Below are 90,654 nucleotides of genomic sequence, written 5' to 3'. Positions count from 1 at the left end.
TTTACTGACTGTTAGTGTGTTGTGCAGAATTTAAGGGATGACTAATTATAGTTTGCCGAAGCCAGAGTTTGAAACGTCCTCTCTGCAAGTGCTGTGGATAGACCGGGCCGGGGATATCTGGATCGGCGGGCGCCATGGTTTATTCCTGTTTGATGAGGTAACCGAACGCTTTACAACCGATTTTATAGCTGCAGCAGAAAGCAAAGTACGCCGAATGGGTTTTGTGAGTTCGATAAGCGAAGATCAAACAGGGAGCTTATGGGTAGGTACAACACGGCTGGGTGTATACCGGATAAACAGAAAGAACGGAACCTTTACACAACTGCCAACGGATTTTGTAACCGATAGAAATAACTCCAGGGTAGAAGCACTATTGGTGGGTAATGAGGGGCACGTGTGGCTCGGTACTTATGGGAATGGGCTTTTCCTTATAGACTCGTCCGGGAAACTGCTGCATCGGTATCACCAGGAAGCAGAAGCAGACCCGTATAAATTATCAAATAACAATATACGGACATTAGCGTTAGACAACCATGGTAAACTTTGGGTCGGGACATTCGATGGGCTTGATATTATCGACAAAGAGCAGATTGTAAATCAGATTCGCTACCAGGAAGGAGATGTGAGGGGATTGTCTCATAGTAGCATTCGTTCCATTTTTAAAGACCAGAAGGGTACGATGTGGATAGGCACCTATTTTGGAGGCATAAATCTGTTTGATGAGGATAATCAGCGATTCAGACATTTTTATCACCGACCATTTGATGACCTTTCACTTAGTTACAATGTCGTAGGTGCTTTCACGGAAATCATTTCGGGCGATTGGATTATCGGTACTGAGCGGGGAGGGATAGATTTTTTTGACCGTAAGCTATCGGTACATACTTATCAGGCAAGGCCGAACAGCACCATTAAATGGCTCTTGAGCGATAAAAAAGGGCAGGTATGGGTAGGCGTATTCCGGGGCGGGCTACAACTTTTGAACCAGAAGGACTATACGCTCCGACCTTATCCTTCTGCTCAGCCCGACTACCAAGCCATGCGGAACGCAATTATAAATTGCATCGTAGAAGACCCCGAAGGGGGGCTCTGGCTAGGCACAGATAGTAAGGGAGGTGTGTTCTATTTCAATACAGAGGCAAAGCGTTTCGAGCACTTCTTTGGGCAGGATACGCTACAGGACTATCTGGGCAATCATGCTGTAAAAAGTATACATCTTACGTCGGATGGCCAATTGCTGCTTGCAACAAAAGGAAAAGGAATCGTCATGTTCGATAGGTATACCGGCCATATTGAACAATATGGGAAGTTGCGGATTGGCGGTTCGCTCGTACTGGTAGACGAGTTTAACCATATTTTCAAGGATACGTCGGGAATCTTGTGGTTTGCTTCAAATGGAGGGGGAGTCTTTTCGTACAATCGAAGCACCGGTGAAGCAGAAAGGTTTCACGTTAATGATGGTTTGGCCAACAATATCGTGATGGGGACAATGCAGGATAATGCTGGATATTTATGGTTTGTGACACTTAATGGATTGACAAAGTATAGCCCCCAGGAAAACCAAATAATAAAGAGTTATCATTATTCATCGGGTTTCCCATTAGAAGAAATCAATGAAGGGGCGTTTTACAAAACAACGGATGGGGATTTCCTGATAGGCGGAAGTAATGGCTATATAGCCATGGATCCGCTCAACCTCAAAGGTAACACCTACCAACCCCCTGTAGTCATAACCGATCTCCGGGTTTCCAATAAGCGGGTGCTGCCAGGTGACGGGACGGGGATATTGGAACAGGAATTGTATAAAACGAAGGCGATTACCCTCCGTTATTCACAGTCTATCCTCACGCTTGATTTTGCTGCGTTAAATTTCATCCGGCCCGAAAATAACCAGTATGCATACAGGATGGTCGGCTTTGACGATGAATGGATCTACAGCCAAAATAGAAGAAGCGCCACATATACCCGGCTGCCTGCCGGTAGTTATACGTTTATGGTGAAGGGCTCCAATAACGATGGCGTTTGGAATGAGCAGCCACTGGAACTCCAGGTTGTAATGCTGCCACCCCCGTGGCGTACATGGTGGGCTTATTGTATATATGGTATTTTGATTGTCGGCGGTTTTTTGGTTGTTCGTTACAACGCAGTAAAAAGCACACAATTAAAACACAACCTGAGGCTCGAGCAACTCGAGAAAGAAAAATGGAAAGAAATCCAACGAGCTAAAGCTTACCTATTTCATTGATGTGTCGCACGAATTCAGAACGCCATTAACGTTAATTATAAGCCCGTTAGAGGAGATTGTCAGTACCAAAATCAATAACGAGTGGTTGGAGAGCCGTTTGAAGGTGATGCTGTTCAATGCCAAGCGGTTGTTGCATCTTATCGATCAGATATTGGAAATTAGGGAACTCGAATCGGGCCACCACATCATCCAGCATAAACCACTTTTCATCTCCTCATTGATGCGAGAGATAGTAGACAGTTTCAAAGCCCTGGCAGACAAGCAGCATATCAGCCTCCGTTATACCGAGCGAAAAATTGATGAAATCCCGCTGTTGGTCGATCAAGATAAAGTTGAGAAAATCTTCTTCAACCTACTGTCGAATGCGTTTAAATTCACACCAGAAGGTGGGGAGATCGCCATCAATGTCTCATGCCGCGACCATGTTTATTACTTCGAAGTTAAGGATACAGGGCAGGGAATAGACGAGGTGGCCGTGGAACGTATATTTGACCGTTTTTTTAAAAAAGGCAAAAGCAACTATGGCGCCGGCATCGGGCTTTCGGTATCCAAGCTGCTGGTCGAAGTAATGGGCGGAACCATTGAGGTAGAAAGCAAGCGGAATGTGGGCACCCGTTTTTTCATCACATTGCCCCTACAACCCGCGCCTTACAGCGGGTTGGACGTCAATTTGCCGCCAGTCGTTCATAAGCCTATCCCATTGGAATACCAGGATGTCGTATTAGGAGTTCGACAGGAGAACGATGGCCATCTTACCAAGGAGACCATACTCGTGGTCGAGGACAATGAGGACCTGAAGACCTATTTGGTAGATCAGCTGAGTCTTGAATACGATGTGGTTACCGCAGTTAACGGTGAGAAGGCGTTGAAAAAAGCTAAAAGGCTCGGCCCGGCATTGATTGTGAGTGATGTGATGATGCCGAAAATGGACGGATTCGAACTGTGTAGCCAGTTAAAGTCAACGGATGAGCTGTGTCATATCCCCATTATTTTGTTGACTGCCAAAAGTTCACATGTTTACAAGCTGCAGGGGTTGGAACAAGGGGCAGATGATTACATCAGCAAACCCTTCAATATACTTGAGCTTAAAGCTAGAATCAAAAATATCCTACAAAATCGTAAGTTATTACATGAAAAGTATCGGTCTACCACGCACCTGTCTATCGCCAAAGAGGTAGCAATCAACAGCTATGATGAACAGTTGTTAACCAAATTACATCATATTATGACGGAAAACTTGGACAAACCTAACCTAACGGTGGAGTACCTCGGCGACCAGGTAGGACTTAGTCGGGTACATCTTTTCCGTAAGCTTAAGGCTCTTATTGGTTTGACTCCGTCGGAATTTATCAGAGACTTCCGCATAAAGCATGCTCAAGAAATGTTAGGAACCGGAAAGTTCCGGGTGGTAGATGTTGCCAGCTTGGTCGGCTTTCAAGATGTGCAATATTTTAGTAAAGTCTTTAAAAAGGAGACAGGTAAGAGCCCGAGTGATTATAGTAAGCTTTCGGAGACTTAGGAATGTGTAGGTGCTCATCGATCATTAATGTTGTACTGCATCCGCGCAGTTCATCCCGTCGATTGCCGCCGACACGATACCACCAGCATACCCGGCACCTTCACCGCAGGGGTATAACCCCTTCACCTGCGGATGCTGGAGCGTGATCTTATCCCTCGGTATGCGTACCGGCGATGAGGTGCGCGATTCAACACCCACTAGTATTGCCTCATTGGTATAATAGCCTTTCATTTTCTTACCGAACAGTGGGAGTGCCTGCCGGAGGGCATCGTGGATAAAAGCCGGTAAGACTTCAGCGAGAGGCACGCTTTTGGTCCCCGGTTTATACGAGTTGGCGGGTAATGAATTGGAAAACTTTCCCTCCACAAAATCAACCATCCGCTGGGCGGGGGCTACCAAGTTGCCACCACCCAACACATAGGCGCGCTCCTCCACTTCATGCTGGAAATCCACCAGCGCATAGGGATACCTTGCCACTTGGGGCACATCGGCCAGGTTCACCTGTACTACTGTGCCCGAATTGGCAAAAGGGTTGTTGCGCTTCGAGGGCGACCAGCCATTCACCACCACTTCGCCCTTATCGGTGGCGCAGGGTGCGATGACCCCCCCGGGGCACATGCAAAAGGAAAACACACCGCGGCCACCCACCTGCTCTACCAGGCTGTAATAGGCTGGGGGGAGGTGTTCGCTCCGGACAGCGCAATGGTACTGTGCCTGGTCGATGATTTCCTGTGGATGCTCGATGCGCACCCCTAACGCGAAGGGCTTGGGTTCAACCAGCCACCGCTTGCGGTGGAACAATTCGAACAGGTCACGGGCGGAATGCCCTGTGGCCAGAATCACATGCTCGCCTGCAATCTGTTCGCCGGATGCGAGCTCGACGCCGGCAACCTGGCCGGAATGCTGCATAATATCGACCACCCGGCTGTCAAACAGGATTTCGCCACCGTGTTCTAAAATGGTGTGCCGCATATTGCGGATGATATGCGGAAGCTTATTGGTGCCGATGTGGGGGCGGGCGTCTACCAGGATATCTTCGGTAGCGCCGTGGGCTACAAAGACTTCCAAAACCTGTTGCACATCGCCGCGCTTATTGGACCGGGTGTAGAGCTTGCCGTCTGAGTATGTTCCGGCCCCACCCTCGCCGAAGCAATAGTTCGAGTCGGGATTCACCACGCCGCCACGGTTCAGCACGGCCAGGTCGCGCCGCCGTTCCTGCACGTTTTTGCCACGTTCCACAACAATGGGGCGGAGGCCCCTTTCCAGGCATCGGAGGGCTGCGAATAGGCCCGCCGGGCCCGCGCCTATAATAATTACGTGCGGCGCACCTGCTACATTGGCATATTCAACGCCGAAATTTTCGGGGGAAGGAAGCTCGTCGATATAAAAAACGATTCGGACCCGAAACACCACCTGCTTACTTCGTGCATCGATGGAGCGCTTGCGGATTTTAAAGCCTTTAATGCGCTCAGGGGCAATATCAAGCTTCGACGCACCTGTTTCCAGTAGGTGCGATTCGTCTGAAATCCGCTCGGGGAGAACGCTTAATTCGAGTTCTTGCTGCATGTAATGATGTCGGGTTTTTATCCCGAAGTGTAACAAAGGTATAAATTTTGCAATCAAAGTATTAATTTAGTGGCAACATGCATTTAAAAACAATCAATATGAAAAGAAGATTAATGGTAGCGCTGGTCGGCATTTTCGCGGCTATGTCGTTCAGCTCATGCGGTTACAATACGCTTGTGAACCTCGAAGAAAACGTAAAAGGTAAATGGGCGCAGGTAGAGAATGCCTATCAGCGACGGGCCGACCTGATTCCGAACCTTGTCAACACTGTAAAAGGTGCTGCAAATTTTGAACAGGAGACCCTCACACAGGTAATCGAAGCCCGCGCAAAGGCATCTTCCGTAACGGTAGACCCCGAGAACCTGACTCCTGAAGCTATCCAGCAATTCCAACAGTCGCAGGATGCCCTGTCGCAGTCATTGGGCCGCTTGCTGGTTACTGTAGAACGTTACCCCGAGCTGAAGGCAAACCAGAATTTCCTTGAATTGCAAGCTCAATTGGAGGGCACCGAAAACCGGATCAGTACCGAACGCAGGGCTTTTAATGAGGCAACCCAGGAATATAATTCATCGGTAAGGCGCTTCCCCAATAATATTATGGCAGGTATTTTCGGTTTCAAGCAAAAAGGTTATTTCACGGCGGAAGCCGGGGCCAACCAGGCCCCCGAAGTACAGTTTTGAGGAATATTTGAGACATCAGACGTGAGATTTGAGACTTAACGGATAGTTAGCTGGGTATGGAGCAATTTACGGAAGAACAGCAAGGGCAGATTATACACGCTATACAGGTAGCTGAAAGCCATACATCGGGCGAAATACGGTTGGCGGTTGAGGCTCGTTGCAAAGGTGTGCCCATGGACCGGGCGGCCGTGTATTTCCAGCGACTGGGCATGGACAAAACGGCCTCGCGGAATGGTGTACTTATTTATATCGCCACGGACGACCATCAGTTCGCTATCATAGGAGATACTGGGATACACGAAAAGGTAGGCGCCGGGTTCTGGGAGGAAACCAAGGGGCTCATGTTGCATCATTTCAAACAAGGCGACATGGTACAGGGGCTCATCGAGGGAATTAAACATGCGGGGGAGCAGTTGCAGCGCTTCTTTCCACGGCAAGATGACGATGTGAATGAGCTGCCTAACGATATAGCCTTTGGCGATGGTAAAGACGATTAAATACGTTAAAATAGCAGCGATTTGGGGCCTGCTCCTTGTAGGGTTGGTGAAAGCACAGGATTTCCCCGCGACGCCGAATAATCTTGTTAATGACTATACCAATACGCTTTCCGCTTCGGAGGTGGAGCGATTGGAGCGTAAGCTCGTGGCTTTCGACGATAGCACATCAACCCAGATTGCAGTCGTGGTCATGCAGTCTACGGGCCAGTATGATATAGCAGACTATGGTGTGCGGCTGGCACAGCGGTGGGGAATCGGGGGGAAGGAACACGACAATGGCATCCTGCTGTTGGTAGCATTGGGCGACCGCGCAGTGACCATCCAAACCGGATACGGTGTGGAAGGTGCTGTGCCCGACGCCATTGCCTATCGGATTATCGAAAATGAAATAAAGCCGCCATTCCGGCAGGGTGATTACTTCACGGGTATAGACCGGGCTACCGATGCCCTAATTGCGTACACAAAGGGTGAATACAAGGCCCCGCCGAAGAACCAGGGCGACGGTGGTGGCTTGGGTTTGCTTATCTTAATTGTGGTGATTGTCGTCGTCGTTGTCGCATTATCCGGACGTGGTGGCGGTGGCGGCAACGGTAAGGTAATGGATGGCCGTGGTGCATCTGACCTATTATGGTGGACCCTTTTAAGCGGTATGGGCCGTGGCGGGCGTGGCGGCGGCTTTGGCGGCGGTGGTTTCGGAGGTGGTGGCGGCTTCGGTGGTGGTGGCTTCGGTGGCTTCGGCGGTGGTGGTTTTGGCGGTGGCGGAGCCAGTGGCAGGTGGTAATGGCAACACCTCCGTTGGTAACAATGTGTTTATGAGACAACGGGTAACGTGGAATTATCCCATCTTTGCGGATATCAAGTGTATAGTAACATAACGAAAATGAAGAAATTGGTTTTGCTGGCCATGGCGGCACTCCCACTAGGACTGTGGGCACAGGAAGATTTTACCATCACTGCGAAAGTGGAGGGGCTGGGCACATCGGCCAAAGCATACCTAAGCTACCGTGCTGCTACCGGGCAGGTGCTAGACTCTGCTGCCGTATCCGATGGTGCATTTAAGTTCCATGGTAGTGTTGCCGAGCCTTCGCGGGCATTGCTATTGTTGGCCCACGAAGGTGGTGATATCCGCCAGATGGAAGACCCCGACCGGGTGGAACTGTACCTCGAGAAGGGGGCCATCCGGGTTACTTCCGGGGATTCATTGGTAAACGCACAGATAACCGGGGGTGATGCGAATAGCGATTTTGCTGCTTATCGCAATGAGGTATCCCCTATACAGGCAAAGATGGGCGACTTGATGGCGCGCTATATGGTGTCAACGGATGAACAAAAGCAGGATCCTGCCTTTATGCAGCTATTGCAGGCGGAGGCCATGGCCATCCAAGACGAACAAAAAGCAATAGATTTCGCTTATATCGGCAACCACCCGTCAAGCGTGGTCAGCCTTGACTTGCTGATGCCCTACGTTGGCTCAGAGTCGATACGTGAAGTTGTCGGGCCCGCTTTCAACAAATTGTCCAATGCACTGAAGAATTCAGATAAAGGGAAAGCAGTTGCTGCACAGTTGGAGACAATGGGGCGGGTGGACATCGGGGCGATTGCACCCGATTTCAGCCAACCCGATACCTCAGGTACGCCGATGGCGTTATCTTCCCTTCGGGGTAAATATGTGTTGGTTGATTTCTGGGCAAGCTGGTGCGGACCCTGCCGCCAAGAAAACCCCAATGTCGTTGCGGCTTACAACGCATTCAAAGACAGGAATTTTACTGTATTCGGCGTATCGCTCGATCGCCCCGGGGCAAAAGATGCTTGGTTGAAGGCTATCGATGATGATGGCTTGCAGGAATGGCCGCATGTGTCCGAGCTGAAATGGTGGGAGTCTGATGTGGTGGAACTGTATGGCATACAAGGTATTCCAGCCAACTTCCTACTCGATCCGGAGGGCAGGATCATTGCCAAGAACCTGCGGGGAGAAGATCTTCATGCCGCATTGGCCGAGTTGCTCGACTGATAAAGGATCTTTTTGTGGACAAAAAAATGCTCCCGGTTAAGCTACCGGGAGCATTTTTTATATCTAATTGTATTGGAGCATCACAGTGATAGGATATCAACGATGCGTAGTAAGTCCTCATTGATGGTACCGAGGTGCTTAATCGCCTTGTTGAATGGTGTGTACACCACGTCGCTGTGTATCAGGCCAACCATTTCGCCTTGGTGCCCTTTAAGCAGCGCTTCGACGGCCGTCACGCCCAGCCGGCTTGCCAATACGCGGTCCATGCACGTTGGGCTTCCGCCGCGTTGGATGTGTCCGAGGATTGAAACACGCATGTCGTAATGGGGAAAGCGCTCTTTGATGCGCTCAGCCACCGCAAAGGCACCACCCGCGTCGTCGCCCTCGGCCACGATAATGACGCGCGACGCTTTATTCTTACGGGTGCGGTCCAAACGGTCCATCATGGCACTGTAGTCAACCTTGATCTCTGGGATGAGTACGCACTCCGCACCAACGCTGATCCCTGCCCGTAGGGCAATGAGGCCAGAATCGCGGCCCATCACCTCTACCACGAATACGCGGTCGTGCGACTCGGCGGTGTCACGGATTTTATCTACCGCCTCGATGACGGTATTGATGGCCGTGTCGTAGCCGATGGTGAAATCCGTTCCCACCAAGTCATTGTCGATCGTGCCCGGGAGTCCGATGATGGGAATCTGGTGCTCTTCAAAGAATTTGGATGCCCCGGTAAACGTGCCGTCGCCACCGATGGCTACCAAACCATCTATACCGTGTTTCTTCAGGTTTTCATAAGCCTGTTTGCGGCCTTCTACCGTTCGGAATTCTTCACTGCGTGCAGTTTTTAAGATGGTGCCACCGCGCTGGATGATGTTGGCAACGGATTTGGCGTCCATTGGGAAAATATCGTCGTGGACCATGCCGTCATACCCTTTACGGATCCCAAACACGTTAAGGTTGTAGTATAACCCGGTGCGAACCACCGCGCGGATAGCCGCATTCATCCCCGGGGCATCGCCCCCAGAGGTGAAAACGGCAATGTTCTTGATGTTGCTCATGTGTTTATTTATGACTATTTAGTTTGTTTTAGCTGTTCATAAGCGGCAATACCGCTATCTAAGAAATTGATGTAATTCTGAATATCTTCGTTGTAAGCTTGCGCAGGTATCAGCTGATTTCCGTCGTTGTCTACTACGACATAGTGGGGCTGGGCATTGGTACCAAAGCGCGAAGCTTGGAGGTCTGACCACTTTTGGCCCACCCGGCGGATTTTCTTTCCGCTGAATTCGGATATGTACTGCTCTTCAGGGGCCAGTTCCGTCCGGTCGTCTACGTATAGCGACACGAGAATGTAATCTTCTTTAAGCCGCCGTAGTACCTGTGGATCGGGCCATACCGATTCTTCCATTTTCCGGCAGTTCACACAACTCCATCCCGTGAAATCCAGTAATACGGGCTTGTCCACCTGCTTTGCGTATTCCAATGCTTGGTCATAGTCGTAAAAGGCATCGATGCCATGCGGTGCATGGAATACGTCGCCATATTTCTTGACAATACCGCTGCTCTCCTGGGGAGGGGCACTCCTTAGGTCGACCCGGTGCAGATTGAAATCCTGCGTAGGCGATGGTGGCAGCCAAGCACTCAGGGCCTTCAGCGGTGCACCCCACATGCCCGGAATCATATAAACCGTAAACGAGAAAATGGCGATGGCAAAAAACAGCCGTGGGATGGAGATGAACGGGAGGTCGCTATCGCCCGAGAACTTGAGTTTACCCAGTAGATAAAAACCGAACAAACCGAATATGACAATCCAAATGGCGAGGAATACCTCCCTGTCGAGGATGCCCCAATGGTAGGCGAGATCTACGTTGGATAGGAACTTAAAGGCGAGTGCCAGCTCAAGGAAACCCAGGGATACCTTCACCGTGTTGAGCCATCCGCCCGACTTGGGCATCTCTTTCAGCAGCGAAGGGAAAAAGGCAAATACCATGAATGGTACGGCCAGTGCTACCGAAAACCCAAGCATGCCGATGGCCGGGCCCAGCAAAGCGCCTTCGGCTACAGCTTCCACCAAGAGGTAACCAATGATGGGACCTGTACACGAAAAAGACACCAATGCCAGCGTAAAGGCCATGAAAAATAGGCCCAGGAAACCACGCTGATTGGACTTTGCATCCATCTTATTAACAAATCTTGACGGCAGGGTGATTTCGAAAGCCCCGAGGAAAGAAATCGCGAAGATGATGATAATGATGAAAAACAACAGGTTGAACCAGGCACTGCTTGCTGCCTCATTCAATGCGGACGCACCGAAGATGAGGGTAACCAACATACCCAGCGCCACGTAAATCACGATGATGAAAAGGCCGTATAACAGGGCGTTGATTACCCCTTTGGCACGGGTGCCGCTCTGTTTGGTGAAATAAGAAACGGTAAGGGGCACCATAGGGTAGATACAGGGCATGAGGAATGCGGCGAATCCGCCGATGACACCGGCGATGAAAATACCCCAAAGCGTTTGGGGGCTGCCGTCGGCACGGCCGGAAGTTGTGCCCCCAGCACCCACCACAGGTTGTATGCCACTGGTATCCTGGCCGTCGCTAAATACGACGTCATCCGGCACTTCCATGTACTCCGTGGCCATTGTATCTTGGCCATCGGTGAATTCGACGTCGCTGAAATCAAGCAGTGTATCTTGTGCCCATACCGGGCCGGCTGCCACGGCAATGCCGAGAACCAACAACGTAAGAAAGATACGTCTCATGCACCTCCGCCTATTTCACTGCAATCGTAAATTCCACTTCATCGGGCGGCAGGCATTGGCTCGCATCGCACGCCATGAACTCAACAGCCCCTTTGACGGTTGTGGTGCCTTTCTTTAATTTGATTTTTTGCTGGAAAACCACCTCCTTGTCGAAGTACCCTACATTCATCGCGAAAACATCTTCATATTTGGTTTTCGGTTTTGGCTCGGCGGGTTTGCCCACCAGGCTATAGTCTGCAGAAGGGTTGAATGTGAACGACGTCTTGATCGGGCCACCTTCATCCACATGCTGTGAGTAGATGTGCCAACCCTGATCCATCGTAGCCTTCATAAAAACCACGGCTTCAGTATCATTGATTTTCTTTGCCCCAAATTGCCACGAAACCGGCTCCAGGATCTGTGCAAAGGCACCAGTCGCCGCGAAACACAGAATCACTGCTGCTAATACTACTTTTCTCATAATCATTCAAGTGTTGTTTTACTAAAATATATGACTCGCTTCACTGCCCCGGGTTTAATTCCAGCAGCGCCGTTAGGTGTTTGCGCTGCAAAGGTAACTAATCCTTTTCAGATGACAAAAGCAATCTCCTTGATGTCAAAATCAACACGATGGCCATTGAAATCGATCTGCAACCGCCCCGTCTCACTGACGCCGCTCAGTACGCCCGGCACGCGTATCCCGTCCACGAGGTAGGGATGTAATTCACCTAGACGATACAGCCGTTGGGTGTAGTCAGCCAGGACGGTTTCAAAGCGGTCCGACTTCAGCGCCATGTACTCTCGCTCGATATGCCTGCAAAGGTCGGGTAATAATTCCGATACTTGGCAATCCCTATGTAAAATTTGCTTCACGGAAGTAGCATGCTCTTTGATCGTAGCTGGAAAAGTAATTTGGTTGACGTTGATGCCGATACCCACAATGGCCGACTTCCATGTCTTTCCTTTCAGGATGTTCTCAATCAGTATACCGCCGATTTTGCGGTCTTCGATATAGAGGTCGTTAGGCCACTTTATTTTTACGGTTACTTTAGTTAGTTGCTCCAACCACCGGGCAATGGCGAGGCTGATGGCTGCAGTCAGTACGAATTGGTGCTTTGGATCCAGGAAGTTGGGGGTGAGTAGCAGACTAATCGTCAGGTTCTTGCCGGGCTCGCTTTCCCATACCGTGCCCTTTTGGCCTTTGCCAGCATGCTGATCAACTGCCATTATTACAGTGCCTTCAGGGAGTGGCTTGGATTTTGACAGTGCTTCTTTGAGGTATTCGTTGGTGGAAGGAACCCGCTGTAATGTAATAACATTTTGTCCCTCGAATAATCCCGAAAATGTGTTACTTTGCAATACGAATGGAGTAAATGGGTGTCATCGCCCCAAAACTATAATTATTTTTAATGATAAAAAACAAAAAATCAGTCCTATCCGCCCGCTTATCAGAGGTTGTTGTCCATGGCATGCAGGAGAAGAAAGGAAATGAAATCGTTAGGCTTGATTTGAGGAACATAGGGGGGTCGGTCTCTGATTATTTCGTAATCTGCCACGCAGACTCGTCCACACAGGTCAACGCATTGGCTAAAAGTGTGGAAGAAGAGGTCTATAAGGCACTCCACCAAGAACCTTGGCGTAAGGAAGGAATGGAACACGGCGAATGGATTTTATTGGATTTCGTCGATGTTGTTGTACATATTTTCAAAACAGACAAACGCAGCTACTACGGTATTGAAGATCTATGGGGCGATGCCGAAATGGAATATTACCGAAGCGCGTAATTCACACATAGCATTAAATTAAGGGGAAGCAAAGGTATGCCTAAAGGACCAGATAGTTTAAAGAGAGTGCCCAGTAAGAAGGTAACGCCAAAGCCGCCACGGTTCAACATCATTTGGTTGTGGGTGGCCATGTTTTTCGGGTTCTTTGCGTTGCAATATCTTTTTACAGACGAGAGCGCAAAGCAGATTACATACCAGGAGTTTGAGGAAAAGATGCTGAAGGAAGGGGATGTGGATCGCCTGATTGCCTATAAGCGTAATGACCTTTTCTTCGTCGAGGTGTTTATCAAGAAAGACCGGCTTACAGAAGATAAGTATAAAGATGTACGGCCGAACGCCAATGGGCTGAGCCTGTCGCCGCCCAGCGGCCCACAGTACTTCTTCACAGATGGTTCGTACGACGCATTGGAACGCAAACTGGACGAAGCGCAGGCCGATTTGCCTGCGGCCGACCGGGTGTCGCTGCGGTTAGAGGACCGCACCAACGCTTGGACGGGGTGGATCTTTTCCATCATGTTGCCGCTGCTGCTGATCATTGTTTTTTGGATCTTCATCATGCGCCGCATGGGCGGTGGCGGTGGGCCCGGAGGCCAGATCTTCAATATTGGGAAATCCAAAGCTACGCTTTTCGACAAGGAATCGCAGGTAGCCATTACATTCAACGATGTGGCGGGATTGGAAGAGGCTAAGCAGGAAGTGATGGAAATCGTTGATTTCTTGAAAAATCCTAAAAAATACACGAGCTTGGGAGGTAAAATCCCCAAAGGAGCGCTATTGGTAGGTTCGCCGGGTACCGGTAAAACCTTGCTGGCCAAAGCGGTGGCAGGAGAAGCGCAGGTGCCCTTCTTCTCACTTTCCGGCTCAGACTTCGTGGAGATGTTTGTGGGCGTGGGTGCATCGCGCGTGCGTGACCTCTTCCGCCAGGCCAAGGATAAGGCCCCATGTATTATCTTTATCGACGAAATCGATGCTATCGGGCGCGCACGCGGCAAGAACAGTGTGATGGGCGGCAATGACGAGCGTGAGAATACATTGAACCAACTGCTGGTGGAGATGGATGGCTTCGGTACCGACTCAGGTATTATCATCATGGCTGCCACCAACAGGCCGGACGTGTTAGACTCAGCCTTGCTGCGCCCCGGGCGGTTCGACCGGCAGATTTCCATCGATAAGCCCGATTTAGTGGGGCGTGAGCAGATTTTCAAGGTACACCTTAAACCGCTGAAATTGGCGGCTGATGTGGACGCCAAGAAGCTTTCGGCACAGACCCCCGGTTTTGCAGGTGCTGAGATTGCCAACGTATGTAACGAAGCGGCCCTTATTGCCGCCCGGCGCAATAAAACGGCTATTGACATGCACGACTTCCAAGATGCGATAGACCGTGTGATTGGCGGCTTGGAGAAGAAAAACAAGATCATCTCTCCGGAAGAGAAACGGATTGTTGCATTCCATGAAGCCGGGCATGCCATCGCAGGCTGGTTCCTTGAGCATGCAGACCCATTGGTAAAGGTGTCTATTGTGCCGCGTGGGGTAGCCGCCTTGGGGTATGCGCAGTACTTACCCAAGGAACAGTTTCTGTATACAACCGAGCAGTTGATCGACGGCATGTGTATGACCATGGGCGGCCGGGTAGCCGAAGACATTACTTTCGGTAAAATATCCACCGGCGCACAGAACGACTTGGAGCGGATTACCAAGCTGGCTTACGCTATGGTGGCAGTGTATGGCATGAACGACCGCGTCGGCAACGTGTCGTTCAATGACAACCAGGAACACCAATTCCAGCGTCCATATTCTGAGAAAACAGCTGAATTGATTGACGAAGAAGTGCGTAAGCTGATTGCCGATATCTACGGCAAAACGAAGCAGCTTCTGCTCGACAAGCAGGATGGCCTCAATGCATTAGCTACCAAGCTGCTTGAAAAGGAAATCCTCTTCCAGTCTGATCTGGAAGAAATATTGGGTAAGCGACCCTTTGACCACCGTACCACCTATGACGAATTTGTAAACGGTGAATCTGACGAAGGGGACCAAAGCAAGGCTGCGGAGGGATTGGTACATGACGGGGTGGGCGATAACTCGGGCGTATTGGACGATAAGCCTGCCAAAGGCGATGCCACGGGGACAACCTCGACGTAAATCGTGCTAACAGAATTGGTTTGCAAAGAAACATAAAGGCGATCACGGCTAAAGAGCAGATGCTGAAGAAGGTTCGGCATGCCTTATTGCAAAAGCGGGAACATCCGTTTCCCAATTTTGAGGAGACCGCTTTGCACGCCGAGACGTCCGAGCCCATGGATGTACTGTTTGCCCAGCGGCTCACGGCCGTTGCCGGTCATTTCATTTACTGTGAAGATGAGATAAGTTTCATTGAGGGGTTGCTGGCTTTGGCCGAACAGGAGAAGCTGCGCCGGATGTATGCGTGGGAGCCGCGTGTGAAGCAGCTGTTAGACCAATATGAATTCCCCTATTTCCAGACCGATAAGGATTTCACGGAGGCTGAGGCAGGTATCACAGCTTGTGAAGCACTGATTGCGCGGTCGGGCAGCGTGCTGGTCAGCAATGGTAGCGCCGCCGGCCGGCGCCTAACGATTTATCCGCATATCCATGTCGTGGTGGCTTATGCCTCCCAATTGGTCATGGATCTCAAAGATGGCTTTAGCCTTGTCAAGGAGCGGTACGGCGATAACATGCCGTCGTTGGTCAGTGTCGTCACCGGGCCGAGCCGTACCGCCGATATTGAAAAAACATTGGTATTAGGAGCCCACGGGCCGAAAGACCTCTATGTCTTCTTATTGGAAGATCGGTTGGGTTGAAAGGGACACTTCCCTCAGCCCACGGTTTCCATTAATACCTGTCCATCCAGCATGCGGATAATGCGGTCGGCATAGCGGGCGTCATGCTCGCTGTGGGTTACCATCACAATGGTCGTGCCCTGTTCGTTAAGCTCGGTAAGCAGCTGCATGACCTCATTCCCGTTGTTGGAGTCGAGGTTACCGGTGGGCTCATCCGCCAGGATCAGCTTCGGGCGGTTCACTACGGCCCGCGCTACGGCTACACGCTGCTGCTGGCCACCCGACAGCTGCTGTGGGAAATGGTTGCGGCGGTGCATGATCTGGACCTTTTCCAGTACTTCTTCCACGCGCTTCTTGCGCTCGCCAGCCGGTACCTTGGTATAGATGAGCGGCAGCTCCACATTTTCAAAAACGGTTAGCTCATCGATAAGGTTGAAGCTTTGGAAAACGAAACCGATATTGTGTTTGCGTAGGTCGGAGCGTTTCCGTTCATTGAATCTGGCTACTTCGATATTGTTGAACAGGTAGCTCCCACTGTCCAGGTCGTCAAGCAGGCCCACGATGTTGAGTAATGTTGACTTGCCACATCCGGATGGCCCCATCACGGCAACGAATTCGCCCTCCTGTACGTGGATACTTAAGTTGTTGAGCGCTACCGTTTCCACTTCTTCGGTACGGTAAAATTTCTGTAGTTCTGAGATTTTAATCATGTCGACCGCTAATTACGATTAATCCCCATACATTACCGTTCCAAAAAATTAATGTACTTATAAACAGCATGTTATTGTTTTCAGGGGTTGGGGCAGTGTCCGATATCGAACACCTGCTGTCCGTTTGCGTACAGCGGTTTGTTTTCCGCTAGCCCCGGGCTGGGACATGTACGTGGCTGCTGTCCGAGACCGCATCTCCGGTAAACGAAACAAGCATAGCAAATACATGTGCTCCGCTAGATAGCCAATCTTCGTCATGTGGAAGAACACATTCGCCGGCACCCCGTGTGGCTTCATTAAAGAAGGGCCACCAAAAATTTTCCACAGGTGAGTATACGGCGAAAGACAGCAGGTCGGCGGCATGCCCGGGAGCGCTGCCGATATTTGTTGCCCAGGTGAGTCGCAGACCGTCGGCTACCCATTCGGCGGTTAAGTCCCTAACGCCGGCGCGATCGCCCTGGCTTATTCGCAGGTTATCCCAGTCGATTTCTAAATCGGGGTATTGGCCTCTGATTGCATGCTTTTTGTTCCGCGACAGCGCGAGGTTAAAGGCACTCATGTTCAATGGCTCCGCTGCATCCCGGAAACCCATGCGGATGAATAGCTTTAATGGTTTGAGCACGCCCATAATGAGTTTCATCGCCTGTTCGTTCGCCAATCGTGCTTCGCTGCGTGGTTTGTTGCTTTTACGGGGTAATCCCCGGATCACATCAATGCCTTTCCATTTATAGCCGACTACGCTACCTACTTTTCCACTGAAGCTACCGTTCGGACCGTTTTTAAATACTGCCATGGTTTTGTTATTGGTTTCTCACCAAATGTACAATGTTCTCTAGATTAATCAAAATGTTAAAGGGATTTAGATAATATATAATAGGGATATAATTCGTGTTTTCCCCTATGAAGTCCCTATAAAAACCCTATAATGTTCCTATTAAGACCTATCGACTAATGGGACTTTTGACGAATTTGTGTGGTCGTTGTTTATTCATGGTCTCCTAGATGCTTTAAAAGTATGCAGCTCGTTTCGCCAGCTCATATTTATGCCATTGCCCCGTTATATGCCCATCCCCTGGGGGCCGTCGTTCGAGAACTTTGAATTCAAGGAAAAGTATATAGCCGGCCAACGGTTCTATTACGGCTTGTCGCGGAAGACGCCGGAGGAGCTGGTTGAGGGCTGCAAGCCATCCGCTAGGAAGTAATAGCGAGTAAGCGATCGCGCACCAGCAGGCAGGCGCCGGTGATGCCAGCCCGGTCTGCCAATTGGGAAATGGCCAACTGCGTATCGTTATTCACCAGGCTTAGTGAGTATTTATTCAAGGCGTTTTTGATGGGCAGCCGGATGTAATCGCCCGTGGTGGCCAAGCATCCACCAAGGATAATCAATTCGGGATTGAAAAGGTTCACCAACATAGCCATGCCCTTGCCAATTTTCTCGCCGGCTTCTGTAATGAGCTCGATGGCCAATGTATCATCGTTGTTGGCCGCTTCTATGATATCTTCCAAGGTGATTTCGTCAACTACAGGGCGTTTGTTTGTAACAATGCTGGTAGCCCCTTTGCTGAGCCGCTCCTTGAATATGCGGGTAATCGCTTCGCCCGAGGCTTCGGTTTCCAAGCAGCCCTTTTTGCCGCAATGGCATAGGATTTCATTGTCGAGCATCGGTATATGCCCCACTTCACCTGCGAAACCCGATTTGCCATAGTAAAGCTGGCCATTAACCATGATGCCCATACCAATGCCGTGGTCGAGGTTCACAAACAGCACATCCTTTTCTTCGCGTACTGCGCCGTTGCAAAATTCGCCGTAGGCCATGGCCCTCGAGTCGTTTTCGAGAAAAGTGTGGATACCGATGTATGCCTCTATGATCTTGCTTAACGGGTCCTCGTGGAAGTTGAAGAAACTATAGCTGTATCCGGTTTTGTAATTGATGCGACCCGTGAGGTTAACGCCGATTCCGAGGATTTTTTCGCGCTGCACCGAACTGGCGCGGATAAACTCATCGATAACCGTACATAAGGTGTTCAGCGACTCTTCCGTGTTATTCAGCAGGTAGGGGATGCCCATGGTCACTTTAATGAGGCTGCGCTTGAAGTCCATCAGGCCAATGTTGATGTGCGATTTCTTTACTTCAACGCCGATGAAAAATGCCGAATCGGGCTCTAGGCCATACAAATTCGGTCTACGGCCGACACCCGAACCTGACTTTCCATAGTCCTTGGCCAACCCATCGGCAATGAGTCCGTTGACAAGGTCGCTTATCTTCGGTATGCTCGTGTTGATCTCTTTACTAAGATCGGCCAGTGTAGTGCTCCCCTCATTTGCAAAATGGGCGAGTATCCTCTTTTTTAGCTGCACATTTTTATAGGCCACGCCCGAAAGCTCAGCACTGTGCAATTCATCAAAGAAAGTAGTCGTCATCGGATATATATTACCATGGATATGCAAATGTATACATTTTTAAAAAAAATTAAAAATAACCTGATTATTTCTACCTATGTACGGACGGTGCCTCCATTAAATAGGAGTGACTGTCCGTTTCACACAAAATAATAGGGAATAGATAACCAAAAAATTTATTTAATGTCAGGTATATAAAAAAAATATTTAAAAATAATTTGGATTATTAAAATTTATATTTTTATTTAGCAGTCACAATTATAGGCCAATTGATGGCCGAGGTACGTTTACATGTAGTGTGCGAAAATAATATGATTGATACCGATGGGTTGGCGGACCTGTATAAGCGCCAATTGTTAGATGATGTAGTTCCCTTTTGGTTGTTAAACTCACTCGATACCGAATATGGGGGTTACTACAGCTGTTTAGACGAGTCGGGCGGTGTTTACGATACCGATAAGTTTATTTGGCTGCAAGCTCGACAGGTCTGGACATTCGCAATGCTTTATAATACCGTTGAGAAGCGGCAAGAATGGCTCGATGCAGCACAGATTGGTGCTGATTTCCTCGAAGCCCACGGCACCGATGCGCAGGGGAATTGGTATTTCGCGGTGAATCGGGAGGGGCGGCCCTTGGTTCAGCCCTATAATATTTTCTCGGACTGCTTTGCTGCCATGGCCTTCGGTCAATTATACAAAGCTACCGGCCGGGCGGAATATGCTGTTATTGCAAAGAACACGTTCAACAATATCTTGCGGCGCCAGGCTGACCCGAAGGGAAAGTACAACAAGCAATATCCGGATACGCGACCACTGCAGAATTTCGCATTACCGATGATCCTATGCAACTTGGTGCTCGAGATTGAACATTTGATTGAATCCGATCTGGTCGATAGTACCATCCAGTACGGCATCCAGTCCGTTATGGAAACGTTCTATCAACCCGATGTCGGTGTCGTTTTGGAAAACGTAACCACTGATGGTCAATTTTCCGATTCTTTTGACGGCCGGTTGGTGAATCCCGGCCACGGCTTGGAAGCGATGTGGTTTGTGATGGACCTTGCTAAACGCACCGGTAGTACGGAACTGATGAAGCAAGCTATCGACATCGCCGTACAGCTTGTCGAATACGGCTGGGATAAAACCTATGGTGGTATCTTTTATTTTTTGGATGTAAAAGGCAAGCCCCTGCAACAACTAGAGTGGGACCAAAAGCTTTGGTGGGTACATATCGAAGCGATGATCGCATTTGCGAAAGGTTACTTGCACACGGGCGACCAGCGTTGCGCCGAATGGTTCAACAGGCTCCACGAGTATACTTGGTCCCATTTCCCCGATGCTGAAGGAGGGGAGTGGTACGGTTATCTCAATCGGCAAGGGGAAGTACTCCTTCCGTTGAAAGGTGGAAAATGGAAAGGGTGCTTCCACGTGCCGCGGGGGCTGTTTCAGCTGTGGAGAACGATGGAAGACATGCGGACGACACAACGGAACACACTGATTCAATATACATAACGTATGGCATTAGGGGTTGTAAATAGTCCGATGACAAGCAGTACCAATAATGGGCGGCGCTATACGCCTGCGCTCGTCGTATTGGCTGTTTTGTACTTCATGATGGGTTTCATCACGTGCTTGAACGACACGTTGGTGCCATTTTTCAAGGCGGGATTTGCGTTGAGCTATGCCGACTCAGCCTTAGTGCAGTTCTATTTTTTTCTCACCTACGCGGTTATGTCAGTGCCAGCGGGAAGGATCGTTGAAAAAGTAGGGTACAAACGCGGGATGGTTTACGGTTTTGCAATAGCCGGTATTGGCGCTTTTCTCTTTTATCCGGCTTCTTTGTGGCACCAGTACGGCGTATTCCTCGGCGCCTTATTTATTCTCGCTATTGGTATTGTTTTACTGCAAGTAGCCGCCAACCCTTATATTACATTACTTGGGAAACCAGAGACCGCATCATCAAGACTTACCATTATACAAGGTATCGGCTCTATAGGTACAACCGTTGCGCCCCTTTTTGGAGCACACTTTATACTATCCAAGATATCTACCTCTGGTGTGGCGAATAATGCCGTAAGCATACCTTATTTGGGCATAGGTGGCATCTTGGTGATCATCGCGGTGGTTGTTTCTTGTATAGCCCTACCCACGATGATTACCAAAAGCGGGCCGACAGGCGCGTCTCATGATGTAAAGGCCGGGATTTTCTCTTTCAGGCACCTCAAATTTGGGCTCGTTGCTTTATTTATGTATGTCGGTGCCGAAGTAGCCATCGGCACCTTTCTAACCAACTACATCGCCGACACCATCGGTATCGAAGAGCATATGGCCAACACCTATGTCTCGTTTTACTGGGGCGGTATGTTGGTAGGTAGATTGCTCGGATCATTGGTGTTGAAGGTGGTCAAACCGGAGGTAGTGCTCCGTTGGATGGGGGCGGCATCCATTAGCTTAATCTTGCTTTCCGTTTTCTCCACTGGTTATTTGGCCGTGTGGAGCATGGTTGCTGTAGGCCTATGTAACTCGGTGATGTTCGCTATTGTATTTTCGCTTTCCATCCATGGACTCGGAACACACACAACACGGGCTTCCGGCCTTCTTTCTTCTGCTATTGTTGGTGGCGCCGTGATTCCTTACCTACAGGGGTTGTTAATCGATCGCTTTAGTTGGCAGGTCTCTTTTGGTTTGCCACTTATCTGTTATTTGTATATCGTGTTTTTTGCCTGGCGCGGATACCAGCCGAGGCGGGCCGAATAATGGATACGCGGATGAAAATTTCCAATCAACGGTGGAACCAGTGACGATGATAGACGGTTACACGGACAATGTATGACTGTCAAGTTTTATTTTACGAATCTAACCAACTAAAACAATGATAATGAATCCAAAAAAAAGAACGAAAGTCGGCAGAGGAAGACCATCCATACCGTTGGAGGCGCTTATGATGGTTTGTTTTCTGCTGCCAATGAGCTCCATTGCAAAGAAAAGCGCCCCGAGTCCGTCGGTTATCGGCTGGCTGCAGCAAGCGGGGATTGCCGGTAAAGTGGTGAACGAAGCCGGTGAAGCCTTGCAAGGTGTTACGGTGCGGGTTGCGGGAACGTCGCGCGTTGCCATAACGGATGCGGAGGGTGCATTTTTGATGGAAGCCGCATCGGGAGACATGCTCGAATTTTCACTGGTCGGATACGAACCGTTCAGCCAGACGGTAGGTGAACAGAAACAGCTGGCCGTTACCCTTCAATTGGCAGAAAACCAATTGGACGAAGTGGTGGTGGTAGGGTACGGTACGCAACGGAAGGCAAACCTAACCGGATCGGTATCCGCAGTTAGCGCAACTGATATTGCCAAACGGAGTGTTGCATCGCTTTCGACAGCCTTGCAGGGTACCATGCCCGGGGTTACCATCCAGCAAACATCTGGTCAACCGGGTGCAGACGGTTCCAACATCCGGATACGGGGTATCGGATCGATCAACTCAACCACTTTCCCATTGGTGTTGGTAGACGGTATCGAGATGAGTATAGACCAGGTTGACATCAACACTGTAGAAAGTATCTCCGTACTGAAGGATGCCGCTTCGGCATCCATCTATGGGTCCCGGGCGTCCAACGGCGTCATCCTGATCACCACCAAGCGAGGCACTGCGGGGAAAATTTCAACGACTTACAACGGTTATACCACATTGCAGCAGCCCACAAACATGCCCGAAGCGGTAGATGCGTGGGAATACCTGGATGCGGAGCTAAAGGCTTGGGACAATGCGGGCATTTCGGTGTCTCCCACGCAACGCGAACAACAGCTGAAGCTGATTGAAGATCAGAAGAACCTTAGACCGGATAACTGGAATCGCTACGATACCGATTGGAGAGACGCCACGATGAAGGACGTTTCGCTCCTGCAAAAACATAGCCTGTCGATACAGGGAGGAACGGAGCGGATCAGGTTCTTTGGGGCAGGCTCTTACCTGCACCAAGATGGACTGATTCCCAACAATAGCTACAAACGGGTGAATTTTCGGGTCAATGCGGACGCACAACTGGCACCTTGGGCTCGGTTAGCGCTAAATACCAACCTGCGGCAATCTACGACAAAAGCACCGGGTGTGAGCACGCCGAAAAGCATCATCAATAAGGCATTGTATATGTTGCCCACGCTGTCTGCGGCCAAAGAGCTGGATGGCCATTGGGGCTATGGCAAAAATGGTGACAACCCTGCAGCTCAGGCCAATGATAGCGGCGAACAACTGGATAAAAATTCGGAGGTCTTGCTAAATGGTACACTTACATTAACGCCCTTAGAAGGACTGGAATTGGTCGGGCAATATTCGTATCGCAATGTAACCCTCCGTGACCGTAGTCTCATCCTTCCCTATACGGTGTCCCTGAAGGGAGCTGTAATGGGGATGTACCCATCGCAAGACAACCTGCAAGAAGGTTGGCAAGAGACGATCCGCAATTTCTACCGGTTCCAGGGATCGTATGAAAAACAACACGGTCAGCACTATGCAAAGATCTTGGCAGGTTTCCAGGCCGAAGACAGCCATTTCTCATCGTTCTTTGGCAGCAAGCGCGGGTTTGAGCTGGGGCGCTATTACCTGGGCAATGGCGACGGTGCCACAGCTACATCGGGTGGCGGTGCCAACAGTTGGGCCATGATGTCTGGCTATGGCAGGATTAACTACAACTTTGCCGAAAAGTACCTGCTGGAAGTCAACGGTCGCTACGATGGGTCTTCTCGTTTTATTACTAAAAACCGCTGGGGCTTTTTCCCGTCAGTATCGGCGGGCTGGGTTGTTTCGGCGGAAGACTTCATGGAGGCAACGTCGAACTACCTGGATATGCTGAAGATCCGTGTTTCGTACGGTGTGCTCGGTAATCAGGATATCGGAAACTATCCCTATACGGCCACGGTTAATCCCGGATATGGGTATTACTTGGGCGACAACAAGGAATTGGCTTCGGGCGTTGCACAGACTGCGCTGGCAAATGCCAATATTCTGTGGGAAAAATCGAAGCAATTTGATGTGGGGGTGGATGTGAATCTATGGAACGATAAATTGTCAGTTACCGCAGACTACTATGTGAAATCCATTTATGACATGCTGCTCAAATTCCCATTGCCGTACTATGCGGGGATGCAACCAGCGTTTTCCAATGCCGGCGATATGGAGAACCGGGGCTGGGAAATCAGTATCGGGCATAAAGGAAGAATCAATGAGTTCCGGTATGGTGTAACCTTATCACTCAACGACAACCAAAACGAAATCACAAACCTGAATGGATTGACTACACAAGACCGCTCCATGGTAGAGGGATACCCGAATAACGGCGTTTGGGGATACCTAACCGATGGCTATTACACCGACTGGGACGACGTGGCATCCTCGCCGGCACTGAGTAAAAGTGTCCGCCCAGGGTACGTGAAATATAAAAAGATTTATGAGGGAGAAGGCGTTGACCCGATGGTGATTGATTCCCGCGACTTGGTTTACCTTGGCGATCCGTTCCCGCATATGGAATATGGGCTGACCCTCAATGCGTCGTGGCGGCAATTTGATTTCACAGCCTTTATTCAGGGCGTTGGCAAGCGATCGGCATTTCTGAGCGGCATCGGTTTGAAGCCGTTTGCCAACGGGGCAAACTTATTTAGGCATCAGCTGGATTACTGGTCGGAAGACAATCCGAACGCCGATTACCCCATACTGGTTCCTGAAGCTAATTCCGCGGACAATTTCGTGCGCTCTGATAAATGGGTTCGCGATGCTTCTTATGGCAGATTGAAAAACGTGATGCTGGGATATACGCTCAACAACCCCTTTACGAAGCGGATGGGTGTCGGTAGCATTCGGTTGTATGTAAGCGGCCAGAACCTGATTACCCTCAGCAATTTCTACAAAGGATACGATCCGGAAGTAAGCTACGGTGGCTCGCTGGGCGGAGAATTTTATCCCATTATGAAAACGTACACCTTTGGTCTGGATCTGAAGTTTTAACCTAAAAAATGATACGTATTATGAAAGAACGAAATAAAAAGGTATCGATTCCCGTCTTCTGGATTTCGGTGGTCGCCCTGGCGCTCACGTCCGGCTGCGAGAACTACCTGGACCGCGAACCGCTCAGCGACTACCTGTCGTCTAATTTCTATAACAACGAAGGAGCCATCCGGCAAGGTGCCAATGGTGTATACCAGCGCTTGAAGATGGATCATGCGAGTTCATCTTCCATCCCGCTGTCCGTGCTGTGGGATATGTACACGCCGTTTGGCATTGAGCGGGCAGACAATACATCGATAGGGGTGGGCAATGTAGACCTGCGTTCAAATTTCACGAATGAGCAAACGTGGGCGATATTATATACCTCCATTGCCCGCTGCAATACAGTACTGGATGGCGCTGCACCTTTTTACGATCAGTTGAATGACAACGCCAAAATTTACCTGGCAGAGATAAAGACCCTCCGGGCGCACTTTTACATCCAACTGGTTAGCCTGTATGGTGATGTTCCTTATTTTCCCATCGGGGTTACCGCCGAGCAACTCAGGAGCGTGGAACGGACACCGTGGAACGAGGTCGTGGACCTGATTATTGCTGACTTGGATGCAGCTGTAGCGGTGCTTCCGTGGACGGCACTGGAGTGGGGTCGGGTTGATAAATCCGTAGCGTTAGGCCTTAAATCGCGGATTGCACTTTATGCCGGTTCATGGGCGAAATTCGGATACGGAAAAGATGGAGCGACAGACGACGCGAAGGCAGAAGCCTATTTCCGGCACGCCGAAACCGCAGCAAAACGGGTAATGGATGAAAGTGGCCGCAGCTTGGCTAATAACTTCAACGACCTCTTTACCCGCGCGGGGCAGCTAAAAGCCGACGCGAAGAGCGAGACGATGTTGTTCATGATGTTTTCGGATTTTGGAAGCAAAAGTACACATTACCTGTCGCTCGGTGAACAAGTTCGGATGATCGGACAAAGCGGACGGTTCCCAACGCAGCAATTGGTTGACACCTACGAGATGGCCAACGGAAAGCGGATTGACGAACCGGGGTCCGGATACGATCCGAAAAAACCTTTTGATAACCGGGATCCCCGATTAAAGTATTCCATCTATACGCACCACGATACAATCATCGGAAATACAGGAAGCAATAAGCAGAAATTTCTGATGGAATTGTACAAGCCCAAAACCAAAGCGTGGGATGCCGAGGGAAACGAGCGGGAAGTGGACAACGCGGACTATGCCGGGGCAGTAGCTCAATATGGGTACGTACAGAGCGGTGTCGGCTTTGCCTGGAAAAAGTATAACCACTTTGACGATGAGGCATCAGCAACGCCTACCTATAACATCCTGATTATGCGGTATGCAGAAATACTGCTGAACTATGCAGAAGCCAAAATTGAACTTGGTGAGATGGATGCGACGGTTGTAAATGCGGTCGATCAGGTACGAACCAGGGTCGGCATGCCGGGGATCCTCACCGTAGACCCATCGCGCAACGGTGATGAGGCCAAGATGCGGCAAATTGTCAGACGCGAACGCAAGGTTGAGTTTTCCCGGGAATCTTTGCATTTCTTTGATATGCGTAGGTGGCGTATCGGCGACCTGCAAAACGCGGAGCCTACCTACGGCTACCCGTTGGCAAGCGGCGTCAATGCGGCCCAGGGAATTTATCCCGACGGATATGAGCAGGTTACGCCGGATATGGTGCCGTCGTATGGGCCGGCCGGATCGGAACGCGACCTCAACGATATAGCCAGCTATCAGGCATATGCAAGCAAACTGAGGGTGCGCGATAGAGATCGCATGTGGGACGACAAGCTGTATCTGTGGCCAATTCCACAGACCGAACGGAACAAAGCCCCCTGGCTGACACAGAATGCAGGATATGGTGAATAGACTCAAGCAAGAAATGAATCAGGTTATGAAAAAGATACGAATCGTAACGTGGCCTAGCATCCTGACGCTGATGTTCGCCTGCGTATTGACAGTTTCCTGTGAAAAGGAAAAATTAGACGACAGAGCCTTTGAGGGCGTAGACATTGTCGGCGTAAAAATAAACGGCGACCTTTTCCTGCCGCAAAATAATGATCAGTCGGTGGTGGTTACACTTCCGGCAGGGCAAGATCTTTCCCGTGTAAATCTACAGTTATTGGTTGCCAATGGGGAATTGGTAGGATTTGAGAACAGCAGGGAATACGATTGCCGTAAGCCCCTTAACATTCAGCTGAAAGGGGCTGATGGCAGTCAACGCGAAGTGACGCTGAAAGTTCAGTCGCCCCCCGCATTGGCTAGCTTCATCATCGAAGGGCTGGCTGTGGAGGCCGACCACATCCATTTTGCCGAAGCATCGCTCATTGTCCAGGTTCCCGAAGGAACCGACCTTTCCAATCTGGCGGTTACCCTAGAATTCCTGAACGGTACGTTGGTTGATTTCGCCAATGGCCAAGCGGACGATTATACGGAACCGAAGAGCCTCACCCTACTAGCGGTCGATGAAGAGACGCGCTATACGTACGATTTCATCATCACAACGCAGGATGTCGGGCCGGCGTCAGTGCAGGGAATGACCATCAACGGCGTACCCACGGATTCCGTGGTCGTGGTCGAAAGCTCGACACTGGTTCCATATATAACGGGTCTGGCCGATTTTTCAGCTGCCGACGTGGTGCTGGAAACCGGGTTTGGAAACCGGTTGGACCCCGCATTTACGGGAAAAGGGCTTAATTTGCTGGCGGGCGACAACCAAGTGAAAATAACCGGGTCGGATGGGATAGAAAAGACATTCACCATCGCGCGGCCAAGGTTATCCTTGACGCCACTGGTGGAAAAAACTTACAACCAGTTCGGTTTCGGTGCAAACGATATGGCGGGCGTCGCCTTCAGCGGCAACCATATCGTCATTGCCAATTATTCCGCGGTGGCACCTACCGAGATTGGGCCCAATTACTACGACTTGGACGGCAAACCGGTAGGTATGCTGGACAAGACAGGGGTGGAAATTGCGCACAGCTTGCGTAAACTGGCGTCGGACGACGAAGGGCGACTGCTCGTGGTATCGCTGGGTATTACCAGTGATCAGCAGACGATTTACCGGTGGGATAACGTCACTGCAAAACCGGTTCCCTATATCACATATTCGAAGGCCACACTGGGCATCGATGCGAATCCGCGGACAGCAGGCATCAACATAACCGGTAGCCTCGATGGGGACGCGATCATTACCGTGGGCCTTGCGCAGCGTTCTGAAGTATACGTGTGGAAGGTGCAGGGAGGCGTGCTAAACAAAACGCCATCTAAGTTCGCTATTCCGTTTGATCGCACCGCTTATTACTGGAGCGTGGAACCGATGCCAATCGGAACCGACGGCTATGTCAGTGCGATTGTTGGCAATAGTTTCAGCGGAATTGCATCGCTGACCAGCACCTTCGACGCTGATTTTCAACAGTCGGGCATCATGACGTCGGATTGCAAGATAAAGGAATACAACGGCCGCACGTATCTGGCGTATACAGCGTACGTCTCCGGAAAGGGGGCGTTGTTCCGGATTTGCGATATTACAGATGGCGGCGCCAATTCCTACCAACAGCCGATCTTTGAAAAATGGATGGCTTCGGGCGAACCCAATGGAAATAATACCATGGATGCCGATATGGCAGTGATCAATGGTAAATTGCACGCGGTGTTTGCCTGCACGAATATCGGTTTACAGCTGTATAAACTTGAAAATTAAGTTCCGAATATGAAGAAATTATCATTTATTGCCGGTTTTGCAATGCTCCTATGGACGGTTTTGCTGGCCTGCAGCGAGGAAAAAGCAACTCCGGATGAACCCGAAACGGGAGGGGATCCGATTACCACGTTTTTTAAGGGAGAAGTACGGCCTAGTGAAACGCTGCCGTGTTTCAGCGGCGCTTATTACCGGAAAGTGGTATCTAGTAAAGATAAATGGCTGGGTATCGGCGGAAAGGTTGTGCTGCCGCAAATCACCTTTGATGAAAACCGCAAAAATCCGAACAAGCCCGGGCAATATCTCGACAATCCGTCGATTTATCTGGGCGGCAACATGGGCGGCCAGGAAACGGATATCGGATTGACATGGGAGGTGATCCGGGATGAAAACGGGAACGTGACGGCCGACCGCCGGGCATTCCGCCCTTTCCTCCGGCGGACAGGCTATTCCGCGACGGGGCAGCAGGCAGCCTACGAGAATGCACCTGCTGAAAGTCAGTACTATTGGTATCCGGGAGATGAGGTAGAGATATCCATCAGGGTGCTGGAAAACAAAAAAATCCGGTTTGTGGTCGCCGGCGAAGGTAAGCGGTTTGAGCGTGACTTTGATTGCGATGGATATAACGTGAATAGCTTCGGTGAGTTCAAGCGGGTGAACGCCATTGACCAGGTGGCCAACGAAGGTAAACCTGTACAGCCTACACAAACAGAAGTGACCGGAGCCGAATGGAAGGAAACCCATTATTTCCGGCTGTACGAAGGGGAAGTCGTGGAGGTTCCGGTACACAACCAGCGGTTTACCGATATGCGATGTCCCGGACGGAACCATTTTAATATCATTGCCACCGACGAAGAACTGAAGGTTGGCGCGGAGAAAATAAACATAAGCGGATCAGGTTATTAACAAGAATCAGATGGTGACGGTTAGGGTGTGGTTAGTCAGATGGATAGGGTTATTCTCGCTCATTGTATGTGGTGGGATTGGTCCGGTAGCTGCAAAGATGAAAATTTTGCTGGTGCCGCTGGATGATCGACCAAGCAGTTGGCAATTTCCCCAAAAGATGGGCGAGATCGGCGATGTGGATGTGGTCTTGCCTCCCCGGGCGCTGTGGGGTCGGTTTATGGAACCCGGCCAATCCGATCGGATCGTTTCATGGATCCGTTCGCAGGATCTGTCGACTTATGATGCAGCCATCGTAGCCGTCGACATGCTGGCGTATGGCGGATTGGTCGGCTCCCGTACGTATCAGGTGAGCTCGTCAGCAGCGCTGCGGCGGATCCGGGTATTGGAGGAGATGCGTTCAAAGGCTCCCGGACTAAAGATTTATGCACAGAATGTCATCATGCGGCTAGCGCTGACATATGACCGAGAAAATGCGGCCTATTACAGTAAATTTTCTGAATGGGCAAAAATCAGTGCCTCCACGGATGCGGCATCACGGCAACGGACGGCCGAATTCGAAAAGGAAATCCCTGGGCATATACTGAAAAACTACCTCCGGGCCCGCAAGCGGAACCTGCAGAGTAACCTAGCGGCCATCCGTCTGGTCAAAAAGGGCGTGGTCGATTTCCTGATCCTTTCGCAAGACGATGCCTCGCCGGTTGGCATTCATGTTGCAGACCGGGAAAAGCTGAAACAGGCAATCAAAGAACTCGGCGTAACCAGCAAAGTAGCGATACAACCGGGCGCCGACGAGGTGTCTATGCTGCTCCTGGCCCGGGCCCTGAACACGTTCCATCATCAGCGTACCGCGGTGAAAGCCATCTATTGCTCGGAAGAAAAGGCCAATACCGTAATGCCCTATGAAGATGTGCCGCTACGGGAAACCGTGAGTCACCACCTAGCGGCTGCTGGGGCAAGCGAAGTGCAGGACGAGGAAGAAGCAGACCTGCTGTTTTTTGTATTTGCCTCCCGCGATGTAGCCGGCCGGGCAGAAACATTTGTGGAAGAGATAGCCCGATACGTGGAGCAAGGAAAACGGGTGGCCGTAGCGGACGTGGATCCCATCGGAAATATTCAGGGCGGTGATGAGACCTTTACATCGTTGTTGATCCGCGAGGGGCTGATGCCGCGCCTTAGCGGCTATGCCTCGTGGAATACAGCGGGTAACACGATTGGGACCGTACTTCCCCAAGGGCTTATCTTTACGTTGACAGACAGTCGGCTTATGACCGATCCGGCGACGAGCCGGAAGGTCATGGCCGCACATCGGTGGTTTACGCTACATCGCGTAATGGACGATTATTATTACCATAACTTAGTCAGGAAAAAAACGCAGGGCTACATGAAAGCCGAAGGTCTGGGATCACTGATCATGGATGAGGAACAAGCCCGTGGCGTGGAGCAATATGCGAGAACGCTGATGCATGATTTCTTTGACGGGTTTACCGAGACGTTTTTTAGAGACGTAGCCACCGAGAAGCAACAAATACATTGCAAATGCATAGGCGATATCCGCTTTTCCCTACCTTGGAACCGTACATTTGAGGCTGAAATTGATTTTGATATCGAATGCGCCCTTAATTAACAGATGATGAGACGCAGGAATTTTTTAGAAACATTAGCAGTGGGTAGCAGCCTTTTTGCAGTTGCTCCGTTATCGAGCTTATCTGCACAGGCAGCGGTTAAACAGATTAAGAAATCCGATGGAACGGAACAGCTGGAAGCAGATGTCGTTATTGCGGGCGGCGGCTTGGGTGGCTTCGCCGCAGCGATGGCTGCCCTCCGTAACGGGCAGTCGGTCATCATGACCGAAGAAACCGATTGGATCGGCGGACAACTGACCCAGCAAGGGGTGCCGCCCGATGAGCACGCATGGATAGAAACGACCGGTGCTACGCAGCTGTACCGCGACTTCCGGAACGGCGTGCGGGATTACTATCGGAAAAACTATCCGCTAACTGAGGCGGCGAAGGATAATCCGCTATTAAACCCCGGAAACGGTGTTGTGTCGCAGTTGTGCCACGAACCACGCGTGGCCCTGGCCGTGCTGACCGATATGCTAAATCCATACCTCAGCACCGGACAGCTAATACTGTTGTTGGAGCACAAGGTCACCGCCGCGGATACAGATGGCGATCGAGTGAACGCAATCCATGTAAAAGAAAGCCGGACCGGAGCCATGAAAAAGCTGGCGGCGCCTTTTTTTGTGGACGCCACAGAGCTGGGCGATTTATTGCCGCTTACGGGAACGGAGTTTGTTACGGGAACGGAGTCGAAAACGGACACCGATGAGTTGCATGCGCCCGAAAAAGCCGACCCGTCCAACAACCAGGCGTTTACCATGTGCTTCGCAATGGATTATATACCGGGGGAAGACCATACCATCAAGAAACCCGACAATTATACCTTCTGGCGGAATCACGTGCCAGACCTTACCCCGCCCTGGCCGGGAAAATTACTGGAATTGCACTACTCCAATCCGAAAACGCTTCAGCCAAAAAAACTGGGGTTTGACCCCCGGGGAGGGGAAACGGGCGATGCGCTGAACCTTTGGAATTACCGGAAAATTATTAGTAAGGCTAATTTTGTGCCCGGAACGTACCCGGGGGAAATTACGTTGGTAAACTGGCCACAGAACGACTACATGCTGGGTAACATTGTGGGGGTTTCCGAAGAAGAATTTAACAAGCATGTAGCGGCCGCCAAGGTATTGAGCCTTTCGTTGCTTTATTGGTTGCAAACCGAAGCTCCCAGGCCAGACGGCGGAAAAGGATGGCCGGGGCTACGGCTGCGAAAAGACATCATGGGTACAAGCGACGGATTGGCGAAATACCCTTATGTACGTGAATCGCGCCGCATCAAAGCGTTGTTTACGATACGTGAGGAACATGTAGGCAAAGCAAACCGTGAAAGGGTTGCGCAGACCAATAAAGACAAAGCCGCCGAATTTTACGATAGTGTGGGTATCGGCTATTATCACATCGATCTGCATCCCAGCAGCAACCGGGTAAATTACGTTGATTTTGATTCCTTGCGGTTTCAGATTCCGTTGGGGGCCCTGCTGCCCATCCGGATGAAGAATTTGCTGCCGGCCAATAAAAATATCGGAACGACACACATCACCAACGGATGTTATCGCCTCCACCCCGTGGAGTGGAGTATCGGAGAAGCGGTCGGGCTACTTATTTCGTATGCCCACAAGAAGGCGTTAACACCTGCTGAAGTGCGGAAAGACGGAAAGATCCTTGCGGATTTCCAATCATTTATCCGAAGCCAAGGTATCGAAACTGCTTGGCCGGAACAGCAATAGACTACCCATGGTATCAAGAAGAAACTCGTAAGATGAACAACTAATCATAGCGGATGGATTGTAGTCACTGATCGTAGATTCGGATGCAGCGCAAAGCAACATTGAACGACCAAATGTTGATGGAACGTCTTAGAGAAGGCGATGAGGCTGCCTTTGCCACATTGTACGATCGATACTGGCCAATATTGTTCCGACAGGCACGTCGATTATTGCGAGATGAAGATGAAATCAGGGATGTACTACAGGATACCTTTACCACCCTGTGGGAAAAGGCACATGCCATCGAGCCCAGGATTTCGCTTTCTGCATACCTCCACGCATTAGTGCGTAACCGGATATTAAACCTATTGCTGAGAAGCAAGGTGAAGGATAAATATTTAGCTTCATTGGTACACTTTTCGGAGCAGATGGAAGCCCCGGCAGATTTTGCCATCCGGGAAAAGCAAATGGCACGGCAAATTGAGGACGAGCTAAACCGGTTGCCGGATAAAATGCGTGAAGTGTTCGAATTAAGCCGGAAGCATAGCCTTACTTACTATGAAATTGCAGGTAAACTGCATATCTCCCAAAACACGGTCAAGAAGCAAATCAGTAATGCCATCCGGCAACTCCGATTGAAGTTGGGAATTTTTTAGTTTTTTTTCTTTTCGTCTTACACAAGGCGGTAATCATCTTGTCTTATTAGAAAGCGCACGGCTCCCGCGCCCCTTTGGGCACAACAAGTCGACAGTGGTTTTATGGATAAGAAGCAGGTAGAACAATTATTGAGGCGGTATCTCGACGGACGGTGTTCACCAAAGGAACAACGTTTGGTGGAATTATGGTACCACGAGTTGCTAGACGAAGAAAAGCAGCGGGATGAAATAGCGATAGATGAGGGTCGGCTGAAAAGAGAGGTTTGGAAACATACTCGCAAACGACGCCCGGCGCACCTGCGCCGTTTTGTAGCAGCGGCCGCCGTTTTGTTTGTGGTAGCGACAGGTATTTATTTCTATAAGTACAAGGCCTCCCGGCACCTTGGGGAGGAGACGACTGTACAGGAAATCGCGGCTATCCAAACGAGCAGGAACCACATTGTGCTTAAGCTGGCCGATGGAACGCTGGTAGACCTGGACGAGAACCAGGAAGGCATTTTAATAGGCCCCCATATTACTTACCTGGATGGTTCTTCAATCGAGAGCCCCGTACAGCTTGATCTGCAACGGATGACAATAGCAACCCCAAGGGGCGGTCAGTACCGGGTAATTCTTCCAGACGGCACGGAGGTCTGGTTGAATGCGGCAACGACATTGGAATTTGAGTTGCAACCCGACGACAGCGAACGGATCGTTACGCTCAACGGTGAAGCCTATTTTGACGTTAGCAGCCGCCAGAGCCGCGAAGGGGGGAAGGCGACGTTCACGGTGAAGACCCGGCGGCAAGAGGTAACCGTGCTCGGCACGGGGTTCAATGTGTCGGCTTATGAAGAGTCGCCCCAGACGGTAACTACACTGGTGCATGGCGCAGTGCGTGTAAGCGGCATAGACCCCGTGCACCATAGCCCCGTGGCTGAACCCCTGATGCTGGAACCGGGCTTTCAAGCGGTCACGACAGCACAGCATACCGAAAAGCTGGTCGCCAATTTGGAATCGGCCATGGGATGGAAAAATGGCGATTTCGTTTTTGATGGTTCTTCCATTCGTGAGATTATGCAACAATTAGCGCGTTGGTATGACATGGACGTAGCGTATCGCGGCACCGTGCCGAACGAAGCCTTCGGCGGCAAAATAGCGAGGTCTAAAAAACTCAGCGAAGTCTTGCGTGTCTTGGAGCTTACCGGAGGCGTCACATTTACCATAGAAGACCGGACAATTATTGTTAACCCTAATGAATAGAAAGAGCGTATGAAACATCATTAAACATAGCCGATCCCAATTGAATAACTTTTTATAACCAAAAAAACAAAAAATGAGATTATTGACTTTTTTCATGTTGCTAACCTGCATTCAGGTAAATGCGGCCGCATTGGCCCAACGCGTTACCATAAATGTCAGGAACGGGCTCTTGGTGGATATCTTCGATGAAATCCGCAAGCAAAGCGATGTAGACTTTGTGTACCGCGATGCCCAGATGAAGCGGGCGAATCGTGTAACGATTGACATCCGCCAGGCGCCGATAGGCGAAGCGCTGGCCGTGATTTTTAAGGACCAACCGCTAACTTACAAGATTGAAAAAAACACGATTGTTGTTCGTGATAAACGGCACGATCAAGCGGAAAATACCGTCGAAAAAGCCTCCGTGCACCAACAGCCTGTTTCGGGTTCGGTTACCGACTCGGTGAATGCACCGATAGAAGGGGTTTCGGTGATGGTAAAAGGGCAACAGCGCGGTACGACTACGGGAAAGGATGGCCGATTTGTTATCGAAGCGCAACAAGGCGATGTGCTGGTTTTTAGTATCATAGGCTATGAATCAGAGGAGGTGGCCGTAGGCGAAGGGGATATCCGCGTGGTATTGGCTATGCAGTCTTCCAATTTGGAGGAAGTGGTGGTGGTTGGATATGGGGTTCAACGGAAACGGGACCTCACCGGCGCCGTTAGCCAAATCAAAGGCGAGGATATCAAGAATATGCCCGTGCGCAATGCGACGGAAGCGCTGCAAGGGCAAGTGGCGGGGGTATTGATCACTTCCACCGGGGGAAGCCCGGGTACGCCGCCTGCGGTCCGGATCCGGGGCGTGGGGACGCTGAATGATAACAATCCACTGTATGTGGTAGACGGGCTACCCCAATCTGACATCGGCTGGCTCAACCCGAACGACATTACGTCTATGGAGGTATTAAAAGATGCCTCTGCAACCGCTATCTACGGCGCCAGAGCCGCCAACGGTGTGATCATGGTTACGACAGCAAAGGGGTCGATGACGGGCAATGAACTCCACAGCCTTGTTACGTATGATACCCATGTGGGTTTCCAGAATCCGGTAAAAACCTATGATATGATGAATGCCGCTGAATTTATGGATTATAAAAACTTGGCAAATGTAAATGCGGGTCTGGACCCATTTTTTTCAGAAGACGAGAAATCGGAGGTGTTGGATTTCCTGCGGACCAATTTTGGCAATGAAGAAGGTACCAATTGGTGGAAAGAAATCAACAATCGGAATGCGGTTGTCCAAAATCATGGTGTTTCGATATCCGGTGGGATGAAAGACCTCGCCTATCGGACCAGCTTGCAATACATGGATCAACAAGGGATTATCAAAGGGTCAGATTACGACCGTTTGTCCTGGCGTAGCAATTTCAATCACAACATCCGCGAATGGTTGCGGCTTTCAGGAAACTTCGGGCTGATCAATGAAACTCGGGGGAATGTGCTGGAAGGAAGCCCGGGCTTCAATACGGCGTTCATCGCATTTGCGGCTGACCCGATATCACCGGTATATCGGACTAACCTGACCAATATCCCGGGCTTCCTAGAAGATGCTTTTTTCCTGGATCGCATCGATCAGAATAACCCCTGGTCGTTTTATGCACCGATTTTGCTGACGAATAAGCAAAACCCTGTGTCGCAAACCGCTATTTATGAAGCGAACAAGTGGCGGGGCAATGCCATTAAAGGGGGCACCGCTCTGGATATTGATTTGTACAAAGGGTTGAAATTCCGGAGTAATTTCGGTATCGATATGGCCCGGGGGGTGTCGGATGGTTTTACACCCGCCTATTACCTGGATGGCGAACAGTTCAATTCGGATGCAACGGTGAGTAAAAGTTATTCAAAGACGGATTACTGGGTGTGGGAAAACACGTTATCCTACGAAAAAAGGATGGATGATCATCACTTCACCCTGTTGGCAGGTACCTCTGCCGAGCAATGGAAAAGCGAGTCTACCGGTGCTTCTAAACAGGGTTTGGTGTCTAATGATCCGAGCCAGTGGATTATCGACGCTGCCAGCATCAATCCGGGCGCATCCGGTTCCAAATGGGAGATGGCACTCAATTCCTATTTCGGCAGGGTGTTTTATTCATTCAAAGAACGATACATGGTTACCGCCAATTTTCGATACGACGGATCCTCAAATTTCGGTGATGGGCAGCGATGGGGTGCATTCCCCTCGGTTTCCGTCGGATGGAATTTTAAGGACGAAGCATTCCTCGAAGGCTGGGACTGGCTCAATACGGGAAAACTCCGTGCCAGCTGGGGCGAGATCGGTAACCAGAACATTAGCCGGGGCGCCTACCTGACTACCTATTCGGGCAATATGGGCTATTACCTGTTTGGACCCTATGTTCCCCAACTGGGTGGGGGAAGTAACTACTTAGGCAATCCACTGGTTCAGTGGGAGACCACCGAACAGATTGATGTAGGATTGGAACTCGGTTTCCTAGACCGGAAATTGAACGTAGTCGTCGATGCTTACCAGAAAACCACAGATGGCATGTTGCTTAACGTGCCGCTGCCGGTATACCTGGGCTTTCCAAACAACCCTTGGAGCAATGCCGGAGGGGTACGCAACCGGGGGATAGAGTTTGATTTATCGTACCAGGATAAAGCCGGAGCGTTGGGGTATTCCATCGGTGTGAATGCATCAACGTTTCAGAATGAGGTGCTTAGCTTAGGTGGCGGAGAGCCCATTGCCGGGGGAGGCTGGATCAGCTATACAACTACGCGAACCGAAGAAGGGATGCCCATTGGGTACTTCTATGGATTTAAAACCGATGGTATCTTCCAGTCGGAGCCGGAGGTGGACGATTATATCCAGGCCGGGGCCAGGCCGGGCGACCTACGGTTTGTAGATACCAATAACGATGGTGTCATCGATAACAATGACCGTACTAACATCGGGGATCCGTTCCCGGATTTGACTTATGGGCTGCGGCTGGGGCTTGATTATAAAAACTTCGACCTTCAGATGGTGGTGCAGGGAACATTGGGGAATGACATCATGAATATCGCTAAAATCGATATGAAATCAGGTGTGGGCTGGTATAACGCCCCAAGGGAGCTGTTGGACGAGGCTTGGTCGCCTACGAACCCCAGCAACACACAGTTTGCCATCAATGCCGTAAATACCAATAACCTGCAAGTGTCAGATTGGTTGGTGGAAGATGGGTCGTACCTGCGGATGAAGAGCTTGCAGGTGGGCTATACATTTCCCCGGTTCATGATGGAAGCCATCAAACTCCAAAGCATCCGTATTTGGGCCGGTGGGTATAACCTGCTGACGTTTACCGGCTATTCCGGGTTGGATCCGGAAATCGGAAGCGGGTCGCCGTTAAGTATGGGGGTCGACCAAGGATACTATCCACAGGCGAAGTCATTTATGTTTGGAATCAATGCGAGCTTTTAGCTCGTTCAAAAAGCTATTGAAATGAAAAAGCAACAATATGTTTTAGGCATAACCGCCCTCATACTGGTGATTTCCGGATGCAGCGGTGATTTTCTCGATAGACCACCTTACGGTGTGACAAACGAGCAGGATTTTTTTAAAACAAACGATGCGGGCATCAAATTGGTGACCAGTTGTTATCAGCCTATGTTGGATGGCTGGGGATATTCCGTCAATAAAGTGGCGCTGGGCGATGAAGTAGTAGACAATGCCGATGCCGGCGGGTCGGACCCGGGCGATCGTCCCCAGACAACGGAAGTGGGCCGGGGGCGCCCGCTGACCTCCAATCCGCTCTTGCTCGAATGTTGGTCGAATCGTTATAGGGGCATTGGTAAGTGCAACATTGCATTGGATGCTATTATGCGCGAAGGAGGCAATCTGGTTTCGGGTGGCGTCGCAATCCCCCAAGAGACGGTTGCACGTTATTTGGCCGAGATACGTTTTTTGCGTGCATGGTATTATTTTGACCTGATCACCGTATTCAAGGAAGTGCCATTGATAACCACCGTTGAGGAAACCGCCACGCGTAAGGAAAAGGCCAGTATCGTCGCATTGCGGGAGCAGTTATACAATGATCTGGATGCAGCGATCAACGAGCCTGATTTTCCGCGGTCGATGCAGCTAGCCGCGTCGGAGACAGGGCGAGCTTCAAAAGATGCAGCCTACGCCTTGAAGGCGAGAGCCGCATTGTTTTTTGCGGGGCTGATGGAACAAGGCCGTATGGACGGCGATGCTGCCGCAGAATACACGATTGCCAGAACCGCAGCGGGAGAAGTGGTGGAAAACGGTGGGTTGTCCCTGTTACCGGATTTTCAAGACCTGTTTAGGGGCGACTACGAAACGGGACCCTTCTCAAGCGAAAATATCTTCGGTGTATTGCGCGATTATAATCCGGCATTTGGTTTAGGCGGGGATGCCTTCGCCATTATGAATGTGGGACGAAACAACGTAGGCGGGTACGGCGGAAATACACCCACGCGGGATCTGGCAGCTTCATACGATCCGACCGATCCGCGGAAGTTGTTTACCATCATTAGCCACAACGACATATTCCGAACCTCAGCTGGCGGACAGGAGGTACATAACTACCAAGGCTATTTCAACGACTATAACCTGCAGCATAGCCGCAAAGCATTCGTTCCACAGCAATACCGCGAGAACAACGATCTGCTGCGCAGCAACTGGCAGCCGTATTGGATACGCTACGCGGAAGTGTTGCTCATCTATGCAGAAGCATCGTTGAAGAGCAATGGCAGCACTGCCGACGTGGTGGAGCGGATCAATGAAGTGAGGCGGCGGGCTTTTGTCACCACGTCGAAGACGGATGATCCGGCTATTTTCCGGAAGTTTGCGGCCGACCTGAAGCCGATCAGTGAACCTTTATTTGAATCGACATACGCCGTAAAAGCATCGGATGATCTGTTGGCAGCCATCAAACGCGAACGCCGTGCTGAACTGGCATTGGAAGGGTTGCGGCTCTATGATTTAATCCGTTGGGGCGACTATGCCAACACCATGCAGACGTTTTATGATACGTATGGGTTTGCGGATAAAGGCCGGGATGCGGGGACAGATAGTTGGCCTTTCCCTATTCCGCAGGTCGAGATCGACCGTTCCAACAATAAGCTGACGCAACATTCAAATTATTAGTATAACTTAGAAAGCCACTATCAGTATAATTTGGAAAGATGGAAGGGAAAAGATATAATCGAAGAGGTTTTGTAAAAGCCGCTTCTTCGGTCGCCGTGGGAGCAGGGATATTATACCATCCGATGCTGCAGGCGCGTACCCTAAGGGTACCACGGGGAAAGCGAATCGGTATCATCGGTCTGGATACTTCGCATAGCGAAGTGTTTACCCGGATGATTAATACGGGTAGTACAGAGATGCGTGGTTTCCGTGTGGTGGCGGCTTACCATCCCGAAACGAACCGCGATATCCTTAATGTAAAGCCAAAGATCGCTGCCGCCGTGCAAAAGCATGGCGCCATGCTTGTAAACAGTATGGACGAGTTGCTGGATGCTTGTGATGTGGTACTGCTGGAGACGATCGACGGGGTTCCGCACCTTGAGCAGGCGCTCCCGGTGCTGAAGGCGGGTAAACCTGTGTTCATCGACAAGCCGCTGTCTGCAACCTTGGAAGGAGCAAAAGCAATCGTTGCTGCCGCAGAAAAATACAATACCCCTTTCTTTTCTTCTTCCTCACTTCGTTTTGACGCAAATGTACAAAAGGTCGTGGCGGGAAACATCGGCCGCGTGACCGGGGCTGATGTGTTTACGCCGGCAGAAATGGAGCCAAGCCACCTGGATATGGCGTGGTACGCGCTGCATGGCCTGGAAATGCTGTATGCCGTCTTAGGACGGGGTTGTATATCCGTGACCCGGCTGTACCAAGAAGATACCGATATCATCATCGGTACCTGGGACGACGGGCGGATGGGTACGGTTCGGGGTGTGCGGAAATGGCCGGCAGGAATAGCAGGTACGGCATTCGGCGAAAAAGGAACAGCACCATTGGGACCGTTTTCCGAAGATACGTATAAGCAATTGATTGATCAGATTATCCAGTTCTTTGACAGTAAAGTGCCTCCGGTCACTGCTGCGGAGACGTTGGAACTTTTTTCTTTCATGCAGGCAGCCGACGAAAGCCGCAGAAACCAAGGGAGCCCCGTTTCCTTATCCTCTTTATTATTCTAACAACAAATGATGAACCAACCTTTGATTTTCTTTTGTTTGGGAGTTATTTTGTCTGCTTCGCTGGCATCCTGCAACCGTACAGGCAGCAGTGATCCGACCGTGAAACCCGACAGCAGCCGTTATACACGGACAGTACTCGCCGAAGGCCTTGATGAACCGATGGAAATGGTTATCCTTCCCGGAAACGATGTGCTGTTCGTGGAGCGCAAGGGCGGGGTGAGGTTGTACAAAGACGCTACGAAAGAGCTCCGTGCAGTGGCGAATTTGGAGGTATTCAGTGGCATCGAAGATGGGTTGTTGGGCGTCGTTGCCGATCCGGATTACGAGAAGAACCACTGGCTGTATTTCTACTATGCGGTGGGGGGCGAGAAGGCGGTGAGCCGGTTGTCGCGGATGGAGTTCCGCAACGACAGCCTGCTGCGGTCCACCGAGACCGTCATCCTTGAAATCCCAACGCAACGTATCTACTGCTGCCATTCTGCGGGGTACCTGAAGTTCGACAAGCATGGAAACCTCTACCTGTCTACGGGCGACAATACCAATGCCGAGGAAACGAATGGTTACACGCCAGTGGATGAACGCCCCGGGAGGGAGCTTTCCGACGATCAGGCCACGGCATCGAACACCAACGACCTCCGGGGGAAAATACTGCGGATCAAGCCACTGCCCGAAGGGGGGTATGCCATACCGGAAGGCAACCTGTTTCCCAAAGGTACAGCAGGTACACGGCCGGAAATCTATGTGATGGGTGCCCGCAACCCCTACCGTTTTAGTATCGATGCGGAGACGGGTTACCTGTATTTCGGCGACGTTGGCCCGGATACGAAATTGAAGGCGTCGGACGGGGAGTTGATGAGCTTCGACGAAATCAACCAGGTGCGCGAGCCGGGTTATTACGGCTGGCCGTATTTCCTGGGTAATAACGAGGTGTTCGGGAAATATGATTATGCAACGGGGGAACTCGGTCCCGGAAAAGATCCATCGAAGCCGATGAATGAATCGCCCAACAACACGGGACTGAAGAAACTGCCCCCAGCAAGGCCGGCAATGATCTGGTATGGGAAGAACAACTCAACATACTTCCCGCTGGTAGGCAACGGTGGAGCGAGCGCCATGGCAGGCCCCGTTTATCACAGCAAGCATTTTAAAAATGCACCGTATAAGCTTTCCCAATATTACGATGGGAAGCTTTTCATCTTCGAATGGATCAGGGGGTGGATCATGGCCGTAAGCTTTGATGAGGAAGGAAACTTCAAGGAAATGGAACCTTTCCTAGGCCATTGGAAATTCGATGCGCCGGTGGACATGCAATTTGCATCTGACGGCGCGATTTATCTGCTAGAGTACGGTACAAACTGGTTCTCGAAGAATACCAATGCCCGTTTGGTGCGGATTGAATACGCAGAGGGCAACCGTAAACCGGTGGCTTCGATAGTGGTCGACAAACAATATGGGGCGGCACCGTTGACCGTCTCTTTATCGGCCGGTGGATCCATGGACCACGACGACGGAGACGAGTTGTCCTTCCGTTGGCGCATGGAGGATGAAGACAATCACGGCGAGACCGTCTCCCATACGTTTGCCAAGCCGGGAATCTACGACGTGGAGCTGACCGTAAGCGATGGCCACGGCGGTGAAGGGACTACTTCGACCCGGGTTTATGTAGGCAATACACCACCGGATGTACACATCCGTACGTCGGCCAACCGCAGCTTTTACTGGGACGGCGGTACGCTGGATTATGCGGTAGAAGCAAGCGATAAGGAAGACAATGTATCCATGGACGATGTGGACCTGGCATTCGGCTATATACCCCATGGCAAAGACGCAGCACTGGTGCTGAGCGGCGGACAGGATCCGAACAGCTTGCGTTACCTGAAAGGGCAGCAGCTGATTGCCAACCTGGATTGCAAGTCGTGCCATTCCATCGATAAAGCATCCGTAGGCCCTACTTATCAGGCCGTGGCTGCCCGCTATGTGGATAAGCCGGGGGCAGAAGCGCTCCTGGTCAACAAAATAATCGATGGCGGCAGCGGCAACTGGGGAGAGCGGGCGATGTCACCACATCCCGAGTTGGCCGAGGGAGATGCGCGGGAAATGGTCCGTTATATCCTATCGCTCGGTGCCGGGCGGCAGAAGTTGCCGCCACGCGGCGTACTGCAGCTTGACAGCCATAGCGAGGGAGACACGGACGGTGCGTACTTGCTTAGTGCCCGCTATACGGATCAAGGAGCAAACGGAATCCAACCCTTGAACGGCAGCGACCATATCCTGCTACGCAATCCGCAGATCCAGGCAGAGGATTTCGATGCAGGAAATGTACGGATTGCTACGGTGACCACGGCCTTTATGTCCTACGTGTACGGAATCCAGAATGGAAGTTATATTTCTTTCCGGAATATCGACCTGACGCATGTGCGCCGTGTTGGCTACCGGGTACAGGCCAGCGGTGCGGGAGGCACCATCGAGGTACGCTTGGACAGTATCGCCGGACCGGTGGTTTCCCGTTTGGAAATACCAGCGGGTAATTTCAGCGGTGCGGAAGAGGGTTGGAAGGAAATGATGGGGTTGGTGGATGACATCGGTGACGTGCATGACCTCTATTTTGTATTTGTAAATGACGAGGTAGGGGATAAGGCGCTATTCAGCATCGATTGGCTGAAATTTTATAATCGATAGGGAGAAATAGATATGCCGTTATGGCTTCGGGTCCGGCTCTCGTTGGCCATGTTCCTGGAATTTTTCACGTGGGGGGCCTGGTATGTTACTCTGGGCACCTACCTGTTCGACCAGCTCGGTGCGAGCGCTGTACAGGTGGGGTCGGCTTATGCCAACTTTTCTATCGCTGCGGCGTTATCGCCGGTATTTGTGGGGCTGGTGGCCGACCGGTATTTCGCAGCGCAACGAGTGCTCGGTGTACTGCACTTGCTCGGTGCCAGCGTTTTGCTTATACTGGCCAATACGGCCGACTACGGCGTGTTCTGGTGGCTGCTGTTACTTTATGCACTGTTGTTCGCGCCAACCATGGCATTAATGAATTCCGTCACCTTCCGCCAGCTCAAAGATGCTGGCAGGGAATTTCCGCTTATCCGGGTGTTTGGTACGGCCGGCTGGATTGTTGCGGGTCTGTTGTTAGGTTACCTCGGCATGGAAAGCAGCACGTCCATGTTTTACCTTGCAGGAGGAGCGTCGGCGGTGCTGGGATTAGTGAGCTTTATGCTTCCCGAAACGCCGCCAGACCGGACTGCGACAACCAGCCTAGGCGCTGTGTTAGGAAAAGAAGCGCTGGTGTTATTCAAACAGCGATCGTTTTCGGTTTTTTTCCTCGCATCTTTGGCTATCTGCATCCCGTTATCCTTTTATTACAGTTTTGCCAACCCCTATCTGAATGATCTTGGGATAACGAATGCAGCAGGAAAGATGACCCTTGGACAACTTTCAGAATTTCTGTTTTTGCTTGTTATACCTTTTGCTTTCAGGCGCCTTGGCATCAAAGTGATTTTAGTCATAGGGATCATTGCATGGATTGTACGTTATATACTGTTTGCTTTTGGTGATGCCGACAGTGGCATGGGGCTGCTGTATCTAGGTATCTTACTGCATGGCGTATGCTATGACTTCTTTTTTGTATCCGGTCAGATTTATGTGGATCGTACGGCTGGTGACCGTATCCGTAGTTCTGCGCAGGGATTGATTACTGTTGCGACGTACGGAGTAGGTATGCTGATTGGTTCATATATTGCGGGATTGATTACCGAATGGTTTATGTTGCCGGAAGGGTCGGCCATGCAGTTTAATTGGCAAGGGGTTTGGCTTGTCCCGGCGGGCATCGCCGCGGTTGTACTGGTGGTATTCCTGATTTCGTTCAGAGACCGGCCGGTGGATGAACAGAATGGTAGGTAATAGATGTTGCCAAGAAAGGCGTAGGAAAAATAAACAAAGGAAAAAGAAATGGAAAAAATGGGTAGTAAGGTGCGCGTATTGGTTGTCGGCTGCGGCAACATGGGTGCGTCGCATGCGCAGGCGTATCACGACATGGAAGGTTTCGAAATCTGCGGGCTGGTGGCGCGCGGCGACAGTAAAGTGCGGCTGAACGAACAGCTGGGCGGCACATATCCGCTTTACAGCGACTACGCCCAGGCGCTAACGGATACCAAGCCCGATGCCGTGTGCATCTCCACGTATCCGGACACCCACGAAGCATACGCCATCATGGCGATGGAGCATGGCTGCCATGTGTTTATCGAGAAGCCCCTGGCCGATACGGTGGAAGGCGCAGAACGGGTAGCGGAAGCAGCCAGGCGTCTGGGCAAGAAATTAGTTGTCGGGTATATCCTCCGCTACCACCCGTCGTGGCAACGCTTCGTCCAGCTCAGCGGTCAATTGGGTAAGCCGCTGGTGATGCGCATGAACCTCAACCAGCAGAGCCAGGGCCGTATGTGGGATGTGCACCGCAACCTGATGGCCAGCCTCAGCCCTATCGTCGACTGCGGCGTGCACTACATCGATGTGATGTGCCAGATGACCGGCAGCAAGCCGGTACAGGTCAACGCCATTGGCGCCCGGCTCACCGAGGATATTCCCGAGGGTAACTATAACTACGGACAGCTGCAAATCCGCTTCGAAGACGGCTCGGTGGGTTGGTATGAGGCAGGATGGGGGCCGATGATCAGTGAAACGGCATTTTTCATCAAGGACGTAATCGGTCCGAAAGGCTCGGTTTCCATCGTCGCAAAGGATGCTGGTGGGAGCGGGCTTTCCGACAACGTAGCGGCACATACCAAAACCGAATCACTGCGCGTGCACCACGCGGCAATCGATGATAACAACGCGTTCGTGAAACCCGATGAATGGATTGACCTGAAAGATGAGCCGGACCACCAGGAACTATGCAACCGTGAGCAGCGGTTTTTCCTCGAAGCGATACGGTCTGATTTGGATTTGGATGAATTGACCCAGCATGCCATCGATAGCCTGCGGATCGCATTTGCATGTGATGAATCGGTCAAGACGGGGAAGCCGGTGTTTCTGAGATAACATACAGTCACGATTGGTTGATTAATAGGTTTTCGGCCGCCGCGAGGCTGCTTATTTTTGTGTTTGACACGATGTTATGGGTACTGACCATTCAAAATGCGACCATGTGGTCCGGCAAGTTGGCGAGGAAGGAAAACTCTTCCTTATCTGTCCGGGTAAACGGGAGGGCCCGCTACTGGAGCGGCGGCACCCGGGATATATCGCGTTACATGCACATCCCCGGCGGGCCCTCATTCGAGAATTTTGAACTCAGGGAAAAATATGTACCCGGCCAACTGTTCTATTATGGCCTGTCGCGGAAGACACCGGAAGAGCTGGTTGAACGCTTATGAGTGTCATCTGCGACACTATGCGATGGTGTCGGCTTAAGCAATTAGGGATATATCTTCCTTACTGATTTCGCAATAAAATCTATCGTATTGCTGATGCGTCTTTTCAATTACCAGCCAATGGGCTTTCAATAATGAAATCAGATCTTGCGTACTGATATTGCCTAAACAAATCCTGATGATACGCTTTGGTATCTGTTTGATGAAATAGGTGTTACGGAAATCAATATCTTTTGTTATCACCGTCAATCCGTGTTTGTCAGCATAGGAAGCGATTTGGTGGTCGCTTGAGTGGTAACCGTCTAGAATATTGTTGACATGGATTGCTTCTACAAGACAATCGTTAATCAAGAAGTTTTTGATTTTAAATGCGATATGGACATCCAGTAAAAATTTCATGTATCTATACAGCCTCGGCTAATGATCGGCCAGATACCGAAATCTTTGCAAAACGAAGCGCGGCCATTATATCTTCCTTTTCCAGCTCGGGGTGATCTTCGATAATCTCTTCCGTAGTCATTCCGGCCGAAAGCATGTCCAAAATTACTTCCACAGGCCATCTCATATTTCTGATAACCGGCTTCCCATGACAAATATCCGGATTGATAGTAATCCGCGCGAGTAAATTGTCCATTTATACCTCCGTATGTTTTATCAAAGATAGTTAAATCCCTCGATTATAACAAAATCAGATATCTCGTGATCGCTCGTTCCGAAAACTCCTCCGCCGGACTCGTCAATACGGCCTTAAGGACCTGTGAGCTTACGATAAGGAGAATAGGATCGGCTTTTGATCAGCGTACGGAATGGCGTTTTGATATGGTTCTTTATCATGGTTGCCAGCTAACTCCTAGTTGCTAATACTCAACTCTTGCACCCGTTCGTACGTCTCATAGCTTGACGTCACCACTTTGTCGCCCGGCTCCAACCCGCTGATCACTTCATAATAGTCTGGGTTTTGGCGGCCTAGTTGCACGTCCACGCGGTAAGCCGTTTTGCCGTCTTTTGTAAGCTTGAATACCCAATTGCCTCCGGTTTGTTGATAGAATCCTCCCTTGGCCAATAAGACAGCCTTCGTTTCGTCGCTCAGGGCAAGGCGGATCTGTAGCGTCTGGCCCCGGCGGATGCCATCGGGTACTTCGTTTACAAACTCCATGTCCACCTGGAAGCGGCCGTTGGTCACTTGGGTGTATACCTTTTTGATGACGAGCTTGTAGCTTTTGCCGGCGAAGGTAAACTCGCCTTCGAGGTCCGGATATATCCGTGATATGTAATGTTCGTCGATATCCGCGCGGACTTTGAAGCCCGTTAGCACGTCAATCTGCCCAAGGCGTTCACCGGGGTTTTTGCTCTGGCCGATTTCGGCGTCGAACGAGGTGAGCTGACCATCCACGGGCGCCCGCAGGATCAGGTCGCCCACCTTGCGCCGCATCAGTTCCAGGGCAGACATGCCGCTGGCGTACAGTTGCTTGTTCTGATCGAGGGTTTGGGCGCTGCGGATGGAGTCCTGGGCAATGTTCTCGCGGGTCAGCTTAATGCGCTCCACCTGGTAATCGTAGTTGTTCTTCGCCTGCAGGTACTCCTGTTTCCCTACCGCCTTCTTTTCGTAGAGGGTTTGGTTGAGGTCAAACACCCGTTTAGCTTCTTTCAGGGCATTTTCCGCATCGGCCATCTGGTTGCGGTTGGCGATGGACGTCTGCTGAGCCGCCGTTTGGGCAATCTGCATCTGGGTGAGGTTGTTATATACCTGCGTTTCCTGTGTTACCAAGCTCAGCTCCAAATCGGTATTGGAGAGCCGCATGATAGGGTCTCCCTTTTTGAGCCGGGCGCCATCCTCCACGAACTTTTCTTCCACCCGGCCGCCAACCGATGCATCCAAGAAAATACTGGTGATGGGAAGCACCTTGCCGTTCACCGGAATGAATTCACGGAAGGAGTCTTCCCGTACTTCCGATATCGTGATCCGCTCGGCATCCACATTGAGCCGGGCGTTGCCGGAGGTGAAATAATAACTTGCGAATATGAGTGCCAAGATGGCTGCAGCGCCGACTGCCATCGTGATTCGTTTGCTATTCCAGCGTTTTTTCGGTAATGCTCTATCCATTTTTTCTTTCCAGTGACTACCTATCAACTATTAATGCCGTGCCAAAAAAGCAACTGTCTTGAATACAATGTGTTGTATTGGTGGCTGAAATATAATTGTTCGATATCGAACACCTCATGTTCGGTAATGGACAGTGTTCATAGTGCCTCCACCAGTTTTTCGAATGCCATACCGCGTGATGCTTTTAGCAACACCAGTGCATGTTGGATGGGGTTGGCCAGGAGCGCATCTTTAGCCGCTTCCGTAGTGTCGTAAAACTCGGCCTCTGCCCGGCGGTGTTCGTAAAAAGCCTTACCCACAAATATTATCCGGTTGGCATGCACTGAAAGAGCTGCCTCCACAACTTTGCGATGCTCTTCGTAAGTATCGTTGCCCATTTCAAACATGTCGCCGAGAACAACGGCCTTCCGATTTGCTTCTAACGTGCGCAAGTTTTCAAGCGCCGCAGCCATGCTGCTGGCATTGGCATTGTAATAGTCACAGATCAAGGTGTTGCGGTCTGTTTTGGTGAGTTGCGAACGGTTGTTGGTCGGTACGTATTCACTTATTCCGCGTTTGATTTGCTCGGTTTGCACACCAAACGAGTTGCCGATACAGATTGCGGCAAGGATGTTTTCGGTATTGTAAGACCCGGTCAATTGGGTGTGGATCACGTGGTATCCGTCTGCCCCGGCTGTTGTCCACTTGACGATCAACAATGGATTGGCCGAGACCAGTTCCCCGATGATGTGGTTTTGCGGCGAGACGCCATAGGTAACCACTTGGGCAATCGAGCGTGCAGCTGCCATCTCATGGAGTATGGGGTTATCATTTTGCAGAAATAATGTTCCTCCGTGCAAAGCCAAGTGGTCATAGAGCTCACCTTTGGCTTTCTTTACACCCTCGAAGCTTCCGAAGCCCTCCAAATGTGCCCTGCCGACATTCGTGATCAATCCGTGCGTGGGTTGTGCAATTCCGCAGAGAAAAGCTATTTCACCCACATGGTTGGCTCCCATTTCGATAATGGCGATTTCGGTCTGTGCAGTGATGGAAAGGATAGTCAGCGGAACGCCGATGTGGTTGTTCAGGTTGCCTTTTGTGGCATGGGTATCGAACCGTTGCGATAGCACTGCATAAATCAGCTCCTTCGTCGTGGTTTTCCCGTTCGTCCCCGTGATACCGATAACGGGGATATTGAGATGGGCGCGATGGTGGAGGGCCAGTTCCTGGAGGGCTGCGAGTACATTGTCGACGTATAAGTAACGCTCGTCATTGTCCGCCTGCGCTTCATCCACCACGGCGTAGCTAGCACCTTTTTCGAGTGCTTGTGCCGCAAATCGATTCCCGTTGAAACGCTCCCCTTTCAAGGCGAAGAAGAGGCTGCCGGGCCGGATATCCCGGGTATCCGTGCTAATGACAGGATGTTGGCGGTAATAAGGATACAATGATTCGGCTTCCATAATGCAAGTTTAGGGAAAAAGTTCGGGTTAGCCCGCATCAAAGAAATACGCTTTATTGCAACATATTCAAATAAAAGCGCAAGAACATGCAATCTTTTCCACTATTTTTATTTATCCTTGCTCTGCCAAAAGATAAACCGGTTAAAACGGAAAGGAAAAGGCTACTCGTATGAATCGAACGATTGATCATCTACGGACTAACGATAAGTGGCGACGCTGTGTTGCGATACTTTGCTTAAGCATTATCGGAATTGTCGGTGTATGCTCGGAAACAGCTATGGGGCAGCAACGTGCTAGGTTAACCATCAAATCCCCGCTAAAAGACAGCACGGTCATCATCGATACGCCCGTGTATTTCCGGGGAATCGCGGACCCTGCAGGGACATTGTCTGTCAACGGCGTGGACGTCCCGGTATACAGTACCGGTGTCTTTGCGGCTCCGTTACATCTGCAGCTGGGAATAAACGAATTGCAGGTCTGTCACGTGATGGGCACAGATACGTTGCGCAAAAGGCTGGTGTTGGTGTATGAAAAGCCAGAACCGCCACAGCCTACGGTGGGATTTGCTATCGAATATGCCCGGATATTGCCTGCGGGCGACCTTTGGTTGCAACCGGGCGACCTCCTCCAAGTAGAGATGAAAGCGACACCGGGCATGGAGGCCACGTTTTATAACAATACCCCTCTTTTTGAAGTCGATACTGCTGCGGCCGGTGTTGCAGGTATCTATCGGGGCGAATATATTCTCAAGCCATCGGATAGTCTTACCGGCTTACCCGTGTCGTTTTACTTGCGTGATAAAGCAACCCAAAAAACAGTCACGGTGGAAAGTCGACAGCGGATCACCGTGCTCAACCAACCGCATGTGCTGACCGGATTGACAGCGACCGGTCATGCACCACTGTTTTATGGGTTGGGTAGCGATCGCCTGGGCGGGGCTAAGATGGGCCACCTCGATAGCTTGGTAAAGCTGGAGGTAACCGGAAAGATGGGCGATATGTACCGGGTTCGGCTTTCCGGTCAAGCCCAGGCTTATATTCCGGTGAGCAGCCTGCGCTTACAAGAGGGCGTACATTTCCGCCCATACTCACTTACCGGCAGCTGGTCGATAACCTCTGACAGCACGTACGATTTCGTGCGGATTGGTTTGGGTGAACGGCTCCCGTATACCCACGTGGTGCAGCAGCACCCCACGCGTATTGTTGTTGATGTTTACGGTGCTGTATCAAACAGCAATTGGATTACGCAGAAGGAGGGCCTCCGGGCAATCAGCAATGTTTGGTATGAACAGGTAAGCAAGGATGTTTTCCGCGTGTTTATCGAACTAAAAGAGAAACAGTTGTGGGGGTATCATGTTGGATATGAGAAAAATATGTTGGTTATCCGGGTGAAGCCGCAGCCTGACCGGCTAGACTTGCGGGGACTTACTATTGCAGTAGATGCCGGACACGGTGGTAGCAATCGCGGTGCGTCGGGTATGACGGGTGTACTGGAAAAGGAGCTCAACCTATCGATGGCCCTGAAGCTGAAGGCTGCATTGGAAGCGGCGGGGAGTATGGTGATCATGACCCGCACGCGCGACCAGTCGGTGGCAAACAGTTACCGGTTGCAGCGGTTCCGGCAGTCGGAGGCCGACCTGTTGATCAGTATCCACTGCAATTCTTCCCGTAATCCGATGGTGCAGGGGGTATCCACTTACTACCGCCACCAGGCATATCGGCCGTTGTCGCAGCATATCCTGGCGGAGATGCGGAAGTTAGGACTGGCCGATTTCGGCAATGTGGGCGGGTTCAACTTCACGTTGAACGCACCGACGGAGCTGCCCAACGTACTGGTGGAGGTGGGGTTCCTTTCCAATCCTGCCGACGAAGAGCGGCTGCTGGACCCTGCGTTCCAGGATGAGGTTGCGGGGCGTATTGTGGATGGTGTCAAGGGTTTCTTGGATTCCATACCATAAATAATAAGTATACGTAAATGACCAAATAATGCAACGACGTTTCAAGCTGAAAAGCAGTATATCCAAGTGTTTGCTGCTCTGTATCGGGTTCTTTTCTTCTTATGCGGTAGGTAAGCCAGCTATGCAAGATTCGTCGTCGGTGCCACCAACGCCAGCTTTGCGGGAGTTCCGGGCTGCGTGGGTGGCGACGGTAGCCAACATCAACTGGCCGAGCAAACCCGGGTTGAACACTGCCGACCAGCAGGCAGAAGCACTCATCATACTCGACTTTCTGAAAGACCACCACTTCAATGCCGTTATCTTCCAAGTGCGGCCGCAGGCCGATGCACTTTACGATAGTGCGCTCGAGCCCTGGTCGTATTACCTCACCGGCAAGCAGGGGACGCCGCCTGATCCCTTCTACGATCCATTGACCTTTTGGGTAGACGAAGCTCATAAACGCGGCCTTGAGCTGCATGTATGGCTAAACCCGTACCGGGCCCACCATGTAGCGGCAGGTGAGGTGGAGCTGCCATCCATGGTTAACCGGATGCCGGAGTCGGTCGTGAAGCTAAAGGAGGGCTATTGGTGGTTCGACCCGGCTAAAAGGACCACGCAGGATCATGCGGCAGCGGTGGTGATGGACATCGTGAAGCGTTATGATATCGATGGGGTGCATTTCGATGACTACTTCTATCCGTACGACTCATACAACGGTGGTGCGGATTTTCCCGATGACGATTCGTGGGAAGCCTATCAGCAGGACGGCGGCAGGCTGTCGCGTGGTGATTGGCGGCGGAGCCAGGTGAACCAATTCATTGAACGCGTATACCGGGAAATCAAGGCAACTAAAAAACACGTGAAGTTCGGATTGAGCCCCTTTGGCATCTGGCGCCCCGGCTATCCAGCAGGCATCGCAGGGATGGACCAGTACGACAAGCTGTACGCCGATGCCAAGCTGTGGTTGAACAAGGGATGGATAGATTACTTCACACCGCAGCTGTATTGGCCGATATCGCAGATCCCCCAAAGCTTCCCCGTGCTGCTGGGCTGGTGGCAACAGGAAAATACAGTGGGCCGCCACCTTTGGCCCGGTATGAATGTAGGGCGGGGTGGCGATGAGGCCAACCTGAAAGAGGTGACCAACCAGATCATGATCACGCGCGGTATCGTGCCGGCAAGCAAAGGTGCCGTGCATTGGAGTATCTCGTCGCTCACGCGGAACCCGCTTTTGGCACAAGGCCTGCTGGACGGCCCCTATAAAAAGGAGGCACTGGTACCCGCCAGTCCGTGGTTGGGCAATGAGGCCCCTGATGCACCGGTGGTTACCCACGAAAAACACGGAAGTGAAGTGGAAGTAAGCTGGTCGCACGCCGACCCCGACGACGTATTCAAGTGGGTGGTGTACTACCGCTATGATGAGAATTGGGATTACACCATCTTGCCGCATGATACCCAGACATTGAAGCTAGCCACCTATGCAGCCGACGGCGAGACGGCATTGGCGGATGTTAAGGTGACGGCGGTAGACCGGCTGGGTAATGAGAGTGGTTTTGGTGATAGACAATAGACGATAGACAATAGACATTAGACAATAGACATTAGACAATGGTTATGAGGCAAGTAAATAATTCAATCAGTATCCCCACCCAGGAGTCGCTGGATACACCTGTTTGGTGGGATACACCATAGTGAGAAGAGCCTATTAGATTAAGCACGAGCCTGTGTCCGCGATGTGGATGCAGGCTTTTTTTAGCACGCCTTAACATGCATAAAATCGCAATCAAGCATTTAACCGATAATCTCCTTTTTGTTTAATATGTTGATAAACAATATATTGAAGGTTTAATGAGCTGCGTGGGTGTTCTTTTTAGTTTGTGTTTTTTTGCTTTTTTTAAAAAAACATGCATAAACATGCATGTTTTTAAAAAATATTGACTATCATTGTATGTCCAATTGAATGTAGACCTTATAAATGTTGCATGGGCTTTTTTTTACAAAATAGAAACAACGTAATACGGAGGGTATTTTTTGCATTGGCGGTCCTTCCGCTGGTATCTGTGCTGTCGTGCGGCAGCAACGCACAGCAAGCCGATGGTACGACTGCTGATACCACCCTATCTGCTGCCATCCAAACGGGTGCCGAGCAGCTCGATCGTTATTTGCCGCTGCTCGCAGGCAAGAAAGTGGGGCTGATGGGCAACCAGACTTCGGTGGTGGGCGACCGCCACCTGGTGGATGTGCTGCTTGAAAACGACGTGGACCTCAAATTTGCATTTGCTCCCGAGCACGGTTTCCGCGGCGATATCGAGCGGGGGGAAAAAGTATCCAATGATGTCGATGAGCAGACGGGTTTGCCGCTGTACTCTCTCTATGGCAAAAACGAAAAGGCCGATTCGATCGTTGCCTCTGTCGACGTGATGCTGTTTGACCTCCAAGACGTAGGAGCCCGGTTTTATACATACATCACCTCAATGCACCGCGTGATGCAGTTGTGCGCGAACCATGGGAAGAAGGTAATTGTATTGGACCGCCCAAATCCCAACGGCGACCAGGTGGACGGGCCGGTACGTAAAGATGACAAGTTCAAATCGAATGTAAGCTACCATAAGATTGCGATGATACATGGCCTTACCGTGGGCGAGTTGGCAAAGATGATTAATGGTGAAGGCTGGTTGGATAATGGTACCCAGTGTGATCTGGAAGTGATTACGGTAGAAAACTACGACCACAGCACGCCTTACGAACTTCCTGTTATCCCTTCGCCCAGTTTACCGAACGCGTTGTCCGTAAGGTTGTATATGTCGCTGTGCCTGTTTGAGGGCACCGATATCAGTGTGGGTCGCGGTACGGATTGGCCGTTCCAGGTGTTGGGATATCCCGACCCGGTGTTCGGTGACTTCACGTTTACCCCCGGTACGCGCCCCGGTATGGCTGCACATGTGGAGCAGCAGGGGAACCTGTGCTATGGGTTGGACCTGCGCGACCTACCAGCCCAAGAGCAGACCTTTACACTGAAATACCTTATCGACTTTTATCAGAAAGCGCCATTTAAAGATACGTTTTTCTCGCGTCCCGAATTTTTCGACAAGCTGGCTGGTACCGATGAGCTCCGCAAACAGATCACCGCGGGGCAAACCGAGTCGGAAATCAGGGAGTCCTGGGCAGACGACTTGGCTGCCTATAAGACCATGCGTAAGAAATACTTGTTATACCCGGATTTTGAATAATTTTTTCACACCTAATTTTATGCATTAACTAACTAAACGCTTAAGAAAATGAGAAAACTAGTACGATTCTCGATGATGATTGCGCTGAGCATGATGCTTTGGGCCCTCGGTTCAACCGGGGCGAAAGCGATGCTCGACCGTTCAGGAGCAACGGGCGCAATACGAGTAAGCCTATCGGATGCGGCACAGCAGACGGTTAGGGGAACGGTAACGGGGCCGGAGGGGCCGTTGCCAGGGGTCAGTATTGCGGTAGTCGGTGGCCAAGGCGCTACAAGTACCGATGAAAACGGTAACTTTTCGATTTTCGCCACGATGGGCAGCACACTGCGCTTTTCAATGATTGGCTTTACGACACAAGATCTGGAAGTGACTTCCACAACCATGGCGGTGACGCTACAACCTGCCGATCGCAGTATCGACGAGGTAGTCGTGGTGGGTTACGGTACGCAACGGCGCGGCAACCTCACCGGGGCGGTTTCGACCATCAGCACTAAAGAAGCCTTGGAGTCAAGGCCGATTGCCGATGTCGGTCGCGCCATCCAAGGTGCTGCACCCGGGCTGAGTGTCAGTATTCCCAGCGGGGAGGTTGGTTCCGACCCCTTGATTAAGATTAGAGGTGCCATTGGCTCTATCTATGGTGGATCTTCTCCCCTGATCCTCCTTGACAACGTCGAGATTCCCAGTATCCAATTGGTCAACCCGCAAGATGTCGAGTCGATTACAGTGCTGAAAGATGCTGCTGCGGCATCGATCTACGGCTCGAAGGCGGCCTTCGGGGTCATTTTGATCACTACGAAAACGGGCACCGGTACCGAGAAACCGCAGGTCAACTACTCAAACAACTTTTCGTTCCAGAACCCATGGAAGGATTTAGAGATGGCAGGTGTGAACGGCCTGAAATATTCCCTGGATGCCTTGGAGCGTATAGACGGATCGGTAACAGGCGCATTCTATAAGATCAACCGCGAAAGCTATGAACGTGCGGTCGAGTGGCAGGAAAAATATGGTGGCACCATCGGGGCTAATGATCCCACGGTGTATGGCCGCGATTGGTACTTCGATCCCGCCGGACCGTATAAATATGGTGTGCGTGTATATGATCCCTATGAAATCATGGTCCGCGAATGGGCACCTACCCAACAGCACAATTTGTCGCTAGGCGGTGCCAGTGGCAAAACATCTTATAATATCGGTTTGGCAATGCTCGACCAAAATGGGATGATGAAACAGGCAAAAAAAGACCAGTTTACACGCTATAATGCGTCCGTGAAAGTAACCAGTGAGATCAATAAGTATTTCACAGCAAGGGCCGGCGCGCTCTATTCCGAGCGGAACAAGCAATACCCTTATGTTACCAACTCTACGACGGCAGATCCGTGGTTGTACCTATTCCGTTGGAGCCCGCTTTACCCATTGGGTAACGATGAGAATGGCGACCCTATACGGAGTCCGGCCAGTGAGGTGGCAGCGGCCAGCACGGCCAGTTTACTGTATAAATACACGAACCTGAACCTGGGAGGCACCCTGAAGCTGACGGACAACTGGACGGTCGATGCCGACTACACCTATGCTAATGAGGAGCATATATGGGATCGGCCCGGCACGAAATATACCGCCCGCGACTCATGGATCGCTCCGATCGCACGCCTCGATGAGGCGGGAAATCCAATCTACGTCAATGACGCCGGGCAGGTGGTATCCGGCCCGGGTAATGGCGCCATGCCGGCATACGACTTGCTCTCACATACATATACGGCGCCGGGATCCAACCCCGATCACATCTATAAACTATCGCAAAATTCATATAAGCATACCGTTAACGCCTTTACCACGTATAACTTGGATCTGGAAGACGACCACCATTTCAAGTTCATGCTGGGGTTGAACCGCGTGACAGACGATTGGTCTAACCACTATACACAAGTCACCAACCTCACCGACATCGTGAACCCGCAGTTCGGTTACGGTATCGGTACGTGGACAGGTGGTGGTGGCACCTACTGGGAGTCCCAGCTGGGTTACTTCGGCCGTGTGAACTATGCATACCAAAACAAATACCTCTTTGAAGGTAACCTCCGGTATGACGGCTCGTCCAAATTCCCCACCGATCTGAAATGGCGGTGGTTTCCATCGTTCTCCGCGGGCTGGGTGCTGAGCGAGGAAGCGTTTATGGAAAGTACGCGCTCGTGGCTCGATTTAGTGAAGTTCAGGGGCTCATGGGGTTCGATTGGTGACCAAACGGTACCTAACAGTCTGTATATTCCGACCATGTCTACGGGTCAGTCGACATGGATCGGAGGCAGCGGTACGCGCGTAAACTATGTGGGTACACCCACTGCCGTATCGGCAGCGATTACCTGGCAGGATATCACTACACTCGATTTCGGTGTGGATGCCCGTTTTTTAAATAACCGGCTCGGTTTCATATTTGATTGGTATCGCCGTGATACGGAAAACATGATTGTGCCGGCAGAAGGAGTGCCCCTTACCTTCGGTACGGGCGCACCACGGAGCAACTATGGTTCGTTAAGTACCGAGGGCTGGGAGCTCGCTGTTGACTTCAACCACCGATTTGACAACGGCTTAGGCATCAGTTTCCGTGGTAATATTTCGGACGCTGTATCCACAATCACAGCTTATGGAACCACGCAAGGGGTAAATAGCTACTACGTAGGTAAAACGTTCGGCGAAATTTGGGGTTACCGCACGGATCGGCTCTACCAAAAAGATGATTTCGAATTGGATGATAACGGCGATCCCATACAAATCACCCTTACGGATGCGGAGAGCGCCAAATATGCTGGCCGCAAGGCATATAAATTGAAACCTGGTCCCAACGGGGAAAAGCCGGTTTACCAAGCCTACCTGCAAAACAGTGCCAATTTCTTCTTTGGGCCGGGTGATGTTAAGTTTGTTGACCTTAACGGCGATGGGGAACTGGACAATGGCAGCTCACTGCTCGATGACCATGGCGACTTGGAGGTTATCGGTAACGAAACCCCCCGTTATGAATACGGACTCCGTTTTGGTGCTGATTTCAAGGGCTTCGATTTTGCCATCTTCTTCCAGGGTGTGGGAAGTCGTCAGATGTGGGGTGGTGGTAACCTGGCTATCCCCGGGTTCAATACCTCAGACGGTGCCATGCCAGCAGCGATAGCAGACGACTATTGGACCGAAGATAATACCGACGCATTCTATCCGGCAGCCTACGACATGGGTGGCGGTAATTCAGGTAATAACATGCAAGTGCAGTCGAAGTACCTGTTGGATATGTCGTACCTCCGCATCAAGAACGTCATGTTGGGCTATTCCCTGCCCGCGTCATTACTCAACCAGATAGGCGTTAACACCTTGCGTGTATACGCTTCGCTTGAGAATATCATGACTTGGGATAACCTCAACGGGTTGCCCATTGATCCGGAAGCCATCAGCGGGTATTCGATGTGGAATTTAAGTAACTACAACTTGGGCCGCACGGGTGTAGGTGTGCCGGCATTCAAGAGCGTTTCCTTTGGTGTTCAGTTGAACTTCTAAAATCAAATACGATGAAACTTCTAAATAAATTGATATACAGTGTCTGCGCAGCCTCGTTACTTTTGGTTGCGTGTAGTGAAGAAGTCTTGGACCGGCCGCCATTGACTCAGCCAGTCGACGATAATTTTTGGCGTAACGAAACCGACATCGACTTGTTTGCCAATGGGTTTTACACCAACTATTTTGTGGGCTATAATAGTGCTTGGGGTGTCGACTATACGCCGGTAAGGGGATACACCTTTTCCGACGACTTGACCGGCCGTAATGTGCAAAGCCACTTCGAGAGCAGTGTGCCCTCCAGTAGGGGTTCGGCTAGCGAGGGTGCCGCTTGGATGACCCAATATGCAGGGCCCACGTGGAACTTCGCCTGGGTGCGCAAAGCCAATATTTTCATTGATCGCCTACAGAATGTTGCACAACCCAACCTGGCACCAGATGCCTTTAACCACTGGATGGCGGTAGCCCGTTTTTTCAGGGGGTTTGAGTATAGCCGCCTGGTAAGTGTATTCGGCGACGTGCCGTATTACGACCACGTGGTGGCTGACGATGCCTGGGACGAATTGTTCAAGGACCGCGATGACCGCGGCGTCGTGATGGATGCCGTGTACGATGATTTCAAGTTCGTGATGGAAAACATGCGTGCGGATGATGGTGAGCAAAAACTGAACAAGTACATCGCAGCCGCCTTCATATCGCGATTCATGCTGTTCGAAGGGACCTTCCTGCACTACCACGGGCTGGATGCTACCCGTGCGCAGAAATACCTGGAGTTTGCAGTGGAAAGCGCGGCCTTTGCCATGAGTGGTCCTTACTCGTTCACGAGCGACTTCAAAAGCCTTTTTGCCTCGGAAGACTTAGCTGGAAATCCGGAGGTGATGCTATGGCGTACGTATGATGCAGGGCTGGGTATCACTCACCACATCGGCTCCTACAATAATGGTACTGAAGGGCAGCCGGTAGGGGCCAACCTGGATATGGTCAAATCTTTTATCTGTAACGATGGCGACGTGTGGCAAAGTTCGTCGGTAGCCGATGCCTCCAGCTTCTCCATTGCCGATTTAGCTGTAACGCGTGACCCTCGCTTCGAAGCGACATTCTTTGAGCGGCCACTTCCGGCTTCCGCGTCGTTGTTCTATACGTATAAGTTCGCCTCGCGCGAGGCGATGACCTATATCGGCCGGGGCTATCCGCCCGCCTGGGGCAGCAATACCAACACGAGCGATGCGCCGGTTATGCGGCTTGCCGAGCCGGTACTCAATTGGATCGAGGCGAAGGCCGTATTGGCCGAGAATTTCGGTGGCGCAGCCGTTACCCAAGCTGATATTGACGCGTCGATTAATGCTATTCGCGACAGGCCACTTGATGAAGTTGCGATTGCCAAAGGGGTGAAGAAAACGGCGCCGCTGTTACTAACGGCACTTCCCAATGACCCTGACCGCGATGCGGACGTGTCGCCGTTGATGTGGGAAATCCGCCGGGAACGCCGTATGGAATTCTTCTTTGAATATAGCCGTCTATTGGACATCAAGCGCTGGAAGAAAATCGAATACATGGATTACAGCAAAGACGCCGATCGCTTCCTTGGTCCTTGGGTAGATATACAGGCGGAAGTGCCTGCCTATATCCAGGAAAGTTATGTGGACGTGCTGAAGGTGCAGAAGGAAGACGGTACCGTGGTGACTTACAATGGTAGCAATGCCGCCGATATGGTGGGTTATTTCATGATCCAGAATGCGTCTAACCGCAATGAATTTGGTGATGAGGTGTATCTATCGCCTGTAGGGCAATCGCAGATTGTTGACTATATGGAAAAGGGTTACACCCTTACTCAAACCAGAGGTTGGGAATAACATGTTGCAGTGTGAATGTACTAACTTGATTGTATATAGGAAAGGTCGCCCCGTTAAGGGCGACCTTATTAAACGAACGCATGACGGCTAAAAGACCTCCTTACCTATTAAAACCAATAGTGCTGTTGAAGGTGCTGGTGCTTTTTACGGCGTTGGCCGTAGATGCCCAGCCCTTTCAATTCGCACATGTCACCGATACGCACGTGGGCGGCTCAACGGCGGCAGACGACCTGCGGCGCACGGTAGCTGATATTAATGCCAACCCCGATCTCGACTTTGTAATCCTGTCGGGGGATGTGACCGAATTCGGTTCGGATGATGAGCTGCGGCTTGCTAAACAGATTTTGGATAGCCTCACCATCCCATGGTACATTATACCGGGCAACCACGACACCAATTGGTCCGAAAGCGGGGGTAACAGCTTCCGTGAGGTGTTCGGTAGCGAAACGTTCGCCTTCGTGCACAACGGTTATTTCTTCGTGGGCACCAACTCGGGCCCCAATATGCGGATGAGCCCCGGGCAAGTGCCCCGCGAAAACCTGGTGTGGATGGACTCCCTCTTCGCGGCAAACCCCGACTCGGATATGCCGCTTATCTATGTAAATCATTATCCGCAAGACTCATCGCTCAACAACTGGTTCGAAGCGCTCGACCGCATAAAGACACGTAATGTGCAGCTCTTTTTCTGTGGCCACGGCCACCAGAACAAGCAATACGACTTCGAAGGTATCCCCGGCATCATGGGGCGGTCTAACCTACGGGCAAAAGACACCGTGGGCGGCTACAACATCGTTACCATCGGCAACGGCCAAGCTACCTACCGGGAGCGCAATCCGGGAGTGGGCACCCGGCCGGCGTGGGCTACGGTTCCGTTGGTCAACCACGATTTCACATCAGAGCGCCGCTATTACGATCGCCCGAGCTACGACGTGAACACCCGGCACGCAGCCGTGCGGGAGACATGGTCTTTCCAAGATAATAGCGATATCGGTGCCGGACTGGCTGCCTATAAGCAGTTCGTAATCACGGCCAATACCGCCGGGCAGGTCTATGCGCTCGATGCGCAGACGGGCCGTAAGGTATGGAGCTTCCAAACCGGTGGCAAGGTGTACTCGACCCCGGCAGTGTGGAAAGATTACGTGGTGGTAGGCTCTACCGACCGGCACATCTATGGCCTCGACGCCAAAACAGGCAAAGAACGGTGGCGCCTTGCGGCTGATAAGGCCGTGCTGGGCTCCCCACTGGTGCATAAAGGAATGGCTTATATCGGTGCCTCCGACGGTGTATTCCGTGCCATCGATATCAAGTCAGGCCAGCTGCGCTGGTCGTTCGATGACGTAAAAGGCTACGTGTCTGGCAAACCGCTCCTGTATGAAAATACGCTGTATTTCGGCTCGTGGGGCAATGGCTTCTATGCGCTCGACCCGGCCGATGGCCGGCTGAAATGGGAGTGGTCTAACGGCGCTTCTAGCCGTATGCTTTCACCGGCGGCTTGCTATCCCGTAGGGGCCAATGGCCGCGTATTTATCGTTGCGCCCGACAGGTACATGACCGCGCTCGATGCCCGTACCGGCTCGGAAGTATGGCGCAAGAAAGTCGATAGCATCCGGGTCCGCGAATCTATGGGCTTGTCCGAAGACGGTAGGCTTGTGTATGTGAAGACAATGGATGGCCAGGTACTGGGTGTCTCTACTTCTGCCGATACCATGCAGATTGACTGGACCTCAGCCCTGCAGCTACCTTATGAGCTCACACCTTCGGCTATTGCGGCTAACGACGGACAGGTATTCGTTCCCAGCCACTCGGGACTGGTAAGTGGGCTGGATGCAACCAGCGGCACCGTGATATGGCAGTATAAGCTTTCCAATGCAATGGTGAACCCCATGTTGCCGCTAAAAGACCGGCAGCTGGTGGCCAGCACAATGGATGGCAAGGTGGTCTGCTTAGCTTACGGCGACCCTGAAGAGCGGGCTTGGATCCGCATCAACCAGCTAGGCTATACACCACAAGGGGTCAAGGTGGCCGTATTGGGCGGCAAAGGCACGCAACATTTCCGTAAATTTTCACTTATTGAAGCACACACGGGCAGGCCGGTGTATACCGGCCGCACAGGCAACAACTTTGGGGCGTATGGGCCGTTCCGTACCTCTTATCGGCTCGATTTTTCGGCCCATGTAGATACGGGTACCTATTACCTTGAGGTAGATGGCGCCCGCTCGCCCCAGTTCCGTATCGCCCCGGATGTTTATGATGGCGCCGCCGACTTTGCCCTGCGTTACATGCGGCAGCAACGTACGCTGTTCAACCCGTTCCTGCAGGATAGTTGCCACACGCACGACGGGTTCACCCTCTACGCGTCCGGCGCAGGTCTGCCCGATAGTACACACATCGACGTGGCTGGCGGCTGGCATGATGCGTCAGACTATTTACAATATTCCACCACTTCTGCCAATGCTACCTATCATCTGTTGGCAGCATACCGCGATTTCCCAGATGTTTTCAGCGACCACAAACAGGCCAACGGGCTAAACGGTAGCAATGGCGTGGCCGACGTGCTCGATGAGGCTAAATGGGGGTTGGATTGGCTGCTGAAAATGCACCCCGAGCCACACCTGCTGTTCAACCAGATTGCTGACGACAGGGACCATGCCGGCATGCGCATGCCGGGTGAAGACGATTTCTATGGCCGTGGTTACGAGCGGCCCGTATACTTTATCGATGGTGAGCCGCAGCAACGCGGTAAGTTTATGAACAATACCACCGGTACCAGCTCTACGGCGGCCAAGTTTACCAGTGCCTTCAACCTCGGAAGTACGCTCTTCGAGCAGGTGAACCAAGGCTACGCCCAGTTGTTGAGTGGCAAGGCTTCCACGGCTTATGATTTTGCAAACCGGAAGCCGGGCGTTACGCAAACGGTCTCGATCTTGTCGCCCTACATCTATGCGGAAGACAACTGGGTAGATGACATGGCATTGGCCGCAGCGACCCAATGGCAGGCCACCGGCGACGAACGCTTTCTGAACGACGCCCTGTCCTACGCGCGGCAAGAGCCGGTTACACCCTGGATGGCGCAAGATACGGCAGCCCATTACCAATGGTACCCCTTCATCAACTTGGCGCACCGCGAGCTGGCACAACACCTGGAAGGTGCCCAGCGCGATGAGGTGATAGCCTACTACCGGCAAGGCATCGAGCAGGTGTGGGCGCGCGCGGGGCAGAATGCCTTCTACCGGGGTGTGCCGTTCATCTGGTGCAGCAATAACCTCACCACATCATTCGCCATCCAGTGCCAATGGTACCGCGAACTGGCGGACGACGATACGTATGCGCAGCTTGAGCAAGCCAATTTCGACTGGCTCTTCGGTTGCAACCCATGGGGTACAAGCATGGTGTATGGCCTGCCGGCGTGGGGCGATACACCAACCGACCCACACTCAGCGTTTACCCACTTGGAGAGTTATCCGATAGACGGCGGCCTGGTTGATGGCCCCGTGTACGGCAGCATATTCAATAATCTCATCGGTATCCGGCTTACCAAGCCAGATGCACATGAGCCGTTCCAGTCAGATCTGGCAGTCTACCATGACGACTATGGCGACTACAGTACCAATGAGCCTACCATGGATGGTACGGCGTCGTTGATTTATCTGCTAGCGGCCAAAGAACAGCAAGCGCGTGAGGAGGCACAGCCAGAAAAGTAGACATTTAAACGGATAGATGAATTATTTCACTAATTTGTAGTCGTTTTTTCTTTACTTTAACGACTTTTGGTTGCTCAAAACGAAACGGACTAATACAGGGCAGACAACGTATCGATAGCGGGGGTCACCGAGTAGAATAACAACAACGAGAGAGATGACAAATACCACGGAGAAAGAATCGAATTACCAGGATTTGGACAAAATGACGGTAAGTGAATTGTTGGTCAATATCAACAACGAAGACCAGACGGTGCCGTCGGCTGTGCAGCGAGCCATCCCCCAGATCGAGCGCCTTATCGAAGTTACCGTGGCTTCCATGAAAGAAGGTGGTCGGTTGTTTTATATCGGTGCCGGCACCAGCGGCCGGCTGGGTATTTTGGATGCTTCGGAGTGCCCGCCCACTTTCGGGGTACCTTACGATTGGATCATCGGCATCATTGCCGGTGGCGATACCGCCATCCGCAAGGCAGTGGAATTTGCGGAGGACGACATGGAGCAGGCGTGGATAGATCTGCAAGAGCATGGCATCAACAGCAAAGATGTGGTAGTGGGTATAGCGGCATCCGGTGGAACGCCTTATGTGCTCGGTGCCCTCCGACGAGCCAATGAAGCCGGGCTCGTAACGGGGTGTATCGTTTGCAACGATAATACGCCGATAGCCGCGGCTGCCGGTTTCCCCGTAGAAGTGATCGTGGGCCCCGAATTTGTAACGGGTTCCACCCGTATGAAAGCGGGTACAGCCCAGAAGCTGGTGCTCAATATGATAAGCACCACGGTGATGATCCAGTTGGGCCGCGTGAAGGGGAATAAAATGGTTGATATGCAGCTCACCAATAACAAGCTGTTCAGCCGGGGCATCCGTATTATTATGGAAGAGACGGGTATCGATGCCCAAACCGCGTCTGATTTACTGGAAAAGTACGGTAGCGTACGTAAAGCCATCGAACATTCACGCGTAACGGATCATTAAACTCATAAGACTGCATGACACCTACCGTCCTTCTTCTGTTTTTGGTTGTTTATTTCAGCCTGTTGCTTGGTGTGGCCTGTTTTACGTCGCGCAAATCGGCCGATAACTCCGCATTTTTCGTGGCCAACCGGAGTGCCAAGTGGTACATGGTGGCATTCGGGATGATCGGCACTGCCCTGTCGGGCGTTACGTTCATCTCCGTGCCGGGTGCGGTAGGACACAGCGACTTCGGTTATTTCCAGTTTATCCTTGGCAACGCCGTGGGGTTTGTTATCATCGCGTACGTGTTGTTGCCGCTGTATTACCGGATGAACCTTACCTCTATCTATACCTACCTCGAAGAACGACTGGGGCACCGCAGCTACAAGACGGGAGCCATGATTTTCCTCATATCGCGCACTATCGGGTCGGCTTTCCGCCTCTATTTGGTAGCCATTATATTGCAATGGTTTATCTTCGATGCGTGGAATATACCCTTCGCCGTTACAATTGCCTTGTGCTTGCTGCTCATTTGGCTGTACACCAATAAAGGAGGGCTGAAGACCATCATTGTGACCGACATGTTGCAGACCTTTTTTCTGCTGCTGGCCGTGGTACTGTCTATCTACTTCATGGCCGATAGTCTTGGCCTCAGCCTGCTGGAAACCATAGAGACGGTGAAAGAAAGCAGTTATTCAAAGATTTTTTTCTGGGATGACTTCTTGGGTGATCGCATCCATTTCTGGAAGCACTTCCTCGGCGGTATCTTCGTGACGGTAGCCATGACTGGGCTTGACCAAGACCTGATGCAGAAGAATCTGAGTATGAAAACTATTGGTGAAGCACAGAAGAATATGCTCACCTTTACGGGTATATTCGTGGTAATCAACCTGTTCTTCCTAGCGGTAGGTGCGCTGCTGTATATCTACGCCGGCCAGAACGGAATCGACGTTGCGGCTATGCCTACACCGGATTACCTCTATCCGGAGATTGCACTTCACCATTTGGCTATTGTGCCCGGCATCGTGTTTATGATGGGGCTTACCGCAGCCACATTTGCCACCACAGATTCGGCGCTGACCGCGCTGACCACTTCGTTTTGTGTCGATTTCCTTAACTTCAATAAGAAGGCCGACCCCAATGACCGGGCACTGGTGCGCACGCGCAACCGCGTGCATTTCGGGTTTTCGGTTGTCATGTTGCTGGTTATCCTCGTATTTCGGGTCATCAACAACGACTCGGTGGTCAATGCAATTTTCACTGCGGCCAGCTATACCTACGGGCCCCTACTGGGGCTCTTCGCCTTCGGTATCCTCACCAAGCTGCCCGTGGCAGATCGTTTGGTACCTTACATCTGCGTGCTGTCACCGCTATTATGTTATTTGACCAATACGTTTGTTGTGGAGCCGTATACGAGTTATGCGGTCGGTTTTGAGCTGATCATCTACAATGGTGCACTCACGTGTTTGATGCTGTGGGCTACTTCGTCGTTGGGTAAGCCTGCCTCCCCGGCAACCACCTGATCTTAGGGGTCGGTAAGTATCTGCCGGTTAAATGTCGATATCGATTGCCAGCCGCTTTTCCTTGTTGATGATGTCGGCAATACTGGTATCATTGAGTATCTGGAGCATAGCATCGCGTACGTCGATGAATGCATCGCGGATACCACACACTTCCTCTTCCTTGCATTCGTCGCATTTCCGGTAGAAATTGAGGCTCACGCACGGCAGCAGCGCTATGGGACCATCGATAAGGCGCATCACCTGCGACAGGCGGATGTCTTCGGGGGCTTTGTTGAGGCTGTAGCCGCCCCCAGCACCCTTTTTGCTGTATAAGATGCCTGCGTTGCGCATTTCCAACAAAATCTGTTCGAGGAACTTTTTGGGAATACGTTCAGCTTCCGCAATACGAAGGATCTGCATGGGCTCCTTACCGTAATTCCGCCCTAATACTATCAGTGCCTTGATGGCGTATTTTGTTTTTTTGGATAACATCCCTGACTCCTAGTAGTTTATCAACTAACAAAGATAGCAATAATTTTCTGTCAATTCACTGGGGCATTTCCGGCAGTGCGAATCCGTTGTGGTACGTATGGTTTATCCATTCGCGGGCGGCGTCTGCAGCATTCAGCTCGGTAAACCGGCGGTCGAACCGTGGGTCGCCGTCGATGACTTCAAAGTTGTCTGCCGTTACCACTTGTATCTTTTCATCGGCCCCGATGTTGGTAAACTCCATGTGTTCGCCATCCCAGAGGAGCTCCCTATTGAGGCCTTGAAGCCTTACGGCCAGCACGCCCATCACCACGGCCTCATTGAATGGCCCGGAAAACCCGAAGTGGGATGAGGATTCGGTACGGTTGCGGGGCGATTCTTTCGCTGCGCGAATCCACTCCTGCTCGTGTGCGTTGGTATCCCAGATGTTGCCATTGCCGCCCTCGATGCGGGGTATCCACGGTGTGGGCTCTTGGAAGTGGGCCATTTCACTTTCGGGCAGTAGGGTAGGGTTCATGCCGAAGCAACCCGTCATGATTTTGCCTTTGGTGCCCACAAAAATAATTCCCCCATCCGGGTCGCCCAGCATTTTTCCTGGCGCCAGTTCGGCAGGCCGTTCGGGCAGTAGGCCACCATCATACCATACCACCTTCACTTCGGGCATGTTCACCTTGCCCTTGGCGGGCCGTTCGGGGAAAGTATAATGCACCATCTGGGCATGGGGTGCGGAGTAGAGGTTGCTCAGCGTGGAGCTGCCATACACTTTGGTAGGGTATTTCAGGTCGAGCGCCCAGTAGATGGGGTCCATGATGTGGCATGCCATATCGCCGAGTGCACCGGTTCCGAAGTCCCACCACCCGCGCCAGTTCCATGGAGTATATGCCGGGTGGTAGGGCCGTTGCTCGGCGGGGCCGATAAAGAGATTCCAGTCGAGCGTGCTCGGTACGGGTTCGCTGCCGGTAGGCAGGTTGAGCCCCTGCGGCCAGATGGGCCGGTTGGTCCAGCAGTGCACCTCATATACGTCGCCTATGGCGCCCGATTGTATCCACTCCGTTATGCTGCGGCACCAGTCGAAGGAATTGCCTTGGTTGCCCATTTGGGTAGCCACGCGGTATTTTTCGGCCAGCTTGGTGAGCAGCCTCGACTCATATACCGAGTGGGTGAGGGGTTTCTGTGTGTAGCAATGCTTTCCCAGGGTGATGGAATGTGCGGTTACGCCGGCATGGGTATGGTCGGGCGTGGCCACCATCACTCCGTCTATGGAGTCACCTATCTCGTCAAACATCACCCGCCAATCTTTGAATCGGCGGGCATCGGGGTAGTCGCCAAATGTTTTTGCCGCATAACGCCAATCCACGTCGCACAACGCTACGATATTTTCGGTAGCCATGTTGGCGAGGTTGCGGCGTCCCACGCCCCCCACGCCGATACCGGCGATGTTTAGCTTATCGCTAGGCGCCACGTGGCCTGTTATCCTGCCCAACACGTGGCTGGAAACAATTGAAAACCCCGCGGCAGCCGCCGTGTTCCGGATAAATTTACGTCTGGATAGGTCCGTCATTATTCAATTTCTTTCGGTTCTATAATGGCGAGGAGTCATGATACCGTGACCACTGGCTTCTGGAGCCTAAATATCGGTATTTTTTTGGATTAGACGCTGATTATAACGAGAAAATTTGTTTGAACGCTTTCCCTCTTTACCATAAGTGATGTTATTGCGCGGAGTTAGGCAACAAACCGCCTTCCGAATAAAGGCCCTCATCTAAATGTGAGAAGTCGAACCAAACACCCGCTTCCCTGCGCTTATTACCGCCACTGCTGCTAATCCGGCCAGCAGGCCGAAAGACAGCTCCTTAATGACAGGCGGCATATTGGGCACCAAATGGTGCAGGTAGTCGATGTTATGTACAAAAATGCCACCCGAAACCAACAGCAGCGCTATAGTGCCGATTACCGACAAGCTTTTGATAACTACTGGCAGCGACTTTACCAGCAGTTTGCCGAGCGTGGATAGCCAGCCCTTCTCGTTGCTATAGGAGATGAGCCGATGGCCTGCATCGTCCATCCGCACAATGAGGGCCACAATGCCGTACACCCCTACCGTGGCTAGTAGCGCGACTATCGATACAGTGAGTATCTGGATGGCGAGGCTTTTATCGAGTACAGTACCGAGCGCGATGATGACAATCTCTACCGATAGGATGAAATCTGTGGTGATGGCAGCTTTGACTTTCGTCTTTTCCACGTCGCTTGATTTTTCTTCTTGTTCCTCTATTACCTCCTGTCCTTTTTTCTTTCGGTGGAACAAGAACTCGATTACTTTCTCTACCCCCTCGTAAGCCAGGTAAAACCCGCCCAATACCAAGACCACCTTGATGGCTACCGGAAAGAGGGCATTCAGCAGCAATGCCAGTGGAATGATGATCAGTTTATTCAAAAAAGACCCTTTTGTAATGGCCCATAGTACCGGCAGCTCGCGCGAAGCCAGAAAACCGGTAGCTTTCTCGGCGTTTACGGCGAGGTCGTCGCCTAGTATGCCTGCTGTTTTACGCGTAGCGATTTTACTGGCCACGGCCACGTCGTCCATCAGTGCCGCTATATCATCCAAAACTGCAAAAATACCTGATGCCATTGCCGATGGTGTCGTTACGGCTGTAAACTTAGTAAAATCGCCGGTCTATTCCGTTGTCAGTTTAGATTTTTTCCCATCCCCAGGTAATCTGTTAGCTCCTGTGCTGCTGCCCGCCCGGCACGGTTGGCACCGATGGTCGATGCGGAGGGACCATAGCCTACCAGGTGGATGCGGGGGTCTTTGGCCACCATGGTGGCCAGCCGGCCGGCCATGGTAATGCCCCCGGTAGGTTCGCGCAACATGAGTGGCATCAGGTGGTCCAGTGAGCTGCGGAAGCCGGTGCACCACAGGATGACGTCCACATCGAGCGTGCGGCCATCGGGCCAGCGCACGCCGGTGGGTGTTATCTCGCCAAACATGGGCTGTCGGTTAAGTACGCCCCGCTTGCGCATGGCCTCGATGGCCGGTGTGATGGGTAGCCCGGTTACGGAAACCACCGATGCCGGGGGCAACCCTTGGCGCACGCGCTCTTCCACCATCGCCACCGCTTGGCGGCCCCGCTCGGGGGTAAATGGCCCCGGCTCGAATACCGGCGGGCGGCGGGTCACCCACGTGGTGTCCGTTACCTGCGAGATTTCGTCGAGCAGCTGGATGGCCGAGATACCGCCGCCGACGATAAGCACATGTTTGCCCGCGAACGCATCAGCTGTTTGGTAATCGCGGGTATGCAGCTGGCTGCCCTCGAATAAAGATGCCCCGGGATACTCCGGTATGTATGGCTTATCCCATGTGCCTGTAGCGTTGATGATGCCCCGGGCCGAAAAGAGGCCTTTATCCGTCTCTACGCGCAGCAGCCCATCCCGTTCGCACACTACGGTCACCTTTACGGGCCGGTATACCAGTAAGCCAAACTGGCGTTCATAGACATCGAAGTATTGCGGTACGGCGCTGTTGGCCGGAACCTCCTCGGCCCGGGTATCAGCCACGGTCTCAGAAAAAGGGAGGCCCGGGAGGTCGTGTATACGGTTGGCCGTACTCAGTGTGAGCGACGGCCAGCGGTATTGCCAAGCGCCGCCCGGCCGGGGCGATTGGTCCAGTACCACGAAATCGCGGCCCGGCTCCAGCCCCAGCTGTTTGAGGTGGAAAGCCGAGGAAAGCCCGGCCTGTCCCGCACCGATAACGGTGATGGTGGTTTTGTAAATCAGTTGGGCGGAAGAAGAGGCCATGCCGTATTTTTTGTTGCGTGCAATATACAAAATTCCGCTAGCCACGTTTTCCAAAAAAAAGCCCGGAAGCTACGCGGGGTGCGCGCGGCTTCCGGGCCGTTAAGCTTGTTGTAGTTTAAGAACCCCTACTGTTTCACAAATTCGCCGTCGGCCTTGATCCGTACCAGGTCGCTGATCATCGGCTCGGGGAATCCGGGACCTACGTTAAAGTCGGAGCGCTTGATTTCGCCGGTAAGTTGGAATCCTACGGTTTCTTTGCCGGTTTCTTCATCTACCAGCTTACCGCGGTATACTAGGTCCATGGTTACTGATTTGGTAACACCGTGTATCGTCAGGTCGCCTGTGAGCTTATACTTGTTTTTGCCTTTCTTTTTGATAGCCGTGCTTTTGTAGGTGATTTCCGGGTATTTCTCTACATCGAAAAAATCTGCACTCTTCAAGTGGTTGTTGCGCGCTTCCACACGGGTATCGATAGAGGCTGCTTTGGCTGTCAGTTCGAATACTGCGTCGCTGAAGTCCTCTTTTGTGGCGCTCACCTTCACGTCAAAGTCGTTGAACGTGCCCGATACGTCGCTCAGCCCCAGGTGGGTCACGGTAAATTGCAGCTGGGAGTGTGCTTTGTCGTTTGTCCATAGTGTCACTGCTGCAAAAACTGTTGATGCTACAAGCAGTGCAATCGCTAATAATCCTTTTTTCATGTCAATGATTTTTCGTAGTTATAAAATAGTTAAATATTAATTGTGTAAGATTTTCCAACCGGCGTGCCAGTTATAGTTGTTCTTCACCGTGAGCTGGATCAGCAGCAGCTGCATGTGTTCCAGTGTATGGCTTACTGCCAATCCACCGGCCACAACCGGATTGAGCCCCATGCTTTGCACCAACTCGGTGACAGTTTGCACGGCCTTCTCATCGTCGCCTGCCACATAGGCATCTGCCGGTACCCCGGCAATCACCGGCTCGGCAAAGTTTGCGGCATAGGTGGTGTTAAACGCTTTGACCACCTGCGCATCCGGCAACAGCTTTTGCAGCTCTTGTGCAGCGCTTGAGTCGGCTGGGGTAACCATTCCGTCGAATGTTTCGTTCATGGGGTTGGCTATGCTGATTACGATTTTCTGGGTGACGTAGGGCCTTATTTCTTCAGCTACCGCTGCTTCTGCGGCGTAGGGAACTGCGAGGATAACGATATCGGCCTCCCAGCTCGCATCCTTGGGGCAGCCGATGGCTTCCACATCGGCCCCGCTGTTCAACGTGTGGATGTCGTTCTTCAGTGTCTGGAGTTTGGTGTCTTCGCGACCGAAAAGCAGTAGCCTGTTGGATCCTTTAGCCAACGATTTGGCAATGGCAGAGCCCATATTCCCGGTGCTTCCGATGATGGCGATTGTTGATTTGGTTTTCATATTTCATTCCTCCTTTTGTGATGATACAAAGGTACGGCGATGGAGGTGCCGCCCCAATGACATATGATAAGGAATGGCATTGATATATATCAACACTTCCCGCTTTCGCTTACGAAACCTGCTTCCGTATCCTGCTCAGCGTTTCGGGGGTTACGCCGAGATACGACGCGATCATGTGCTGCGGCACACGGAGCAGCAGGCGCCCGTCGCGCTCCATGAACCGGAGGTATCGTTGTTCTGCCGTGAGGCCGATAGTCTCTTCCAAGCGGCGCTGCAAGGCAACGTATGCGTTTTGGTAGAGTATCCGCAGGTAAGTCTCCATAGCCGGTACGTCCGCCAATAGCGGCTGCAGGCGGTCCGCTTTCAAAAGCAACAGCTCCGAATCTTCCAATGCCTCGATGTATAGCTTGCTTGGCTCTTCGGTAAAGAAACTATACAGATCTGCCATCCACCAGGATTCGAAAGCAAACTGTACCACGTTGATGGAACCCTTCTCCGAAGTGGAGTAAGAGAACAGCGCGCCTTTCGATACGAACGCCATGCGGGTGCATACATCGCTAGCCTCCAGCATAAATTGCTTCCGGCGCAGTTTCTTCGGTACGAAATACCGTTTCACCCGGTCGAATTCGTCGGTGGTGAGTGTTATGTGTTGCCTTAAGTTTTTCTCTAGTTCGCTAAACACGGTGTTTGCTTTTCCCGATAGGCAAGCTGCCCGTCGGTTTTACAAACATAATAAACTGGGATGGCAAAACGCATAGCTATTTCTTATCTTTACCAAAGCTTAGCCTGCGGAATCAAACTCCTTGTTTTCCGGTATTGTCCAGACCCCTCAGAACCCTTATTTTTGACCGATTTATTAAATAAAAGCGAATACATGTATCTGTTTTCCCGATTTACGACAAATCACCTATCCCGTTACCTTTTTATCGCCTTACTGCTGTTTACCGCATGTGCCAAAACCGATTCGCCAGATCCCGATGAGGAGCAGCCCGGCGACAATACGCCGTTTACGGAGGGCACCCTTGAAATGGGCATGTATAGCCATGGGGTAGACCTGGGTTTTTTCATTAAGGAAATCGACTTTTCGCGCGACGATGTGCCCGAGCAGTTTGCTGAGCTGGCCGAGAACAGCGCAAAGGCACAGGCGTTCCTTGCTCTTCTGGAAGAATATTCCGAAAGCAACCCCGTTGCTGCACTCGGTCTCATGATGAATGCGGTTATTGGTACGTATTACGTAAAGGGCGATATCGTGTTGGGCAAGGCGCGCGGTTTCGGGTACCAGTTCGATAATTACCACGACGCCAAGAATGACATAGGGAAGATTTTCATGCGTACGTTGGTGCAGACGGATGAGATTGCCGAGGAAGACCGCGAGCTGTCGTTGACTTATGTGCCTTCTGTCGATCTGGGTGTCGGCAGCGGAAGCTCGATGGACATCGCGATATACGATCGTGAAGTTTCATCAAAAAGCCAGGTAGTGGCGGGATATTCATGCGACGTCTCAACGTACACGATTAAGTCGCAGCATATCCCTGAGCCCGACCCGAACAACCCGCTTCCACCCACGCCAGTCGTCTACAAGCTCGTTGTATATACTTCCGATGCCTTTAATAAAACAATCAATTTCACGCATCCGTTTTACCTGCCGGAAGAAGCCGGCATCCTGAAGTTGGAGATTTATTATGACAATGGCGAGGAGCCTACGCTGGTGATGGAACCCGAAAATATCACAGCCCGCGCCATTACGGATGCGGAGCTGCAGATCGAGGTGTCGGAGCCGGTTTACAGCTTTACCGATTTCGAGGTTAGCTGGAAGATGATTGCTATCTTTTTCAGTGGCTGGGGAGCGCTGGGAGTGGAAGAGTAAGCGTTTGATAGGGTATCATTGGTATCATTGGCTCCGTTGGCTAAGCCTGTACCTCCGATTTTCGGTACCGTTACGGCGACCGGCCCGTATTAAGGTATGGTCTTATTTGAACTTCACCCGTATGAACCGCGGGCGGTAAAGATTCGGCGTTTTCTTGATGTCCGCTAGGAAATCGAAGGAATTTACGTTGTAACTGATGAGCAGTTCATTTTTTTCGGACAGGTTGAAATGCGCCTTCGCGTTATACACGAATAAGCCCTTCTGTTCCACTTCGGGGCAATCCCATAATTCCTTGATGGGGCCAAATGGCCCTGCCGGTGAAAGGCCTATGCGCAATCCCACGGACGTGCCGATTCCATCCGTTTGGAACACCAGCGCATACCGGCCGTCCGGCAGCGGCGTTACACTGAGCTCGTTCGATGCGCGGTCGGCGATCGGTGCTGCTTTATCGATGTCGATGTTCCAGCCAGCTCCATCCCAAAAGCGCCATGCGGTGAAGTGCTCGAAATCCTTTGGGGCCACGCGGGCTACCAGCACGTGCTTCTTTGGTCCACGCACGCCGTATACATATACATAGCCATCGGGGTCTGGGGCACCCGCTGCGATTGTATTTACAAAGATGCCCGCCCCAAACGATCCGTTGTTGCCGTTGTCCACCGGGTCGCGGATAAAGAACGGCGTATCCATCTGGCGATGGTCTTTAAAGGGAGGCTGGCTCCCTGCCGGAATGGCAATCAGCGTATTGCCCACTTCTTCGAAGGGGAACACAGCGGCATCGGTATGCCTGATCCGGTAGCCAAAAACATACGTCGTATTGTCCAATTCCTGGTTTACGAATCCGTCGCCCAACCAATAATACTCGCCCGGTTGGGTTTGGGGTGTCTGCGGCACAAATACCGACGTGGGCTTCCCCGCACTATCGCTATCCCAGAAGAATTGGATACGGTCTTCGTCGGGCGTCGTCCCGTCCAGTGTGGCCACCGAATTATTGATCATTACCGAGCCCGGCTGCAGTTCTCCGTCTTCTATCTCGCCGATCATGGTATCGCTGAATACTAGCAACGTTTTGCTGCCTTGTGTAGACTGCGGAGTATCCACCCCGTGGAGCGGAATCGTGAAAATGCCGTCGGCACCAAACCAGCCTGAGGTACGGTCAAACAGCCCCGTCCATTCCGGGGCATCTTCGACCGTATAGCTGAGGTTTATCGTGTCGGTGGTCGGTGTGGCGTCCCGTTGCGCGGTGCTGGAGTTGCCACAAGCTATGCACCAAAAAAGGATTGCCGTGATGGGTAGGAGAGCGGACGGTTTGCGCATGGTTTTTATCGTTATTGTATAGCAAATATGCTGTATTTCAGGGACAAAACAAACGCAGAACGTGATTTTGGCTACAACCGCGCCCGGTTTGGCTACATGTGCGCCACTATGCCGCCCGACTTTTGTACCGTTATTTCATTTAAACATTAAGACGATGGCACAACAACAAACAGATACAGCACGAGCTGTGAAAACGACAACGAAAGTATGGTTCATCACCGGCGCCCCAGCCTCCATTGATTGCACTGGTAGACGGTGTGGATCGGCCGGTTGTGGGCCTACCACTAAGATCTCTTTCCGGCCCAATCTGGGAGGCACGTTACGGTAGGGGCAGACCCAGGTAGCGGGGAAAAAGTAAAAAAGGTTTGGAAGTGTGTATTATATACACTACCTTTGTTGNAGATCTCTTTCCGGCCCAATCTGGGAGGCACGTTACGGTAGGGGCAGACCCAGGTAGCGGGGAAAAAGTAAAAAAGGTTTGGAAGTGTGTATTATATACACTACCTTTGTTGCATCATAATTTAGGTTTATAATTGGTTAGTAAAGGTCTCCATTCTCCCCGTTTGGAGATCTTTCATTTTAAGCCCATCCTACTCCGGTTTACCCCATCAATTTATCCGCATACCTCGCTTATAACCCCGCAGGTAGAGCCAGGCGAGGGCAGCTACGACCATGGTGCCGAAGAAGATGTAGGGAATACGGCCGATGCGGTCGTAGTACACCCATCCGGCGATCAGCGCGCCCAGTCCAATCCCCGCTTCGAGGGCGATGTACATGGTAGCCATGGCCTTTCCACGTTGGTGCGGGTTGCTCAGGTCTATGGTCCATGCGTTCACGGCGGGCGAGAGGATGCCCGCGCCAATGCCGTACACGGCGGCTCCCGTTACCATCCAGAAGGGGCTTTCGCCCCACGCCAGAATCCCCATCGATAGGATGAGTGTTGCCAATCCATACTCGATGACCAGTACACGGCCGTGCTTGTCGGAGAGCCTGCCCGAAAAAAAACGGATGGCCACCGAAGATATGGTGAATGCCACGAAAAACACGCCCCGGTTGGATATCCCCAGGTGTGTGGTCCAATCGGGTATCAACGTAAGGATAGCGCCATAGGCGACGTAGGAAAGTAAGGTAACGATGGCCGCCGGGATGACCCGGGGGTCGATGATATCCGTACGCGATATGCGGAATGACGATGCACGCAGCGGTTGTCGCTTCGGTACGGGCAGCGTCTCTTTCATGTTCATCAAGATCACGATAGAGAGCAGTGCGAAAACCGAGGAGCAGTAGAAAAGGGCGTCAATCGAATAAGCCTGGCTGATGGCGCTTCCCACCGCCGGTCCGATGGCCATTCCCAAGCTGAAGCACAGTCCGTGCAGGCCTGCGGCTTCGCCCCACCGCTCACGCGGGATGATGTCTGCCACGTATGCCGCCGTAGCCGTGGGTTTGAAGCCGGTTGAAAAACCGTGGATGAGGCGTAGGAACAAGAACCCCGACACGGTAGACAGCACGGGGTAGAGGAACCCGCATACAAAACAAACGATAGAGCCCACCGCCATCACCGGCACGCGCCCCACCGTATCGGTCAGCTTGCCACTAAACGGCCTAGATATCCCTGCGGTGAGCGTAAACAGCGCGATGATCAGCCCTTTATATTCACCGCCGCCCAGGCTGCTGAGGTAAGCCGGCAGTTCCGGGATCAGCATGTTGAAGCTGGTGGAGAAAAGCAGTGAACTCATGCAGAGCAGGATGAACGGCAAACGGTAAATCGATTGTGAAGTGTGCTGCATGGGCTGCAAAGCTAACCAAATAAATGTCCGTATCGGATTAGTTTGTTATATTGGGGCGCTTATTTTTCCGATCCTTACATCTATGGAGCCATTTTTACCACTACAAAATGAATTTGAAAGAATATATTGTTCGCTAACCGCCCAAGAACCACTCACTGTCGACCGTGTGCGGCAGGAGCCACTATTGCGGATTATAGACCAGTCTGATTACCTCATCACCATTCACGATGTGGAATATTACCGCCCGATATGCATCAACGAAAAGCTCAGGAAGTTTTACGGGTTTGAAAATCAGATCCTGCAGGGCATGGACCATTTTTATTACCTGAAGACCATGCACCTTTCCACTTATTACACGCTGATCGAATCGATGGTTTTTTTCCGGAACAATAACCCCGGCTATCTCAATCTGAAATATAAGCTCTTGGAGTCGGCCGGGCAATGGCGGAAGACAATCGGTACTTCAAAGGCGATCATTCACAATGGGCGGGGCAATCCCAAGGTGGCCATGACGGTGATGGTACCTTTGGAAATCGATGAATCGGTATCTAAGTATGAGCAGTATCTATCCCTTACCACCCGTGAGCTGGAGATTGTCGAATTGCTTTATGCCGGTCTGAGCAAAAAAGAGATTGCGGCGAAACTATTTATTTCGCTGGGTACCGTCCTTACGCATGTTAAAAACATCTACCGTAAGTTGGGCATCAATAAAATATCCGAATTGTCGCGGGTGGTTGAGCAATTCAGCATCGGGGAATAGTCCAGGTTTCATCTACTTGGCTTGATCACATCAAAATGTTGGTGCCCCATCAGCGGGGCACCAACAGTATATATAACTACCAACCCGGGTTTTGTATCAAGTTGTCGTTGAGCTCGATATCCGAATTGGAAATCGGATAGAGGTACTTTTTATCGTCGAAACTACGCGATTCATTCGCTCCCCAGATCAGGTGGCCGGATGTTCCGTTGGTGAGCTTGGATATATTGTTGTCAATCACGAAATACGTTACGCCAGATTGTGGGGTTTCCGGTGTTTTTGAGACGAAAGAAACATCGGGTGTACCATTGCCGTCCAGGTCCATGGGGAGGTCCATGGCCGGCACATAGATGCCCATCCAGGGCATTTCGACCAATTTTCCTTTTTTCCACCGCATCAGGTCTTGGTGCCGCATGTTTTCATAGCACAGCTCTATGCCACGCTCCCGCCTTACCTCCAGGAGGTACCTGTCTGATATTTCGGGGAAATATACTTCTTGGAGATACGGGTCGGCTGTTTGTGGGATGGCGGTATTTACCCCGGCCCGCTGCCTAAGCAGTCCGATGGTCTGTGCCCATACCGTCTGATCGAATTGGCCCAGCTCTGCCTTTGCTTCGGCATAATTCAGCAGCACTTCGGCATAGCGCATCAACGGTATGGTGTTATAGGCTTCGCCTATGCCATCCAGTCTTTTGTCGTCCATGCTCCATTTGAGGATATGATATCCCGTAAAGGTGTAGCCGAAGTTGGGTGGCGCCGCACTTCCATCGCTCCTTTGGTAGCCCAGCGACCGTACGGTCTGCGCCAGGCGGTTGTCGCGGTTTGCCATCTCATCGACAAACAGCAGTTCATCGTACCCCGGCTTATCGGTGAACCTGCTTCCGTCTGTCATCAGGTAGGTATTGATAAACTGCTTGTTCAGCCCCCAGCGGGAGCCGTATGTTGCTGAATTGAATTTCCATGTCAAGGCGTGCCACCGTTTCAGCGCGTTGTTGAATACCAGCGCGAACATGACTTCTTGGTTAACGGCATTTTCAGAGATGAATAACGTCCGGTAGTCGCTTTCGGGGTTGCCGGTGTTGTACAGCGAATACGTTCCGGCGTCCATCACCATTTTTGCCGCATTGGCCGCTTCGGTGAGCCACTGGTCTGCTGTGGCGGCCAGGCCCAGCTCGGTGTGGTATTTCCGGTATGTCCCTTCGTAAAGCGCTATCCTTGATTTATATGCCAGCGCCACTTGGCGTGTAATCGTGGAGGAGGTGTTGTCTTTGGCTTCGCGGATGTTCTCGGTTGCGAAGTTCAGGTCGTCCAGCACGTGCTGCATCACCACCTCCCGGGGGTCCTGTGTTTTATACAGGGCCTCATCGTCGGTGGTCAGCGGCGTGTCATACCAGGGCACATTCCCATACCTTTGCACTTTTTCGATATAAAACCAAGCCCTGAAAAACCGGGCTATGCCCGCATAGTGGTTTCTGGCCTCCTCAGAGATAGCCTCGTTGTTGTAGTTGGCCAGGAAATAGTTGATGTTTCGCAGGTTGGTCCAGTTCCAGGAGCCTTCATTTACCGACGAATAGTTTCCAGAGATAAAGTTTGAGCTCTGGGTTATGGACGAATAGTCGGCCATTGCGTCGCCTTGCGTCGCCGCATCCGCCGATGGCAGCATTCGCTGGTAAAACGAGTTTGTATAGAGTTTCAGGTCTTCTTCGGTTGCGAAGAACGAGCTTGGCACCAGCTTGTCGAATGGCTCTGTTTCCAGGAAATCGCTGCATGATTGGGAGAGCAGCAGGCCTAGGCTGGCAGCTATATATATAATCGACTTTTTCATGATCATTGTTTCTAAAAACTAACAGTTAGAATGTAAGGTTAAGTCCCACGGTGTAGGATTTCAGCATCGGGTAGGCATCGCCTTGGCCGTGGCTATTGGTCATGTCTCCGGCCGGGTTCTCGATGATTTCGGGGTCGAAGTTGTCGGTGTGTTTATACAGCCCCGAGAATGTCAGGATATTTTGCCCACTGACGTATACCATGGCTTTTTTTACGCCGGCCTTAGCCAGCCACGATTGGGGCAGGGTATAGTCGAGTGAAACATTTTTCAGCCTCAGGTAGCTGGCATCCTGGAGGTACCGTGTTTGGGGTGCTCCCAATGACCTGCCGGTACCCAGCGCGGTATATCCCCTGTATCTGGGCCAGTAAGCGTCGGGGTTTTCGGGGGTCCAGTAGTCATCCATCATGATTGCCGGCTGGAAGCCGTAGGGCCGGTTATACGGTCCGTAGAAAAGATCGGCCTCGGGCGCAAAATACCAGTCGCGCTTGGCGATGCCCTGCACGAATGCCGAAAGCCCCAGGCCTTTCCAGTTGGCAGACAGGTTGAAGCCAAACTGATACCTCGGCGAGTTGTTACCGATGATCATGCGGTCGCCCGGGTCTTCCAAGGTGTTTTTGCCCTGGTTGATCACTCCGTCGCCATTCCGGTCGGCAAACTTCAGGTCTCCGGCAAGGTATTCGTTTGTGTTGGAGTTTAGCAGGAAGGTTTGGTCTGCCCAGTTGGCCGCCTCTTCGTCTGAAGCGAAGAAACCGAGGGTTTCATACCCCCATATATCGCCCACATTCATGCCTTCGTAATACGAGGAAAGCAAATTGGTGGGGTTGTTGAATTTCAGGATTTCAGACCGGCTGTCCCAGAGCGATCCGGATACACTGTAGTGGAAGGGTGTTCCGCCCGCGTCGAATTGGTCTTTCCAGCCCAGGGTCAGTTCCCAGCCGTTTGTTTTCAGGTCGGCATAGTTGCCGAATGGCACCGAAGCGCCGAATACGTTTGGCAGCGGTTGCCCCGCGGTAAACATATCCGTGGTGACGCGGCTGAACCAGTCAAACGTTAGGTTGAACCTCCCCGAAAAGAGGGTGGCGTCCATACCGAAGTCGAGCGTGGTGGCTTTCTCCCAGGTCAACCCATCGGGGATGACGCCCGGAATGGACGTGTAGGGTGTCTGCACCCCATTCAGGATTACGCTGGTTTTGGCTACAGACATGGCTTCCATGTACCGGTACGGCGCCACGTTCCCGTTTCCAAGGGAGCCATAAGACGCCCTGAGTTTCAGGTTATCGAGCCAGGTGCGGCTGCTAGCCATAAACGTTTCCTCGGATATGTTCCAGCCAGCAGAAGCCGACGGAAAGAACCCGTAGCGCTGGTTACTGGGAAACTTGGACGACCCGTCATACCGGCCGTTGAATTCGAGCAGGTACCGGTTTTTGTAGGCATAGGTCAGCCGGTAGAACACTCCCAGGTATTTCCACTCGTTGCCCCCACCGGCAATGTTGTAATTCAGGCCGTCCATCAGGTTGAAGTCCGGTTTGCTGGGCACCAGGAGGCCATCCCGTTGGGCATCGAAATTTTCCCACAGGTTCGATTCGATGTTGTATCCCACCAGTGCGCCCAGGTCATGCGCGTCGTTGAATGTCTTTTTCAAGTCGGCCGTGATATTAGATCCCCAGTAGGTCGTATTGTCGGTTAAGGTGCGGTATAGGCTATTGCCATACCGCCCGGTCTGCCCGGGCGCGTCACTGAAATACACGTAGTTATTGTGCCGCTTATCGTTATTGAACGTTTTGGCGTAAGTGAAGTTGGCCTTGAAGGTCAGCAGATCACCGAAGGGCTTGGCCGTTAAGCTGGGGGTGGTCCGTACGAAAAACCGGTTCTGATTCGAGCGGCTGCTTCCATCCATAAACGAGGCGCCCGATTCTACCGCCTGGCGTGTGTAGGAGCCGTCGGGGTTATACACCGTAGCAACGGGAAAGCCGGATACGGCCCAATACCTCCAGATACCGGCGTCGCCGTTGGCAAGCAGCGGATAGCCGTATTGATATGTGCTGATATCGACATTATTATCGAACGACAGCCAGTTGTTCAGGTCTACTTCTCCCTTGGCCCTTACGTTCCACTTATCAAAATCGTCCGGCGAGTGCCTGAATATACCATCTTGGTGGTAGTAGAGACCCGAAACGAAATATCTTGCCCGGTCGTTCCCCCCGGATGCGCTGATGGACGCTTCCGTTGCCGGCATCCGATCCCGGTGCAGGGTGCCAAACCAATCGGTGCTGCCAAAGTACTCGTATCGTCCCAGCGATTCGTTATAGACCGCATCGCCCTGGGCAGGGTCATGGTTTTTGAACCGCTCCAGCCATTCCAGTGAGAAAGGGAAGTTGGCATTGATGGTTATGGGATGAGTTTTATAATCGTACCAGGCGTAAAACGCATCGTCGAAATTTTTGGCCCACGTATAGCCATCGGTCACGAGGTTGGGCACCACCGTACGCTCATTGACCGACTGGCTTAACCGCACGTCGAGCGTGGACCTGCCCTTGTCGGGGCTCTTGGTGGTGATCAATACCACTCCGAATGCTGCCCTGGAACCGTAAATGGCGGCAGAAGAGGCGTCCTTCAATACGGAAACACTTTCCACGTCATTCGGGTTGACCAAGTTTGGGTCGCCTTCAACCCCGTCAATCAGCACCAGCGCATTACCGCCCGCCCCGATGGAGGTTATCCCCCGCACGTTGAATGCGGCGCCACGTGTAGGCCCACCGTCGGCCATGCGCAGGTTGAGGTTTGGCAGTGTACCTTGCAGCATACGGGTCAGGTTAGGCTGCGGTCTGTTTTCGAGCACCTCTGAGGTAATCTGCGACACTGCTCCGGTGAGGTTGATTTTCTTTTGGGTACCATAGCCGACCACAACCACCTCTTCCAAATCGTTCCTGCTGTCCAGCCGAATAACGATATCGCGCATGCTGCCACTCACCTGGTGGGTCTGGGTCTCAAAGCCCACATAAGATACCACCAGCGTCGCATCCGTCCGGTCGGCTTCCAGCACGAACCGTCCGTTTTCGTCTGTTGAAACCGCCTTGCTCGTGCCCTGAATGGCCACCGTAGCATTCTGGATTGGCTGGCCATCGCCGTCCAATACTCTTCCCGAGAGGGTGGTCTGTTGCCGGCTGTTTGCGATCAGCGCTTTGTCTCTTGTTGTGAAAGCCGTAGCAGCCTCTCCAACCCATGGAAACGACAATATCGTTCCCGCCAATAAACCTATTGGTACACCTACTTTCATTGTTAAAAAATTAGTTCGTTTTATTATTTCACCGGCAAAATTAGCCAAGCAATGTTACCAGTATGTTAAGTCGGTGTTTGTTTTAAGGGTATGCACTAAAACGTTACGGGCGGGTTACAGGTGCCGGGGATGAAGCAGTGACCACGTGGTCGTAAACCCGCGTTTCCGTGGCGACGACCTGTCCGGACTCATCCGTAAGCGGAAAAATGTACTGCGGGGTCATGGTCACCTCATAACCCTGCGCACCCTTGGGGACGACGTCGACTACCAGGTGCCCGTAGTGTTTGCCTCCCGAAAGGAGCTGGTGCCCGCGCCAGTGTTCCGGCGCATCCACGTGTGCCACCCACTGCCGGTATGCGTTGAAGCGTCGCGGGTCGCGGTCATCAATGGAATACCCGAATCCGTCTCCGGCAATGCCGACATCCCAGAAGTGGATGCCGTCTACCAGCGAATGTTCGAGTGACTCGTTGTGGCCGCAGATGACCGCCACCACGCCGTATTTTTTAAACATCGGCGTATAGGCGCGCATGGGCACACCGGCCTGGCCCGAGCTTTTTTCGGCCGTCAGCGGCAAGATGTGTCCGCCGCTGGAGTAGGGGATGTGGTGGAATTGCACGAAGATGACCTGGCCGGCCTCGTGGGCATCCCTTAGCTGTGCCTCTGCCCATTTCCACTGGTCAGATCCGCGGCTGATGTCGGGCAGGTCGTCACCCGGATAGGTCGATATGCTGATGTTGATGTTGGTGTCGTTGTCCGTGCTGTCGGGCAGCCCGTTGGATGAATCCAGCGTAATCACGGTAACCGGGCCGTAGTCTACGCGGTAATAGGTATCTTGGTAGGTCGGATGCCCGTTACTGGGCAGCGAAAAGTAGGCTTTGTATTTGGCTCTCGACTGAAACACCGCCTGTGGGTCGTAGCCGCCGTTGCGTGCGCCGAAGTTTTCCCAGTTGCCGATTGCCGGCAGCAGCAGCGTCTGGCCAAGCACATCATCGAATTTGCCGGCCGTATGGAAGAAAAACTCATCCCAGGCACGCTGGTAGCCGCCACCCTGCACAATATCTCCCGGCACGATGATAAAATCGGGCTTTTCCGCTTTGATTTGCCTTAGGTTCGCTTTAAAACCGGCTGTCTCGGTGAGCAGGTAGTTGTCCAGGCCTTCCGGTCTGCCGGAACTCTCCGCAGTCTGTTTCCCTGCCGCCCATGGGCGTTTGGTGTGCCGGCCTTCCGGGTCGGTCTCGCTATCGGCAAATGCCACAAACCGGATGCGTTCCCGCTGGCCCTGTAGTGGGGCGGCCGCAAACGCGTTGGTGTAGCTTTCCGTGCCCTGTATAACCCGGTAAGCATAGGTGGTTTGTGGCTTCAGGCCCCTCAACACCACGGTGTGCTTCCAGCTGGCATTGCGGAACATGTCGGGGAAGCTGCCCCGTTCGGATTCTTCCAGTGCCGAGTAGTTCAGCGCCGCAACAAGGGCGGGTGCCGGTGTATAATATTGGGTGTCTGTCGTATTCGGTTCCCACACGGCCAGTTTGCCCGCCATTTCTTGGTCGGTAAACCAAGTGAGCTGGACCGCGCCTGCGCTATCGGCAGGCAGCAGGTAGGGGGTTATCCTGAACTGTCCAAAACAAGCGATGGAAAAAATGGCTATGCAGAAGGTTGAAAGGATTGTTTTTCTATACATGGGGCGTCATCTATTTTTATGCAAAAGTAGCAAGCCGATGTTACCTCAATGTTATGTTTGTTTCCACCCTTTCTTTCGCTTTTCCGCAGCAAAAAAATGGAATTATAGATGAAGATCTAACGCTGTTTTATTCCAGAAGTTTACAGGAATGGCCCCACATAAAGGAATATCAATATTTTGAAATCCCGTTTGATTCTGACTGATTTTTAATTCCATCGAATTCGACGGGTTTAGAATCCGGAACGTTTTTTTGGCATCCGTTTTGGTTAACACACATAAGTTTTGATAAATCACAGCATATATAACCCTTAGTACATGAAAACGATCCACCCAGTATTAGTATTCAGTTTGATTTTCGCCGTCGGCTTTTTTTCTTCCTGCAATAAAATCAAAGAAGTCCTGAAAGCAGATTTTGACTATGAGGCGGCGCCTATTACCGTAACCATACCGGCAGTACCGGTTGTTCTAGGCGACATTGAACTGACCAAGGAGGTAGCGATGGATCTGGATGCGATCATCCAGCAAAATGCCCCGTTGGTCAGTGCCAACAATGTCAGGAAGATCAATCTCACCGGCATCACCATCGAAGTGGCGGGTGCAGACGATGACAACAACCTCCAGAACCTGGAAGCCATCCGGGTGGCGGTCGGAGCCGATGGTGTTGAAGAAAAGGTGATAGCGGAGATTGCCAACAATCCGGATGTGTTCGAAACGTCGCTGTCACTTAACGTAACAGACGGGGCGGTGGATCTGAAACCGTATATCATGAAGGGAAAGTTTGACTATAAGCTATATGCCAAACCCAGGAGAGGTACGACCAAATCCTTAACCGTTACGGTTAAGACGTTTTACACGTTCGTGGTTGGGGTGTAGGGGTAGTTTTAAGGTAAAATCCGGGTATGGAATTTTTCAGATTAATTCTTAACCGATGAAGAGAAACGGGTATTTTTCCGAATACCTCAGGAGATCCGGGTATTTTTTCAAATTAAATCACCCGGATGACACCCCGACTAAGGAGTGACAATCCTTAAAATATAGTCGTCTCCTTCTTCAAAAGCATTGCTTTTGGTCAGTACGCCCTGCATCACCTCTATGTCTTCTCCTATTAGCGTTGCACTAAACAATTGCGCCCGTTGCAGCATCCTGATATAGGTGTCGGGGAGCCTGCGGCGCGTCAATTGCCGTAGCGCACCTAGATAATCTGTCCGAAATACCGTTGGTATGATGATTTTCGTCTGTTGCGCTTTGACCAGTTCTGCGTTCATCATCACCCTTGCCACACGGCCGTTCCCATCAAGAAAGGGATGCACCTCACTTATCATGAACATCATGAAAGCTGCCTTTGCAAATGGGTCTTCAATCGCACGATAGAATTCGAAACCCCGCATCAAAGTTCCCCTTACCAACGAGAAGTCGACGAACTCCGTATTCCCTGCACGGTTATTCCTATCCTTGAATTCACCTGGACTCTTGGATGGCCTTCCACTCAGCATAACCTTATGGCGGTATCGCAGAATGTCCAGGAAATGGTCTGCCCGCTCTGGGGTTACGGTCATTTCCGTCCGGTTACTGACGACTTGGTAAGTGCCGAGCACATCGTGTGAATCTTCATCACGTGTTGGCATTGGTTTTCCCGTTTCAATAATCTTCAACGCCTCTTCCACCTCAAATTTGGTGCCCTCAATATAATTGGAAAAATAGCTTTCAAAAAAGGCAAAATTTCTAAATGACGTCGCCGATAGATTATTTTCCGGGACCTCACCGAATACTCGGTTTTGCAATTCCACGAACAGGGTTTCAAAAAGACTTATCCGTTCCGAATCATAGGGATGCCCAAAGGCCCTCGCCATGGCGACAGGAGATGTCAAGATACCTGAGGGCTTGGTTGCTAATAATGCACCGATTAATTTATCTAGCTTCTCGAATTCCTTTTCCATGCCGATCGCCTGCCCGATTGTTCTTGCCTTATCTCGAAGTGCGTTTAGCCCGTCTTCTCCTTTGGCAACGACAATCTGTTCGAGGCGTTCCTCTATCTGCGGTAGGGGTAAGGTCTTTGATTGCGGCCCCGGCCTTCTAGATTCCTGCAAATTCTCCAAAATAGCACGCTCCGATTGAGAAACATACAGCCCTTCAGTAAAAGGGTTGTCTCCTGCTATGGCGCCGGCGCCTTTCATTATATTCAAGGTTATGCCTGGCAGTTTCACATTTCGGCTATACGTGTATGTTAAGAATAGATCGCCTGTAGACGTCGGCCTATATTCCAATGCGGATCGGTGGCTTAGTAAAATCCCCGGAAAGAGATGTCCGATAATCCTAAAGATATGGGGGCGTATAATATCTGCTGGGTTCCCATCTAGCTGAGGCGTGTAAATTCTCGGTGCAATCTTTCGTATTTTCCCCTCTTTTAGAAGGATGGATATCATCCTGCTGGTCGCCTTGTCACTAGACGAGAAAATAATATCTTGTAAATGAAGGGGGACATTTTTATCCATATCGCTTTACTTTACCAGGAATTTTTCGAATTAAATAGGGTCAATCAGCCTGCATTGAGTAATTTTTAAAACTAATTAATGCAAACATAGGAATTTTTCTGATTAATAGCTTGCCTCACCGCCATCTTCGCCGAAGTATTCCAAGGGTAACGCGGAATTCACGGAGTTCCTCCTAATTCCATATATCCAAGGTTTTCAGTTGTTCAACAATCGGCACATCGGCGGGTGCCCAGTCGTATCCTCAGTACATGAAAACGATCCACCCAGTATTAGTATTCAGTTTGATTTTTGCCGTAGGTTTTTTAGCCTCTTGCAAGAAAATCAAAGAAGTTCTAAAAGCGGATTTTGACTATGAAGCAGCGCCTATTACCGTGACCATACCGGCGGTACCGGTAGTTTTAGGCGACATTGAGCTCACCAAGGAAGTAGCGATGGATTTGGATGCGATCATCCAGCAAAATGCCCCGTTGGTCAGCGCCAATAATGTCAGGGAGATTAATCTCACAGGCATTATCATCGAAGTTGCCGATCCAGACGAGGACAACAACCTCCAGAACCCGGGAACCATCCGGGTGGCGGTCGGAGCCGATGGTGTTGAAGAAAAGGTGATAGCAGAGATTGCCAACAATCCGGATGTATACGAAACGTCGCTGTCACTTCCCGTAACCGACGGGGCGGTGGATCTGAAACCGTATATCATGAAGGGAAAGTTTGATTATAAGCTATATGCCAAACCCAGGAGAGGTACGACCAAATCCTTAACCGTTACGGTTAAGACGTTTTACACGTTCGTGGTTGGGGTGTAGGGGTAGTTTTCTTGACTCCTTCACCGACCAAAGTGTAAAACTTTTGGGACTATCCCGCATCGTTGTCGCCGACGCATGGTTTACCAATAACTCTTTCATCGATGCCAACCTGAAATACCTCTACACCGGCCCCCGGAAACCCGGCCGCGGAAGGCCCAGGACATGCGACGGTAAAGTCAACCACGAAGACATCAAAACCGAACATTTCCCTGAAGTGGAACTGGAAGATCACGGCCACGATACATTTAGCTGGTTCGTGATAAGTTTCCGAACCTCTTTCAAAAATAGTAGGACCCGGAATGGATATTTGTAAGTAAGGAATAAACAAATCGGTGATGAAAATGCGGTTAGCGGATGATGAGTTGAGTAGTTTCTCGGTAATCGGTATATTTGAACGGGTTTTAACGGCACAATAATCTAACCTAGCTTATGAAGGAATTAGTAGACCAACAGGAGTATCAAGCATTAGTCAATCAAATATCTGACACCTATAAGCAGGGTAGGCAACTGGCTGCTCAAGCCGTAAATAAACAGTTGGTGCAGACCTACTGGGAAATAGGCAGGTATATTGTTGAATTTGAGCAAGGAGGTAAAGCGAAGGCCCGTTATGGCGATAAGTTATTGTTGCGTCTTTCCAGTGATTTAACACCCGCCTATGGCAAAGGTTTTAGTCTTAGCAATCTCAAACGGATGAGGCAATTTTATAAGCTTTATCCAATTGGTGCGACACTGTCGCACCAATTGAGCTGGTCGCATTTTGTAGAACTTCTTAAGATAGAAGATGAATTAGAGCGATCATTCTATGAGAAGCAAACAATTAATGAAAAATGGAGTATCCGAGAGTTAATTCGCCAAAAGAAATCCTCCTTATTCCTCCGCTTAGCTGCATCCAAAGATAAAGACGGCATTATGCAATTAGCCCGGCAAGGGCAACAGGTAACCAAACCCGATGATATCATCAGGGATCCGTATGTGCTGGATTTCCTGAAAATACCCGAGCGGCATCATTACAGCGAATCGGAACTGGAAAGCCGAATCATTGAGCACCTGCAACATTTCCTGTTGGAACTGGGTAAAGGCTTTGCATTCATCGGTCGGCAATATCGGATTACCTTGGGTAATCGGCATCACTATGTCGATTTGGTATTTTATCACCGTATATTGAAATGCTTTGTATTGATCGACTTGAAGCGTGAAGAAGCTGGATATGAAGATGTCGGGCAGATGAACATGTACCTGGGTTACTTCGAAAGTGAAGAAAATACCGAAGGGGATAATCCGCCGATTGGTATCGTGTTGGCCAAAGAAAAGGATGAATTGCTCATTCAATACGCCATGCATAACCTATCCTCGCAGTTGTTCGTTAGTAAGTACCAGTTATACCTGCCAAATAAAGAAGAGCTTCGCGCTGTTATTGAGGAAACGTTAGATAACGATTTAGAATGAGTTATATACTATGCCCCGCTTCAAAACACTTCAACTAAAGATTACACTTCTGGAAACCAGACCGAGCGTTTGGCGCCGGATTGTCATTCCCTACGGTTTTAATTTTTACCAGCTTCACCAGGCTATTCAGGCCGCATTCGGATGGGAGAACAGCCACCTGTTCGAATTCGGTAAACAAGCGTTGAGCGACCCTGATGGCATCGGAATTCCCAATGATGAAATGCCGGTAAAAGATGCCCGCCGGATAAAAATCAGTACTATTTTCCGCAAAATAAGTGATAAGTTCACATACGTATATGATTTCGGTGATCATTGGGAGCACCAAATCGTGTTGGAAGAAATCACCAACAAAGAAATCTATACGGCTTACTGTATTGGTGGCAAAAACGAATGTCCTCCGGAAGATGTTGGCAGCACCCATGGTTACCGTGAAATGGTCGATACGTTTGCCCATGGCACAGCGGCGAAAAAGCGGAGTTACCGCCAATGGCTTGGCTTACGATCAAACGAAGATTGGGATCGGGCATACTACAACCAACGTGAGGTCAATAAGCGCATGGCATTGATCGCACCGGAAGAGCTGACGTTTTAAATATTTACACAACTACAAACATTTGCTTTGGTTTGCACAAACGGATTGGGGTGTCCCCCGTACCCCTAGTCAAATCCATTGATGAATATGTTCCGGGGCAAACATTCGAGCAGCTCGTCGTCAGTAGGCTTCAGCCATTTTTTGGCCGTTCCATCCACGAGGTCTGCACAGCGTTTTTAGTGAGCTATAAAGTAGACCAGCCGGTTATTTACCGAAAGCTCACGAAAGCAATTTTGACCGCCATCTTCGCCGAAGTATTCCAAGGGTAACTCGGAATTCACGGAGTTCCCCCTAATTCCATATACCCACGGCTTTCAGTTGCTCAACAATGGGCAAATCGGCAGGTGCCCAGTCGTATTGGTCTAAGTCATCCATGACAATCTAAAGGTACAATCTTTCCATTATCTTTACAATCGGTGACAGATACATTAAAAATAACCGGAGTCATCGGGGGAGATTTTGGATTTGTTTCCAGAAAAGGTAACTTCCTCTATAAATTAACAGTCACATCATTCCCATTGCGCATTGGG

Annotated in this window: 68 protein-coding genes; 43 read left to right on the top strand and 25 right to left on the bottom strand. The window is 51.3% G+C overall.

The genetic code is table 11. From position 1 onward, the window contains the following. The first annotated feature begins 37 nt into the window (after positions 1-37). Both NGM62_RS09700 and NGM62_RS09695 read left to right on the top strand, forming a co-directional pair. On the top strand, positions 38-2,245 hold the full coding sequence (locus NGM62_RS09700) for a ligand-binding sensor domain-containing protein (RefSeq protein ID WP_262247530.1): 2,208 nt from the start codon (positions 38-40) through the stop codon (positions 2,243-2,245). Between the two features lies 1 nt (position 2,246). Further along, positions 2,247-3,764, top strand: a complete 1,518-nt coding sequence (locus NGM62_RS09695; protein ID WP_262247528.1) for an ATP-binding protein — start codon at positions 2,247-2,249, stop codon at positions 3,762-3,764. Positions 3,765-3,788: 24 nt separating this feature from the next. Here NGM62_RS09695 and NGM62_RS09690 read toward each other — a convergent pair whose 3' ends face one another. Next, entirely contained in the window at positions 3,789-5,330 is a 1,542-nt protein-coding gene (locus NGM62_RS09690) for an NAD(P)/FAD-dependent oxidoreductase (RefSeq protein ID WP_262247526.1), read from the bottom strand. A gap of 98 nt (positions 5,331-5,428) precedes the next feature. On the opposite strand from NGM62_RS09690, the gene NGM62_RS09685 reads away from it, so the two are divergent. The 4 genes from NGM62_RS09685 (at position 5,429) to NGM62_RS09670 (ending at position 8,518) form a co-directional block, all read left to right on the top strand. After that, complete coding sequence (locus tag NGM62_RS09685) at positions 5,429-6,010, top strand: LemA family protein (protein ID WP_262247524.1); 582 nt, start codon at positions 5,429-5,431, stop codon at positions 6,008-6,010. A gap of 56 nt (positions 6,011-6,066) precedes the next feature. Beyond that, complete coding sequence (locus NGM62_RS09680; protein WP_262247522.1) at positions 6,067-6,507, top strand: TPM domain-containing protein; 441 nt, start codon at positions 6,067-6,069, stop codon at positions 6,505-6,507. Next, a complete protein-coding gene (locus NGM62_RS09675; protein WP_262247520.1) occupies positions 6,491-7,288 on the top strand; it encodes a TPM domain-containing protein in 798 nt (265 codons plus the stop codon). The genes NGM62_RS09680 and NGM62_RS09675 overlap by 17 nt, the downstream gene beginning before the upstream one ends. 99 nt (positions 7,289-7,387) lie before the next feature. Further along, positions 7,388-8,518 (top strand): TlpA disulfide reductase family protein, encoded by a 1,131-nt coding sequence (locus NGM62_RS09670; protein WP_262247518.1) that lies wholly within the window; start codon positions 7,388-7,390, stop codon positions 8,516-8,518. Between the two features lie 80 nt (positions 8,519-8,598). Here the strand turns inward: NGM62_RS09670 and pfkA are convergent, their stop codons facing one another. The 4 genes from pfkA to NGM62_RS09650 all read right to left on the bottom strand — a co-directional run bounded on the left by pfkA (position 8,599) and on the right by NGM62_RS09650 (position 12,620). Then, a complete protein-coding gene (gene pfkA / locus NGM62_RS09665) occupies positions 8,599-9,576 on the bottom strand; it encodes a 6-phosphofructokinase (protein WP_262247517.1) in 978 nt (325 codons plus the stop codon). A gap of 14 nt (positions 9,577-9,590) precedes the next feature. Then, positions 9,591-11,282, bottom strand: coding sequence for a protein-disulfide reductase DsbD family protein (locus NGM62_RS09660; protein ID WP_262247515.1), 1,692 nt, complete (start codon positions 11,280-11,282; stop codon positions 9,591-9,593). Positions 11,283-11,292: 10 nt separating this feature from the next. Next, positions 11,293-11,742: a protein-disulfide reductase DsbD domain-containing protein gene (locus NGM62_RS09655; protein WP_262247513.1), complete on the bottom strand. Its 450-nt coding sequence runs from the start codon at positions 11,740-11,742 to the stop codon at positions 11,293-11,295. A gap of 107 nt (positions 11,743-11,849) precedes the next feature. Then, entirely contained in the window at positions 11,850-12,620 is a 771-nt protein-coding gene (locus tag NGM62_RS09650; RefSeq protein WP_262247511.1) for a biotin--[acetyl-CoA-carboxylase] ligase, read from the bottom strand. Between the two features lie 50 nt (positions 12,621-12,670). On the opposite strand from NGM62_RS09650, the gene rsfS reads away from it, so the two are divergent. From rsfS to NGM62_RS09635, 3 genes are read left to right on the top strand one after another with little or no spacing between them, the layout of a single operon-like run. Continuing rightward, positions 12,671-13,045: a ribosome silencing factor gene (rsfS, locus tag NGM62_RS09645; protein ID WP_262247509.1), complete on the top strand. Its 375-nt coding sequence runs from the start codon at positions 12,671-12,673 to the stop codon at positions 13,043-13,045. Between the two features lie 36 nt (positions 13,046-13,081). Further along, positions 13,082-15,184, top strand: a complete 2,103-nt coding sequence (gene ftsH, locus NGM62_RS09640) for an ATP-dependent zinc metalloprotease FtsH (RefSeq protein ID WP_262247506.1) — start codon at positions 13,082-13,084, stop codon at positions 15,182-15,184. A 20-nt stretch (positions 15,185-15,204) separates the two neighbouring features. Next, on the top strand, positions 15,205-15,861 hold the full coding sequence (locus NGM62_RS09635; RefSeq protein ID WP_390936937.1) for a LutC/YkgG family protein: 657 nt from the start codon (positions 15,205-15,207) through the stop codon (positions 15,859-15,861). Positions 15,862-15,875: 14 nt separating this feature from the next. Here NGM62_RS09635 and NGM62_RS09630 read toward each other — a convergent pair whose 3' ends face one another. Further along, positions 15,876-16,550, bottom strand: coding sequence for an ABC transporter ATP-binding protein (locus tag NGM62_RS09630; protein ID WP_262247502.1), 675 nt, complete (start codon positions 16,548-16,550; stop codon positions 15,876-15,878). Positions 16,551-16,698: 148 nt separating this feature from the next. Then, positions 16,699-17,343 (bottom strand): DUF6266 family protein, encoded by a 645-nt coding sequence (locus tag NGM62_RS09625; protein ID WP_262247501.1) that lies wholly within the window; start codon positions 17,341-17,343, stop codon positions 16,699-16,701. Positions 17,344-17,611: 268 nt separating this feature from the next. Here NGM62_RS09625 and NGM62_RS09620 point away from each other — a divergent pair, with 268 nt between their 5' ends. Further along, on the top strand, positions 17,612-17,752 hold the full coding sequence (locus tag NGM62_RS09620; RefSeq protein ID WP_262247499.1) for a hypothetical protein: 141 nt from the start codon (positions 17,612-17,614) through the stop codon (positions 17,750-17,752). On the opposite strand, the gene NGM62_RS09615 is transcribed toward NGM62_RS09620, so the two are convergent. Beyond that, positions 17,742-18,971 carry an ROK family protein gene (locus NGM62_RS09615; RefSeq protein WP_262247497.1) on the bottom strand — a complete coding sequence of 410 codons (1,230 nt, stop codon included), beginning with the start codon at positions 18,969-18,971 and terminating at the stop codon, positions 17,742-17,744. The genes NGM62_RS09620 and NGM62_RS09615 overlap by 11 nt on opposite strands. A 251-nt stretch (positions 18,972-19,222) precedes the next feature. On the opposite strand from NGM62_RS09615, the gene NGM62_RS09610 reads away from it, so the two are divergent. The 17 genes from NGM62_RS09610 (at position 19,223) to NGM62_RS09530 (ending at position 46,357) form a co-directional block, all read left to right on the top strand. Further along, entirely contained in the window at positions 19,223-20,461 is a 1,239-nt protein-coding gene (locus NGM62_RS09610; RefSeq protein ID WP_262247495.1) for an AGE family epimerase/isomerase, read from the top strand. A gap of 3 nt (positions 20,462-20,464) precedes the next feature. Next, a complete protein-coding gene (locus tag NGM62_RS09605) occupies positions 20,465-21,706 on the top strand; it encodes a sugar MFS transporter (protein ID WP_262247492.1) in 1,242 nt (413 codons plus the stop codon). A 121-nt stretch (positions 21,707-21,827) separates the two neighbouring features. Continuing rightward, on the top strand, positions 21,828-24,941 hold the full coding sequence (locus NGM62_RS09600; protein ID WP_262247490.1) for a SusC/RagA family TonB-linked outer membrane protein: 3,114 nt from the start codon (positions 21,828-21,830) through the stop codon (positions 24,939-24,941). 20 nt (positions 24,942-24,961) lie between these two features. Then, positions 24,962-26,839 (top strand): RagB/SusD family nutrient uptake outer membrane protein, encoded by a 1,878-nt coding sequence (locus NGM62_RS09595; protein WP_262247489.1) that lies wholly within the window; start codon positions 24,962-24,964, stop codon positions 26,837-26,839. Positions 26,840-26,864: 25 nt separating this feature from the next. Then, positions 26,865-28,673, top strand: a complete 1,809-nt coding sequence (locus tag NGM62_RS09590) for a DUF5018 domain-containing protein (protein ID WP_262247488.1) — start codon at positions 26,865-26,867, stop codon at positions 28,671-28,673. Positions 28,674-28,682: 9 nt separating this feature from the next. Next, positions 28,683-29,576 carry a hypothetical protein gene (locus NGM62_RS09585; protein ID WP_262247487.1) on the top strand — a complete coding sequence of 298 codons (894 nt, stop codon included), beginning with the start codon at positions 28,683-28,685 and terminating at the stop codon, positions 29,574-29,576. A gap of 97 nt (positions 29,577-29,673) precedes the next feature. Continuing rightward, a complete protein-coding gene (locus NGM62_RS09580; RefSeq protein WP_262247486.1) occupies positions 29,674-31,200 on the top strand; it encodes a DUF4127 family protein in 1,527 nt (508 codons plus the stop codon). Positions 31,201-31,203: 3 nt separating this feature from the next. Beyond that, positions 31,204-32,925: an FAD-dependent oxidoreductase gene (locus tag NGM62_RS09575; protein ID WP_262247483.1), complete on the top strand. Its 1,722-nt coding sequence runs from the start codon at positions 31,204-31,206 to the stop codon at positions 32,923-32,925. A gap of 119 nt (positions 32,926-33,044) precedes the next feature. Beyond that, on the top strand, positions 33,045-33,560 hold the full coding sequence (locus NGM62_RS09570) for an RNA polymerase sigma factor (RefSeq protein WP_262247482.1): 516 nt from the start codon (positions 33,045-33,047) through the stop codon (positions 33,558-33,560). Positions 33,561-33,662: 102 nt separating this feature from the next. After that, positions 33,663-34,799: a FecR family protein gene (locus NGM62_RS09565; RefSeq protein ID WP_262247480.1), complete on the top strand. Its 1,137-nt coding sequence runs from the start codon at positions 33,663-33,665 to the stop codon at positions 34,797-34,799. Between the two features lie 73 nt (positions 34,800-34,872). Continuing rightward, positions 34,873-38,253, top strand: coding sequence for a TonB-dependent receptor (locus NGM62_RS09560; protein WP_262247479.1), 3,381 nt, complete (start codon positions 34,873-34,875; stop codon positions 38,251-38,253). 21 nt (positions 38,254-38,274) lie between these two features. After that, the gene (locus tag NGM62_RS09555; RefSeq protein ID WP_262247477.1) at positions 38,275-39,942 is read left to right on the top strand and encodes a RagB/SusD family nutrient uptake outer membrane protein; all 1,668 of its coding nucleotides are present in this window, start codon (positions 38,275-38,277) and stop codon (positions 39,940-39,942) included. 38 nt (positions 39,943-39,980) lie between these two features. Further along, positions 39,981-40,988 carry a Gfo/Idh/MocA family protein gene (locus NGM62_RS09550; RefSeq protein WP_262247475.1) on the top strand — a complete coding sequence of 336 codons (1,008 nt, stop codon included), beginning with the start codon at positions 39,981-39,983 and terminating at the stop codon, positions 40,986-40,988. Between the two features lie 6 nt (positions 40,989-40,994). Beyond that, entirely contained in the window at positions 40,995-43,667 is a 2,673-nt protein-coding gene (locus NGM62_RS09545; RefSeq protein WP_262247473.1) for a PQQ-dependent sugar dehydrogenase, read from the top strand. 12 nt (positions 43,668-43,679) lie between these two features. After that, the gene (locus tag NGM62_RS09540) at positions 43,680-44,891 is read left to right on the top strand and encodes a nucleoside permease (protein WP_262247471.1); all 1,212 of its coding nucleotides are present in this window, start codon (positions 43,680-43,682) and stop codon (positions 44,889-44,891) included. A 57-nt stretch (positions 44,892-44,948) separates the two neighbouring features. Beyond that, the gene (locus NGM62_RS09535) at positions 44,949-46,025 is read left to right on the top strand and encodes a Gfo/Idh/MocA family protein (protein WP_262247469.1); all 1,077 of its coding nucleotides are present in this window, start codon (positions 44,949-44,951) and stop codon (positions 46,023-46,025) included. Between the two features lie 71 nt (positions 46,026-46,096). After that, complete coding sequence (locus tag NGM62_RS09530) at positions 46,097-46,357, top strand: hypothetical protein (protein WP_262247467.1); 261 nt, start codon at positions 46,097-46,099, stop codon at positions 46,355-46,357. A 33-nt stretch (positions 46,358-46,390) separates the two neighbouring features. Here NGM62_RS09530 and NGM62_RS09525 read toward each other — a convergent pair whose 3' ends face one another. The 4 genes from NGM62_RS09525 to NGM62_RS09510 form a co-directional block, all read right to left on the bottom strand. Next, positions 46,391-46,753, bottom strand: a complete 363-nt coding sequence (locus NGM62_RS09525) for a DUF5615 family PIN-like protein (protein ID WP_262247466.1) — start codon at positions 46,751-46,753, stop codon at positions 46,391-46,393. Between the two features lie 4 nt (positions 46,754-46,757). Next, positions 46,758-46,988, bottom strand: a complete 231-nt coding sequence (locus NGM62_RS09520; protein WP_262247464.1) for a DUF433 domain-containing protein — start codon at positions 46,986-46,988, stop codon at positions 46,758-46,760. A 216-nt stretch (positions 46,989-47,204) separates the two neighbouring features. Beyond that, positions 47,205-48,458: an efflux RND transporter periplasmic adaptor subunit gene (locus NGM62_RS09515; RefSeq protein WP_262247462.1), complete on the bottom strand. Its 1,254-nt coding sequence runs from the start codon at positions 48,456-48,458 to the stop codon at positions 47,205-47,207. A gap of 137 nt (positions 48,459-48,595) precedes the next feature. Next, positions 48,596-49,897, bottom strand: coding sequence for a UDP-N-acetylmuramoyl-tripeptide--D-alanyl-D-alanine ligase (locus NGM62_RS09510; RefSeq protein ID WP_262247460.1), 1,302 nt, complete (start codon positions 49,895-49,897; stop codon positions 48,596-48,598). A 169-nt stretch (positions 49,898-50,066) separates the two neighbouring features. Here NGM62_RS09510 and NGM62_RS09505 point away from each other — a divergent pair, with 169 nt between their 5' ends. The 8 genes from NGM62_RS09505 to NGM62_RS09470 all read left to right on the top strand — a co-directional run bounded on the left by NGM62_RS09505 (position 50,067) and on the right by NGM62_RS09470 (position 66,620). Further along, positions 50,067-51,854 (top strand): N-acetylmuramoyl-L-alanine amidase, encoded by a 1,788-nt coding sequence (locus tag NGM62_RS09505; RefSeq protein ID WP_262247458.1) that lies wholly within the window; start codon positions 50,067-50,069, stop codon positions 51,852-51,854. A gap of 28 nt (positions 51,855-51,882) precedes the next feature. Beyond that, the gene (locus NGM62_RS09500; protein WP_262247456.1) at positions 51,883-53,403 is read left to right on the top strand and encodes a glycoside hydrolase family 10 protein; all 1,521 of its coding nucleotides are present in this window, start codon (positions 51,883-51,885) and stop codon (positions 53,401-53,403) included. A 412-nt stretch (positions 53,404-53,815) separates the two neighbouring features. Continuing rightward, positions 53,816-55,063 carry an exo-beta-N-acetylmuramidase NamZ family protein gene (locus NGM62_RS09495; protein ID WP_262247454.1) on the top strand — a complete coding sequence of 416 codons (1,248 nt, stop codon included), beginning with the start codon at positions 53,816-53,818 and terminating at the stop codon, positions 55,061-55,063. Positions 55,064-55,111: 48 nt separating this feature from the next. Continuing rightward, positions 55,112-58,597, top strand: coding sequence for a SusC/RagA family TonB-linked outer membrane protein (locus tag NGM62_RS09490; protein ID WP_262247453.1), 3,486 nt, complete (start codon positions 55,112-55,114; stop codon positions 58,595-58,597). An 11-nt stretch (positions 58,598-58,608) separates the two neighbouring features. After that, positions 58,609-60,447, top strand: coding sequence for a RagB/SusD family nutrient uptake outer membrane protein (locus NGM62_RS09485; RefSeq protein WP_262247451.1), 1,839 nt, complete (start codon positions 58,609-58,611; stop codon positions 60,445-60,447). Between the two features lie 80 nt (positions 60,448-60,527). After that, a complete protein-coding gene (locus NGM62_RS09480) occupies positions 60,528-64,148 on the top strand; it encodes a glycoside hydrolase family 9 protein (protein WP_262247450.1) in 3,621 nt (1,206 codons plus the stop codon). 154 nt (positions 64,149-64,302) lie between these two features. Continuing rightward, positions 64,303-65,118: an N-acetylmuramic acid 6-phosphate etherase gene (gene murQ, locus NGM62_RS09475; RefSeq protein WP_262247449.1), complete on the top strand. Its 816-nt coding sequence runs from the start codon at positions 64,303-64,305 to the stop codon at positions 65,116-65,118. Between the two features lie 14 nt (positions 65,119-65,132). Further along, positions 65,133-66,620, top strand: a complete 1,488-nt coding sequence (locus tag NGM62_RS09470) for a sodium:solute symporter (RefSeq protein ID WP_262247448.1) — start codon at positions 65,133-65,135, stop codon at positions 66,618-66,620. A 27-nt stretch (positions 66,621-66,647) separates the two neighbouring features. On the opposite strand, the gene NGM62_RS09465 is transcribed toward NGM62_RS09470, so the two are convergent. From NGM62_RS09465 to NGM62_RS09435, 7 genes are all read right to left on the bottom strand, one after another. After that, the gene (locus NGM62_RS09465) at positions 66,648-67,091 is read right to left on the bottom strand and encodes an RrF2 family transcriptional regulator (RefSeq protein ID WP_262247446.1); all 444 of its coding nucleotides are present in this window, start codon (positions 67,089-67,091) and stop codon (positions 66,648-66,650) included. 55 nt (positions 67,092-67,146) lie between these two features. After that, positions 67,147-68,649, bottom strand: a complete 1,503-nt coding sequence (locus NGM62_RS09460; protein ID WP_262247445.1) for a Gfo/Idh/MocA family protein — start codon at positions 68,647-68,649, stop codon at positions 67,147-67,149. A 201-nt stretch (positions 68,650-68,850) separates the two neighbouring features. Beyond that, the gene (locus NGM62_RS09455; protein WP_262247444.1) at positions 68,851-69,720 is read right to left on the bottom strand and encodes a DUF808 domain-containing protein; all 870 of its coding nucleotides are present in this window, start codon (positions 69,718-69,720) and stop codon (positions 68,851-68,853) included. Between the two features lie 56 nt (positions 69,721-69,776). Beyond that, positions 69,777-70,886 carry an NAD(P)/FAD-dependent oxidoreductase gene (locus tag NGM62_RS09450; protein WP_262247443.1) on the bottom strand — a complete coding sequence of 370 codons (1,110 nt, stop codon included), beginning with the start codon at positions 70,884-70,886 and terminating at the stop codon, positions 69,777-69,779. A gap of 125 nt (positions 70,887-71,011) precedes the next feature. Beyond that, on the bottom strand, positions 71,012-71,584 hold the full coding sequence (locus NGM62_RS09445; RefSeq protein WP_262247442.1) for a YceI family protein: 573 nt from the start codon (positions 71,582-71,584) through the stop codon (positions 71,012-71,014). Between the two features lie 36 nt (positions 71,585-71,620). Then, the gene (locus tag NGM62_RS09440) at positions 71,621-72,283 is read right to left on the bottom strand and encodes an NADPH-dependent F420 reductase (protein WP_262247440.1); all 663 of its coding nucleotides are present in this window, start codon (positions 72,281-72,283) and stop codon (positions 71,621-71,623) included. 109 nt (positions 72,284-72,392) lie between these two features. After that, positions 72,393-72,965 carry a Crp/Fnr family transcriptional regulator gene (locus tag NGM62_RS09435; protein WP_262247438.1) on the bottom strand — a complete coding sequence of 191 codons (573 nt, stop codon included), beginning with the start codon at positions 72,963-72,965 and terminating at the stop codon, positions 72,393-72,395. A gap of 192 nt (positions 72,966-73,157) precedes the next feature. Between NGM62_RS09435 and NGM62_RS09430 the strand changes: the two genes are divergently transcribed. Beyond that, positions 73,158-74,150, top strand: coding sequence for a hypothetical protein (locus NGM62_RS09430; RefSeq protein WP_262247437.1), 993 nt, complete (start codon positions 73,158-73,160; stop codon positions 74,148-74,150). 102 nt (positions 74,151-74,252) lie between these two features. Here the strand turns inward: NGM62_RS09430 and NGM62_RS09425 are convergent, their stop codons facing one another. After that, the gene (locus NGM62_RS09425) at positions 74,253-75,464 is read right to left on the bottom strand and encodes a DUF4185 domain-containing protein (RefSeq protein ID WP_262247436.1); all 1,212 of its coding nucleotides are present in this window, start codon (positions 75,462-75,464) and stop codon (positions 74,253-74,255) included. 608 nt (positions 75,465-76,072) lie between these two features. Continuing rightward, complete coding sequence (locus NGM62_RS09420) at positions 76,073-77,251, bottom strand: MFS transporter (RefSeq protein ID WP_262247434.1); 1,179 nt, start codon at positions 77,249-77,251, stop codon at positions 76,073-76,075. Between the two features lie 82 nt (positions 77,252-77,333). On the opposite strand from NGM62_RS09420, the gene NGM62_RS09415 reads away from it, so the two are divergent. Next, the gene (locus NGM62_RS09415; protein WP_262247433.1) at positions 77,334-78,011 is read left to right on the top strand and encodes a response regulator transcription factor; all 678 of its coding nucleotides are present in this window, start codon (positions 77,334-77,336) and stop codon (positions 78,009-78,011) included. A 76-nt stretch (positions 78,012-78,087) separates the two neighbouring features. Here the strand turns inward: NGM62_RS09415 and NGM62_RS09410 are convergent, their stop codons facing one another. The 3 genes from NGM62_RS09410 to NGM62_RS09400 all read right to left on the bottom strand — a co-directional run bounded on the left by NGM62_RS09410 (position 78,088) and on the right by NGM62_RS09400 (position 84,788). Further along, positions 78,088-79,833, bottom strand: coding sequence for a RagB/SusD family nutrient uptake outer membrane protein (locus NGM62_RS09410; protein ID WP_262247431.1), 1,746 nt, complete (start codon positions 79,831-79,833; stop codon positions 78,088-78,090). A gap of 25 nt (positions 79,834-79,858) precedes the next feature. Next, complete coding sequence (locus NGM62_RS09405; protein ID WP_262247430.1) at positions 79,859-83,110, bottom strand: SusC/RagA family TonB-linked outer membrane protein; 3,252 nt, start codon at positions 83,108-83,110, stop codon at positions 79,859-79,861. Positions 83,111-83,213: 103 nt separating this feature from the next. Further along, positions 83,214-84,788, bottom strand: a complete 1,575-nt coding sequence (locus NGM62_RS09400) for a purple acid phosphatase family protein (protein ID WP_262247429.1) — start codon at positions 84,786-84,788, stop codon at positions 83,214-83,216. Between the two features lie 315 nt (positions 84,789-85,103). Here NGM62_RS09400 and NGM62_RS09395 point away from each other — a divergent pair, with 315 nt between their 5' ends. Further along, complete coding sequence (locus tag NGM62_RS09395; protein WP_262247428.1) at positions 85,104-85,661, top strand: hypothetical protein; 558 nt, start codon at positions 85,104-85,106, stop codon at positions 85,659-85,661. Positions 85,662-85,798: 137 nt separating this feature from the next. Here the strand turns inward: NGM62_RS09395 and NGM62_RS09390 are convergent, their stop codons facing one another. Next, positions 85,799-86,962, bottom strand: a complete 1,164-nt coding sequence (locus NGM62_RS09390; RefSeq protein WP_262247427.1) for a Fic family protein — start codon at positions 86,960-86,962, stop codon at positions 85,799-85,801. Positions 86,963-87,528: 566 nt separating this feature from the next. Here NGM62_RS09390 and NGM62_RS09385 point away from each other — a divergent pair. The 5 genes from NGM62_RS09385 to NGM62_RS09365 all read left to right on the top strand — a co-directional run bounded on the left by NGM62_RS09385 (position 87,529) and on the right by NGM62_RS09365 (position 90,393). Then, a complete protein-coding gene (locus NGM62_RS09385) occupies positions 87,529-88,086 on the top strand; it encodes a hypothetical protein (RefSeq protein WP_262247426.1) in 558 nt (185 codons plus the stop codon). 43 nt (positions 88,087-88,129) lie between these two features. Further along, positions 88,130-88,399, top strand: coding sequence for a hypothetical protein (locus NGM62_RS09380; RefSeq protein WP_262247424.1), 270 nt, complete (start codon positions 88,130-88,132; stop codon positions 88,397-88,399). A 116-nt stretch (positions 88,400-88,515) separates the two neighbouring features. Further along, on the top strand, positions 88,516-89,532 hold the full coding sequence (locus NGM62_RS09375) for a PDDEXK nuclease domain-containing protein (protein ID WP_262247423.1): 1,017 nt from the start codon (positions 88,516-88,518) through the stop codon (positions 89,530-89,532). Positions 89,533-89,542: 10 nt separating this feature from the next. Beyond that, a complete protein-coding gene (locus tag NGM62_RS09370) occupies positions 89,543-90,124 on the top strand; it encodes a plasmid pRiA4b ORF-3 family protein (protein ID WP_262247422.1) in 582 nt (193 codons plus the stop codon). A 32-nt stretch (positions 90,125-90,156) separates the two neighbouring features. Next, positions 90,157-90,393, top strand: coding sequence for a hypothetical protein (locus NGM62_RS09365; RefSeq protein WP_262247420.1), 237 nt, complete (start codon positions 90,157-90,159; stop codon positions 90,391-90,393). The last annotated feature ends 261 nt before the right edge of the window (positions 90,394-90,654 follow it).

Source organism: Parapedobacter soli, from assembly GCF_025460835.1.
GTDB classification, from domain to species: Bacteria; Bacteroidota; Bacteroidia; order Sphingobacteriales; family Sphingobacteriaceae; genus Parapedobacter; species Parapedobacter soli.
This window is presented reverse-complemented; position numbering and strand designations above follow the sequence as displayed.

Excerpts from the sequence above, each read along its gene's own strand:
- murQ (WP_262247449.1), top strand. The coding sequence starts at position 64,303 with ATGACAAATACCACGGAGAAAGAATCGAATTACCAGGATTTGGACAAA.
- NGM62_RS09580 (WP_262247486.1), top strand. The coding sequence starts at position 29,674 with ATGAAAATTTTGCTGGTGCCGCTGGATGATCGACCAAGCAGTTGGCAA.
- NGM62_RS09490 (WP_262247453.1), top strand. The coding sequence starts at position 55,112 with ATGAGAAAACTAGTACGATTCTCGATGATGATTGCGCTGAGCATGATG.
- NGM62_RS09690 (WP_262247526.1), bottom strand. The coding sequence starts at position 5,330 with ATGCAGCAAGAACTCGAATTAAGCGTTCTCCCCGAGCGGATTTCAGAC.
- NGM62_RS09585 (WP_262247487.1), top strand. The coding sequence starts at position 28,683 with ATGAAGAAATTATCATTTATTGCCGGTTTTGCAATGCTCCTATGGACG.
- NGM62_RS09655 (WP_262247513.1), bottom strand. The coding sequence starts at position 11,742 with ATGAGAAAAGTAGTATTAGCAGCAGTGATTCTGTGTTTCGCGGCGACT.
- NGM62_RS09575 (WP_262247483.1), top strand. The coding sequence starts at position 31,204 with ATGATGAGACGCAGGAATTTTTTAGAAACATTAGCAGTGGGTAGCAGC.
- NGM62_RS09595 (WP_262247489.1), top strand. The coding sequence starts at position 24,962 with ATGAAAGAACGAAATAAAAAGGTATCGATTCCCGTCTTCTGGATTTCG.
- NGM62_RS09460 (WP_262247445.1), bottom strand. The coding sequence starts at position 68,649 with ATGACGGACCTATCCAGACGTAAATTTATCCGGAACACGGCGGCTGCC.
- NGM62_RS09415 (WP_262247433.1), top strand. The coding sequence starts at position 77,334 with ATGGAGCCATTTTTACCACTACAAAATGAATTTGAAAGAATATATTGT.
- NGM62_RS09485 (WP_262247451.1), top strand. The coding sequence starts at position 58,609 with ATGAAACTTCTAAATAAATTGATATACAGTGTCTGCGCAGCCTCGTTA.
- NGM62_RS09405 (WP_262247430.1), bottom strand. The coding sequence starts at position 83,110 with ATGAAAGTAGGTGTACCAATAGGTTTATTGGCGGGAACGATATTGTCG.
- NGM62_RS09700 (WP_262247530.1), top strand. The coding sequence starts at position 38 with ATGACTAATTATAGTTTGCCGAAGCCAGAGTTTGAAACGTCCTCTCTG.
- NGM62_RS09550 (WP_262247475.1), top strand. The coding sequence starts at position 39,981 with ATGGAAGGGAAAAGATATAATCGAAGAGGTTTTGTAAAAGCCGCTTCT.
- NGM62_RS09495 (WP_262247454.1), top strand. The coding sequence starts at position 53,816 with ATGGGCTTTTTTTTACAAAATAGAAACAACGTAATACGGAGGGTATTT.
- rsfS (WP_262247509.1), top strand. The coding sequence starts at position 12,671 with ATGATAAAAAACAAAAAATCAGTCCTATCCGCCCGCTTATCAGAGGTT.
- NGM62_RS09540 (WP_262247471.1), top strand. The coding sequence starts at position 43,680 with ATGCCGTTATGGCTTCGGGTCCGGCTCTCGTTGGCCATGTTCCTGGAA.
- NGM62_RS09410 (WP_262247431.1), bottom strand. The coding sequence starts at position 79,833 with ATGAAAAAGTCGATTATATATATAGCTGCCAGCCTAGGCCTGCTGCTC.
- NGM62_RS09600 (WP_262247490.1), top strand. The coding sequence starts at position 21,828 with ATGAATCCAAAAAAAAGAACGAAAGTCGGCAGAGGAAGACCATCCATA.
- NGM62_RS09660 (WP_262247515.1), bottom strand. The coding sequence starts at position 11,282 with ATGAGACGTATCTTTCTTACGTTGTTGGTTCTCGGCATTGCCGTGGCA.
- NGM62_RS09685 (WP_262247524.1), top strand. The coding sequence starts at position 5,429 with ATGAAAAGAAGATTAATGGTAGCGCTGGTCGGCATTTTCGCGGCTATG.
- NGM62_RS09620 (WP_262247499.1), top strand. The coding sequence starts at position 17,612 with ATGCCCATCCCCTGGGGGCCGTCGTTCGAGAACTTTGAATTCAAGGAA.
- NGM62_RS09450 (WP_262247443.1), bottom strand. The coding sequence starts at position 70,886 with ATGGCCTCTTCTTCCGCCCAACTGATTTACAAAACCACCATCACCGTT.
- NGM62_RS09525 (WP_262247466.1), bottom strand. The coding sequence starts at position 46,753 with ATGAAATTTTTACTGGATGTCCATATCGCATTTAAAATCAAAAACTTC.
- NGM62_RS09570 (WP_262247482.1), top strand. The coding sequence starts at position 33,045 with ATGGAACGTCTTAGAGAAGGCGATGAGGCTGCCTTTGCCACATTGTAC.
- NGM62_RS09535 (WP_262247469.1), top strand. The coding sequence starts at position 44,949 with ATGGGTAGTAAGGTGCGCGTATTGGTTGTCGGCTGCGGCAACATGGGT.
- NGM62_RS09615 (WP_262247497.1), bottom strand. The coding sequence starts at position 18,971 with ATGACGACTACTTTCTTTGATGAATTGCACAGTGCTGAGCTTTCGGGC.
- NGM62_RS09515 (WP_262247462.1), bottom strand. The coding sequence starts at position 48,458 with ATGGATAGAGCATTACCGAAAAAACGCTGGAATAGCAAACGAATCACG.
- NGM62_RS09545 (WP_262247473.1), top strand. The coding sequence starts at position 40,995 with ATGATGAACCAACCTTTGATTTTCTTTTGTTTGGGAGTTATTTTGTCT.
- NGM62_RS09375 (WP_262247423.1), top strand. The coding sequence starts at position 88,516 with ATGAAGGAATTAGTAGACCAACAGGAGTATCAAGCATTAGTCAATCAA.
- ftsH (WP_262247506.1), top strand. The coding sequence starts at position 13,082 with ATGCCTAAAGGACCAGATAGTTTAAAGAGAGTGCCCAGTAAGAAGGTA.
- NGM62_RS09370 (WP_262247422.1), top strand. The coding sequence starts at position 89,543 with ATGCCCCGCTTCAAAACACTTCAACTAAAGATTACACTTCTGGAAACC.
- NGM62_RS09625 (WP_262247501.1), bottom strand. The coding sequence starts at position 17,343 with ATGGCAGTATTTAAAAACGGTCCGAACGGTAGCTTCAGTGGAAAAGTA.
- NGM62_RS09560 (WP_262247479.1), top strand. The coding sequence starts at position 34,873 with ATGAGATTATTGACTTTTTTCATGTTGCTAACCTGCATTCAGGTAAAT.
- NGM62_RS09680 (WP_262247522.1), top strand. The coding sequence starts at position 6,067 with ATGGAGCAATTTACGGAAGAACAGCAAGGGCAGATTATACACGCTATA.
- NGM62_RS09630 (WP_262247502.1), bottom strand. The coding sequence starts at position 16,550 with ATGATTAAAATCTCAGAACTACAGAAATTTTACCGTACCGAAGAAGTG.
- NGM62_RS09440 (WP_262247440.1), bottom strand. The coding sequence starts at position 72,283 with ATGAAAACCAAATCAACAATCGCCATCATCGGAAGCACCGGGAATATG.
- NGM62_RS09670 (WP_262247518.1), top strand. The coding sequence starts at position 7,388 with ATGAAGAAATTGGTTTTGCTGGCCATGGCGGCACTCCCACTAGGACTG.
- NGM62_RS09590 (WP_262247488.1), top strand. The coding sequence starts at position 26,865 with ATGAAAAAGATACGAATCGTAACGTGGCCTAGCATCCTGACGCTGATG.
- NGM62_RS09470 (WP_262247448.1), top strand. The coding sequence starts at position 65,133 with ATGACACCTACCGTCCTTCTTCTGTTTTTGGTTGTTTATTTCAGCCTG.
- NGM62_RS09675 (WP_262247520.1), top strand. The coding sequence starts at position 6,491 with ATGGTAAAGACGATTAAATACGTTAAAATAGCAGCGATTTGGGGCCTG.
- NGM62_RS09465 (WP_262247446.1), bottom strand. The coding sequence starts at position 67,091 with ATGTTATCCAAAAAAACAAAATACGCCATCAAGGCACTGATAGTATTA.
- pfkA (WP_262247517.1), bottom strand. The coding sequence starts at position 9,576 with ATGAGCAACATCAAGAACATTGCCGTTTTCACCTCTGGGGGCGATGCC.
- NGM62_RS09610 (WP_262247495.1), top strand. The coding sequence starts at position 19,223 with ATGGCCGAGGTACGTTTACATGTAGTGTGCGAAAATAATATGATTGAT.
- NGM62_RS09605 (WP_262247492.1), top strand. The coding sequence starts at position 20,465 with ATGGCATTAGGGGTTGTAAATAGTCCGATGACAAGCAGTACCAATAAT.
- NGM62_RS09555 (WP_262247477.1), top strand. The coding sequence starts at position 38,275 with ATGAAAAAGCAACAATATGTTTTAGGCATAACCGCCCTCATACTGGTG.
- NGM62_RS09505 (WP_262247458.1), top strand. The coding sequence starts at position 50,067 with ATGAATCGAACGATTGATCATCTACGGACTAACGATAAGTGGCGACGC.
- NGM62_RS09420 (WP_262247434.1), bottom strand. The coding sequence starts at position 77,251 with ATGCAGCACACTTCACAATCGATTTACCGTTTGCCGTTCATCCTGCTC.
- NGM62_RS09445 (WP_262247442.1), bottom strand. The coding sequence starts at position 71,584 with ATGAAAAAAGGATTATTAGCGATTGCACTGCTTGTAGCATCAACAGTT.
- NGM62_RS09425 (WP_262247436.1), bottom strand. The coding sequence starts at position 75,464 with ATGCGCAAACCGTCCGCTCTCCTACCCATCACGGCAATCCTTTTTTGG.
- NGM62_RS09395 (WP_262247428.1), top strand. The coding sequence starts at position 85,104 with ATGAAAACGATCCACCCAGTATTAGTATTCAGTTTGATTTTCGCCGTC.
- NGM62_RS09530 (WP_262247467.1), top strand. The coding sequence starts at position 46,097 with ATGTTATGGGTACTGACCATTCAAAATGCGACCATGTGGTCCGGCAAG.
- NGM62_RS09400 (WP_262247429.1), bottom strand. The coding sequence starts at position 84,788 with ATGTATAGAAAAACAATCCTTTCAACCTTCTGCATAGCCATTTTTTCC.
- NGM62_RS09520 (WP_262247464.1), bottom strand. The coding sequence starts at position 46,988 with ATGGACAATTTACTCGCGCGGATTACTATCAATCCGGATATTTGTCAT.
- NGM62_RS09480 (WP_262247450.1), top strand. The coding sequence starts at position 60,528 with ATGACGGCTAAAAGACCTCCTTACCTATTAAAACCAATAGTGCTGTTG.
- NGM62_RS09500 (WP_262247456.1), top strand. The coding sequence starts at position 51,883 with ATGCAACGACGTTTCAAGCTGAAAAGCAGTATATCCAAGTGTTTGCTG.
- NGM62_RS09390 (WP_262247427.1), bottom strand. The coding sequence starts at position 86,962 with ATGAAAGGCGCCGGCGCCATAGCAGGAGACAACCCTTTTACTGAAGGG.
- NGM62_RS09455 (WP_262247444.1), bottom strand. The coding sequence starts at position 69,720 with ATGGCATCAGGTATTTTTGCAGTTTTGGATGATATAGCGGCACTGATG.
- NGM62_RS09510 (WP_262247460.1), bottom strand. The coding sequence starts at position 49,897 with ATGGAAGCCGAATCATTGTATCCTTATTACCGCCAACATCCTGTCATT.
- NGM62_RS09385 (WP_262247426.1), top strand. The coding sequence starts at position 87,529 with ATGAAAACGATCCACCCAGTATTAGTATTCAGTTTGATTTTTGCCGTA.
- NGM62_RS09565 (WP_262247480.1), top strand. The coding sequence starts at position 33,663 with ATGGATAAGAAGCAGGTAGAACAATTATTGAGGCGGTATCTCGACGGA.
- NGM62_RS09430 (WP_262247437.1), top strand. The coding sequence starts at position 73,158 with ATGTATCTGTTTTCCCGATTTACGACAAATCACCTATCCCGTTACCTT.